Origin of the sequence: Megalodesulfovibrio gigas DSM 1382 = ATCC 19364 (assembly GCF_000468495.1) — a bacterium.
GTDB classification, from domain to species: Bacteria; Desulfobacterota; Desulfovibrionia; order Desulfovibrionales; family Desulfovibrionaceae; genus Megalodesulfovibrio; species Megalodesulfovibrio gigas.
In genome coordinates this window covers 3,237,378-3,351,029 of the sequence record NC_022444.1, presented here as the reverse complement: position 1 = coordinate 3,351,029, position 113,652 = coordinate 3,237,378, and the positions used below count along the sequence as shown (strand labels likewise).

The 113,652-nt window shown below is 64.3% G+C and carries 105 protein-coding genes and 3 tRNA genes (1 of these 108 cut by a window edge); 48 read left to right on the top strand and 60 right to left on the bottom strand.

The annotated features are described in order from the left end of the window. Positions 1 to 1,260, top strand: the 3' portion of a protein-coding gene (locus DGI_RS14780) for a hypothetical protein (protein ID WP_021761992.1). 1,194 nt of this gene lie to the left of the window's left edge; the window shows 1,260 of its 2,454 coding nt (coding positions 1,195-2,454); the start codon falls outside the window, past its left edge; the stop codon is at positions 1,258 to 1,260. A 290-nt stretch (positions 1,261 to 1,550) separates the two neighbouring features. Here DGI_RS14780 and DGI_RS14775 read toward each other — a convergent pair whose 3' ends face one another. The 4 genes from DGI_RS14775 to DGI_RS14760 all read right to left on the bottom strand — a co-directional run bounded on the left by DGI_RS14775 (position 1,551) and on the right by DGI_RS14760 (position 3,809). Beyond that, positions 1,551 to 2,477, bottom strand: coding sequence for a hypothetical protein (locus DGI_RS14775; RefSeq protein WP_021761991.1), 927 nt, complete (start codon positions 2,475 to 2,477; stop codon positions 1,551 to 1,553). A 62-nt stretch (positions 2,478 to 2,539) separates the two neighbouring features. Further along, complete coding sequence (locus DGI_RS14770; protein WP_021761990.1) at positions 2,540 to 2,839, bottom strand: hypothetical protein; 300 nt, start codon at positions 2,837 to 2,839, stop codon at positions 2,540 to 2,542. Between the two features lie 23 nt (positions 2,840 to 2,862). Next, the gene (locus DGI_RS14765; protein WP_021761989.1) at positions 2,863 to 3,177 is read right to left on the bottom strand and encodes a hypothetical protein; all 315 of its coding nucleotides are present in this window, start codon (positions 3,175 to 3,177) and stop codon (positions 2,863 to 2,865) included. A 140-nt stretch (positions 3,178 to 3,317) separates the two neighbouring features. Continuing rightward, positions 3,318 to 3,809 carry a YajQ family cyclic di-GMP-binding protein gene (locus tag DGI_RS14760; protein ID WP_021761988.1) on the bottom strand — a complete coding sequence of 164 codons (492 nt, stop codon included), beginning with the start codon at positions 3,807 to 3,809 and terminating at the stop codon, positions 3,318 to 3,320. Between the two features lie 229 nt (positions 3,810 to 4,038). On the opposite strand from DGI_RS14760, the gene DGI_RS14755 reads away from it, so the two are divergent. The 4 genes from DGI_RS14755 to nikR all read left to right on the top strand — a co-directional run bounded on the left by DGI_RS14755 (position 4,039) and on the right by nikR (position 6,788). Continuing rightward, positions 4,039 to 4,314, top strand: a complete 276-nt coding sequence (locus DGI_RS14755; protein WP_021761987.1) for a phasin family protein — start codon at positions 4,039 to 4,041, stop codon at positions 4,312 to 4,314. 378 nt (positions 4,315 to 4,692) lie between these two features. Then, entirely contained in the window at positions 4,693 to 5,367 is a 675-nt protein-coding gene (locus tag DGI_RS14750) for a phosphatidylserine decarboxylase family protein (protein ID WP_021761986.1), read from the top strand. Between the two features lie 14 nt (positions 5,368 to 5,381). After that, positions 5,382 to 6,176: a CDP-diacylglycerol--serine O-phosphatidyltransferase gene (gene pssA, locus DGI_RS14745; RefSeq protein WP_051286663.1), complete on the top strand. Its 795-nt coding sequence runs from the start codon at positions 5,382 to 5,384 to the stop codon at positions 6,174 to 6,176. Positions 6,177 to 6,368: 192 nt separating this feature from the next. Next, the gene (gene nikR, locus DGI_RS14740; protein WP_021761984.1) at positions 6,369 to 6,788 is read left to right on the top strand and encodes a nickel-responsive transcriptional regulator NikR; all 420 of its coding nucleotides are present in this window, start codon (positions 6,369 to 6,371) and stop codon (positions 6,786 to 6,788) included. A 95-nt stretch (positions 6,789 to 6,883) separates the two neighbouring features. Here the strand turns inward: nikR and pal are convergent, their stop codons facing one another. From pal to DGI_RS17520, 8 genes are all read right to left on the bottom strand, one after another. Continuing rightward, entirely contained in the window at positions 6,884 to 7,393 is a 510-nt protein-coding gene (gene pal, locus DGI_RS14735; RefSeq protein WP_021761983.1) for a peptidoglycan-associated lipoprotein Pal, read from the bottom strand. A 192-nt stretch (positions 7,394 to 7,585) separates the two neighbouring features. Beyond that, positions 7,586 to 8,908: a PD40 domain-containing protein gene (locus DGI_RS14730; protein WP_021761982.1), complete on the bottom strand. Its 1,323-nt coding sequence runs from the start codon at positions 8,906 to 8,908 to the stop codon at positions 7,586 to 7,588. After that, a complete protein-coding gene (locus DGI_RS14725; protein ID WP_021761981.1) occupies positions 8,905 to 9,333 on the bottom strand; it encodes a TonB C-terminal domain-containing protein in 429 nt (142 codons plus the stop codon). The genes DGI_RS14730 and DGI_RS14725 overlap by 4 nt, the downstream gene beginning before the upstream one ends. After that, positions 9,330 to 10,643 carry a cell envelope integrity protein TolA gene (tolA, locus tag DGI_RS17525; RefSeq protein WP_051286662.1) on the bottom strand — a complete coding sequence of 438 codons (1,314 nt, stop codon included), beginning with the start codon at positions 10,641 to 10,643 and terminating at the stop codon, positions 9,330 to 9,332. The genes DGI_RS14725 and tolA overlap by 4 nt, the downstream gene beginning before the upstream one ends. Before the next feature lie 13 nt (positions 10,644 to 10,656). After that, positions 10,657 to 11,139, bottom strand: a complete 483-nt coding sequence (locus DGI_RS14715) for an ExbD/TolR family protein (protein WP_021761979.1) — start codon at positions 11,137 to 11,139, stop codon at positions 10,657 to 10,659. A 13-nt stretch (positions 11,140 to 11,152) separates the two neighbouring features. After that, positions 11,153 to 11,839, bottom strand: a complete 687-nt coding sequence (gene tolQ, locus DGI_RS14710) for a protein TolQ (protein ID WP_051286661.1) — start codon at positions 11,837 to 11,839, stop codon at positions 11,153 to 11,155. After that, a complete protein-coding gene (locus DGI_RS14705; protein WP_021761975.1) occupies positions 11,836 to 12,639 on the bottom strand; it encodes an SIR2 family NAD-dependent protein deacylase in 804 nt (267 codons plus the stop codon). Before DGI_RS14705 ends, tolQ begins: the two co-directional genes overlap by 4 nt. A gap of 320 nt (positions 12,640 to 12,959) precedes the next feature. Then, positions 12,960 to 14,405, bottom strand: coding sequence for a vWA domain-containing protein (locus DGI_RS17520; protein WP_021761973.1), 1,446 nt, complete (start codon positions 14,403 to 14,405; stop codon positions 12,960 to 12,962). 177 nt (positions 14,406 to 14,582) lie between these two features. On the opposite strand from DGI_RS17520, the gene DGI_RS14695 reads away from it, so the two are divergent. From DGI_RS14695 to DGI_RS14680, 4 genes are all read left to right on the top strand, one after another. Then, positions 14,583 to 15,311, top strand: a complete 729-nt coding sequence (locus DGI_RS14695; RefSeq protein ID WP_021761971.1) for a response regulator transcription factor — start codon at positions 14,583 to 14,585, stop codon at positions 15,309 to 15,311. Further along, a complete protein-coding gene (locus DGI_RS14690; protein ID WP_021761969.1) occupies positions 15,311 to 17,341 on the top strand; it encodes a sensor histidine kinase in 2,031 nt (676 codons plus the stop codon). Before DGI_RS14695 ends, DGI_RS14690 begins: the two co-directional genes overlap by 1 nt. Positions 17,342 to 17,392: 51 nt before the next feature. Next, positions 17,393 to 18,850, top strand: a complete 1,458-nt coding sequence (locus tag DGI_RS17515) for a glycosyltransferase (RefSeq protein WP_081696954.1) — start codon at positions 17,393 to 17,395, stop codon at positions 18,848 to 18,850. A gap of 56 nt (positions 18,851 to 18,906) precedes the next feature. Then, a tRNA-Lys gene (locus DGI_RS14680) sits at positions 18,907 to 18,981 on the top strand. A gap of 158 nt (positions 18,982 to 19,139) precedes the next feature. On the opposite strand, the gene DGI_RS17510 is transcribed toward DGI_RS14680, so the two are convergent. The 6 genes from DGI_RS17510 to DGI_RS14655 form a co-directional block, all read right to left on the bottom strand. Further along, complete coding sequence (locus DGI_RS17510; RefSeq protein ID WP_021761967.1) at positions 19,140 to 22,256, bottom strand: PAS domain S-box protein; 3,117 nt, start codon at positions 22,254 to 22,256, stop codon at positions 19,140 to 19,142. Between the two features lie 333 nt (positions 22,257 to 22,589). Continuing rightward, the gene (locus tag DGI_RS14670) at positions 22,590 to 22,931 is read right to left on the bottom strand and encodes a helix-turn-helix domain-containing protein (protein WP_021761966.1); all 342 of its coding nucleotides are present in this window, start codon (positions 22,929 to 22,931) and stop codon (positions 22,590 to 22,592) included. Further along, on the bottom strand, positions 22,915 to 23,169 hold the full coding sequence (locus tag DGI_RS14665; protein ID WP_021761965.1) for a type II toxin-antitoxin system RelE family toxin: 255 nt from the start codon (positions 23,167 to 23,169) through the stop codon (positions 22,915 to 22,917). The genes DGI_RS14670 and DGI_RS14665 overlap by 17 nt, the downstream gene beginning before the upstream one ends. 530 nt (positions 23,170 to 23,699) lie before the next feature. Beyond that, positions 23,700 to 24,110, bottom strand: coding sequence for a type II toxin-antitoxin system HicB family antitoxin (locus DGI_RS14660; RefSeq protein ID WP_021761963.1), 411 nt, complete (start codon positions 24,108 to 24,110; stop codon positions 23,700 to 23,702). 93 nt (positions 24,111 to 24,203) lie between these two features. Continuing rightward, the gene (locus DGI_RS19330) at positions 24,204 to 24,326 is read right to left on the bottom strand and encodes a type II toxin-antitoxin system HicA family toxin (protein ID WP_144284210.1); all 123 of its coding nucleotides are present in this window, start codon (positions 24,324 to 24,326) and stop codon (positions 24,204 to 24,206) included. A 234-nt stretch (positions 24,327 to 24,560) separates the two neighbouring features. Next, positions 24,561 to 24,636, bottom strand: a tRNA-Ala gene (locus DGI_RS14655). Positions 24,637 to 24,783: 147 nt separating this feature from the next. On the opposite strand from DGI_RS14655, the gene thrC reads away from it, so the two are divergent. Continuing rightward, positions 24,784 to 26,244: a threonine synthase gene (gene thrC, locus DGI_RS14650; RefSeq protein WP_021761962.1), complete on the top strand. Its 1,461-nt coding sequence runs from the start codon at positions 24,784 to 24,786 to the stop codon at positions 26,242 to 26,244. 166 nt (positions 26,245 to 26,410) lie between these two features. On the opposite strand, the gene DGI_RS14645 is transcribed toward thrC, so the two are convergent. The 5 genes from DGI_RS14645 to minC all read right to left on the bottom strand — a co-directional run bounded on the left by DGI_RS14645 (position 26,411) and on the right by minC (position 30,125). Next, positions 26,411 to 26,962 (bottom strand): hypothetical protein, encoded by a 552-nt coding sequence (locus DGI_RS14645; protein WP_021761961.1) that lies wholly within the window; start codon positions 26,960 to 26,962, stop codon positions 26,411 to 26,413. An 88-nt stretch (positions 26,963 to 27,050) separates the two neighbouring features. Beyond that, positions 27,051 to 28,217 carry a glycosyltransferase gene (locus DGI_RS14640; RefSeq protein ID WP_021761960.1) on the bottom strand — a complete coding sequence of 389 codons (1,167 nt, stop codon included), beginning with the start codon at positions 28,215 to 28,217 and terminating at the stop codon, positions 27,051 to 27,053. A 30-nt stretch (positions 28,218 to 28,247) separates the two neighbouring features. Then, on the bottom strand, positions 28,248 to 28,532 hold the full coding sequence (gene minE / locus DGI_RS14635) for a cell division topological specificity factor MinE (protein WP_021761959.1): 285 nt from the start codon (positions 28,530 to 28,532) through the stop codon (positions 28,248 to 28,250). A gap of 3 nt (positions 28,533 to 28,535) precedes the next feature. After that, complete coding sequence (gene minD, locus DGI_RS14630; RefSeq protein WP_021761958.1) at positions 28,536 to 29,366, bottom strand: septum site-determining protein MinD; 831 nt, start codon at positions 29,364 to 29,366, stop codon at positions 28,536 to 28,538. A 39-nt stretch (positions 29,367 to 29,405) separates the two neighbouring features. After that, positions 29,406 to 30,125, bottom strand: a complete 720-nt coding sequence (minC, locus tag DGI_RS14625) for a septum site-determining protein MinC (protein WP_051286718.1) — start codon at positions 30,123 to 30,125, stop codon at positions 29,406 to 29,408. A gap of 170 nt (positions 30,126 to 30,295) precedes the next feature. On the opposite strand from minC, the gene DGI_RS14620 reads away from it, so the two are divergent. After that, entirely contained in the window at positions 30,296 to 31,204 is a 909-nt protein-coding gene (locus DGI_RS14620; RefSeq protein WP_021761956.1) for a M23 family metallopeptidase, read from the top strand. Between the two features lie 12 nt (positions 31,205 to 31,216). Here the strand turns inward: DGI_RS14620 and DGI_RS14615 are convergent, their stop codons facing one another. After that, on the bottom strand, positions 31,217 to 31,726 hold the full coding sequence (locus DGI_RS14615; RefSeq protein WP_144284209.1) for a hypothetical protein: 510 nt from the start codon (positions 31,724 to 31,726) through the stop codon (positions 31,217 to 31,219). A 136-nt stretch (positions 31,727 to 31,862) separates the two neighbouring features. Between DGI_RS14615 and DGI_RS14610 the strand changes: the two genes are divergently transcribed. Further along, positions 31,863 to 34,412 carry a sensor domain-containing protein gene (locus tag DGI_RS14610; RefSeq protein ID WP_051286719.1) on the top strand — a complete coding sequence of 850 codons (2,550 nt, stop codon included), beginning with the start codon at positions 31,863 to 31,865 and terminating at the stop codon, positions 34,410 to 34,412. A 93-nt stretch (positions 34,413 to 34,505) separates the two neighbouring features. Here the strand turns inward: DGI_RS14610 and DGI_RS14605 are convergent, their stop codons facing one another. After that, positions 34,506 to 36,188 carry a PEGA domain-containing protein gene (locus tag DGI_RS14605; RefSeq protein ID WP_021761953.1) on the bottom strand — a complete coding sequence of 561 codons (1,683 nt, stop codon included), beginning with the start codon at positions 36,186 to 36,188 and terminating at the stop codon, positions 34,506 to 34,508. 222 nt (positions 36,189 to 36,410) lie between these two features. Here DGI_RS14605 and dacB point away from each other — a divergent pair, with 222 nt between their 5' ends. After that, the gene (gene dacB, locus DGI_RS14600; protein ID WP_144284207.1) at positions 36,411 to 37,934 is read left to right on the top strand and encodes a D-alanyl-D-alanine carboxypeptidase/D-alanyl-D-alanine endopeptidase; all 1,524 of its coding nucleotides are present in this window, start codon (positions 36,411 to 36,413) and stop codon (positions 37,932 to 37,934) included. Between the two features lie 76 nt (positions 37,935 to 38,010). Here dacB and DGI_RS18525 read toward each other — a convergent pair whose 3' ends face one another. Both DGI_RS18525 and DGI_RS14595 read right to left on the bottom strand, forming a co-directional pair. Continuing rightward, the gene (locus DGI_RS18525) at positions 38,011 to 38,241 is read right to left on the bottom strand and encodes a hypothetical protein (protein WP_144284206.1); all 231 of its coding nucleotides are present in this window, start codon (positions 38,239 to 38,241) and stop codon (positions 38,011 to 38,013) included. A 7-nt stretch (positions 38,242 to 38,248) separates the two neighbouring features. Then, complete coding sequence (locus DGI_RS14595) at positions 38,249 to 38,833, bottom strand: RlpA-like double-psi beta-barrel domain-containing protein (protein ID WP_051286720.1); 585 nt, start codon at positions 38,831 to 38,833, stop codon at positions 38,249 to 38,251. Positions 38,834 to 39,194: 361 nt separating this feature from the next. Between DGI_RS14595 and DGI_RS14590 the strand changes: the two genes are divergently transcribed. Next, entirely contained in the window at positions 39,195 to 39,920 is a 726-nt protein-coding gene (locus tag DGI_RS14590) for an energy-coupling factor transporter transmembrane component T family protein (protein ID WP_158407341.1), read from the top strand. After that, entirely contained in the window at positions 39,913 to 40,677 is a 765-nt protein-coding gene (locus tag DGI_RS14585; RefSeq protein WP_021761948.1) for an energy-coupling factor ABC transporter ATP-binding protein, read from the top strand. Before DGI_RS14590 ends, DGI_RS14585 begins: the two co-directional genes overlap by 8 nt. Here DGI_RS14585 and DGI_RS14580 read toward each other — a convergent pair. From DGI_RS14580 to DGI_RS14500, 17 genes are all read right to left on the bottom strand, one after another. Beyond that, complete coding sequence (locus tag DGI_RS14580; RefSeq protein ID WP_021761947.1) at positions 40,664 to 41,641, bottom strand: FAD binding domain-containing protein; 978 nt, start codon at positions 41,639 to 41,641, stop codon at positions 40,664 to 40,666. The two genes, DGI_RS14585 and DGI_RS14580, sit on opposite strands and share 14 nt — an antisense overlap. A 3-nt stretch (positions 41,642 to 41,644) precedes the next feature. Next, positions 41,645 to 43,993: a xanthine dehydrogenase family protein molybdopterin-binding subunit gene (locus DGI_RS14575; RefSeq protein ID WP_021761946.1), complete on the bottom strand. Its 2,349-nt coding sequence runs from the start codon at positions 43,991 to 43,993 to the stop codon at positions 41,645 to 41,647. Between the two features lie 35 nt (positions 43,994 to 44,028). Further along, complete coding sequence (locus tag DGI_RS14570; protein ID WP_034608301.1) at positions 44,029 to 44,682, bottom strand: (2Fe-2S)-binding protein; 654 nt, start codon at positions 44,680 to 44,682, stop codon at positions 44,029 to 44,031. A gap of 146 nt (positions 44,683 to 44,828) precedes the next feature. After that, positions 44,829 to 45,956, bottom strand: a complete 1,128-nt coding sequence (locus tag DGI_RS14565) for a DUF3592 domain-containing protein (protein WP_158407340.1) — start codon at positions 45,954 to 45,956, stop codon at positions 44,829 to 44,831. A gap of 11 nt (positions 45,957 to 45,967) precedes the next feature. Further along, positions 45,968 to 46,447, bottom strand: a complete 480-nt coding sequence (locus DGI_RS14560) for an HAD family hydrolase (protein ID WP_021761943.1) — start codon at positions 46,445 to 46,447, stop codon at positions 45,968 to 45,970. A gap of 108 nt (positions 46,448 to 46,555) precedes the next feature. After that, positions 46,556 to 47,881: a phenylacetate--CoA ligase family protein gene (locus DGI_RS14555; protein ID WP_021761941.1), complete on the bottom strand. Its 1,326-nt coding sequence runs from the start codon at positions 47,879 to 47,881 to the stop codon at positions 46,556 to 46,558. Between the two features lie 17 nt (positions 47,882 to 47,898). After that, complete coding sequence (locus DGI_RS14550) at positions 47,899 to 48,648, bottom strand: ABC transporter ATP-binding protein (protein ID WP_027193467.1); 750 nt, start codon at positions 48,646 to 48,648, stop codon at positions 47,899 to 47,901. Positions 48,649 to 48,668: 20 nt separating this feature from the next. Continuing rightward, entirely contained in the window at positions 48,669 to 49,475 is an 807-nt protein-coding gene (locus DGI_RS14545) for an ABC transporter ATP-binding protein (RefSeq protein ID WP_021761937.1), read from the bottom strand. After that, the gene (locus DGI_RS14540) at positions 49,465 to 50,448 is read right to left on the bottom strand and encodes a branched-chain amino acid ABC transporter permease (RefSeq protein WP_021761935.1); all 984 of its coding nucleotides are present in this window, start codon (positions 50,446 to 50,448) and stop codon (positions 49,465 to 49,467) included. Before DGI_RS14540 ends, DGI_RS14545 begins: the two co-directional genes overlap by 11 nt. A gap of 4 nt (positions 50,449 to 50,452) precedes the next feature. Continuing rightward, positions 50,453 to 51,331 carry a branched-chain amino acid ABC transporter permease gene (locus DGI_RS14535; RefSeq protein ID WP_021761933.1) on the bottom strand — a complete coding sequence of 293 codons (879 nt, stop codon included), beginning with the start codon at positions 51,329 to 51,331 and terminating at the stop codon, positions 50,453 to 50,455. Positions 51,332 to 51,392: 61 nt separating this feature from the next. Further along, complete coding sequence (locus DGI_RS14530; protein ID WP_021761932.1) at positions 51,393 to 53,789, bottom strand: fused MFS/spermidine synthase; 2,397 nt, start codon at positions 53,787 to 53,789, stop codon at positions 51,393 to 51,395. Between the two features lie 85 nt (positions 53,790 to 53,874). Next, entirely contained in the window at positions 53,875 to 55,014 is a 1,140-nt protein-coding gene (locus tag DGI_RS14525) for an ABC transporter substrate-binding protein (protein ID WP_021761931.1), read from the bottom strand. Positions 55,015 to 55,084: 70 nt separating this feature from the next. Then, on the bottom strand, positions 55,085 to 55,573 hold the full coding sequence (gene rnhA / locus DGI_RS14520) for a ribonuclease HI (RefSeq protein WP_051286721.1): 489 nt from the start codon (positions 55,571 to 55,573) through the stop codon (positions 55,085 to 55,087). Beyond that, positions 55,570 to 56,097: a TPM domain-containing protein gene (locus DGI_RS14515; RefSeq protein WP_021761929.1), complete on the bottom strand. Its 528-nt coding sequence runs from the start codon at positions 56,095 to 56,097 to the stop codon at positions 55,570 to 55,572. Before DGI_RS14515 ends, rnhA begins: the two co-directional genes overlap by 4 nt. Before the next feature lie 38 nt (positions 56,098 to 56,135). Beyond that, a complete protein-coding gene (locus tag DGI_RS14510; protein ID WP_235619989.1) occupies positions 56,136 to 57,383 on the bottom strand; it encodes an ABC transporter permease in 1,248 nt (415 codons plus the stop codon). 6 nt (positions 57,384 to 57,389) lie between these two features. Continuing rightward, positions 57,390 to 58,199, bottom strand: a complete 810-nt coding sequence (locus DGI_RS14505; RefSeq protein ID WP_027193472.1) for an ABC transporter ATP-binding protein — start codon at positions 58,197 to 58,199, stop codon at positions 57,390 to 57,392. Further along, positions 58,196 to 59,419, bottom strand: coding sequence for an efflux RND transporter periplasmic adaptor subunit (locus DGI_RS14500; RefSeq protein ID WP_027193473.1), 1,224 nt, complete (start codon positions 59,417 to 59,419; stop codon positions 58,196 to 58,198). The genes DGI_RS14505 and DGI_RS14500 overlap by 4 nt, the downstream gene beginning before the upstream one ends. A 179-nt stretch (positions 59,420 to 59,598) precedes the next feature. Between DGI_RS14500 and DGI_RS14495 the strand changes: the two genes are divergently transcribed. Beyond that, positions 59,599 to 60,699, top strand: a complete 1,101-nt coding sequence (locus tag DGI_RS14495) for a Fic family protein (RefSeq protein WP_027193474.1) — start codon at positions 59,599 to 59,601, stop codon at positions 60,697 to 60,699. A 93-nt stretch (positions 60,700 to 60,792) separates the two neighbouring features. On the opposite strand, the gene DGI_RS14490 is transcribed toward DGI_RS14495, so the two are convergent. The 3 genes from DGI_RS14490 to DGI_RS14480 form a co-directional block, all read right to left on the bottom strand. Continuing rightward, a complete protein-coding gene (locus DGI_RS14490) occupies positions 60,793 to 62,532 on the bottom strand; it encodes an aldehyde ferredoxin oxidoreductase N-terminal domain-containing protein (RefSeq protein ID WP_021761924.1) in 1,740 nt (579 codons plus the stop codon). A gap of 2 nt (positions 62,533 to 62,534) precedes the next feature. After that, positions 62,535 to 62,996: a 4Fe-4S dicluster domain-containing protein gene (locus DGI_RS14485; protein WP_021761923.1), complete on the bottom strand. Its 462-nt coding sequence runs from the start codon at positions 62,994 to 62,996 to the stop codon at positions 62,535 to 62,537. A 62-nt stretch (positions 62,997 to 63,058) separates the two neighbouring features. Further along, entirely contained in the window at positions 63,059 to 64,840 is a 1,782-nt protein-coding gene (locus DGI_RS14480) for a hypothetical protein (protein ID WP_021761922.1), read from the bottom strand. Between the two features lie 256 nt (positions 64,841 to 65,096). On the opposite strand from DGI_RS14480, the gene ffh reads away from it, so the two are divergent. The 19 genes from ffh to DGI_RS14385 all read left to right on the top strand — a co-directional run bounded on the left by ffh (position 65,097) and on the right by DGI_RS14385 (position 84,437). Next, positions 65,097 to 66,686: a signal recognition particle protein gene (ffh, locus tag DGI_RS14475; RefSeq protein ID WP_021761921.1), complete on the top strand. Its 1,590-nt coding sequence runs from the start codon at positions 65,097 to 65,099 to the stop codon at positions 66,684 to 66,686. A 27-nt stretch (positions 66,687 to 66,713) separates the two neighbouring features. Beyond that, entirely contained in the window at positions 66,714 to 66,962 is a 249-nt protein-coding gene (gene rpsP, locus DGI_RS14470; protein WP_021761920.1) for a 30S ribosomal protein S16, read from the top strand. Between the two features lie 80 nt (positions 66,963 to 67,042). Next, the gene (locus DGI_RS14465) at positions 67,043 to 67,273 is read left to right on the top strand and encodes a KH domain-containing protein (RefSeq protein ID WP_027193476.1); all 231 of its coding nucleotides are present in this window, start codon (positions 67,043 to 67,045) and stop codon (positions 67,271 to 67,273) included. Between the two features lie 42 nt (positions 67,274 to 67,315). Then, a complete protein-coding gene (gene rimM / locus DGI_RS14460) occupies positions 67,316 to 67,930 on the top strand; it encodes a ribosome maturation factor RimM (RefSeq protein ID WP_021761918.1) in 615 nt (204 codons plus the stop codon). Further along, positions 67,887 to 68,744 carry an FRG domain-containing protein gene (locus DGI_RS14455; protein ID WP_051286722.1) on the top strand — a complete coding sequence of 286 codons (858 nt, stop codon included), beginning with the start codon at positions 67,887 to 67,889 and terminating at the stop codon, positions 68,742 to 68,744. The genes rimM and DGI_RS14455 overlap by 44 nt, the downstream gene beginning before the upstream one ends. 2 nt (positions 68,745 to 68,746) lie before the next feature. After that, positions 68,747 to 70,066 carry a tRNA (guanosine(37)-N1)-methyltransferase TrmD gene (trmD, locus tag DGI_RS14450; RefSeq protein WP_021761916.1) on the top strand — a complete coding sequence of 440 codons (1,320 nt, stop codon included), beginning with the start codon at positions 68,747 to 68,749 and terminating at the stop codon, positions 70,064 to 70,066. An 81-nt stretch (positions 70,067 to 70,147) separates the two neighbouring features. Beyond that, positions 70,148 to 70,498: a 50S ribosomal protein L19 gene (gene rplS / locus DGI_RS14445; protein ID WP_021761915.1), complete on the top strand. Its 351-nt coding sequence runs from the start codon at positions 70,148 to 70,150 to the stop codon at positions 70,496 to 70,498. A 29-nt stretch (positions 70,499 to 70,527) separates the two neighbouring features. Beyond that, on the top strand, positions 70,528 to 71,199 hold the full coding sequence (locus DGI_RS14440; protein ID WP_034608303.1) for a ribonuclease HII: 672 nt from the start codon (positions 70,528 to 70,530) through the stop codon (positions 71,197 to 71,199). After that, positions 71,199 to 71,630: a YraN family protein gene (locus DGI_RS14435; RefSeq protein ID WP_034608304.1), complete on the top strand. Its 432-nt coding sequence runs from the start codon at positions 71,199 to 71,201 to the stop codon at positions 71,628 to 71,630. The genes DGI_RS14440 and DGI_RS14435 overlap by 1 nt, the downstream gene beginning before the upstream one ends. Continuing rightward, positions 71,572 to 72,426 (top strand): 16S rRNA (cytidine(1402)-2'-O)-methyltransferase, encoded by an 855-nt coding sequence (gene rsmI, locus DGI_RS14430; protein ID WP_027193479.1) that lies wholly within the window; start codon positions 71,572 to 71,574, stop codon positions 72,424 to 72,426. The genes DGI_RS14435 and rsmI overlap by 59 nt, the downstream gene beginning before the upstream one ends. Before the next feature lie 31 nt (positions 72,427 to 72,457). After that, positions 72,458 to 73,204, top strand: coding sequence for a PTS system mannose/fructose/sorbose family transporter subunit IID (locus DGI_RS14425; RefSeq protein WP_327023962.1), 747 nt, complete (start codon positions 72,458 to 72,460; stop codon positions 73,202 to 73,204). Positions 73,205 to 73,276: 72 nt separating this feature from the next. Then, entirely contained in the window at positions 73,277 to 73,597 is a 321-nt protein-coding gene (locus tag DGI_RS14420; RefSeq protein ID WP_081697027.1) for an HPr family phosphocarrier protein, read from the top strand. Further along, positions 73,597 to 75,381, top strand: a complete 1,785-nt coding sequence (ptsP, locus tag DGI_RS14415) for a phosphoenolpyruvate--protein phosphotransferase (RefSeq protein ID WP_021761908.1) — start codon at positions 73,597 to 73,599, stop codon at positions 75,379 to 75,381. The genes DGI_RS14420 and ptsP overlap by 1 nt, the downstream gene beginning before the upstream one ends. A 109-nt stretch (positions 75,382 to 75,490) precedes the next feature. Further along, complete coding sequence (gene smpB, locus DGI_RS14410; protein WP_021761906.1) at positions 75,491 to 75,979, top strand: SsrA-binding protein SmpB; 489 nt, start codon at positions 75,491 to 75,493, stop codon at positions 75,977 to 75,979. Between the two features lies 1 nt (position 75,980). Continuing rightward, positions 75,981 to 77,369: an FAD-binding oxidoreductase gene (locus DGI_RS14405; RefSeq protein ID WP_021761904.1), complete on the top strand. Its 1,389-nt coding sequence runs from the start codon at positions 75,981 to 75,983 to the stop codon at positions 77,367 to 77,369. Position 77,370: 1 nt separating this feature from the next. Next, positions 77,371 to 78,510, top strand: coding sequence for a (Fe-S)-binding protein (locus tag DGI_RS14400; protein WP_021761903.1), 1,140 nt, complete (start codon positions 77,371 to 77,373; stop codon positions 78,508 to 78,510). Between the two features lie 128 nt (positions 78,511 to 78,638). Next, positions 78,639 to 78,773 carry a DUF3096 domain-containing protein gene (locus tag DGI_RS18070; protein WP_081697029.1) on the top strand — a complete coding sequence of 45 codons (135 nt, stop codon included), beginning with the start codon at positions 78,639 to 78,641 and terminating at the stop codon, positions 78,771 to 78,773. 370 nt (positions 78,774 to 79,143) lie between these two features. Beyond that, entirely contained in the window at positions 79,144 to 81,654 is a 2,511-nt protein-coding gene (gene secA, locus DGI_RS14390) for a preprotein translocase subunit SecA (protein WP_021761901.1), read from the top strand. Between the two features lie 575 nt (positions 81,655 to 82,229). After that, positions 82,230 to 84,437, top strand: coding sequence for a methyl-accepting chemotaxis protein (locus DGI_RS14385; RefSeq protein ID WP_235619990.1), 2,208 nt, complete (start codon positions 82,230 to 82,232; stop codon positions 84,435 to 84,437). A gap of 70 nt (positions 84,438 to 84,507) precedes the next feature. On the opposite strand, the gene DGI_RS14380 is transcribed toward DGI_RS14385, so the two are convergent. The 7 genes from DGI_RS14380 to DGI_RS14350 form a co-directional block, all read right to left on the bottom strand. Next, positions 84,508 to 84,584, bottom strand: a tRNA-Pro gene (locus DGI_RS14380). 56 nt (positions 84,585 to 84,640) lie between these two features. Next, positions 84,641 to 86,527 (bottom strand): DUF2207 domain-containing protein, encoded by a 1,887-nt coding sequence (locus DGI_RS14375; RefSeq protein WP_021761899.1) that lies wholly within the window; start codon positions 86,525 to 86,527, stop codon positions 84,641 to 84,643. A gap of 149 nt (positions 86,528 to 86,676) precedes the next feature. After that, positions 86,677 to 87,240, bottom strand: coding sequence for a LemA family protein (locus DGI_RS14370; RefSeq protein WP_021761898.1), 564 nt, complete (start codon positions 87,238 to 87,240; stop codon positions 86,677 to 86,679). Between the two features lie 95 nt (positions 87,241 to 87,335). Then, positions 87,336 to 88,514: an MltA domain-containing protein gene (locus tag DGI_RS14365; protein ID WP_021761897.1), complete on the bottom strand. Its 1,179-nt coding sequence runs from the start codon at positions 88,512 to 88,514 to the stop codon at positions 87,336 to 87,338. 22 nt (positions 88,515 to 88,536) lie between these two features. Continuing rightward, complete coding sequence (locus DGI_RS14360) at positions 88,537 to 89,796, bottom strand: NupC/NupG family nucleoside CNT transporter (protein ID WP_034608306.1); 1,260 nt, start codon at positions 89,794 to 89,796, stop codon at positions 88,537 to 88,539. 10 nt (positions 89,797 to 89,806) lie between these two features. Further along, positions 89,807 to 90,610 (bottom strand): hypothetical protein, encoded by an 804-nt coding sequence (locus DGI_RS14355; protein ID WP_021761895.1) that lies wholly within the window; start codon positions 90,608 to 90,610, stop codon positions 89,807 to 89,809. Positions 90,611 to 90,614: 4 nt separating this feature from the next. Next, positions 90,615 to 91,406 (bottom strand): ParA family protein, encoded by a 792-nt coding sequence (locus DGI_RS14350; RefSeq protein WP_021761894.1) that lies wholly within the window; start codon positions 91,404 to 91,406, stop codon positions 90,615 to 90,617. Between the two features lie 122 nt (positions 91,407 to 91,528). Between DGI_RS14350 and nagZ the strand changes: the two genes are divergently transcribed. Continuing rightward, positions 91,529 to 92,650, top strand: coding sequence for a beta-N-acetylhexosaminidase (gene nagZ / locus DGI_RS14345; protein WP_081697023.1), 1,122 nt, complete (start codon positions 91,529 to 91,531; stop codon positions 92,648 to 92,650). A gap of 55 nt (positions 92,651 to 92,705) precedes the next feature. Here nagZ and DGI_RS14340 read toward each other — a convergent pair whose 3' ends face one another. The 3 genes from DGI_RS14340 to DGI_RS14330 form a co-directional block, all read right to left on the bottom strand. Beyond that, positions 92,706 to 93,575 (bottom strand): AAA family ATPase, encoded by an 870-nt coding sequence (locus DGI_RS14340; RefSeq protein ID WP_021761892.1) that lies wholly within the window; start codon positions 93,573 to 93,575, stop codon positions 92,706 to 92,708. Positions 93,576 to 93,659: 84 nt separating this feature from the next. Then, positions 93,660 to 94,079, bottom strand: coding sequence for a PilZ domain-containing protein (locus DGI_RS14335; protein WP_021761891.1), 420 nt, complete (start codon positions 94,077 to 94,079; stop codon positions 93,660 to 93,662). A 325-nt stretch (positions 94,080 to 94,404) separates the two neighbouring features. Next, a complete protein-coding gene (locus tag DGI_RS14330) occupies positions 94,405 to 95,757 on the bottom strand; it encodes an MATE family efflux transporter (protein ID WP_021761890.1) in 1,353 nt (450 codons plus the stop codon). Positions 95,758 to 95,885: 128 nt separating this feature from the next. On the opposite strand from DGI_RS14330, the gene DGI_RS17505 reads away from it, so the two are divergent. The 3 genes from DGI_RS17505 to DGI_RS14315 are packed head-to-tail and all read left to right on the top strand — an operon-like array spanning position 95,886 to position 99,638. Continuing rightward, positions 95,886 to 97,895: a lytic murein transglycosylase gene (locus DGI_RS17505; protein ID WP_081697025.1), complete on the top strand. Its 2,010-nt coding sequence runs from the start codon at positions 95,886 to 95,888 to the stop codon at positions 97,893 to 97,895. Positions 97,896 to 97,903: 8 nt separating this feature from the next. Continuing rightward, the gene (locus DGI_RS17500) at positions 97,904 to 99,013 is read left to right on the top strand and encodes a lytic murein transglycosylase (RefSeq protein ID WP_081697026.1); all 1,110 of its coding nucleotides are present in this window, start codon (positions 97,904 to 97,906) and stop codon (positions 99,011 to 99,013) included. Positions 99,014 to 99,035: 22 nt separating this feature from the next. Beyond that, positions 99,036 to 99,638 (top strand): hypothetical protein, encoded by a 603-nt coding sequence (locus DGI_RS14315; RefSeq protein WP_027193489.1) that lies wholly within the window; start codon positions 99,036 to 99,038, stop codon positions 99,636 to 99,638. 99 nt (positions 99,639 to 99,737) lie between these two features. On the opposite strand, the gene DGI_RS14310 is transcribed toward DGI_RS14315, so the two are convergent. After that, complete coding sequence (locus DGI_RS14310; protein ID WP_021761887.1) at positions 99,738 to 100,160, bottom strand: universal stress protein; 423 nt, start codon at positions 100,158 to 100,160, stop codon at positions 99,738 to 99,740. Between the two features lie 331 nt (positions 100,161 to 100,491). Between DGI_RS14310 and DGI_RS14305 the strand changes: the two genes are divergently transcribed. Beyond that, on the top strand, positions 100,492 to 100,944 hold the full coding sequence (locus DGI_RS14305; RefSeq protein WP_021761886.1) for an RrF2 family transcriptional regulator: 453 nt from the start codon (positions 100,492 to 100,494) through the stop codon (positions 100,942 to 100,944). 92 nt (positions 100,945 to 101,036) lie between these two features. Here the strand turns inward: DGI_RS14305 and DGI_RS14300 are convergent, their stop codons facing one another. Then, positions 101,037 to 102,656, bottom strand: coding sequence for an FmdE family protein (locus DGI_RS14300; protein WP_021761885.1), 1,620 nt, complete (start codon positions 102,654 to 102,656; stop codon positions 101,037 to 101,039). A 115-nt stretch (positions 102,657 to 102,771) separates the two neighbouring features. Then, positions 102,772 to 103,194 carry a hypothetical protein gene (locus DGI_RS14295; RefSeq protein WP_027193490.1) on the bottom strand — a complete coding sequence of 141 codons (423 nt, stop codon included), beginning with the start codon at positions 103,192 to 103,194 and terminating at the stop codon, positions 102,772 to 102,774. A 284-nt stretch (positions 103,195 to 103,478) separates the two neighbouring features. Here DGI_RS14295 and DGI_RS14290 point away from each other — a divergent pair, with 284 nt between their 5' ends. The 8 genes from DGI_RS14290 to DGI_RS14255 all read left to right on the top strand — a co-directional run bounded on the left by DGI_RS14290 (position 103,479) and on the right by DGI_RS14255 (position 113,572). Then, positions 103,479 to 104,882 carry an MATE family efflux transporter gene (locus DGI_RS14290; protein WP_021761883.1) on the top strand — a complete coding sequence of 468 codons (1,404 nt, stop codon included), beginning with the start codon at positions 103,479 to 103,481 and terminating at the stop codon, positions 104,880 to 104,882. A 428-nt stretch (positions 104,883 to 105,310) separates the two neighbouring features. Further along, positions 105,311 to 107,260, top strand: coding sequence for a HAMP domain-containing methyl-accepting chemotaxis protein (locus DGI_RS14285; protein ID WP_021761882.1), 1,950 nt, complete (start codon positions 105,311 to 105,313; stop codon positions 107,258 to 107,260). 19 nt (positions 107,261 to 107,279) lie between these two features. Next, complete coding sequence (locus tag DGI_RS14280) at positions 107,280 to 107,786, top strand: chemotaxis protein CheW (RefSeq protein WP_021761881.1); 507 nt, start codon at positions 107,280 to 107,282, stop codon at positions 107,784 to 107,786. Positions 107,787 to 107,963: 177 nt separating this feature from the next. Continuing rightward, positions 107,964 to 108,356 carry a class II SORL domain-containing protein gene (locus DGI_RS14275; RefSeq protein ID WP_021761880.1) on the top strand — a complete coding sequence of 131 codons (393 nt, stop codon included), beginning with the start codon at positions 107,964 to 107,966 and terminating at the stop codon, positions 108,354 to 108,356. Positions 108,357 to 108,708: 352 nt separating this feature from the next. Further along, positions 108,709 to 110,586 (top strand): methyl-accepting chemotaxis protein, encoded by a 1,878-nt coding sequence (locus DGI_RS14270; protein WP_051349750.1) that lies wholly within the window; start codon positions 108,709 to 108,711, stop codon positions 110,584 to 110,586. A gap of 20 nt (positions 110,587 to 110,606) precedes the next feature. Continuing rightward, positions 110,607 to 111,131, top strand: coding sequence for a chemotaxis protein CheW (locus DGI_RS14265; protein ID WP_021761878.1), 525 nt, complete (start codon positions 110,607 to 110,609; stop codon positions 111,129 to 111,131). Between the two features lie 33 nt (positions 111,132 to 111,164). Next, complete coding sequence (locus DGI_RS14260; protein ID WP_021761877.1) at positions 111,165 to 111,473, top strand: STAS domain-containing protein; 309 nt, start codon at positions 111,165 to 111,167, stop codon at positions 111,471 to 111,473. Next, positions 111,470 to 113,572, top strand: coding sequence for a chemotaxis protein CheA (locus DGI_RS14255; RefSeq protein ID WP_021761876.1), 2,103 nt, complete (start codon positions 111,470 to 111,472; stop codon positions 113,570 to 113,572). The genes DGI_RS14260 and DGI_RS14255 overlap by 4 nt, the downstream gene beginning before the upstream one ends. Positions 113,573 to 113,652: the final 80 nt, after the last annotated feature.

The window sequence follows — 113,652 nt, the reverse complement described above, 5'->3', positions numbered from 1 at the left end:
CTGCTCGATTTTGAAGCCGAGCTGCCGGACTTGCCGGAGGCGCCGGAGCGCTTCGAGGAGCCCGACGACACCCGCATGTGGGATGAGCCAGTTGAGCCGCTCGGGCCAATCGGGGCAGAGTTGCCGGATGCGGCGTTGTCGTTCGAGGTGCCCGAATTTGAGATGTCAGAGCTGGAGAGGTCCCCGGTTCCCACCGCGGCCCAGGTGGACATCATGTCCGAGCTGTTGTCGAGCGATGCGGCAACCCAGGAAGCGGACGCAGAGGCGGACGCCGTGCTGCCGCCTTCTTCCCCTGCCGAATTGTTGTCCGAGCCGTCGCCCGAGCCGTTCCCAGGCGCATCACCTGCCAACGGGCTGCTGCGTGCCGAGGAGGAAGGCGACGCCACCGAAACGGAGATCCGTTTCGAGGCGGACGCATTGCCCCCGGTGCGGGGTGTCGGGAACGCCGGCATGGCGACCCTCGCCCTTGAGCCGGACGGCGACGACGGCGAACTGGTGATCGATTTCGAAACCGGGGATGCGCCGGCCATGGTCGCCGCCAGCGGCGAGGACATCGCCGCGGCCCTGGATGACGATGACCTGATCTTCGAGATGCCCGACGCCGGCGAGGCGGCCACCTCGGCCACCCCGGCCGCGGCTCCCGCGGCGTCCAGCACCGGACACGCTGCCCTGACTGACGAAGAACTGGTATTCATGCTGGATGACGAGGTCTCCCCGGTCTTTTCCGTGGACGATGCCGCCCCTGCCACCACGCCTGCGGGCGGGGCCGTGGCGGATGCCGACGCCATCATGTTCGACGGAGTCTTCGAGGTGGAAGCTGGCGAGGATATCCTGCAGTTTGTGGATGACCTGACCGCGGAGGATGAGGCGCTCGTCCTGTTTGAGGCCGATGCCCCGTCCCCAGCCGCCGCCCCAGCCGCGCCTGGCCGGGCGCGCAGGGCCGCCGCGCAGACGCACCTGGAGGGCGATGGACTCGTTGGACTTGATGGCTCCGACGCCTTGGTGTCCTTCGAACCTACCATCATGCCCGACCTGGAGCGCCGCGCATCGGGCCTGGCCTACGAAGAGCAGTTGGAGCGAGACATTGCAGCCCTGGAAGACATCATCTCCTTCGATGATGAGGACACCCCCCAGGCCACGCCGCGCCCTCGGGCGACAGGGCACGCAAATGGCCACGCAAATGGCCACGCGGGCCATGCCGGTCAGGCGGATGCGGCCTTGCGGGCAGCTCGGACCGGGAATGTGATTGCAGACGAGTAGCAGGCCAGGGCGGGGAACCCTCGTCAAAGAGGATTCCCCCGAGCGCGCGCTGTTCAAACAGGCGAGTGCTGCTCAAAAGGGCGACATGCGGTAGGGCATTTTACTGTTGAAAAAGGACGATACGAGAGGGGAAACCGTGTTGCAAAAGGGTCTCCCCTCTCGCGCTTTCCCCTTCCAACACGTTGAGAGCGACCTTGAATCACAATAACAGTCTTTGGAAAGGGGGTCGGGGGAAGGTCCTTTCTTCCGAAAGGTTTTCCCCCGAGAACTCCTTTCACAGATAACTTGCGCTATTCCAGGGTCAGTTCAAAGCGTTTGCCCTGGGGCTCGCGCGGCTCGGCCGGGGAGGCGTCATCGTCGGACGGCCGGCTCCCGAAGTCGCGGAGTCCTGTCCCGCTCACCCGCACCGTCCATTTGCCGTCATGGGTCACCTGCAGGCGGTAGCGCAGCGCTTGGTTTATCTTGCTGGATGCCTTGAGATTTCTGTATGTGGAGTTGGTGGCCAGGGTGGCGACCAGCTGCTTTTCGTTGTCCCTGAGTTCCACGCTGATGGGGTCACCGCCCTTGCGGGAGACTTCAAAGCGCACCAGCCCTGGTTCCAGGGGGAAGGCGACGCTTTCGCATGGGCCGGTGCCTTCCAGCACATACTCGCCGCGTTCGCTGAAAATGGCCGAGCAGAAGTTCCGGGTGGGGGACTCGCCGTCTGAAACCGGGGGCCCGGGCTGCGCGTCGGGTGGGGGAGGCGCTTGCACGGGCGGCGGAGCGGCGGCTTCGGTGAACTTGAAGGTGAAGGCGCCGGGTTCCGCAGTGAAGCGGCCGTACGCGGCGCGGATCTCCACCCGGCCGTTGGGCGGGATTTCCGAAAACCGTTGCTTGAAGCTCCACACCGGGGCGCGGCTCTCCAGGCCGATGGCGGTGACTTGCACTTCCACATCGCGGCGGGGGCGCGGCGCATTGTTGATGATCGCGCCGGTGAGGGTCCGGTCTTCAGCCACAATGAATTGGAGATATTCGAACTGGTTGCCGGCGTCACCCGAAAAGGGTCTGCCGATGGTGGTGCCTTGGGCATGCGCCCGGACCGGCATGGCAACCAGGGCGAGCAGCAAGGCAAGCGCCAGCAGTGCCGCCATGGACGGTGTCAGGGACGGTGTCAGGGACGTTGTCAGGGAGGTCGCCGGCGTTGCCGGGCAGCTGCGGGAGAACCGTTCAGCGCGCATGCATATCCCTCCGGGCGTGGCCCAGCGCCATGGCAGGCTGTAGTGGTGGCGCAGGGCGGGCGTTACGCTGCGCCGTGTCTGCGCTGTTCCTGGATGTCGTCGTCATCCGCCGCATCTTCGGCGGGTGCATCAGGCAGGCCCGTGCCGCCTGGGCAGTGGATGTCTTCGCGTCCACGGATGCCGTCCACGTCGCGCCGGGTTTCCTGCACGCTGCGCACCAGGTCCGAGACGATGTGCGCCAGCCCGGCCAGGGCCTCGGGAGTCAGCGGCGCACCCCTGCACGCGGTGATGCTTTGGTGCAGAAAATGCAATTTTTCTTCCACGGCGGCCAACTGGGCGGTGATGTCGTGCATGCCTGGCATGGGCATCTCCTTGGGCAAGACCGTCAGCGAATTTTGGCAGTGCGGTACGACACCAGCAGGTCTGCCGCGTCGAATTTCATCACCATCTGGTCGCGGTATTCGAACGCACCGCCAGTTTTCCAGCTGCAGACGCGCCCGCCTCCGGGTTCGCCGGAGCAGGCGGCGGGCTCGCCGTAATCGCGTACGGCGTCAGCATAATTGTACACCAGATAACGCTCTTCCCAGTTGATGCCAGGCTCGCTGGCGCAGCCGGCCACCAGGACGACGCAGCACGCCAGCGCCGCCAGAAACGCGCGCAGGAAAGGGCGAAATGCCGTGAGGGACTGGTATGGCGGCACCGGAGCCTCCTTGTACAGGTCATCTTTCAGGGGGTCGGGGGTGTCCTGTGGGGCTGGCGGCGTTGGCGCACGCCTGCCCCACTGCATCGGGACAGTAGCAGGTGCGGGGTGCCGTGTCCACTTGCCGGCCGCGCCCGGGATCAGCGCTTCATGTTTTCGAACTGCAGCGGCCGGTCGAAGGTTTCCTGGCCCAGCAGGGCGATGACGGCCTGCAGCTCGTCGATTTTTTTCCCGGTCACGCGCACCTGCTCATCCTGAATGGCCGGCTGCACCTTGATGCCCGAGGCCTTGATGAGCTTGACGATTTTCTGCCCGGTTTCCTTGTTCACGCCCTCGCGCAAGGTCGCCACCACGCGGATGGCGTTGCCGGAGGCGTCTTCCGGGTCGGCAAATTCCATGCAGCGGGGGTCCAGCTTGCGGCGGACCAGATGGCTGGCCAGCATTTCCTGCATGGCGCGCAGCTTCATGTCGTCCGAGGCCAGCAGCGTGACTTTTTTGTCTTTCTTGTTGAGATCAATTTCGGCGCGTCCCGTCTTGAAGTCGTACCGCGTTTGGATCTCTTTCTTGACGTTGTTGATGGCGTTGTCCAGTTCCTGCAAGTCGATCTTGCTGACGATATCAAAGGAAGGCATGGCGTCTCCCGAATCTGGCTGAATGATCCTGAAACGTTCTTTCCCTAGCCGCAATGCAGCGAAAGAGCAAGCCCTTGCTGGCGGCTTGCCATCCCGGGCGGGCCAATGTAGTCATGATACTGGGACCACTGGGCGTGGGCCGAGGCTGCAGCGCGGACTGCGCCGGGGCACGCTTGTGGATTGTTCTGCCGTCACCATCTTTACCGTGAGTTATCGCAAGGAGACGCACATGCTTCCCAAGGATTTGCTCTACATTGGCCTGGGCGCCGCGTACATGGCCAAGGACAAAATGGACGAACTGCTCGGGGACCTGGAGGAGCGGGGCAAGCTCTCGCGCGAGGAGGCGGAAAAATTCCTGGATGACGCCAAGGCCCGCGCCGCCAAGGAGCGCACGGACATGGAGGCCAGCCTGAAGACCGCCCTGCGGGAGGCCGTGGCCGAACTGGGCCTGGCCACCAAGGACGATGTGGAGGATCTGAAGAAACTCATCAAGGCCAAGGGATAGCGCCCAGTTTCAGAAGAATGCTCAGGGAAACACCGTTCGCCGCAACGGTGTTCCCCTGAATCCATCGCAGGCATTTTTGCTATCGTCCCGCCCTGGAACAATACGATGCGAGATGCCCGCGTGCAGCGGGTGGGGCATTGCTCCCTGCAGGCCTCCCTTGCAACGCGGTTGTGCCAGAATTTAAAAAACTTGCTGCTGGAATTATTGCTGATGCTTAGGGCGTGGCTCCGTTACAGCCAGCGGCAACCGCCTGCCGCCATGACGAATTCGCCTTGATTGTTGCAGCATTGTGTCATATGTGTATTCTGCAGCACGGAGGACCAGGGGCGGGCGCGCGGGGCGTTTGCCGGCAGGGGCTCCCTGCAAGGCGGATTTCTGGTGCAGCCTTCACGTCCCGGTCTGGCCCTGGAGGGCCTTCCTGTCATCGGTCTGGCGGCATTTGCCACTGTGGTGGCAGCCGTGCTTGGTTGGAGCGTGCCTGCCCTGGCAGGGCTCCTGTTCACCGCATTCAGCCTGTGGTTTTTCCGCGATCCCGTACGCATTGCGCACGTGACCGAACACGACGCGCCTGTGGTCGTCAGCCCGGCGGACGGCCGGGTGCTTGCCGTGGATCGGCAACCGGACCCTGTTTCGGGCGTGGCGCGCACGCGCATCTGCATCTTCATGAATGTCTTCAATGTGCACGTGAACCGGGCGCCGGTGCCGGGGCGTGTGGTGTACCGCAAGCATCATCCCGGCAAATTCTTCAATGCTTCCTTCGATAAAGCAAGCGTGTACAACGAGCGTTGCGTGCTGACACTGCAAGGGGCGGACGGGCGGCGCACCACCCTGGTGCAGATTGCCGGGCTGGTGGCGCGGCGCATCGTGTGCCGGGTCGAGCCCGGGGATGTGCTGGCGCTGGGGGAACGCTTCGGCTGCATCATGTTCGGCTCGCGTGTGGATGTGTATCTGGATGACGCGTTTGAACCAGTCGTGAAGGCAGGAGATGGAACGCTGGCGGGCATGACCGTCCTGGCTGTTCAGTCTCCCGGTCATGGCGACACAACAGGGTGAGGGGGAGGGACGCCATGCCCGATGTGAACAACCGCAATCCCAGACGAGGCAGGGAGCGGCAGCCTGCCGCCTCCGGCTGGGTGGCCCACCTGCCGAATCTGGTGACCATGACCAGCCTGTGCAGCGGATTTGCCGGCATCCTGATGGTCATGGACGGTCGGTTCGAGCATGCTGCCCTGGCCATCCTGCTTTGTTTTTTGCTGGATGGCATTGATGGCAATCTGGCCCGGCTCACCCGTTCCACCAGTCCCTTGGGGGCGCAGCTGGATTCCCTGGTGGATGTGGTGGCCTTCGGGGTGTTGCCGTCCATTCTGATCTTCAAGTGGCAGCTGCACGACTTCGGCCGGGTGGGGGCGCTGGGGGCTTTTGCGCTGGTGGCTGGCGGCGTGTACCGGCTGGCGCGGTTCAACGTGCAGTCTGCGGTCAGCAAGTCTGTGCATTTCACAGGGTTGCCCATCCCGGCGGCGGCGCTGGCCCTGGCCACGTTGTGCCTGTTCTGGCACAGCATCGAAATGGGACAGCAGATTACACAGTTGCTGCCGGGTTTTTGCCTGGCCCTGTGCCTGCTGCTGGCCCTGCTCATGGTTAGCCGGGTGCCATATCTTTCCTTGAAAAATCCTGCGCTTATTCGCGCCCAGCTGCGGGCGCATCCGGCCCGGTGGACCATGGCGGTAGCTGGCGTGGCCTATTTATTGGGCATGCGGCCGTGGCTGGTGTCCTTCGCCTTGATCATGGCGTATGGCATGTCTGGTCCCACGGCGGCGCTGCTGGCCTCGGTGCGCAGCATGGAGGAGCGGCCGTCCGTGTAAGGTGTCTGCCTCAATCGGGCTGGTATTCGGGCAATGTTTCCCTCGTCCGGCATGCGTTTCGTCATGCTGGGCGGGGGATTTTTTTGCTGAAACGTCCGGGTATTGGTGCTACAACTGCCGCGAGGCATCCCGTTGGACCCAGGCGCCGCTTCCCGTTGGATTCAGGCGCCGCAACCTGCGAAGGACGAAGGCATGGGACAGACCATCCGCTTCGGCGTTTCCCTGGACTCGGAATTGCTCGAAAAATTTGATGCCCTGTGCGAGGAACGCTGCTATCAGACCCGTTCCGAGGCCATTCGGGACCTCATTCGCAACACGCTGGTGCAAAAGGAGTGGGAGGATACGGGCAACGTGGTGGCCGGCACCCTGACCCTGGTGTACGACCATCACAAAAGCGATCTGGCGCAGCGGCTCACCGAGTTGCAGCACGACCATCACGACGTCATCATCTCCACCATCCATGCCCATCTGGACCACGACAACTGCCTGGAAGTGCTCATCCTCAAAGGCCCGGGCAAGGACGTGCAGGCCCTGGGGCAAAAGCTCATCTCCACCAAGGGCGTGAAGCACGGCAAGCTGAATCTGACCACCACAGGCAAGGACATCATGTGAGTGCCAGTCGCTGAACAGGACACAAAAAAACGCTGCCGGGACCGCCAGTCCCGGCAGCGTGTTATATTGCTGCGCATGGTGCCGCAGACGTTCGTCTACTGGATGGCGCCCCAGACGGCCTTGAATTCGTCGCGACGGTTCTGGGCCCAGGCGTTTTCGTTGTGGCCCACGGCGGCAGGACGTTCTTCGCCGTAGCTGATGGTTTCCAGCTGCATGGCGGGCACGCCCATGTTCAGCAGGTAGCGCTGGGAGGCCTGCGCACGACGGTTGCCCAGGGCGATGTTGTATTCCTGGGTACCGCGCTCATCGCAGTGGCCTTCGATGAGCACTTTGAGGGTGGGCTTGCTGCGGATGAGCTGAGCCTTGCGCTGCAGCACGGCCTGGGCGGCAGCGTTGAGCTCGTAGCTGTCGAAGGCAAAGTAGACTTTTTCGTCCAGAATCACGCGTTCGCTTTCAGAAAGCGAGCGAGCGGCGTCCAGGGCGGGATCGTATCCACCGCCGCCGGTCCCGGCGGGATCGGTCATGGGCTTCTTGCTGCAGCCTACGGCGGCCACCAGCACCAAAGCACAAAGCAAAGCCAGTTGCAAAATGCGGGTGACGGACATGTTCCTTCCTCCTACGCGATTGCGCGTCCAATGAATGGGGGGTTAAGTTTGTTAACTGCGCGACGGAGCAGCCAATTGGCGAGTTGACGCCGGGAACATTCCCGCGGCACTGGGGTGCCGTCCGCAGCGCGAAAAGATGGCGAGTGGTATAGCGCTTTGATTCATCAGTCAATAGCCTTCCCAGCCCTTGCGCTACGGGGCTTCGGTGATCCCCCAGGCCGGGAAGGTGGCCCCGCCCAGGGGCAGCGGTTTGGGCTCCAGGCCGTCCTTGGTGGTCAGGTACAACTGCTTGCTGCCCGCCCGGCTGGAGGTGAACGCCACGAAGTAGCTGTCGGTCAGGAACGCCGGCTGTTCGTCGGAGCCCGGGCCGAAGCTGATCTGCGTTTCGCCGCCGCCGGTGAGGTCGATGCGGAACAGGCGGTGCCCGCCGCCAGTCTGGCGGGTAAAGGCCACCATGGTGCCGTCCGGGCTGATGGTGGGATCCGTGTTCCAGCCGCTCGTGGTCAGCCGGCGGATGCCGCCGCCGTCCTTGAGCATGATCTGCGGGCTGCCGTACCGGTCGGAGACGAACACCATGCGCGTGCCGGAACGATCAAACCGCGGCGAGGTGTTGATGGCGTTGTCTTCCACCAGGGTCTGCGAGGGTTGCAGGTTGCTGCCCAGCAGGTAGATGCCCGGCGAGGGCTTGACGGCGATGGATGCTGCCAGCTGGCCGCTGGCCAAATAGAACGGCCCGATGACCAGGTTGCCGGGATAGCGCATGGTGCGGACCTGCCCGCCGGACCACACCCCCAGGGAGTTGTAGCGGTTGGACAGGTGGGTGAAGGCGATGCTGCGGGCGTCCGGAGACCATGCCGGGCTCATGCACTGGCCGTTCAGGCTGGTGATCTGCCGCTTGTCCCGGCCATTGGGGCGGGCAGCGAAGACGTTGCGGTTGGAACCAGCCGCCACATAGGCCAGGGACGCACGGTACAGGTCTGGCGAAAGATGCAAGGATTCAAGCCAGCTGCCGCAGAATCGATCCGCCACTTTGGGCAGCGCCGCGGCGGCGAGGCCGGTGTACTGCTTGCCCACCAGCAGCGTGCGGCTGAAGGCGTCGTACACGCGCAGTTCCACCGTGCCCGGGGCGGGCCAGCCAGTGGTGACCACATAATTGGCGCCGGCCAGCTGGAAGCGATTGAAGTCGATGGCATCGCCCTGATAGGCGTTGAGGGTCGTGCCGCCCAGGATGGCGGAATCTGGCAGCAGATCCACGATGGGCAGAATGGCCAGGTTCTGGCGCACCAGTTCCTGCAGCTGGGAGGCCAGGCCGGGATCCCCGCCGAGGGGCTGGGCCAAGGCCATCTTGAACGTGCCCTGGCCCGAGCCGGTGATGGTGACGTTGATCATGCCGTTGGCTGTCTGCCCGTTGGCCAGGGAGGGCCATACGGCGGCCACGAACAACAGCGCCGACACCAACAGGCGCAGACGGTGCGGAACGCAGGAAATGGTGCGGGACAGGGGGGAGACGCTCACCGCGGCTGCTCCTTGGAGTTGAAATCGATACTGAACGAGAACGAGGTGTTGGACGGAGGCGGACCGAACACGGCATTGGCTGTGCCCAGGGTGACGGCCAGCATCGCCGCCTCGTCGAACGCCGCATTTTGCGAGGAACGCGCCAGGGAATGGGACGCAAGGACGCCGCTGGCGTCGAACTGCAGCCTGATTCGCGTCACCAGGACGGGGCCAACGGGGGAAACGCCCCGGGGAACCCGCCAGTGCTGCTTGATCTGCTGCGAGATTTGCGCAGCCCAGGCCACATCCAGTTCTTCCGCCGTGGCTCCAGACCACTGCTGCGCCGGGGAGGCGGGCTGCTGGGCCCAGACTGGCCACGCCGGCCAGGTCAGCCAGAAGGGAGCGCTGGCCAGCAGCAGGGAGCCTGCAATGCCGCGTCGCCTCATGAGGTCTGCTCCCGGGCGTTGAACGTGATGCTGAAGGTCATATTCCGCCGGGTGGGCGGGGCCGTCAGGTGCGCTTCCAGCTGGGTTTTGGTCAGGGCCTGCAGGGCCGAGGAATCGAAATCCCCGCGGCCGGAGGGGGTCTTGACCTGGAAATTATAGATCTTTCCGGAGGCGTCGATGGAGACGACCACCTCGGTCTGCACGTTCATGCGCGAGTCCACCGTGGGCGGCAGGATCCAGTATTCCTTGACCACCCTGGAGACATACTGCGCATAGGCAAGCTCGGGGGACGTGCCGCCGCCGCCGCCGCGGCCATCGCCGCCTGCGCCGCCGGTGCCGTCCCGGGCAAAGCCCGTGCCGGATCGCGTCCCTTGCAGCTCGGCCAGGGCATCGCCCACGATGTCGCCTTCGGCGCTCTTGGCCTGGGCCGCCACGTCGCGCAATGCCTCGGACAGGGCCTTGGCATTGGGATCGCCCTGGGCCTGACCCTTGACGCCCGGCTTGGTGCCCTGTGGTCCCTGGCCCGCCTTGGCATCGGCCTTGGCATCGGGCTTGGCGCCAGCTTTGGCATCGGGCTTGGCCGTGCTCGCCGTCTGCTTGGCGGCATCTGTCGCCTTGGTGTCCGGCTTCTTGGCCGTGTCCGCCGCCTTGGCGTCCGGCTTTGCGGCCGTGGTCGCCGCCTTGGGATCCGGTTTCTTGGCTGCGTCTGCTGCCTTGGGGTCCGGTTTGGCCGGGGGCTTCTGGGCCGAGGCCGGCTTGGGCTCGGGCTTTTTGGGCTCGGGCTTTTTGTCTTCCGGTTTCGGTTCGGGCTTCTTGGGCTCAGTTTTTTCCGCAATGGGCGTGGCCTTGTCCGGAGTTGGCGGCTTGGGCTTAGGCTGCTCCACGGGCTTGGGCGGTTCCGGTTTTGCGGGCTCGGGCTTGGCCGGTTCCGGTTTTGCGGGCTCCGGCTTGGCCGGTTCGGGCTTGGCCGGCTCGGGCTTGGGCGGTTCCGGTTTTGGCGGCTCGGGTTTGGGTTCCGGGCCTTTGACGGGCGTGCCGGCGTCCGGGTCTCCCTTGGGTGGCGGAGGCGGGGAGCCTTCCTTGACTTTGGCCGGAGCGGCCGAGGGCTTGGAAGGATCGCCGGCCATGGTTCTGCCGTCTATCTTCGGGCCGGCCGGCTTGGTCGGGTCGCCCACCATGTCCAGCATGACCACGTTTTTGGGGTCGAACGGCGGCGGCGTGCTCATGGACGGACCAAAGAGCACGAGCAACACCACCAGCAGGTGGATGGCCAGGGAGATGGCCAGACTTGTCCAACGCGATGCAGGCATGAAACCGTCTCGACTACTGCTTCGGCTTGCCGCCGGAGGTGCCGGTGGCTTTGGGGGGAGCGGGTTGCGAGGATGCGGCGGGCAGTTCCGCCTGTTCCGCCACCACGCCCAGTTTTTCCACACCGGCCAGGCGAATCTCGGACATGGCCTGCACCACCACACCGTAGGGCACGTCCTTGTCCGCCTTCAGGAAAAGCTGTTTCTTGGCAGCCACCACGTTCTGCTTCACCTGGGCCTGCAGGGTATTCAGGTTGGTCTGATACTTGTCGAGCATCATGGAGCCGTCTTTGGTGATGGTCAGGACAAGGTGTTCCACCTCCGAAGGCAGCACGTCCACCTTGCGGGTCTGCGGCAGGTCCACGTCCAGGCCCTGGGTCATCATGGGCGCGGTGACCATGAAGATGATGAGCAGCACCAGCATGACGTCCACGAAGGGGGTCACGTTGATTTCTGCCATCATGCCGTTGCGGCCGCCGTTGCCTGAGCTCATGCCCATATGGAGTTCCTTCCTAGGCCTGGGCCATGCTGGGCAGTTCGCGCTGGACCCGGTTCAGGAACACCCCGGCAAAGTTCACCAGCTCGGCTTCCAGATGACTGATCAACCCATTGAAATAGTTGTACGCAATGGCGGCGGGAATGGCCACCAGCAGGCCGATGGCCGTGGCGATGAGGGCCTCGGAAATGCCGGGGGCCACCGTGGCCAGGGACGCTGCCCCCTGTTTGCCGATGGAGTGGAAGGAGTGCATGATGCCCCACACCGTGCCAAAGAGCCCGATGAACGGGGCCGAACTGGCGCAGGTGGCCAGGAAGGACAGGGAGGCGGTGAGCCGGCTCACCTCGTTGGAAACGCCGTGGCGCAGGGCCCGGCGCAGGTTTTCCACCACGGTTTCCACTTGTCCCTTGTCCGGGGAACTGTATTCCTCAAAACGATTGAGCTCGTTCACGCCTTCCACGGCCACGCGGTAGGCCGGGGAATAGGAGTCCAGGCCCATGCGTTCGATGGCCAGGTGCAGGCTGCGCGCTTCCTGAAAGGCGCCCATGTCTCGCACGGCGCGACGCTTGGCGCCCTTGAGCATGAAAATCTTGGTGCAGATGATGGTCCAGCTTGTCAGGGACATGACCACCAGCAGGGCGATGACCAGTTTGACCACCAGGGTGGCCTGTCCCAGAATTTCCAAATAACCCATTTCGTTCATTGCGGTCTCTCCGGTGCCACAGTGGCATGCTGCAAATCGTGCTGCGTCGCATTAAGGACGAGCGCGGCGAGGGCGGGCAGGACCTCCTCGGCCCTGGCGCGCAACACCAAGTCCGGCAGGGCGCCGAACAGGCTGTCGCCGGCATTGAGTTCAATCACGCGGCCGCCGTGATCTTTCACTTCCCAGGGCAGCTGGCTGGCCGGGGCCACTTCGCCCGACGTGCCCACGATGAGGAGCAGATCCGCCTGCCGGGTCAGGGCCATGGCGGCGGCCAGGGCCTGGGGCGGGATGTGCTCCCCGAAAAAGACGATGTCCGGCCGCACCACGCCGCCGCAGCGGCAGGTCCAGGGGATGGTGGACCGGGTCAGACTGGCGGCTTCCTGGGCCGGGTGGGGCGTCTTGCAGGTCATGCAATAGTATCGCCGGGCATTGCCATGGAATTCCACCACCCTGCGGGACCCGGCTGCGGTGTGCAGGCCGTCGATGTTCTGGGTGATTATGGCCTGCAGCCGGCCGGCTGCCTCCAGGCTGGCCAGGGCGGTGTGGCCGGCATTGGGCCGGGCGGCGTCAAAGTCCCGGTTGGCGTCCAGCAGAAATTCCCAGACCTGGCGCGGATCGCGGCGCAAGGCGGCCAGGGTGGCCACGCGCATGGGATCGTGCCGGCTCCAGAGCCCGCCAGGACTGCGAAAGTCGGGGATGCCGCTGGCCACGGAAATGCCAGCCCCGGTCAGGGCCACGCAACACCGCGAGTCACGAAGCATCTGCGCTGCCGCAGGAATATGCTGCCGCCAAGATTCCATAACCCATGGACCATCATGATGTCGAAAAATGACCTTCCCCGCCGAAAGCGGAAGGCAGGGCGAATGGTTCGCCGCGGAGGGTGGGGGTGCTCCTGCCCCATCAACTATAGAGTCTCTCTACACTTTGTTTATTGAAATGCCAAGAGGGGCACTCAGGGCTTTCTGCCATTTTCGTGCCTTTCCGGCACGTGAAAAAAACGCAATCCGCAGGCAGCGGCGGACCGCACCGGGGGGGTGAGGCATGCCCCCCCGGTGCACAAGGTGGACGCGCATGCTGCATGTTACGTCACGCATGGCGGTCTCTTGCAGCGCAAGGAAACTCATTTGTCGCGGCGGCCGCTGTAACTCTCGTATTGCATGGATTTGGCCATGCGATTCTGCAGTGCGGGCCGGGCTGCCGGCGGGGCCGCCAGGGTCTCATCCACCTGCTGGCGCAGTTGTTCCACATCCTTTTCGAGGTTGTCCTGCACGCGCTCGGACCCCACGGCCTGGTTGGCCGCCTGCTGGGTCTGCACGTAATGGTCGATGCTGGCGCGGGCTCCGGCAGCGTCGCCCCCCCGCACCTTGGCGGCCACGTCTTCCTTGAGTTTGTTGTAATCCTCGGTGAGCACCTTGCGTTCCCAGCTGCCCTTGTCGATGGAGGCGTCGGCGTCGGCGCGGCCTTCCACGCAGGCCACCACCAGGGGCTGCGTCAGGTGCAGGGCGCGTTGCGCCTCCCTGGGACCATAGCGTACGGAGACCGGGCCGATTTCGAACGCTGCCGGCTGATCCGTGCGAGCCTGCAGTGTCAGATGCAGCGTGCGCGAGGCGCCATCGGCCAGACTGCCGGGGCGGATGACGGCCACGTCGCCGTCCATATCCACCGGATATCCCGAGGCTTCCAGCAGTTGCACGCCGCGGGGAAGGTGGATGCGGAGTTCCAGATGCAGGGCCACGGCCCGGCGCACGGTGGCGAACTCCTCGAAGAACCCGGCGGCAAAGGTCCGGGGATCTTCCAAAAAGCGATAGCTGCCGCCGCCCTGGTCCGCAATGCGGGTCATGAGGAATTCGTTGAAATCCAGCCCCACGCCCACGGTGGAGAGCATCACGTCCTGGGCCAGACCTTTGGCGGCCATGCGGCCCAGCTGGACGGCATCGGTCACGCCGCGGTTGGCCAACCCGTCGGAGACCAGCAATACCAGGCGGGCGTTGGCGGACTCGCTCGCCTGCTGCAGGGCCTGCAGGCCGTATTCCAGGCCTGCGCCCAGGTTGGTGTTGCCGCCGGCTTCCAGGGATTCGATGTGCTCCAGCAGCGCGGCCTTGGTCTGGGGGGTACACCGGGCGAGGGGCTGATGCACCACCACATCGTCGGCATAGGAAACCAGGGCAAAGCGGTCGCGCTCGGTCATGGCGGCCACCAGGGTGCGCAGGGCCTCCTTGGCGCCGGCCATTTTGTCGCCGCGCATGGAGCCGGAGCGGTCCAGCACCACGGCGACATCCATAGGCTGATTCACGGCGGGGTGCCCCGATGGCGAGGCAGGGCCCTCCCCGGCGGCAGCCTTGAGGGTCAGGGAAAGGGTGGTGCGGCCGTCGGAGCCCCGGACCAGTTTGGACTGGGTGAGGGTGGCCGTCATGGCCAGGGGGCCTTCCCCGGCGGAAAGGGTGGCCGCGCTGGCCGCGGCGGGCATGGCGGGGAGGCTGGTCTGCCGGCTGAATCCCAGCACCGTGCAGGCGGCTGCCACGAGCACACAGAACAGAAAGAGCCATTGCATGGGTGCGCGCTGCATGAAGACGTCTCCTGACATGGGTTGCGTAGTGCGGTGCAGCGTACCGCAAGGCGGGGACATCTCAAGGAGGCCGGGGGTAAATATGCGGCGTGCGCCATTTACATTCTCCTTACAGAAGGGGGGCAGACAACCGCCGGGGAAGGCACTATAGCAGGCAACACAAGGAGCCGATGCATCATGCAACAGCACAAGGCGAGAATTCTCGTGGTGGAGGACGATCCCGCCATCCTGCGCGGGCTGCTGGACGTGTTGATCTTCAACGGCTACCAGGCCGTGGGCGCGGACGACGGCGTGCAGGGCGAGCAGCTGGCCCTGGTGGAATCCTTCGACTGCGTCCTCCTGGATGTCATGCTGCCCGGCAAGGACGGCTTTTCCGTGTGCAAGGCCCTGCGCAAAAAAAAGCCGGGGCTGGCCATCATCATGCTCACGGCCAAAGGTGCGGAAAACGATGTGGTGGAAGGATTTCAGTCCGGGGCGGATGATTACGTCACCAAGCCGTTTTCCCTGCGCGAACTCATGGTCCGCGTGGAGGCTGTGCTGCGTCGCAGCGGTCGCCGCATGGGCGACGAGCGTCTGGAGCTGGGCGGTCTGGTGTTCGACGGTGCGTCCCTGGAGCTCTCGTGCGAAGGCACCCCCGCGGAGCCCCTGACCCGGCGGGAGATGGAGATCCTGCTGTACCTGCGTCGGCGTTATCCGGCCGTGGTCAGCCGTCAGGAACTTCTGCGCGATGTGTGGGGGTACCCCGATGTGGACATCGAAACCCGCACCGTAGACATCCACATGACGAAATTACGCAAGAAGATTGCCCTGTTGGCTGGAGAACGGCAGTTCATCGCCACCGTGCGCGGCGAGGGCTATCGGCTTGATCCGGATCTCCTGCGCGACACCCCCGACGCGGAGGCCTGATGTCGCGCGTCACCATGGTGCTGGCGCTGGTGTTTCTGGCGCTGGCCGTGCCCCTGGGCTGGTTCATCCAGCGCAGCTACGAGAGCCTGACGCGCGAGGAAATGGCGGCCATGCGGTTTGTGGCCGTGGCCCTCTTTGATGCCATGGAAGAGGAACTGGCCCAGATGGTGGCCCGCGAGGAAGCCCGCCCGGTGGATGCCTGGCAGTCTGGCGATCCTGACGGCGACGGTCTCCCCTCCGGCCAGTCCTTTCCCATTGCGCCCTGGATCCTGGGCTATCTGCAGCACAACCCGGACGGCAGCCTGGATATGCCCGTGCAGCAGGCGGCATTTTCTGCGGAAAAGCGCACCTTGTTGCGCAGCGTGAACGAGGAGATCGGCCGCCGCGCCGCCCGGGACGACGGGCCGCTCCTTTCCGCCTCGGCGTCCAGTTCTGCGGCACCCGGCCAACCAGTGCGCCCGGGCGAGAAGTTTTTCATCGCCCAGTCTCCGCCGCCCGCCACGCCGCCGCCGTCGCCCAAAAACAAGGACGCATCGTCCCGGAACATGTCCGGCGGGGCGTCCCAGGATGGCTTGCAGGAAAAAGGCCTGCTGGATCAGGTGGCCGGCATGATCTCCGGCCGCTCCCGCGACTACCTGGGCCAGGACCGCGGCCGCACCCAGATTGTCACCCAGGATCAGGCCCGGAACCTGGCCCGGCTGGAGCAGCGCCAGGGCAGAAAGGCTGCGCCGCCCCCGCCGGCCACGGCGCAGGACGAAGATGCCGTGGCCAAGGTGGAGGAGCTGGCCGAGTCGTTGGACAAGAACACCGATGCCGCCATGGCCACCCCATACGGCGACGCCTTGCAGCACGTGTTGCCAGGATCGCCCTCGCTGGAAGCCCTGCTGGAGGCGCCGCCACGGACGTCCATTCAGGTGGAGGTGGCGCCGTTGCAGTCCATGGTCCTGTCCGAGGGACGAATTTTTCTGTACCGCCGCATGGTCATCGGCGGGCGCATCTATCGACAGGGGCTGCTCATCGACGGCACCAGATTCCTGCAGCACCTCATGGACCGCTATTTCCGCGCCAAGCAATTGCCACGGATCGCCAATCTGGCCCTGGCGGTGATGGATCACGGCCGCACCGTGGAGATCATGGCCGACGGTCTGGTGACGCATGGCAGCCCGGCGTTGCACGTCTCCCGGCAGTTCCCCCGGCCGTTCACCTTTTTGCAGGCGGAATTGCTCTGCCCGCACATTCCCGTGTCCGAGGCGCGAGCCACCCTGAACATGCTGGCCTGGGCCCTGGCCGTGGTGCTGGTGGGGGGCTTTGCGGCGGTGTACCGGTCGGCCCGGGCCTTGAACGAATTGTCCCAACGCCGGGCGGGGTTCGTCTCCTCCGTGACCCACGAGCTTAAAACGCCCCTGACCACCATTCGCATGTATGCGGAAATGCTGGAGCAAGGCATGGCCCCCTCCCGGGAGCGGGAGGAGGAATACCTGCGCACCGTGGGCGCAGAGGCGGAGCGGCTCTCCCGGCTCATCGGCAACGTGCTGGAATTCGCCAAGCTGGAAAAGCGCACCCGCCGCTTTGAAATGCAGGAAGGCGACCTGGACGACGTGTTTGATGAAGTCCGTCGCGTGCTTGGCCCCACCCTGACCCAGTCCGGCTTCACCCTGGTGGAGGATGTCCAGCTCTCGCACCCCATCCCCTATGACCGCGAGGCCATGGTCCAGATTCTGCTCAACCTTGTGGAAAACAGCATCAAATTCGGTCACAGCGCGCCGGAAAAACGCATCGCCATCCGGGTGACGGAGGAGGGCGGCCGGGTGATCCTCTGCGTGGAAGATACCGGCCCCGGCGTGCCATCGGGGGCGCTTCGGAAAATCTTCAATGATTTTTACAGGGTTGATGATTCGCTGACCCGCAAGACCAAGGGCACCGGCCTGGGGTTGGCCCTGGTGAAGCGTCTGGCCGAGGGCATGGGCGGCAAGGTCTGGGCGCAGAATATCGACGGCGGCGGCCTGCGGGTGTGCATCCGGCTGGAATAGTCGGACCGCCCCCTCCTTCCATCTGCCGGCAAAAGATGCGATGCATGGTTCATGGAACACGATCACAGTGCCGACGCATTGTCGCAAGGCCATGGAAGAGACGCCATGCACCAGCCAGCCCGACGTGAGTGCAAGGAAAACCGTCTTCTCATGGTCGCCTACGGCACGCACGGCGACGTCTATCCCTTCATTGCGTTGGCGAAGGCCCTGCGGCAAGAAGGCTGCCACATTGCCTTTGCCACCCTGCCGCAGTACCGTCCTTTGGTGGAAACGGTGGGGGCGTCGTTTGTCGAAATGGTGCCGGATTCGTTGCTTGCCTCCTATTGCGCGTCCACGGCGGCCTGGAGTGCGCAGGATGGCCTGAACACGTTTTTCGACGATGTCCTGTCTCCGCTGGTTCGCCCGGTCTGCGATCTGCTGGTTCGCACGGGGAACGAATACCGGCTGGTGCTGGCCTCGGTTCTGGCGCTTGGCGCGCGTATTGCGTATGATGTCAAGCCGTTCTCGTTGGTGACGGTCTGCCCGTACCCGGTATTTTTTCAGAGCATCCAGTTGCCCCCGGTCCAGCCGCGTGTGCGGCTGGGCGCGCTTGCCGTCGGCGCCGTGCAGCGCACGATGCTGCGGGGGCTGGATGTGCTGACCAATGCGCTGGTCGGGCCGCCCGAGCGGGCCTCGCGGTTGGTCATCAGCCCTGCCGCGTCGTTGTGGAAGCGACGGCTGGCGCAGCGGATTGTCCTCGCCGTGGGCGATGCGGCCCTTGGCCCGGCCATCAATGCCGTCCGGGCCGAGCATGGCCTTCCGCCCGTGCGCAGGGTGCTCGATCGCGCCTTGTTTTCTCCACGCAACATCCTGGCGTTGTTTCCGGAATGGTTTGCCCCTCCGCAGGCGGACTGGCCTTCGCACACGGTGGTGTCCTCGTTTCAGGACCTCGGCGATGCCCGACAGGCGCCTTCGCCGGCCTTGTGCGAGTTTTTGTCCCGGGGCGACAAGCCCGTTGTGTTCACGTTTGGCTCCTGCAAGCAGCACAATGCCAGCCTGTTTGCCACTGCAGCCGCCGTGTTGTTGCGACTGAACAAACGCGGCGTGTTTGTGACTCGCAATGCGGCGGATATTCCAGCCCGATTGCCGGACTTCATCTTTCATGCGACATTCGAGCCCTTCCCGTATCTGTTCCGGCATGCGGCGTTGGTGGTGCATCACGCAGGTGTGGGAACCTGCGCGGATGCCTTGCGGGCAGGTGTGCCGCAACTGCTGGTGCCCTTCACGTATGATCAACCGGACAACGCCACACGGCTGCAGCGCCTGGGCGTGGGAAAGATTGTCGCGCCGGGACTGTTCACCGAGGAGGTGGTGGCTGAGCGGATGCAGTCGCTGTTGCAGAGTGCGCATGTGCGGCAGTCCTGCGCCCGTTATGCCGGCCTGCTGGACCGGCAGGAGGCGGAGAATCCCGCGGTCCGCCAAATTTTGCAGTGGCTGGCGTCGGAGCAGGCCAGTGATTTTCAGAAATAGTCGTTTTGCAGCTTGACAGCCGGCTGGCGGAAGGCTATAAGACCGTTCTTTCGCTTGGGCCGTTAACTCAGTGGTAGAGTATCTGACTTTTAATCAGAGAGTCGATGGTTCGAACCCATCACGGCCCACCAGAATTTCAGGCAGTGAGACGCAAGTCTCGCTGCCTTTTTCGTTGTGGCGCGTCATGTGGCGCCTTTCTGCCAGGATGGCTGGATCGAAATACGCCCCCCGCCCCTGGCGCATGATGGTCGGGGATTCCTCATCCCCGAGGGATGCCCCGCTGCTGCGGTTATTCGCCTCCAGGGTCATGGCGTATGGCGCGTTGGGCTATTGCCTCCTGCAGCGTCTCCAGCTCCACGGGTTTGGCCAGATAGCCGTCCATGCCTGCGTCTAAAAACCGTTCCTTGTCGCCTGTCATGGCGTAGGCCGTGAGGGCAATGATCGGGACGCCGGCCTTGTCCTGGCCGGCCTCTCCGGCCCTGATGCGCCGGGTGGCCTCCACGCCGTCCATGACGGGCATCTGGATATCCATCAGGATGAGGTCAACCGGGCTTGTTTTCAGGAAGTCCAGGGCCTGCCGGCCGTCGGCAACCGCCTGTACGATGTACCCCAACCGTTCTGTCAGCCGCTGGATGGTATAGCGGTTGGTGGGATCATCCTCCACCAGGAGGATTGAACTCCTTGGGGTGGTCTTTTGCAGCGGCGCAGGATCCGTCCCGATGGGGCACGAGGCCGCGCCGAATGTGACGCAGAAATAAAACGAGGTGCCCACGCCGGGTTCGCTTTCGATGGCGATGTTACCGCCCATGAGATCGACAAGCCGCTTGCAGATCGACAGGCCGAGCCCAGCTCCCTGAAACTCGCGTGTATACCCCTGGCTGACCTGGGTGAAGGGCTTGAACAGCAGGGCCAGTTTGTCCTCGGGGATGCCGATGCCCGTGTCCGTCACTGAAAAAAGCACCCGGTACTCCTCGGCGTGTCTGACTGGTAGCGGGTAGGCGTCAACTGCAACAGACCCGGTATTGGTGAACTTGATGGCGTTGCCAATCAGGTTGCTGAGCACCTGCTGCAGTCGGGCGGCGTCGCCCAGCAGCCGGGGTGGAATGGCGGGGTGAATATGCATGCATAGTTGCAGGTGCTTTTGCGTGGCTGCGGGGGCAAAAAGCTGGAGAACGGCTTCCATGGCGTCCGTGAAGTCAAAAGGCTGCATGGCGATATCCATCTTGCCGGCCTCCACGCGGGAGAGGTCGAGGATATCCGACAGCAGCCGGGTGAGGCGCCGGGAAGACTGCACGGCGGTTGTTATGTATTCCACCTGCTCGGCATCAACGGCCGTCAGTTGCAGGAGCTGCAGCATGCCCATGATGCCATTGAGCGGGGTGCGGATTTCGTGACTCATGTTGGCCAGAAATTCGCTTTTGGCCAGGTTGGCGGCCTCGGCGGCCTCCTTGGTGGCGGTGAGCTGGGCCTCCAGGGTTTTCCGGCGGGTCAGATCGTCCATCACCCAGATGACCCCTTTCTCCAGGTCCGAAGGGTCCAGGGCTGTTCCGGAAATAATGCACCAGATTGCCGTCCCGTCTTTTTTCCGGAGCTGGTACTCCACCTGTGTCTGCCTGCCCCAGGCCAGCGGCTTGTAATACTGCTCGCCGAATTCCAGAAAATGCGCCTCATCCAGGTGCAGTGCGCGAACACCGGTCCCGGCCAGCTCCCCGGGGGATTCGTAGCCCAGGATATCGGCAAGGCGCTGGTTGGCCAGGGCAATATTTCGACCACCCCGGAGCAGCAGGATGCCCACCTGGGAGTTTTCGAAGATGCTTTGAAACTCCTGTTGCGCCTGCCGCAGCGCACCTTCGGCGGCCTTGCGTTTGCTGATATCCAAGGCAGTGAAAATGACGCCGTTGGACCAATTCTCCTGGTCCAGGGGGGTGGAGCTCAGCAGCACGTCGATGATCCTCCCATCCTTGCGCTGCCAGCGGGTCTCCACCGTGCCGGTGCCGTATTCGGATATCTGGCGGTACTTTTCCCGGCCCACAAATTCGTATTCGTCCTCGTCCGGATAGAGCATTCTGGCATTGCGGCCCAGCAGCTCCTGTTCCGAAAACCCTGTCATCGCAAAGAGCTTTTCATTCATCCTGGCAAAGGTTCTGTTTACCACCAGCCCCACGCCCACCGGTGCGGCCCGGAAGATGCTCTTCAACGTGTTTTCACTTTGGCGCAAGGCCAACTCGGTCTGCCTGCTTTCTGCCTCCCCGGCCCTGGCCCGATGTTCCGCCCGGCGATACCGCCGGGAAAGGAACAACAGCCCGACAACGCATCCACCCAGCACCGCCACGGCGCCGCACAGTAGCAGGAGTTCTGTCCCATACTTGTCTAATACGCTAATTTTTTTGTTGATAATGATGGCGTTGGCCGGGAGCGCTGCCGCCTCGATCGTGAACCGGTCCAGGGCATGCTGGTCGAAATAATGGACATTCGCCAGATCGCCCTCAACCACTGGAATATCCTTGGGAGAACGGCCGGACAGAATGTCCAGGACCATCTCGCCGGCAATTTTGCCCTGATCGAAATGCGAGATGAGCTTGCCGCCGACGATGCCCTGGCCCATCCCATGATACCAAAGATGAAAGACCGGCACCGCTGCATGGGCCAGGATCCATTCGAGGGATTCGTTGAATTCCCTGGTGGCGTTGTCCTTGTCCCGGTACGCCGAAAGCAGGAGCACGGCGTCATCCGTGGCGGAAAGCGATTCCAGCGTCTGGGCTGCCTGGTCCCAGGACACCTCCTGCAGGGAGAGCACGGCCAGCTCCCTGGCCGGATAGTCGGGCCGGAGCGCGAGGTAGGTTTGCAGATCGCCCTGGCCGCTCGGTGTGGCGTCCGTGAGGGCGACCACCCGTCGTGCCCTGGGCCGCATCCGCCACAGGGCATCCAGGGTTTCCCGCATGGAAACGGCCTCGATGACGCCGGTTGTCTGATTATCGCCACTGAGGGAACGCGCCAGGGGCTGATTGTTCACCCCGAAGAACACCAGCGGCACGCCGGGAAACAGATGCTCGCGGGCCGCACGGGCAAAGTGTAAGGCATCGTCATCGGCTACAATGACAATCTGGTACGGTGGCAGCACGTGCAGCTTTTTCTGCAGCATCGCCTGAAAATCTGAATACGTATGCTCGTAAAGGAATCGCTTGCAGTCCATGAATTCCACATCCAGCCGCACGCCGGCCGGATCCAGGACGCTTTTCAATCCCGCGGTTTGTTGAAAAAAGGTCGGAAACCCTGGGTGATACGAGCTGATGAATAGGGCGCGCTGCCCGGCGGCAAACGCTGCGGCGCAGAAGCAAATGGCAATGCCGAAACAGGCGGCGAGCAAGGCGGCCGCAAGCCAGACACGGGCCTGAGGTTTTTCCATTGTGCCCCCCCCGGGGAGATGGCTCCTCTCTTACCTGCTGATCAGCCCGATTGTCTATATGAACTGTTCTCCCCCCACGCGCAACAACGGCCTCCTGTTCTCTTCCTGGTGCATGGCACAGTTCCAGGGGGGAGGGCAGCCCGGCGCATCGAAATACTATGACGCGGCCACTCCCCCCGTCTGTCCTTTTAGAGCAAGTTATCTTTGAAAGGAGTTCTCGGGGGAAAACCTTNGGTTTCCCCTCTCGCAATGTCCTTTTTCAAAATTAAAATGCTCTAGGGATGGCCGTTGAATCCGTTTTTGCGTTTGCGCCGCCTCAAATCAGATGCGGGGTTATGCCCGCAGCTGTTCCCATTCCACGCCCATGGCTGCGGCGATTTTCTTCAGCGTGGCCACGCGGGGGCGGGCGTCGGGGGCTTCCATGGCGGCGTAGGAGGGCTGTTTGATGCCCATGCGCTCGGCCACTTCGCGTTGCGTCAGGCCCAGGTGCTCGCGCCAGGCGCAAATCAGGCTCTTGCCCTCCAGGGCGTTGAGTTTCACGACCTCATGCGGCAACAGCACGTCTTCATCCGGCCGGCCCTCGAAATGCTCTTCATAGTCGGCGTAGGGGATGACGGCGAACATGGGCGTTCCATCGGGGCCGAGCAGAATTTGATGCTCAGTACGTGCGTTCATCGCGTTTCTTGACCTCTTCGACCTGGATAATGTGGCATTCGCCTTCGTGGACTGTGAACAGCACGCGATATCGCCCCACACGCAGGCGGTAGCCGTCCCTGTTCACGAGGTTGCGCACATTCTGGCAACCCGGCCACTGCGCCAACCCCTCCACCGCATCAACAATGGGCTTGCGGTGCGCATGGGCAATGGCGAGCAACTGCTTCTGCGCTTTCCTGGTCCATGCGATGCGGTACATAGTTTTTAATAGGCTTTGATAGGAGGAGGGTCAAGGGCCTTTGTGGCTCCATGGGAGATACATTAATATGGGGCTGGCGGAATTTGCGGCTGCAAGCATTGCGTCAAATAAGGCCGGTATTGTTTGCGGATGGCTCCAAAATGAAATTCTTATTTTCTTATAATTCTTATATTAAATTTATCATATGCGTTGATTAAATGTCTTGGTGTTTTATTGCATTTGCACTCATATGTTTTTTTGTGATAATAAAATGCTTTCTTGAAAGGTGCATTTTGGCCAAACTCTTCAATTATTTTTTCAATTGAAACCTCGTATAATGCTTGGCACTTGTTGCACTCGATAATTATACCATAAATGTGTTGCGAAATAATGATATTGGGCAATGAAAAATCTAGTCGCTCGGCATTGGTATTGTACATCGATTGGCTAACGGTTCTTTTTTGCCGATTTCTTGAAGTAGTTTTGAAAGCCATTGCTTAATTTGTCCTTTATTAAAGATTATTAGCGCAATGACATTTGTCAATTGTCAATTACAACACCTCACACGCCCCAGACGCAACCTTCTTGGCCGCCATAGCCAAAAAAGCGGAGCGGTCCAAATGGCGTTCTTCGGCGGCGCGGTCGATGATGTCCAGATCGGCTTCCGTGAAGCTGACGTTCAGGCGCACGCGCTTCACCTTTTCCGGGACCACCACCAGGAGCAGGGCCACGAAGCCGGCGTCTTCCCTGACCTCGTCCAGCACCTCCAGATACGGCCGGCATTCGGGCAGGGGCCTGCCTTCGTCCTTCAGAAACTCCAGGTGCGCGGCCAGGGCTTCGCGGGCCATGGCTTCGGCCTCGGCCAGGGTGGAGCCGGCAGTATAGCAGCCGGCGACGTCGGGAAAGGACACGCCGAAATCGCTGTCCTCGTCCTTGTGAATGGCGGCAAAGTAGGTGTGCATGGGGCGGCCTCGCTGCCTGCTACCGGAGCTTGAGCCCGGTGTCTTTCTCAATGCGCTTCAGGGTGCCGATGGGGAAATCCTTGCGCGGATGCGTCACCGTGGCAGCGCGGGGGGCGTGGCCGTGCCGGGGTGCTTGAACTGGAAATGGTCGCCCACCGTCCGGACATGCACCCAGCCATGGGCCTTGAGGAGCTTGATTATTTCCCGGCTGGTCATGTGGAGAGCATACACACAATGCGAGGGGGCAACGCCATGGCGAGCACCAGGAAATAAGGCCGGCGCTAATGCCCTGCTATCACAGGAAAAATCCTGAAAAGTCAGACGAAGAAAGCCAGATTCGAGCATTGAGGCGCCCACTGTCCTGGCGGACACAGCGCAGGCACACGGCGAAAGCCCGCCCTGGGGCAAGAAAAAAGGGTCCCGGTAATTAACCGAAACCCTTAGGAAATTTGGTGGAGCTGGAGGGAATCGAACCCACGACCTCTTGAATGCCATTCAAGCGCTCTCCCAACTGAGCTACAGCCCCGTGCAGAAAGACGTGTTTACGGAGTTCGGCCTCGGGTGTCAATCAGAAAGTGCTCTTTTTTTGCCGCTTGCGACATTTTCCGGGCGCGGGTACAACCGAGCACTGGTTCTGCCCTGCGTTTCCACCCTTTGCCAGACGGGATCACCCATGTATTTCTCCAGCGATTTCTATATGTTTCCGGCATACCGCGGCCGGATGCAGTACCGTTGCCTGGGTTGCGGCAACGTCTACGGCGTGGACGAGTTGCTGTATACCTGCCCGGCTTGCAGCAATGTCTTCATTCTGGAAGACACCACCTTCGACTCCCTGCAGGAGACGCCCGGGCAGGATTGGCGCGATCTGTTCGATGCCCGCGCCGCCACCAAGCGTCCTGAATTGCGTGGTATTTTCAGATATTACGAACTCATGGCCCCCATCCTGGAGGAAGGAGACATCGTCTGCCTGGGCGAGGGCATCACCCCGGTGGTCCCGGCCAACGCCGAGCTCACCGCCCTGGTGGGGCAACCCCTGGCCTTCAAGCACGACGGGCAGAACCCCAGCGCCTCCTTCAAGGATCGCGGCATGGCCTGCGCCTTCAGCGTGCTCAAGCATCTGGTGCGCATCAATAATTGGGACGAGGTGCTGACCATCTGCGCCTCCACCGGCGACACCTCCGCCGCCGCTGCCCTGTACGCCGCGTATGTGGGCGAGCCGCTTAAGAGTGTGGTGCTGTTGCCGCAGGGCAAGGTCACGCCGCAGCAGATTGCCCAGCCCCTGGGCAGCGGGGCCATTGTGCTGGAGATTCCCGGCGTCTTCGACGACTGCATGAAGGTGGTGGAGCATCTGGCAGAGCGCTACCGCGTGGCCTTGCTGAACTCCAAAAACGCCTGGCGCATTCTGGGACAGGAAAGCTATGCCTTTGAAGTGGCACAGTGGCGGGATTGGAACATGGCCAATACCGCAGTCTTTGTGCCCATTGGCAATGCCGGGAACATCACGGCGGTGATGGCCGGGTTCCTCAAAATGCATCGGCTGGGCATGATCGAACACCTGCCGCGCATTGTGGGCGTGCAGTCACACCATGCGGATCCTGTGTATAAATACTATGCCCAGGCTCCCGAAGCGCGGGAATACAAGGCCGTGTCGGTGCAGCCCAGCGTGGCCCAGGCGGCCATGATCGGCAATCCCGTGTCCTTTCCGCGTGTCAAATATTTTCAGGAGCAGTACGAGAAGGCGGCCGGCAGCGGCAGCTTCCAGGTGGTGCAGGTCACGGAGCAGGGCATCATCGAAGGCATGCTGCGGGCCAATCGCCATGGGCACATCGTCTGCACTCAGGGCGGGGAATGCCTGGCCGGGCTCATCGAGGCCAAGGCCCGGGGCATTCTGGAGGACGGGGAACTGGCCATCCTGGATGCCACGGCCCATGCCCTCAAGTTCATCGATTTTCAGCGGATGTACTTTGAGGACTCCTTCCCCGGGGACTATCGGATTTTCCCGCGCAAGGCGTTGCAGAATCTGCCCGAGCTGGTGATCGACGCCGCGCGCAAGCAGGCCCTTTCCCCCGAGCAGTTCACCCAGGAAGCGGCCCAGGCCGTGGTGGAGCGCCTGGAATTGCGAGAGAGGGACTAGCGCATTTCACTCTTGAAAAAGGACACTACGAGAGGGGAAACCTTTTTGCAAAAGGTTCTCCCCTCTCTCGCGCTCCCCTTCCAAAGATTTGATAGTGGCCTTGAATCACAAGACAACGTCTTTGGAAAGGGTGTCCCTCAAGAAATCTTTTCAAAGAAAAAAAGCGCTATGTGAACGAGCGGATGAACAGGTCCTCGATGGCTTTGCGGCCCTGTTCTTCCAGAAAGCGGGTGCCTGTGCCGCAGAAGTGCTGCGCGGTGATGACGGGCGCCTGCACTTCCTGCCAGCCGTCGCCGTCCCACTTGAACCAGCAGTCGCGGCCCTGGCCGTACACGTAGAGCGGCTTGTTGCAGATTTTGGCGAATTCCGCCCCCCAGCCCGTGCCGCCTTTGACGGTGTTGTCTTCCTGAATGGTCCCCACCACGAAAATCTCGTGGCCGCTTTCCACCATGTGCATGATGGTCTGCAACACCTTGCGCATGAGCGGGGCATTGGTGAAACGGCGGTTGAGCAGTTTGGAGACGTAGGCCAGGCTCACATCCTTGCGGGCCAATTCCTCGGGGGTGAGCATGCGCGCGCCGTGGGCCCGGGCGAGTTGGTGCCCGTCGAAGGTGAAGTTGACTTCGGCAAGGCCGTACTGCGCGGCCAGTTCGCCAAAGCATGCTTCCGCACCTGCTGCGCCGCCACTAAACAGAGTGAATTCCTTGGGATCAGCCATGCTCGCTCCTTCTGAAGCGTTTTGTATAGTGATCTTGCTTCCTACCGCGTTTCCCCGCACCCTGCAAGGCCTGGAGGCCTGAAACACGTCAGGGGGAGCGTCCCGACAGGGCCGCATACAGGGCCGCATAGCGCTCCACGCAGGCCGCCAGGGAAAACCGCGCCAGGATGCGTGCCCGGGCCGGCGTGCGCAGGCTGGCGGCATGCTCCAATACCCAGCGCGCAGCCCGGGCCAGGGCGGCGGCGTCGCCAGGAGGCGCCAGACGACCGCATTCGCCCAGTAGTTGGGCGGTATCCCCCACATCGGTGGCTGCCACGGGCACGCCGCAGGCCATGGCTTCGGCCAGACCCAGGGGCAGCGCCTCCCCCCGGGAGCTGGAGATGGCCACATCCACCCCGTTCCAGAAGCGCGGCATGTCTCGCTCCAGCCCCAGCAAGACGCACCGTTCCAGGATGCCGGCTTCCCGCAGCATGCTGACAACACGCGTGTTTTCTGCATCCAGCCCCTGCCCGCAGCACACGCAGCGCAGGGCCGGCACCTGTTGGGCCAGCGTGGCCACGGCGCGGGCAAAGGTGGGAAGATCCTTGACGGGATGATCACGCGCCGCCAGCCCCAGCACCGGAACGTCTTCCGGCAGGTTCCAGGCGCGACGGGCGGCGAGCCGCAGGGCGGGATCGGGACGGAAGCGGTCGGTATCAATGCCGTTGGGGATGACTTCCCAGCGCCGCGGCCGGTAGCCGGCGTCCTGGTGGACGGTTCGGGCCGCTTCTGCACAGCTGACCACGGCATCGGGCATCCAGGCCGAGGCACGCGCCAGGATGCGGACGATCCAGCGCGTGGCGCGCGGCAGTACGGCGGGGTCCAGGGAGCCGTTGTGCAGGCCCCAGACCAACGCCGGGTGGGCTGCGATGCCGGGCAGTCGCAGGGCCAGCCCGGTCAGCAGATCGGCGTGGTACATCCAGCTCTGGATCACGTGGGGTTGGAAAAAACGCAGCGCCTCCGCCAGCCGCCACAGGGCCAGCGGGGCCTGCAGGGGGCGGCGCAGGCCGCAAAAAATCACGGGGATGCCGGCCGCATGCAGGGGGGCCGCCAGGGGGCCTTCGGGCATCAGGGAGATGACGCCCTGCTCCCAAGGCAGGTGCGCATGCCGGGCCAGCCGCACGGCCAGGGCCACGCACATGGCTTCTGCGCCGCCGGGATTCAGGCCGGTGATGACGTGCACCAGCCGCGGGGGGGGAGGGGAGGCCGGGGCCATGGAGTACGTCCGCAGTGTGGCAGGGGAAATCTATCCCCTGTCGCTCCCCCCCGTCGCGCCCCTGTCGTTTTTGTCGGGCAGGGTGACATTAAGCTCCAGGACGTGGCAATCGCCCTGGCGGTCCAGCTCAATCTTGACCTGATCCTCGGTGACAGGGATGTAGCGGCGGATGACGTCGAGCAGTTCTTTTTGCAGCACGGGCAGGTAATCGTGCCCGCTGTTCAAGGCGCGTTGATGGGCGACAATGATTTGCAGTCGCTCCTTGGCCACGCAGGCGCTGTTTTTCCTGGGCCGAAGAAAGTCAAAAATTCCCATGGGCTACACCCCCCTGACCTTCTTGTCCTTGCCGAAGATCTTGGCCAGGAAGCCGCGTTTTTCCGGGGTGATGAACCGCAGCGGCCGCTCTTCCCCCGAGAGACGGGCCACGGCGTCGGCATAGGCCTGGCCGGCTTCGGTGTCGCCGTCGAAGATGATGGGGTTGCCCTCGTTGGAGGCCTGAAGGATGGCGCGCGATTCCGGGATGACGCCAAGCAGGGGCACGGCCAGGATGTCGTGCACGTCCTGCACGCTGAGCATCTCGCCGCGGGCCACGCGGTCGGCGTCGTAGCGGGTGATGAGCAGCCGCTCGCGCACCGGGGTATGCCCTTCGATGGCGCGCTTGGTCTTGCTGGCCAACAGACCGATGATGCGGTCCGAGTCGCGTACGGAGGAGACTTCCGGGTTGCAGACCACAATGGCCTCATCCGCATGGTGCATGGCCATCATGGCGCCGTGCTCAATGCCGGCCGGCGAGTCGCAGAGAATATAGTCGAACTCTTCCTTGAGCTGATCGATGATCGTCTGCACGCCGTCCACGGTCAGGGCATCCTTGTCCCGCGTCTGGGACGTGGGCAGGATGAAGAGCGAATCCACGCGCTTGTCTTTGATGAGCGCCTGACGCAGGGTGGCTTCGCCATGGATGACGTTGATGAAGTCGTACACCACGCGACGTTCGCAGCCCATAATGAGATCCAGGTTGCGCAGGCCCACGTCGAAATCGATGACCGCAACCTTGTGCCCCCGCAGGGCCAGTCCGGTGCCCATGGCGGCCACGGTGGTGGTTTTGCCCACCCCGCCCTTGCCCGAAGTGACGACGATGACGGTTGCCACGAGTGTTTCCTGTTGTGCCGTAAAAAAATGGAAGAGAGCTTACAGCTTGCCGCACATGCCGGGGTCCGCCATGCCGTGGGGGGCCGCCAGGATGGTCAATTCCTCGCCCTCCAGCAGGCACAGGGCCGGGCCGGATGAGGTGCGGCCCACCAGCTCGTCGCTGGTCAGGTATACGCCAGCCACGCCCACCAGCTCTGGCAGAAACTGGCCGCAATGCACGCGGGCTTCCACGTCGCCCAGGGCCCCGGCCAGGGCTCTGCCTCGCAAGGCACCATACACATGGATGTTGCCATCGGCAAGAACCTCGGCACCGGGATTCACCCCGGCAAGCACAATCAAGTCGCGGCCCTTGGCGTAGATGGTTTGCCCGCAGCGCACGGGGCGGTCCACCACCATGGGCAGCACGCGCTCCGGCTTGGAGGATTGCAAGGCGCGCGCCTGTTCCTCAAATATGATGCACCCCAGGGAGGGCAGCTGCGCTTCCTGGGCAGGGGAGGGCGCCTTCACCGCCACGGGAGCCAGCCCGGCCTGGCGCAAGGCCTGCACCAGCTGCGGCAGATCCAGCTCGTCCTTGCGGTCGCCCAGCCAGGAGCAGTCCAGGCAGATCAGGGAGCGGGCCAGCAGATCCGGGCCGTCGGCTTCGTTGCGCATGCCGGCCAGGTGCTGCGCGATGACGGGGGCGTCGGCGCTGCGCAGCAGCAGCATGGCCATGGGGTGGACGCGGCCCTTGATGAGCACAGGCTGTGGAGAATCAGTCATGATCACGGCTCCGGAAAGGACAACCGGTTAGAGGATTCGGCAGGCGCATGGTAGACGCCCCGTCGAAGGGAGGCAAGCCCGCAACGACAAATGACGGAAAAAAAACTTGACGCCGGGGGGGCTTTCCTCAGAGAACAAAAGCCGGCACACTCCAGCCAGCACGCGCATTCATGCTTCTAAAAAAATACCATCTCGTTGTCTTTCGGGAAGACCACAGCGACTGCCGCCACCTGCGCCTGCGGGGCTGGCTGCTGCCGGCCGTGGTGCTGCTCTTTGCGGTGCTGACGGCCTCCCTCGTGGCGCTCTGGTACCAGCAGCGCACAGAGGAGACCAGCGTCATCAAAATGGTCATCGAGCAGGACCGGGACGCCGTGCTGCGGGATGCGCTGCTGATGCAGGCCTCCACCGTGCGCACCCTGGCCAACCGGGCCGACCGCATCCTGCTGCTGAATACCAAATTGGCGCTCATGTTCGGCAACCCGACGGAGGAAGACTTTGAGCGCGCCACCAACATGGGCCTCAAATACTCGCAGGACCGGATGGAGAACGTGGCCCTGTACACCCCGCGGCAGATGGGGCGCCTGCTGAGCAGACTGCTTGATGAGATGGGGGACGAAATTTTTCTGGAGGAGACACGGCAGCAGGATATTTTTGTGGCCGTGCGCCAGCAAAGCCCGGCGGTCATCCAGGAGCTGCCCTCCATCTGGCCCGTGCGCGGGCGGTTCACCTCGCCCTTCGGCGTGCGGCGGCATCCCATCTCGGGGCGGGCCATCATGCACAAGGGCATCGATATTTCCGCCCCCCAGGGCACGCCCATCGTGGCGCCAGCCTCGGGCAAGGTGGTGTTTGCCAAGCGTTTTTCCGGCTATGGCCTGACCATTGAAATTGAGCACCGCCCAGGCCTGCGCACCCGGTACGCCCACTGCAGCAGCATCCTGGTGAAGGTGGGGGATCAGGTGAAACGCGGGCAGATCATCGGCAAGGTGGGCGCCACCGGCAGGACCACCGGCTCTCATTTGCACTACGAGGTGCACGTGAGAGGACAAGTGGTGAACCCGCTGATCTATATTCTTAATTGATGCGCAGCTGCCTCATGGCCAGGCAGCGTCGTATATCTTGGCTTCGGAAAGAATGATGGAGCGGAAAGAACTGCTGTTCGAGTACGACATCTTGTTCAGAAAATTTTCCACCTCCGCCATGCTTTTCAGCAGCGCCACAAAGCGTTGCCTGCCAAGCTTGTATTGCTCGCCGGTGAATTCCACCTCGTAATAGACAAAATAGTGCTGCTTTTCAGTCTTGAACAGGGCGAGCACGTCCAGATAATTGGTGACGCTGCTCTCACGTTCCTCCGGCGTCAGCTCCTCCCGGTAAAAGGCCAGCAAGGCGCCGGCAAACAGAATGGCTCCGGAACCGCGGGGGAGTTTATAGGATTTCTTTTTTCCGAGATGGATCGATGCAATGTCTTTTTCGGTGAGTCTGCGAGAAAACCAAGCCATACAGGAGCTACCGCCGCCTTGCTGCAGCGTCAATGCTGCCGAAGCGCAATTCGGCAGTTGACTCGCAGCGTGGTTAGTGGGATGCCAGCAGGCAGCCAAGGGCATGGAGCATTGCCCGAAAACCTGCCAAGGCCAGCGTGAACGTTCAGGCAAATAACATGGCTTGGCAATGTTGTGAACATCTCAACACGCCCGTTCCTCCAGCAGCCACGGCGCGGGGGTGGGGCAACTGCCAGTGCCAATGACGCAAGCCAGTTTTGACGAATTCTCTGCCGCTGCCGGGAAGGCCATTTCCGAGGCAGGCGTCCAATCGCTTTTTGAAAACGCCCCGGTGGGTATCCTGCGATGCACCAGGGACGGCGTGCCGCTGCTGGTGAATCGGGAAGCGGTCCGGCTGTTCGGCTACCGCACGGCCGAGGCGCTGTTGGCCACAGTCAAAGACGTGCCTGCTGCATTCATGACGCCCGGCGGCTGCGAAGGGGCACGACGACTGTTCGCCTCCCCGCAGGGACTGCACGGCGAGGAATTGCTGCTGCTGCAACCGGATGAAACGTCGATATGGGTACAGGCAAGCACGCGGGTAACTGTGCCAGCCTCCCACGCCAACCAGCCGGGCTCCCCACTCTCCCAGGGCGACGACTCCGCCGGCCTGCTCGATCTCTTCATCACCGACATTGCCGCGCGCAAACGCGCCGAAGACGCCCTGCGTCAGGCCAATCTGGTGGTGGAGCTTTCCCCGGTGCTGCTGCTGGTGTGGGAAATGGAACAGGACTGGCCCCTGGTGCACATTTCCCAAAATATCACCCTGCTGGGGCATTCCGCCAAGGCGCTTCTGGCTGCAGGGGCTTCCATGGCCTCCCTGATGCCGCCCGAGGATGTGGCGGCCCTGCGGCAGGAAGTGCAGCGGTGCGCCGCCGAGGATTCGGACAAGTTTGCCCTGGATTGCCGCTTGCGGTGCAGTGATGGCACCATCAAATGGATGGAAACGCGCATCACCCTGCTGCCACCACGGCCCGGGCTGCCGGCGCGTTGCCAGGCCATCATGCTGGATGTGACCAGCCGCAAGCTGGCCGAATCGCGTATGCTCCAGCAAAAGGCGTACTTTCAGCAACTTTTTGAGAATTCGCCGCAGGCCATTGTCATTTGCGACCGCGACGGCAATGTCTCCGGCGTCAATCGCGCCTTCGAAAAAATGTTCGGCTATGAGTTCACCGAGCTGTGGAACAAGCGCCTCGGGCCGTTCATTGTGCCCGCAGGGCTTGCACCGCAGGCCGAGGAGATGACGCGCAGGCTCTCCCAGGGGGAGCACGTGGCTGCGGAGACCATCCGCCGTCGCAAGGACGGGCAGATTGTGCACGTGTACATGCTGTCGTTCCCCATCATCATCAATGACGAGATGGAGGGCGCCTACCGCATCTTCCTGGATATCACCGAACGCAAGCGCGCCGAGGAACAGCTCGTCTTCCACAGTTTTCACGACAAACTCACCGGTCTGCCCAACCGGGCGCTGCTGCTGGACCGCCTGCGCCGCGCCATGGAACGCGCCAAGCGCCACGGCCGGGCGCGGTATGCCCTGCTGTACGTGGATCTGGACCGCTTCAAACTCGTCAACGACAGCCTGGGGCACGCCGCGGGGGATCAGCTCATCCAGATCACCAGCCAGCGCATTGCCCGGCTGCTCCAGCCCATCGACACCGTCTCCCGCCTGGGGGGCGACGAGTTTTGCGTGCTGCTTGATTCCGTATACTCCCGGGAAGACGCAGAACGAGTGGCCCGGGAGTTGCTGCAGGAGGTGGAGGAGCCGGTGGAGTTGCTGCATCGCAGGCTGCAGTTCACGGCATCCATCGGCATTGCCATGGGCGACTTGCAGGTGGACAATGAGGAAATGCTGCTGCGCGATGCGGATATTGCCATGTCCATGGCCAAGGAGCGCGGCAAGAATACCTATGTGGTGTTCGATCCTTCCATGCGCAGCAGGGTGCAGGACGCCATGCGGCTGGAAACGGAGCTGCGGCGGGCCATTGCCCAGGAAGAGATTGTGGCGCACTACCAGCCCATCGTTTCCGTGGCAGATAATGTGCTGCTGGGATTCGAGGCGCTCGCCCGATGGCGGCATCCGGAGCGGGGACTGATTTTTCCCGGAGAATTCATCGAGCTTGCGGAGGAAACCGGGCTCATCGTGAACCTGGGCCGCCAGATTCTTTCGGCGGCGTTGCAGGATCTCGCGTCCTGGTGCACCGTGCACCCGGCGGCGTCGCGGCTGACCATGTCCGTCAACCTCTCGGCGCGGCAGTTCATGCAGTCTGATCTTGTGGAACAGGTGCGGCAGGCCGTCAGGGCCAGCGGCATGCCGGCGCAGTGCCTGTGCCTGGAGCTGACGGAAAGCGTGGTCATGGAAAACGCCGCCTCGGCCAGGGTGCTGCTGGAGCGACTCAAGGCCTTGCAGGTGCGGCTGGCCGTGGACGATTTCGGCACCGGATACTCATCCCTGGCGTATCTGCATCAATTTCCGCTGGATTCCCTCAAGGTGGACCGATCTTTTGTGCAGCGGCTGGGCCGGCAGGACAGCGACAACGCCATCGTTCACGCCATCATCCAGTTGGCGCAGGCGTTGCGGCTCAGGGTTGTTGCCGAAGGCGTCGAGGAAGTGGCGCAACTGGAGGTGCTGCAATCCCTGGGGTGCGATGCCGCACAGGGCTACCTGCTGGGCAAGCCCATGCCCGCAGAAGCGGTGCTGCGGCTGCTGGCAGGCCTGGACAGCGAGACGCTACAACTGCGACATTGCGTGTAATGGCTTTGCCGCACAAGGTCTTGGAAACGGGGTTCGCGTGAAACCCGTTCTGTAGAAAGATGTCCTGAAAGCGCTTGTTCGGATGCTTCTGGGTCAGCGTGTGGCGGCACGGCGCGGCACTGTTGCCGCGGCGGAGGCCTGCGACCGGGCCGCCAGGTCCAGGAACAGCTGCGTGCTCTTGCCGGGCAGCACCTGCACGCGTTCAAGAACCGGGTCGTAGCCCTCTTTGAACACGCTGACGTTGTATGTTCCCTCAGGCAGCAGCATCCCTTCGGCGTATGTTGCCGGCGAAGACCACGACATATGCGTGATGCGGATATCCGCGTCGCTGGGCGCTGTTTGCACAAACAATCTGCCACCGCCGACTGTTCCTGTCTCCGCCGGTGACGTTTCAGACGCTAGCCCGGCGGCAGGCGTGACGGCCTGGACCGGCGTCAACGTCGCGTGGTCCCCGCCTGCTCGTGTCATGGGAACGCTGAAGACCCCAGACTGGCTGTTGCCGGCACGCATGGCCACGGCGTCCACATGCAGGGCCTCTCCGGGAACGACCGTCACATGGTGCACCATCGGCTTGTTGCCGGGGAAGACAAGCTCCAGCACATGCACGCCGGGGCGCACGGGCATGCCCTGGGTAAAGGCTGGCTGTACGCTCATGATCCGCACCGTGCCGCCAGCCGGCATGCCGTTCACGAACAACCGGCCATCCGGCGCGGCAGGCGGCAACGCGAGCACAAGCGTATTGTCTTCGGCAGGACGCACCACGGCATGCACTGTGACGGAATCATGCCCGGGCAAGGAGGCGCATACGGTGTAGGTTCCCTCTTCCAGGAGCATGCCCTGGCGGAACCGCGGCTGGATGTTCAGGATGCGCACCTGCGCCCCCGCCGGTTCCGTCTGAACAAACAGCCGGCCCTGCGGACCAGCCGGCTCCAGATTCATGGCGATGGTCTTGCGTTCTCCGGCGGCAATGGTGACATTGAGCGCGGCGGTGCGGTAGCCGTCCTGGAAGGCATCCAACTGATATGTGCCGGGCTCCAACAGCATGCCCTGGGAAAACACGGGCTTGATGTTCACCACCCGGACCGTGGCATTCGCCGGACTGACGTTGACGAACAACTGCCCCTGGGCAGGGGCGGGCGCCAGCGTCAGGTGACAGGCAGCATCTTCGCCAGCGCGAATGGTGACTTCCCGCCGTACCGGGGCATGCCCCTTGCGCTGGGCTTCCACCACATAGGCCCCCGGGGCCAGGGCCATGCCCTGCGAAAAGACGACCGGATGGCGCAGCAGACGCACCGTGGCGTCCTGCGGGGTGGTGGACACGAAGATTCGCCCAGTGCGCGCCGCACCGGGACGTATCTTGGCAGACAGCAGCGCCGCAAGATTGGGAGTGACCAGCCGGAACTGCGATCCTGGGGCCGTCGTGTGCGCGGCCGGGACGGCGGCTCGTTCGGTGTAATCGACATACGGGCATAACAGGTCTTTAAGGACCTCGGCTTCCGTGGATGCCTCAAGGGGCCGGGCGGCGGGATCTCCCGCGCTGCCAGGCGTGCGCAGGGCTGCGGCCGGCGCAACAGCGTCGGTCCCGGTGCCAGACGTGTGCGCCGTGGCGTGGCGCTGTCCAGGCGGAGGCGGGCCGAACAGCATTTCCCAAATGCCCACGCCCGGAGGATGCGCAAGTTGCGTGGCCGAGGCGCCAGGGAGAAGCGCCACGCAAACAATCAACCATACCAGGAGGATGGAGACAGAATTGCTGGCGTGGCGGTGTATTTTGCGCATGCGGGTCCGCAGTCCTTGACTGTTTGGGGTACTTTAGCCCAATTCAACGGGTGCAGCAAGGGAAAAAAGAGTTTTGGGTGGATAGGTGATATGCCTAAACCGTTCGGCAGGTTGCATGCGGCCGCGGCCGTCTGGGGCTGCCCCGGCCCGGCAATCGCCCCCGAAACTGCGGTGTCCTGGCACTAACAGCACGTAATATCAGATGGTTGCAGGGAGGTGTTTGTGGGCGTTCAATCTTGCCGTCATGGCATGCAGGTGGTGGCCATCACGCTGGTGGTGTGGACATGGGTGATGGCATGCAGCATCGGCGTTGCAGGCGGGCAGCCTGCGGCCCAGGCGCTGCCGTCTGCCGTGGCGGCGCGGCCATGGAGTGCTGGCGAAATCGAGACCTTGTCGCAGCAGTTGCGGGCAGTTATTGCGAAATCCCCTTTGGATTCCGCACACGTCGGCGCCATCCTGCTGCCTGTAGATCCTGCGGGCCCGTTGGTTGCCCAGTTCAATGCCGAAAAGTTGTTCGTTCCGGCATCAACCCTGAAGCTGTTCACCACGGCTGCAGCCTTGGACACGCTTGGAAGTGAATATCGGTTCACCACGTCATTCTCCCATACAGGCATGGTGAAGGACGGGGTGCTGCACGGTGATTTGATCGTACGAAGCAATGGCGATCCATCTTTCTCTGCAACGTGGTGTCAGGACGGCGATTTTTGCATGGGAGAGATCGCCGGGCATCTGTTGTCAAAGGGCATTCATGAGGTGCGAGGCAGTCTCATTGCAGATACCTCGCAGTTTGCCGGTCCCCTGCTTGGCCCAGCCTGGGAATGGGACGACCTTTCGTACTATTATGCCACGCCGGTTGATGCGTTGAGTTGCGGTGAGAATACCGTGGAGGTCTCCGCGGTCCCCGGACAACCCGGGGCCGCCCTGGCCATACGCGCCGTTCCGGAAGGATATTTTTCCATAAAAAATCAGGCGATTGCCCGGGCCAAGGGCGAGGACTTCTGCATGGCGCGGGAACTGGGCACGGAAACCGTCACCATCAGCGGCGCCCTGGCCCCCCGCGGCAAGGGCGTGACCGCGGCGGTCTCGGTCAACGATCCGGCAAGGTATTTTCTGTTCAATATGAAGAACAGCATGTCAAAAAAAGGAATACGCGTATCTGGCGGTTCGCAGGTGATTCGCGAAGGTCTGGCCGCCGCCGCGGTTCCCTTGTTCGAGCGGCAATCCCCCCCGTTACAGGCGGTCTGCGCTGTGGTGAACAGGGAAAGCCATAATCTTTTCGCAGAGTTGACACAGCATGCAGTGGCGCATGCCCGCACTGGCAAGGGGGACTTCGCCACAGGTGCGGCCCTGGTGCGGCAATGGGCCACGGCCCTTGGGGTGGATGGCGATGGGATGGTCATCGTGGACGGGTCCGGCCTTTCCCGGAAGAACATGATTTCCCCCAAGGCCATGGCGGAAATGCTGCGCGCCATGGTGCGTCGCCCGGTATTTCCAATCTATTATGCGAGCCTGCCCGTGGCGGGCAGCCATGGGAGCATGGCCCGGCGACTCACGGGCACCAAAGGTGAGGGCGTGGTGCATGGCAAGGTGGGCTATATGACCGGGCACAGCAGTATTGCCGGATACGCGCAAGATCAGCAAGGCCGCTGGGTTGTATTTGCAGTGATGGTGAACAACAACGCAGGGGAACCCAAAGAGGCGCGGATGCTGCAGGACGAAATTGTGACGCTGATTGTCGGACGATAATTCCAATCCATTCCAATGAGGCAGGGAGAATACAAATTCGCAGCACGCATCCGAAGATACGGGAGAAGACTGCGAGCTATTGCGGTTTTTCCACAAGTCCTGCTTCGATGGATTTTCTGGCAATGCACTGCTTCAGATATTGTTGCAGCTTGTCCATGTGCATTTGCTTGCTGGCGGCTTCCCGCTGGCATTGCATCATCACGTCATCTGCCTTGCCTTGCTTGCGTTGTTGCGTCTGTGCGCCAGCTTCATTGCAAAAGAAGGACAGCAGTAATGCAGCGCACAAGAGTAATTGTGTGCAATTCATGATGGTCTCATGCGCCGAGCAGGTAGGCGCGGGCTTGCTTTTTGCCAAACTTGATGGCCAGATCGGTGTCGAACATGAAAATATCCAGGCTGTTGCGCATGCGTTCATGCATGAGGTCGTCGATGGTGTACACGCCGAGGTCCTTGATGTAGATTTTTCGCCCGAAGTTCCAGCCATTGGCGAACAAATCGCGCGAGACCGCCACAATGCCATCGCGAACGCGCTTGTTGTTTGCCGTGATGAACGGCGAATCGTCTGTTTGTCCAACTGTGGGGCTGTAGGCGGAGATGGTGCAGACACGCCCTCTGGTCATGCTCTGGATAATAAAATCCTTCTGCTGCACCATGCGCAGCAGTTCAGTCACCTTGGATTTGTTGTCCGCAAGGGAGTTGATGAGCATGAGTTGTTGCGTATAGCTTGAGAGCTGCAGGCCTTCGAGCGCGCCTTCTGCGCTGGCCTGGGAAAGCTGCAGTTGATTGAAGCGGTTTTTGTAGTCCTCCAGCTGCACTTCCAGGGTTTTGCTGTATTGATGCTGGAAGTAACACAACGCAGACAGGATGATGATTGCTTTGCAAAATAACAGGGTGCGCATGCTTCAATCCTGGTTCAGGGTCCTGGTCTTGCTGGAGGTGCGCCCCCAAGCAGGGCGCTCCTTGAGGAAGAGGCCACCGCAGCAAATGCAGGGCTCTGACCATCAGAATGGACAGGGTCGCCATGTTCTCATGTCATACAGCCAGGGGGATTGTCAACCAATGCATGCATCTACAAATCTTTTAGAGCAGGCCTATGTGGCTGTTGCGCTTGCAGTAGTTGGGCGTCGCAATGCAGAAGGGGCGCCTTGACGCAACAGTGCCCCCAGGGTACTGCAGGGGCGGGATTGAACGGAACCAGAAGGATGCAGTATGTTTGCGAATCCGCTTTCAGGGCAACACGCTGGCTGGACGTTGCACGCCGTGCACATATGTGCGCGCCTGATTGGCGTGGCGGTGTTGTCTGCCGTGATTGCCGTGTCGGCGCAGCCGGAAGCCCTGGCGAGTGCCGCGCTGGCGGGTGGTGTGGTGTTGCTGCTGGGCTGGCCGGGCCGCAGCGCCGTCCTGCGGGGGCTGGGGGCCGTCAATGCGTTTGTGGTGTTGCTGTGGCTTGTTGTTCCGTTTTCTGGAAGCGGTGCAGTGCTGCATCGCCTTGGTCCTGTCGCGGTGCATGCAGACGGCGTCGCCCTGGCGCTCAAGGCAACATTGCGCGCCAATGCCATCGCGTGTCTGTTGCTTGGACTCATTGTCGCAACCCCGCTGCATGTCTTGGTCAAGGGAATGGAGTCGTTGCGAATCCCCGAAAAGCTGTGCGCCATGTTGTATTTTTGTGTCAGATATGTGCAGGATATTCGGGAAATGCACAACAGGTTGCAGACTGCGGCGGCATTGCGGTGCTTTGTGCCGGCCTGCAACAGGCATACGTGGCATACCGTGGGCAACATGTTCGCCATGACGGTGGTTCGCAGTCTCGATCAGGCCCACAGGGTGCATCAGGCCATGCAGTTGCGTGGCTATGACGGCAGTTTTCGACGATTGCCCCTGCCGGGCATGGCGCGATGGGATTGGCTGGCGCTGGCGGTGTTGCTCGCCGTGGCCGCGGGGCTGGTGGCCCTGGAATGCAACCTTCTGGAGCTGATCCGTGACTGATCGAACGGCTGTCCCCATTCTGGCGTTGGAGCAGGCCACGTATCGCTATGCAGGACGAGAACGCGGCGTGTTGCATGCGTGCTCCATTGCGCTTGGCGGGGAGAAGGTGGGGTTGATTGGCCCGAACGGCAGCGGCAAGACAACCCTGCTGCAGTGCCTCATCGGCATTCTGCAGCCTCATGCCGGGGTGTTGCGATTCAAGGGCGAAATTGTTGCAGACAAAAACAGCCTGCGGACCATGCGGCGGCATGTGGGGTTCGTGTTTCAGCAGGCGGACGATCAGCTGTTTTCCCCCACCGTCCTGGAGGATGTGGCGTTTGGGCCGCTGAATCTGGGCATGACGCCTGAAGAGGCTGAGGCGATTGCGCGCAGCACGCTGGCATCACTGGGATTATCCGGCTACGAAGCGCGTGTGTGCCACCGGCTGTCCGGCGGCGAAAAGCGGCTGGTCGCCTTGGCCACGGTGCTGGCCATGTCGCCCGAACTGTTGTTGCTGGACGAGCCGACCAATGATCTGGACCCGGTCATGCGCAAGCGGATCATCAGCATTGTAAACAAGTTGCCGCAAGGCATGCTCATTGTCTCCCACGATTGGGACTTCCTCTCCCGCACGGTCTCGTCCTGTCTGGCCATGGAGGATGGACGCCTGACCCCCGTGCCCATGGACGTGCTGCACAGCCATCGCCACGGCGATACGGCCGACGGCGACCCGCAGCGGCCACACCTGCACGCCACGCGGCCGGTCAACTGCGGATGAGCCGTTCCAGCTCTTCCTGGATCATGTTCCTGAACAGCTCGATTTTGTAGGCATTGTGGGCCAGGGGCTCCGCACCCTGCATGGCGGCTTCGGCGGCGGCGCGGCACAGTGCACGGGTGAGGCGTTGCCCGGTGAGCACGGTCTCGGCGTGCGTCACCCGCCAGGGGATGGGCGCTGCGCCGGAGAGTACGATACGACAGCTGCGCATCACCTCGTCCTCGGTCACGGCGGCCAGGGCCATGCCGGCCAGGGCGAAATCCCAGGATCGCCGGGCGCGCACCTTGCGGTAGCGGGTGTGCAACCCTGGTTCGGGCGGCGGCAGGTGGATGTGGGTGACGAGTTCGCCGGGCTGCAGGGTGGTTTCCCGTGTCGGGTCCTGGCCGGGGGGCATGAAGAGCTGCTCCAGGGGCAGGGACCTGTCTCCGGCAGGACCGGCCACCCAGACGGTGGCATCCAGGGCCTGGAGCATGGGGGCGGTGTCCGAGGGGTGCACCATGTAGCAGGCGTCGCCCCCCAAGATGCAATGGAGCTGGTTTTCGCCATGCACGGCCAGGCAGCTTGCCCCCCCCTTGCGCAGGCAGTCAAAATCGCCCCGGTAGTACCAGCAGCGGGGCTTCTGGCAGAGATTGCCGCCCAGGGTGCCCTGGTTGCGCAGTTGCGGGCTGGCCACCTCGGCCGCGGCCTGGGCAAGCCCGGGATAGAGGGTCTGCACTTCCGTGGATTCGACCACCTCGGCGATGGTGGTCCGTGCGCCCAGGGCGAGGCCGCCTTCGGCCGTGCGGGCAATGCCTCGCAAGTCCTTGAGGTTTGAAAGGGAAACCACTGTCTTGACAGGGAAAATCCGCTCCCGCAGGCAGCCCAGCAGGTCCGAGCCGCCAGCCAGGGCATGGGCGGCTTCCTCCTGCAACAACTGGGCGGCCTGGGCCACGGTGTCGGGGCGGGTGTAGGCAAAATCCTCAAACATGCATCATGCTTCCTTTGCTGCGGCCAGGGCCTGCAGCACGGCTGCGGGGGTGATGGGCGTGGCGGCGAGCCGCACCTGCCAGGGTCGCAAGGCGTCGGCAATGGCGTTGGCGATGGCCGGGGCCGTGGGCACCACCACGGGTTCGCCCAGGCCTTTGGCGCCGGTGGAGTTGGCGGCATCGTCGGGAAGATCCAGGGGCAGGGAGACGATGTCCGCGGGCACATCCAGCATGGTGGGCAGCTTGTAGTCGTGCAGGTTGCGGTTGCAGAGCTTGCCGGAATCCGCATCCAGGATGCGGCCCTCGGTCAGGGCAAAGCCGGCGCCCATGGTCATGCCGCCGTACACCTGGCAATCGTAGGTCAGGCGGTTCATCACCCGGCCGGACTCGTGGCAGGCCAGGAAGCGGACCACGCGGATCTCGCCCGTGCCGGTGTTCACCTCCACCTCGCAAAACTGCGCGCCAAAGGGACAGACGGTCTTGTTTTTGGGATTGGGCCGCTTGTGTCCCACGCCCAGGGCCACGCGCTGCTGCCTGAGCCGGGCCAGGGCCGTGACCGCAACACGCTGCGGCTGCTTGCCTTGCTTTTCCTGCTTCTCCGAATGGTTGACGACGATGGACGCCCCCTCGTACCGCAGGGTCTCCGCCTTCATGCCGAGTTCCTCCGCGGCCCAGGCCAGGAGCTGACGCTTGAGCTCCTGCGCCGCCTCGCGCACGGCCGGGGCTTCCGTGGGCACGGTCTTGGAGCCGCCGGAGGCCGTGGCGTACTGGGTGGTGGCCGTGTCTGCGTGTTCGATGTGGATGCGGTCCAGGGTCACACCCAGTTCCTCGGCTACCACCATGGCCATGATGGTCTTGGTGCCGCCGCCGATGTCGCTGGCGCCCATGTTGAGGATGACCGATCCATCCGCCAGCAGCTTGAGCACCACCGTGGACGGGGGAAAGCCGCCGCCCACCAGCCAGTTGCAGGCCGCCATGCCCACGCCGCGACGGATGGCGACGGTGGCTGGCTGGGCTGCGGTGCGCTGGCGCGACTCCTGCCAGCCGAAGGCGGCTGCGCCTTCTTCCAGGCAGGCCTTCAGGCCGGTGGTGGTATAGGCCGGCGCGCCTTCGCGCGCCTGGGAAGTGGTGGGGATGTTCTGCAGGCGCAGGGCCACGGGATCCAGGCCCAGGGCGTCGGCCATGCGGTCCATCATCTGCTCCACGGCCCAGGCTCCCTGGGGATAGCCGGGGGCGCGGAAGGGGCGGGCGGGCTGGCTGTGCAGCAGCACATCCGTCAGTTCGGTGCGCACGTTGGGGCAGCGGTAGAGGTCTTTGGCCGGCCAGTCCACCAGGGCCGTGCCCGCGCCGCCGTAGGCCCCGCCCGAGGCCAGCCCGGAAAAGGAGATGCCCGTCAGGGTGCCGTCGGCCTTGGCGGCCAGCTGCATTTCCATGTGCGCGGCAGGACGCAGGCCCATGGAGAGCATGGTCTGTTCCCGGGACAGGAAGAGTTTGACCGGACGGCCGGTGCGCCGGGCGAGTATGGCGGCGATGACGGCGTATTTGCTCGTCTCCAGCTTGGATCCGAACCCGCCGCCCATGTATTCCCCCCGCACCCGGACGCGGCTCAGGGGCAGGCCCAGCACGGCGGCGAGCTTCTCTTGCACCGGAAATACGCCCTGGGTGGATTCCCAGACGGTGAGCCCGTCGCCGTCCCACATGGCCACGCAGCCGTGGCGTTCCAGGGGAATGTGCAACTGGGAGGCGGTGCGGAAAGAGCCCGTGAGCACCACGGCAGCCTCGGCCAGACCTTTGTCCAGATCGCCCCGGGCGTAGGCTTGCACCGGACGGGCCAGATTGCCGCCGGGGTGGACGTTGGGGGCCTTTTCCGTCAGGGCCAGCCGCTCGGCCACGGCGGCCGGGCGTTCGTCGTACCGCACCTCGATGGCCCGCGCGGCGTCCCAGGCCTGCCAGGGGGTGTCCGCCACCACGGCGGCCACTTCCTCACCCTCGAATCGCAGGTGCGGATCAAAGAGCGGGTATGCGCGTCCTTCGGCATAGGGCCATTGGATGTCCGCCCCGGGGGTGCCGGCGGTGATGATGTCCCGCACGCCGGGCATGGCCCTGGCCTTGGCCGTCTCCAGGCCGCGCACGATGGCATGGGCATGCGGACAATGCAGGATGGCCGCATGGAGCATGCCGGGCAGGCGGATGTCGGAGGGGTAGACGGCAGCACCGCTCACGCGTTCGTAGGCGTCCACGCGGGGGATGCGCTGGCCGATGAGGGTGGTCTGCCCCCAGGGGCGCGGCGCCTCGCCGGGTTTGGATGGCTGGGGCAGCGGGGAAACGGGATCGAAATAGCCTTTGTCGGCCATGCAGCACTCCCTTGGGGACCGGAATCTGCCGGAACTCAGGACTTCTTCTTGACGGAGGCCGCGGCCACAGCCGTGAGGATGTGTCGGTACGCGCCGCAGCGGCAGAGGTTGCCGCTCATGCCCACGCGGATTTCCTCCAGGGTGGGATCGGGCTGCTGCCGCAGCAGGGCCTCGGCGGCCATGATCTGCCCTGGCGTGCAGTAACCGCATTGCAGGGCGTCTTCTTCCAGAAAGGCCTGCTGCACCGGCCCCAGGCGCTCGCCGTCCATCAGCCCTTCCACCGTTTCAATGTTCCTGCCCTGGGCCTCGAAGGCCAGCATCAGGCAGGCGTAGCGGGCAACGCCATCCACCAGCACGGTGCAGCTGCCGCACTCGCCGCGCTCGCACCCGGGTTTGGGACTGGTGATGCCCAGGCATTCGCGCAGCACGTGCAGCAGGGTCCAGCGGGGTTCGGCCAGCACGGTGCGGGCAACGCCGTTGACGGTGAGGGACAGGGGAGACAGTCCCCGGAGGACCGGCGGCGGGGCATCGTCCTGGGCGGCGGCGCGGGTGGCCGTGGCCAGGGTGGCTGCGCCCGTAGCCATGGTGGTCGCCATGGTGGTGGCCACGGCGGAGACGCTCATGGATTTGAGGAAGCCCCGACGGGTCATGCCGGCCTGAGGGGGGGGAGATTTGGGGGACGAAGACATGCAAGGCTCCTGAGACGACGGGAACACGCACAATGCCCCGCGTCATCATGGTGACGTCGAAATGTCGGGGCGCGCCATGACGTAATCATGGCGCATCATGGCGTTGTCTACGTCAAGGCATGGAAAAAATCCAGTACGACGAAGACTCACGGCCGCGGCAAGAGCCCCAGCGTCTCCAGGCGCAATTCCAACTGCCGGCGGCGCCGGCCCGTGTACCACAGCACCCCCGCCGGAATGCAGGACATCAGCAGCAGACCCCCTGTGGCGGCAGCCATCACCAGCCGTATCTGGGCCAGCTCCGCGTCCAGTGTCTCCACATGCCCGGGCTCCAGCACGGAGCGCGCAGGCAGGGCCGGATCGTAATGGACGGCGGCCGGCTGCCCAGCCGGATAGGTGGCGGCCAGGGTGTCGGCGTCCTGCCGGGTGCGGGTGGGGGCGTAGCCGTAATGGATGCGTTCGCCAGGATAGGTAACGCCGTCCACCACGTATTCGTACTGCACCAGGGCTTCCCAGCCCTGTACGGAGGTCTTGCCCGAGGGGATGCGCGTTTCGGCCACCTCGCTTTCCAGGATCACGCCCTGGACACTGGGCCAGGTCAGGCTTTCTGCGGCGCGCTGACGGGTCTGGCGCAGGAGATCGTATTGCTGGAACAGCAGCCAGCCGGCCACGGCGCAGCCGAGGAGCACCAAGGCGATCAGCCAGGTGACAAGGCGTCTGGTCTGCCGCCAGCCGGTTTCGAGATCCTGACGGGTCAGCACCTCGCCCCAGCCGGAGACGGTGGACGCCGCCACGGCAAACACCGGGGACACGCCGACAGGATCCATGAAGACGTCCACCGGTTCCTGCTCCGGCAGATTCCACACCCGACGGCTGAACCGCATGCGGGCGGCGAAGCGGGGCGAGTCCGCCGGCGAATCGACATCGCGCACCAGGAAGATTTGCCCGCCGGTGTCTGCGTAGCGGGTGTTCTCCAGCCGGCAGGCTTTGGGCGAAACCGTCGTGAAGCGGGATGCAGCCTCCTGCTGCCCGGCCAGCATCTGGGCGAACAAGCGTCGCAGCCAGAGTGTGAGGGGCAGCAGCAGAAACATGACGGCCAGCAGGATGGGTGCCGCCTGGCGCAGGGGGGAGTCGTCCCGGAACCCGAGCGCCACCAGCACGGCCAGCGGCGCCAGGAGCAGGTACGGCATGAAGCGGACCCAGCGCAACGCGAACAGGTTGAGGCGGAAATCCCGGGGCGGTTGGGCCAATGGTGGGCGGCGGGATGGGGCAGGCATGTGCGGCATGACTACCGGCGCAGGGTGGCCTGGAGCCGGGTGGGCACCAGCAGCAGATCCAGGGCGTGGCGGATGTCCGTCACCAGCACGTCGGCGTGCTGCATGGCCTCCATGCTCGCCCCTTCCGGCCCGAACACCAGCACGCCCAGGGCCGCCACTTCCAGGGCCAGGCGATCATTGAAGCCGTTGCCGACAAAGGCGACATCGCGCTGCAGGCCGATGATGGCTGCGCGCTTGGCCTCATCTTCCCGCGGCTTGCCCGGCCCGGTGCTGACCACCTGCACGTCCACGGGCAGGCCGGCCAGGATGTTGTGCACGGTGCCGTGGGTGTCTGCCGTGAGCACCACCACATGCAGCCGCTCGGCCAGGGCGGTGAGCCGCTCGGCCACGCCGGGCAGCAGCGCGCCGTCCAGGCCCAGGGTGCCGTTGAAATCCAGGGCCATGGAACGCAGCTTGAAAGCGCCGAAACCGGGAATGGCGATGTCGATCATGGCGTGCAACTCCTTAGCGCATTTTAATTTTGAAAAAGGACGTTACGAGAGGGGAAACCTTTTNAGAAAGGTTCTTCCCCCGAGAACTCCTTTCAAAGATAACTTGCTCTAGATCATCCGCTTGTCCAGCACGCGGCGGGCCTTGCCGCCGGCGGCTCCGTCGGTGTCCGGGTACAGATCGCGCTCCACCTGACGGGCGTCTGCCAGGCGGATCTGAAAGTGCACGCCCAGGGCCGAGGCCATGCGGGCGGAGACCTGATCTAACCGGGCCAGGGGGTCTTTCATCTGATCGCTCAGGAGCTGGTCCGTGGCCCCGATGTACAGGGTGGCGTGGTCCAGATGGGCTTCGCGGCTGAGTTCGATGCGCCAGGGCGGCGCCGAGCCCAGCATGGCCACCAGCTCCTGTTCCACCTGGGAGGGGAAGATGTTCACGCCCTTGACGATGAACATGTCGTCGCTGCGGCCGCGGATGCGTTCGATGCGCCGCAGGGTCCGGCCGCAGGGGCAGGGGCCGGGCAGGATGCGCGTGAGATCCCCGGTGCGGAAGCGCAGCATGGGGAAGGCTTCCTTGGTCAGGGTGGTGATGACCAGCTCGCCCAGCTCGCCTTCGGGCAGGAGCTCGCCGGTGAGCGGATCGACGATCTCAATGAGGAAGTGATCCTCGTTGACATGCATGCCGCGCTGCTGCAGGCACTCGCCGGCCACGCCGGGGCCCATGACCTCGGAGATGCCGTAATTGTCCGTGGCAGTGAGCTTGAGGCGGTCCTGGATTTCCGCGCGCATGGCCTCGCTCCAGGTCTCTGCCCCAAAGAGCCCCCAGCGCAGGGAGAGGGCGTTCACGTTCACGCCGGCGGCCTCCATGGCATCGGCCAGGTGCAGGGCGTAGCTCGGGGTGCAGGCCAGGGCTGTGGTGCGGTAGTCCTGGATGATCTGGATCTGCCGGCCGGTGTGCCCGCTGGAGGCAGGGATGACCGAGGCCCCCAGCCGCTGCGCGCCGTCGTGCATGCCAAAGCCGCCGGTGAACAGGGAATAGCCGAAGGCGATCTGCAGCACGTCGTCCCGGGTGAGGCCGGCCATGGTCATGATGCGGGCCACCAGATCGGCCCAGCGGGCGAGGTCGTTTCTGGTGTAGCCCACCACCACGGCCTTGCCGGTGGTGCCGGAGGAGGCATGCAGCCGCACCACCTCGCGCAGGGGCACGGCGAAGAGGCCGTAAGGGTAGTTGTCGCGCAGGTCGGTCTTGGTGGTGAAGGGCAGGGCGGCCAGTTGGGAGAGGTCCAGGAAGGCGTCGGGATCAAAGTGGATGTCGTCGAAGATTTTTTTGTAGAACGGGACGTTGCGCGCCACACGGGTAAGGGTGGCCTGCAGGCGCTCCAGTTGGAGTTGGGCCAGCTCCTCGCGGTCCATGCATTCCTGTTCGCGTTGCCAGTACACGGCGTCCTCCTTGGAGCTCAGGCGGAAGGGGCGGCGGTTTCGACGTCGTTGCCGGCGTCGTGTCCCAGATAGGCGCGCTGCACGTCGCGGTTGGCCAGCAGTTCGCCGCTGGGCCCCTGCAGGATGATGCGGCCGGTCTCGATGACGTAGCCGCGATCCGCAATTTCCAGGGCCTTCTTGGCGTTCTGCTCCACAAGCAGCACGGTCAGGCCCTGTTCCCGGCGCAGGGCCACCACATGGCGAAAAATTTCCCGCGTCACCTTGGGGGCCAGGCCCATGCTTGGCTCGTCCAGCAGGAGCAGCCGCGGCCGGGCCATGAGGGCCCGGGCCATGGCCAGCATCTGCTGCTCACCGCCGGAAAGCGCACCGGCGCTCTGGCGGCGGCGTTCGTGCAGGATGGGGAACATGGTGTACATGGCCTGCAGATCCTGTTCGATCTCGCCATCCTGGCCGCGACGCACGTACGCGCCCAGACGCAGGTTGTCCGCCACGGTCAGGGGGCCGAAGATGCGCCGCCCCTCGGGGGACTGGGAGATGCCGCGCCGCACGATGGTGTCTGGCGCAGCCCCGGCGATGGACTTGCCGTCGAACAGAATCTCCCCGGACGCCGGAGACAGCAGCCCGGAGATGGTGCACAGCAGGGTGGTCTTGCCCGCGCCGTTGGCCCCGATGAGGGTGACGATCTCGCCCTTGCCCACATGCAGGGACACGCGCCGCACGGCGTGGATGGCGCCGTAGCGCACGTCCACGTTGCGCAGGGTCAGCAGGCTTTTGTCGGTGGCCGGACTCATGATGCGGACTCCTCGATCCTGGCGTCTTCTTCCTCGTCGTCCTCGCCCAGGTAGGCGGCCAGCACGCGGGGATCCTGCTGGATCTGCCGCGGCGTGCCCCGGGCCAGGAGCTTGCCGAACTGCAGGACGCTGATGACGTCGCAGACGTCCATCACCAGTTCCATATCGTGCTCCACCAGGGCAATGGTCACGCCGCGTTCGGTGCGGATGCGCTTGATGAGCGCGCCCAGGGCCTTGGTTTCCTGCATGTTCAGGCCGGCGGCGGGCTCGTCCAGCAGCAGCAGCCGGGGCGCGGCGGCCAGGGCCCGGGCCAGCTCCAGGGCGCGCTGTTCCCCGAAGGACAATTCCCCGGCCGAGGTATGCACGTCGGTGGCGAGCTCCACAAACTCCAGGGCCTCCATGGCCAGGCGTCGGGCCTCGCGCTCCGTGGCGAAGAACCGCGGCGTGCGCAGCAGGGCATCGAAAAAATGTTGCGGCAACCGGCGGTGGCAGCCCACCAGCACGTTTTCCAGCACGGTCATGTTGGGAAAAATTTCCAGATTCTGGAAGGTGCGCACCACGCCCAGGCCGGCGCGACGGTGGGCAGGCAGCCGGGCCAGGGAGTGCGAATCCAGCAGGATGTCGCCGCCGGCGGTGTCCACCATGCCGGTGATGGCGTTGAAGAGCGTGGTCTTGCCTGCGCCGTTGGGGCCGATGCAGCCGGTGATGCTGCCGGCCTCCACGGCAAAATCCACCCCGTCCAGGGCCACCACGCCGCCAAAGCGCACGGCCACCTTGGCACAGGTGAGCAGGCTAGCGGCCATGGCTGCCTCCGGATTGCGGCTGTTTGCGGGCCAGCAATCGACCAAGCCGGCGGCCAGCGCCAGTGAAGGCGCTCATCAGGCCGCCGGGCATGAACATCATGCACAGCACCAGGATGCCGCCGTAGAGCAGCACTTCGATGTTTTCGAAGGAGCGCAGCATTTCGGGCAGGATGGTCAGGAAGAAGGCCCCGGCCACCGCGCCGCCCAGGGTGGCCAGCCCGCCCAGGACCACCATGGTGATGACCTCCACCGAATACAGAAAGCTGAAGCTGGAGGGCGCCACAAAGGTGAGATAGTGCGCATACAGGAAGCCGGCAAAGGCGGCCATGAGCGCCGAGAGCACAAAGACGAAGAGCTTGTGCCGGGCCACGTCCACCCCGGCGCAGGCCGCGGCCTTCTCGCTGGTGTGCAGGGCCCGCAGCGCCCGGCCCAGGCGCGAATCCACAATATGGTGCGTCAGCAGCAGCATCCCGGTCAGGCACACGGCCAGCAGGCGATAATAGGCGAGGTCGTCATCGAACTGAAATCCCAGCAACTTCAGGCGGGGAATACCCACAAAGCCGGACGGGCCGCCGGTGGTTTCCAGCGCCTCGTTGAAGACGATGTTCACCACCAGCCCAAAGCCCAGGGTGGCCATGGCCAGGTAGTGTCCCGAAAGTTTCAGGCACGGGATGCCGATGGCCAGGGCCACCACCAGCGCCGCCAGCAGCGCCACGCCCAGGCCGGCCTCCATGGGCAGGCCCCAGGTGGCCGTGGCGATGGCCGTGCCGTAGGCCCCCAGGCCGTAAAAGGCGGCGTGGCCCATGGAGATCTGCCCGGCGTAGCCCAGCAGCAGATTCATGCTCACGGCGACAATGGCGTTGATGCAGGCCAGAATCAGCACGCTGACGTAATACTCGTTGGTCAGCATGGACGGCAGGGCCAGCAACAGGGCCAGAAAGCCGGCCAGCAACAGAGGGGTGGAACGCAGCATCCGCTTAGACTCGCTTGATGGCGGCCTTGCCGAAGAGCCCGCTCGGTTTGACGAAGAGCAGCACCAGCAGCGCCAGGAAGGCGAAGGCGTCCTTGTAGCCGGAGGAGATGTAGCCCGCGCCCACGCTTTCCAGAATGCCCAGGGCGATGCCCCCTGCCGCCGCGCCGAAGGGGTTGCCCAGCCCGCCCACGATGCAGGCCGCGAAGCCCTTGAGGCCGAGCATGATGCCGCGGTCGTAGGAGGTCAGGGTGATGGGCGCGAGGATCACCCCGCCCACGGCGCCCACGAAGGCGGAGAGGGCAAAGCTCGTCACGGCCATCTTGCGCACGCTGACCCCCACCAGGGAGGCCGCCTTGGGATCCACGCTGCAGGCCAGCATGGCCTTGCCGTGGATGGTGCGGTCGAAGAACAGCTTCATCAGGAGCAGCAGCACGGCCGTCACCCCCAGCACCCAGAGGTTCTGCGGCATCACGCTGGCTCCCAGAAAGGAAAGGGGCGTGTTGCCGGTGAACTGCGGCAGGGCAAAGGTATCCTTGCCGAACACCAGCATGGCGATGCCCCGGATGAGGATGGAGACGCCGATGGTGATGATGATGTACTGCAGCGCCTCGGCCCGCCTGACCGGCCGGATGGTGAGCTGATGCATGAGCACGCCCGCCAGGGTGGTGCCGGCCATCGCTCCCAGGATGGCCGGGATGAGCGGCCAGTCCAGACCGGTCATCAGGGCCACGGCCAGCATGCCGCCCAGCATCACGAATTCGCCCTGGGCAAAGTTGATGATGCTGGTGGTATTGTAAATGATGGTGAACCCCAATCCCGTGAGGCCATACGTGGCCCCCACGGTGAGGCCGGTAAGCAGATACTGCAGCAGGCTGGAGAGCATGGCGTGGTGGATATCTCCGGGATGCGTGGCTGGGAAGCGCGGAACACAATCCTGTGCAAGGCTATGGAAGCCTTGTCAAGTCCTTGGCGGCGATGGCCGCGGCCAGACTGGCGGCGTCCAGGTGTGGGCCGGGGTCGGCAAATCCGTCTTCACCAATGAATTGCAAGGGAAAGTCGATGCGGGAGTTCCGGTCTGTGATGGTCGGGAACGGCTCCAGCAGCGGCGCAAGCACATCCTCCCGGGCCAGGAACAGGGCGGCGAACGCATCCGTGTCCAGGGGGCCGGACGCGGCGGTCCCGCCGCGGTGCTGCCGCATCAGCAGCGCCAGCCGGGCGGCGATGCCGGGCCGGTCCTCATCCAGATGCTTGAACGGCCGCTTGGCGGCGATGGCCAGAATGGCATCCGTCTCCAGCCCCTTCCAGACGGACAGGCCCGGGAACACCCGGGACAGGGTGGCCAGGATCATTGCTGTGGCCCGGGGATTGGCCGGGGGAATCTGCAGGGCCAGCAACCCGTTGGAGTTCAGACGATCCCTGCACAGCTCGAAGAATTGCCGGGTGCACAGGGACACGGTGTCGCCATTCCAGACGGGCGAGGTCAGGGCGATGGCGATGACGTCGTGGCGCTGGGCATGCATCAGCAGGTGGCTGCGGCCGTCGCGCGGGCTGGTGGAGACGCTCTCCAGGGCCAGCAGCTCCGTGGCGTTGGCCTGGAAGAACTGCAACGCGTCGAAGATGCCCGGTGCGGGGTCCACCGCCGTCACGCCCAGGGGCGGCACGGGCCACTGGGTGGCGGCAGACAGGGCGGTGCCGGTGTTGACGTTGACAAGCAGGATGCGTCGCGGGTGCTCGGTGATGGCCATGGGCAGCCAGGCGAGCAGGGCATCGTCCGCCGTGGCGCGAAATACCTGACGGCCGTTGCGGACAAGGGCGCGGTCCTGGGAATCCGCAGGATTGCCGGCCACCACGGCCAGGGCGTCCGCGCCTTCCAGGGTGGCGTAGATGTCCATGTCCGGTCCCAGCAACGCCGTGGCGCGCTGGGTCATGGCCTGGGCAAGGGGATCCCCGGCGCGACCCAGCCCCCACACCAGCAGCACCACGCACGCGGGCACGGTCCAGAGCATCCGGCGGCGTTCCTCCCGCGGGGCGATGGCCAGCAGCATCCCGCCCACGGCCACGGCCAGCAGGCAGCACAACTGCGCCCCACGCACCACGCCGAGCTGCGGCGCCAGCAGGGCCGCACCGATGGCCGCCCCGATGATGGCGCCCACGGTGTTCACGGTGTAGAGCCGGCCCGTCTCCTCGCCGGGGGCGTCCGGATACAGCAGGCAGGCCCGCGCGCCCGTGGGCAGCAGCCAGCCGAAGCAGAAGGCGGCCGGGAAGGTCAGCCAGAAGGCCACGTTCATGCCGCCGCCGAGGGCGAAGGCGTCGGAGGTCCTGAGGGCCGCGCCGAAGCTGCCCAGCCCCATGGCCGCCAGCGCGCCCATGGCCGCCAGGGCCAGCCCCAGGGAGGTGAGCGGCCGTCGCAGGGCCAGGCCGGAGCGGGTGGAGGCCCAGCTGCCCAGGCCCGCACCCAGCAGGCTCATGGCCATCATGGCGCTGAAGCTGTACGTGCCCGTTTGCAGGGGCAGCAGCAGCAGCCGGGCCCACAGGGCCTGCAGGGCCAGAAAAATCGCGCCGCCCGTGGCCAGGCCGGCCAGGGCCATGCGACGCTGGAAGGGCAGATACAGGGGCGCGGGGATGCGCTCCCGGCGGCGTCTGCGTTGGGCCTCCTCCACTTCTTCCGTGGAGCGGATGACCGGTGCGGGCAGCTGGGCCAGGCCGGCTGCGGCCAGATTGCCCAGGGCGGCCACGAATATCGTGCCGGACTCTCCCAGCCATCCCAGATAGATGTAGCCTGCCCACAGCGCGCCCAGCACCGCCCCCAGGGCATGCCAGGCATAGAGCCGGCCAAAGCCTTGCTGCCAGCCCATGCGGCGGCTGCAGGCGGAGACGAGCAAGGGCAGGGCCATGCCCATGAGGAAGCTGGCCGGGCCCACGCTGGCCGCAACGCAGGAGATGCGCGCCACCAGGGCGGTGCCGGGCGTCATGCCGCGCAGGGCCACGTTGGTGACGAACCAGTGCCCCCAGATATCCACGGCGATGAGGCTGGAAAAGCCGCACAGCAACGCCACCATCACCTGCAGGCCGCTGAACACGGTCAGGGGACGGCGGGTCCTGTCCGCAAACAGGCCGCCGGTGAGGGCGCCCAGGGAAATGCCGGCCAGGAACACGCCCAGCACCAGGGCCGTGGCGGTGAAGGTGGAGCCGAGAAATCGCGTCAGCATCCGCACCCACAGCGTCTCGAACATCAGGCTGGAGACGCCGGCGCAGAAAAAGGCCGCAGGCAGCGCGGCGTCGCTGTGGCGGCGCAGCAGGGAGGCGAAGGAGGAGGGCGAGGCAGGGGAAGGAACGGTCATGGAACGAGCTCCGGATGCGGGGACAAAAAGGGGAGGTCCGCGCGGACCGTGGACCTCCCCGAACACCCGGCAGGACAGTACGGCATTACTGCACGATTTTCCAGTCCCCCTGTTCGATGCGCACCATCTCGAAGGCGTCCGCCGTCAGGCCGTTGTGGTCCTCGGCGGTCATGGTGAAGATGCCACCGGTGCCCACAAAGCCGCTGATCTTTTCCAGATTGTCCCGGATGGCCTGCGGCTCGGCGGAGTTGCCCATTTTGATGGCTTCCACGATGAGCATCAGCCCGTCGTAGGCGTAGCCGCCAAAGGAGGAGACGGGCATCTTGTACTGGGCTTCGTAGTCGGCGATGTAGGTCGTCAGCACCTGCTTTTGCGGATGCGTGTCGGCAATCTGCGCCGCCACGGCCAGCCGGCCGGCGGGCAGGTAGATCCCCTCGGCGGCGTCTCCGGACAGTTCGATGAACTTCTTGGAGGCCACGCCGTGGCTCATGTACAGCGGGATGGCGATGCCCAACTGCTGACGGTTGCGGGCCACCACGGCCGGGCCGGGGTTGGTGCCCCAGCAGATGATGGCGTCGGGGGCCTTGTCCTTGATGGCGGTGAGCTGGGCGGTCATGTCCGTATCCTTGGGACCGAACACCTCGTCCGCCACCAGCTCAAAGCCTTTCTGGGGCAGCAGCTGCAGCAGCACCTCGCGGCCGGCTTGGCCGAAGCCGTCGCTCACGGTGATGATGGCGATCTTCTTCATGCCCTTGGCCTGGGCGTCCTGCAGAATGCGCTCCACGGCGTGGCGGTCCGAGGGCGCCACCTTGAAGACCCAGGGATTGACCGGGGAGGTGATCTTTTCCGCGGCAGACATGGAGATGAGCGGCACCTTGGCCGGCTCGAACTTGGGCATCACGGCCAGGGTGTTGCCCGAGGTGGTGGGGCCTACCACGGCCACCACCTTGTCTTTTTTCAGGAGCTTGTCCACGGCCAGCACGCACTTGTTCACGTCGGTTTCGTCGTCGTAGATCACCAGCTCGATGGGCCGGCCCAGCACGCCGCCTTTGGCGTTGATGGCGTCCACCAGCATGACGGCGGTGTTCTTTTCCGGCTCGCCCAAAAAGGCGGCCGGCCCGCTGGCCGATACCACCAGGCCGACCTTGATGGGCTCGGCGGCGTGGGCAGGGAGGGAAAAGAGGCTGAGGAGCAACAGCAGGATCGACAACGCGCGAACACGCATGACGGGTTCCCCCTTGTGAATGGAAACGTGGAACAGGGTGATGGGCCTATGGTTTGTTGTGAAGCAGGGACTACGGGTAGCCGGGATCCGGCGGCTGGTTGCGCTTGCTGGCGGCAGTCTTGGCCAGCACGTCGCAGCGTTCGTTTTCCGGGTGGCCGGCGTGGCCTTCCACCCAGTGCATGGTCACTTTGTGACGGGTGATCAGCTCATCGAGCCGACGCCAGAGGTCCTGGTTCTTCACCGGTTTCTTGTCTGCCGTCAGCCAGCCGCGACGCTTCCACCCGGCCAGCCATTTCTTTTCGATGCCGTCGCGCAGGTAGCGGGAGTCCGTGTACAGTTCCACGGTGCAGTTGCGCTTGAGGGAGTCCAGGGCCATGATGGCCGCCAGCATCTCCATGCGATTGTTGGTGGTGGGATTGTGACCGCCACTGAGCTCCTTGGCGTGGCCGTTCCAGCGCAGAATGGCCGCCCAGCCGCCGGGGCCGGGGTTCCCCAGGCAGGAGCCGTCCGTGTAGATGATCACTGGTCCTTCGCCAGCACAGGCACAGGAAGCTGTCATTGAACCGCCGTACTTTGGTTGAGCAGGATGTTCCAGATGGTGGAAAGGGCCAGGATGAGCCCTTTGGGCCAGGAGCCGTCGTCAAAATAGGGGGGGAAGTGCGTCTCGCGCAGGGCGGTGAGGGTTTCTTCGCCCAGGGCGCGGGCCGCCAGGGGCGGCACCTGCAGCACCACTTCGCGGGAGTCTGGCTTCAGGGCCAGATAGATGACGGAGGGATTGGGTTCCGGCGGTTCCAGGGGCGTGATGGAGACGACCACCCGCACCTCCATGCCGAATTCTTCCTTGAACAGTTGGGAGAACTGCAGCAGGGCGTCCTTCTGGTCTGCCGTGAGGGTGCCCGTGGCGTCGAAAATGGTTTCCTTGGCCTTGAGCCGGTCCAGATGGCGCTGGGTGTTCCATTGGAACAGCAAGGCGCAGATGGCGAATACCGTCACCAGCAGCAGCAGGCGGGTCAATCGTTCGCTGGTGCTCTCGCCGCGCACCAGCGGGCCGCGCATCTGGCGGAGGCCTCGAAAAAACACCATGGCAGCTTCCCTGTTTGTGGACTGATGGGGAAGCCCTATCATCCTCCGCGCAAGGCTTCAATGGGATGCAGCTGCGCGGCGTTGCGGGCCGGCTTGAGGCCGAAGACCACGCCCACCGTCAGGCTGGCTGCCAGGGCGAGGATGCCGATCTTCCAGGACAGGACGATGGTGAGGATCTCATACCGCGTGAGCACCTCCCCGAGGCCCACGCCAAGGCCCACGCCCAGCACCGCCCCCAGCAGGGTCAGGGCCACGGCCTCGGCCAGAAACTGCAGGGTGATGTGCCAGGATTTCGCGCCCATGGCCCGCTTGAGCCCCACTTCCTGCTGCCGTTCCCTGACGCTCAGATAGAACAGGTTGGCCAGCACAAAGCCGCCCACCAACAGCGACACCGTGGCCGTGACTCCCAGAAACGCCACCAGACTGCCCTGGAGCATGCTCAGGAATTTAAGGATTTCTGCCGCCGAGATGATGGTGAAGTCGTCGGGATCCCCGTCCTTGAGCTTGTGCAGATGGCGCAGCAGGGAGCGCACATTTTCCATGTGCGTGTCCATGAGCTCGGGATTGTGGAACTTGATGCGCAGGGCGCGGAAGTAGGTACGGTCCAGGTTGAAGCGCTGGGTCAGGGTGGACAGGGGGATCACGGCCCGGCTGTCGATGGGGGTGCCGCCGCCGCTGGTGCCGCCCCGTTCCGCCAGCCGGCCGACGATCTGCACGGGCAGGTTGTTGGCGAAGATGGTCTTGCCCAGGGGATTTTCGCCCGGGAAGAGCAGCTTGGCGATGGTTTCTCCGATGAGCGCCACCTTGGCGGCCTGGCGGACGTCCTCTTCGCGCAGATCCCGGCCCTCGGCCAGGGGCCAGTCCCAGGCCAGGGCGTAGTTGGCCGTGGAACCCACCAGGGTGGGCAGGTCCATGTTCCGGTTGCCGGCCCGCAGGGTGACGCGGTTGTTCACCGAGCGCATGGGGATGACCAGATACGCGCCGGGCAGGGAGTCGCGCAGGGTCTCGGCGTCTCGCCAGGTAAGGGTCAGGGTCCGCTGGCCCGTGGCGGCGGCGCGCATGTCTCCCCCGAAAATGAGTGCCGCATCCACGCCAAATCGGGCCACCACGTCCCGGGCCTGCTTGTCCGCACCGTCCACGGCGGCCACGATGAGGGTGAGGGAGGCAATGCCCAGGGCCACGGCGCAGGCCACAAACAGCGTGCGCATGCGGAACGCGCCCACGGCACCCCCTGCCATGCCCAGGATGCGGAAAAAAATGCGGAACAAGGTGATTGGATTGCCCACGGCGCATTACCCGGCGGCAGCCGTGCCGGCCTGCTCATCGCGCACAATGCGTCCGTCTTCCATGTGCAGGCGACGTCTGGCGTAGGCGGCCACATTGGGGTCATGCGTCACCAGAATCACCGTGGCGCCCTGCTCGTTGATGGTGCGGAGCAGGTCCAGGATTTCCCGGGTGGTGCGCGAGTCCAGCTGTCCCGTGGGTTCGTCGGCCAGCACCAGGGACGGGCGGTTCATCAGCGCCCTGGCCAGGGCCACCCGCTGCTGCTGGCCGCCGGAAAGCTGGCTGGGCTTGTGGTGCATGCGGTCGGCCAGGCCCACCATGGTCAGCAGCTCCCGGGCGCGCTGCACCAGCTGGCGATGGGAAACCTTGGTGTACAGCCCGGGCATGAGCACGTTGTCCAGGGCCGTGGCATAGGGGATGAGGTAAAAACTCTGGAACACGAAGCCAATGTGCCGGCTGCGCAGGGTGGACAAGGCATCATCCGACAGATGCGAGACATCCTTGCCCAGCAGCGCATACGTGCCGCGGCTGGCGCGGTCCAGCAGGCCCAGGATGTGCAGCAGGGTGGACTTGCCCGACCCGGACGTGCCCTGCAGCGCCGCGAACTCGCCGGGCATGATCCGCAGCGTGACGTCCCGCAGCACGGTGACGGCGTTGGCGTCTTCCCCATTGCTGCCGCCATTGCTCCCGTTGTGCTCATTGCCGGCGCGATCTTCCAGGATCTGCCCCGCGGTTCTGGCGAAGGAGCGCGCCACGTCGCGCAGTTCGATGACCGGCCCGTCGGCGGCGTGGGGCGACTCGGGCCGTTGGGGCCTCATTTGCCGCCCCCGGGGCCACCGCCGGAACCGCTGGGCGGAGGACCGCCAGGAGGCGGACCGGGAGGACCGGGAGGACGGGAAGACGCGCCTTGCGATGCGGCGGCCGTGGCCTTCCTGGCCTGGGGCACCACCACCTGCGTGGCCACCACCTCGCCCTCGGCAAAGCCGGTCAGCACCTCGCTGTACGCCGGACCGCGCAGGCCCAGGGTGAAGTCCTGCCCCTCGGCGCGCAGTTGCGTGGGCGGCGGGCCGGCCGTGGCGTTGGCGGTCTCGGGTGTCCGCATCACCACGTACACCACGTTGCGCTTGTCCACCCATTTGAGGGCCGTATTGGGGAGGGCCAGCGCGTCCGGCTTTGCCTGCACCACCACGCGGCACTGGGTGGTCATCTCCGGTCGCAGCCGGGTGGCCTGCTCGGTGCTGATGCGGCAGAGCACCTGATAATACACAATGCTGTCCCGGATTTCCGGGATGGGGTAGATCTGCTCCACCTCGGTGGTGAAGACCTCGTCCGGGTAGGCGTCCACGGTGAATTCCACCTGCTGGCCCGGGATCACGCGGCCGATGTCCGTCTCGTCCATGTAGATCCACATCTCCAGGCGGGACGGATTGATGACCGTCACCAGATTCACGGCCTGCAGGCCGGCCACCACGGTTTCGCCCTCCTGGGCGGTGACGTTGCCCACCACGCCGGCCAGGGGCGAGTAAATTTTATGATATGACAGCCGGATGTGGATGGCTTCCAACTGGGCGCGGGCCGTGGCCAGGGCGGCTTCGTTCACGGCCATGGAGCGCTCGGCGTCCTCCACGGTGTTGGCGTCGATGGCCTTGCCGCGCAGCAGATCGCGCTGGCGGGCATGGAAGCGGCGGGAGAAGTCCAGCTCGGCTTCGTAGCGGCGGATGTCCGCCTCCACCTGGCGCTTCTGGGCCTGCAGCTCGCGGTCGTCCAGCTGGGCGATGAGCGCGCCCTTTTCCACGGGATCGCCGATGCGATAGGGCAGGTTGGTGATGCGCCCGTTGGCCTGCACGCCGATCTTGACCACTGCGCCGACCTGGCTTTTGACGATGCCTGTGGCTTCGAGGACTTCGCGCACGGTGCGGCGCTCCAGGGTTTCCGTAGCCAGCACCTGCGGAGCCGGCGGCCCCTGCCGCTGCTGCCACCACCACCAGCCGCCATAGCCAAGCCCCGCCAGCAGAAGAAGGACGATCAAGGTTCGCATGGTGCGGAGACTATAGCGAATCCCCGCCAAGGGGAAGGGGGAGACGGGTGAAGGGTTGGTAAGGAAGGGTAAAGGGGGGGCATTGTCTCACCTGGACATGAGACATCGGAGTTTGTATCAAGTGTTTTGCCGAATCAGTTGATACAAACCCTTTTGTCGCTTTTTTGTGTGAGACAACCATGCAGCCTTTTTTGCCGAATTTTCTCCCGTTGAAAGGGTTGGACCTGAGTTCCGCATTGCGCCTCATCGTCCAAGCAAATAGCGCGCTGGCCTTGTTCAAGGGAGTGCTGATCGGAGTTCCCAACCCGGATGTCATGCTTTCCCCCTTGGCCATGCAGGAAGCCGTGCTGTCATCACGCATTGAAGGCACGCAGGCGACAGTAGGCGACGTGTTCCGGTACGAGGCGGGCGAAGCGCCGGCGCAGGAGTCCCGCCGCAACGATGTTTTTGAGATCATCAACTACCGCAAGGCGTTGCAGGTGGCTCGGGCCGAACTGGAGACGAGGCCGTTCACGCTGAATCTCCTGAAGCGATTGCATGAGATTCTTTTGGACAGCGTTCGCGGGCGCAACAAGGCGCGGGGGCAGTTCCGTACGGTGCAAAATTGGATTGGCGGAACCGGCACTACCATGGAACAGGCGCAGTTCGTGCCGCCGGAGCCGGCGCGCGTGCCGGAACTGCTGGGCAATTGGGAATCGTATTATCACCATGACGAAGTGGACGCCCTGGTGCAACTGGCCATCGTGCATGCCCAGTTCGAGATTATCCACCCATTTTTGGACGGCAACGGTCGCCTGGGCCGCATTCTTGTTCCCCTGTTCCTGCATGAGAAGGGGCTGCTTTCCAGTCCGGTTTTCTACATTTCAACCTATCTGGAAGAGCACCGGGCCGCATACATCGAATCTTTGCGGCAATTGGACAATTCGCCGGAGAGTTGGATTCGCTGGATAGAATTCTTTCTGGGGGCGATCAAGGTGCAGGCACAAAGAAATACGGAGACGGCCATGGCGGTGATGCAGTTGTACGCAACGCTCAAGGAGCGTGTGATTGAGTGTACGCGGTCGCAGTATGCCGTGCCGTTGCTCGATCAGTTTTTCCACCGTCCGGTGTTCACCAGTACCCAGATAGATCTTGGCCCTGGTGGTCCAACGTATGCCAGGCTGAGCAAAATGCTACTCATTCTGCGCGAGGCGGGAATCCTGCAAGTCATCCGCGAGGGCAGCGGCCGGCGTCCGCAAATCCTGTCCCTGCACGAGCTGGTGACGATGTGTGAAGCGTAGCAATATTGGCGTGTCGGAAAGATGGTTCGGGGGGACACCGTTCTCCAGAACGGTTCCCCCCGGCAGTCGCGTCGCTATTCGAGCTTGCCCGCCCTACGCCCCCATCTCCCGGATCTTCTGCGCGTACAGGGTTTTGAGTTCCTCCACATAGGCCGGGTCCATCTTGCCTTTCCAGGTTTCCACTTCCAGGAACCGCTTGGGCAGTTGGACCTGTTCCGGCGCATAGCCGCTCTGGAGCTTGAGCCGCCAGCGGGTGCGGCGGATGGCTTCCACGCTGGAGTCCAGGGCTTCGGCCAGTTCCGGCTGGTCCGTGGCGATGAGCGCCTCGTGCACCTTTTCCGGGGTGTAGGCGCTGCGGGCAAAGAGGCAGGACACCAGCGAACAGAGCATCACGCGGGCCTTTTCGTCCTCGATCATGAACTCGATGGCCTTGGCGGCGTCCTTGTCCTTGGTTTTCTGGTCGTAGCTGTAGCCGGCGGAATCCAGGTGCGAGTAGCGGAAGCCCATGGCCTGGGAGATGAAGAAGTTCTCCCCGGTGGCGTAGCCGGCCATTTCCTGGCCCAGCACGCAGGCGAAGTCTGCCCCGCCGTACACCGCCGCGGCCTTGAGCACGCCCTGGGCCAGCAGGCGGTAAAACTCGTTGCTGGCCAGCCCCAGGTGCACGCACGCCAGACGGTAGCTTTCCACGTCGTCCCACTTGAGGGGCACGAGGGTTTCCTTTTCGGAAATCAACCCCTTCTCAAAGGCTTCCGTGGCCCAGGCCAGGGCCACGCCGGAGGAGATGGCGTCCAGGCCCTGCTTTTCGGCTTCGTCCAGCAGCACCAGGATTTTCCAGGCCTTGGTCATGCCGAGCATGGAGCCGTTGGCAAAGACGGTTTCGTGGTCGTAGCCGACCTGGCGGTACAGGTAGTTGTGATCCTCGGCAAAGAGCTGGCGCAGCAGGCCGATGTGGATGCAGCCCACGGGACAGCCGGCGCAGGCCGTCTTGCGCAGGAGGAGCTGTTCGGCAAAGCGTTCGCCGGAAACGTCGTCGATGCAGGCGTCGGTGGTGGCCTGCAGGTTGCGCCAGGGCAGGGCGCGGATGCCGTTGAGCACGGCCATGTTGATGGGTGTTCCCAGGTCGTGGTACTTGCGCATCATGTCCGTGGCGGTGAGGGCGGTGTGAATTTCCTTGAACAGCTTGGGATAGTTCTTGTTTTCCGGCAGGGGCAGGGAGCGGTCCCCGGCGACGATGAGGCCCTTGACCTGCTTGGCGCCCAGCACGGCGCCGGCGCCCAGGCGGCCGAAGTGGCGGTAGGTATCCACATTGATGCAGGCAAAGGCGCTCTGATTTTCCCCGGCCGGGCCAATGCGCAGGGTGGAGCGGTGCCCGGCGTTGGACTTGCCGTAGCGCCGCATGTGCTTGCCGGTGGTGAAGACATCCATGCCTTTCATGAAGTTGACGTCATGGAACTCCATGCGGTTGCTGCCCACCACCAGACAGGTGAGCCGCGCGGCCGCGCCGGTGAGCACCAGGGCATCCAGGCCTGAGAAGCGCAGGGAAAGGCCCAGCCGGCCGCCGGCATGGGTCTCGGCATATTCTTCGGTGTACGGACTTTTGAAGCCGCAGACCGTCTTGCTCATGAGGGGGAACCAGCCGGTCAGCGGGCCGATGGCGAAGATAAGGGGCTGGCTGGGATGCAGGGCCGGCAGGGTGAGGTCGCCGAATTGCTGATACAGCATGGCCGCCAGGCCGGAGCCGCCCAGGTGTTCGGCGCGGCCGGGCAGTTCCAGCACCTGGCCCTTGCCCTGGTCCAGACGGACGTGGAGGACGCGGAAGGGATGTACAGCCATGACTATTTCTCCGCCAGCGTGCAGGCGTCTTCGTAGGGGGAATCCGGGGCGCAGAAGGGGGAATCCTTTTCCGCCAGTTCCAGACATTCATGCGGGCAGTAGGCCACGCAGCGGCCGCAGTGGATGCACAGGTAGGCCAGGCCGTCCTCGGGGGAGATGAGGATGGCATCCACAGGACAGGCCTTGGCGCAGGCGCCGCAGCGGATGCAGGCATCCTGCTTGAGCCGCACGCCGCCGCCCTGGCGCTGGATGATGGCCTCCGTGGGGCAGGCGGCAGCGCAGGGCGCGGGATCGCAGGCCACGCAGGTGCGCGCCTCAAACCCGGTGGTGATGCCGCCGGAAGAGTGAATACGGATGCCGGCATTGGTCCACGAAAGCTGCTTGAACACCTGCCGGGCGCAGGCCAGGGAGCAGGAATGGCAGCCGATGCAACGTTCCATTCGGCTGGGCCGCAACATTTTCATGAACAACAACTCCTGATGCCAAAGGTGTGATGCGGGGATGCGTGCGACAGCATGCCATGCCATTATGGCAGAGCGGCGTCCGCAGTGCATCCATTTTTCGTCGATTCGCTGGTGGCGATGTGCAGGGTGCGCTGCGGGAAGGGGATGTTCCAGCCGCGTTCCGTGCAGGATTGCGTGACCAGCCGGGCCAGCAGGCGCTGCAGGGCCCAGTAGTCGCTGGCCAGTTCGCCGGAAAAGCCGGCATAGACAGCCAGATCCAGCGAGGATTCCCCCGCCGTCTTGAACTGGGAGAAAAAGCCGGTGATCTGTGGCCCGTAGCCTGCCTGCTCCAGCCCGGTGCGCACGTCCTGCTCCAGCAGGGCCGGGATCTCTTCCAGGGCCTGGGCCTGATGCTTGTAGTCGATGCCGATGGTCACCAGATGCCCGAAGCCGGTGGTCAGGTTGCGCGGCTTCATGGCCAGGAAACTGCTGGCGCCGTAATGCTGCCGGTTGCCGCCGTAGACGGAAAGTGTCACCGCCTCGGGCGTCTGCAACAATACTTGGCCAAAGGTGCCGTCGTCGAGTATCACGTAGTCTCCCTTGCGGGTGGGAAACCACTCTTCTTCCGCATGCACATGCCGTGAGGTGCGGTTGTACAGATCATCCAGCCGCAGCCGCACGGTGCCGCCCTGCAGCAATGGGTTCACCAGGGTGGTGTAATAGTTGATACGACCCACCTTGAAGGGTAGACCATTGTAGACGATGCGTTCGCCCTCGCGCACGGCCCCCAGGTTGCACAGAAGCTTCACCTGCTCCGTGAAGGTGGCGATGTTGTACTTGGCAGACCAGATGATCCCGATGAGCAGCAGCAGCGTGAGGCCCAGGAGCACCCAGTCCCCGGCATTGTACAGGATGATCAGACCCATCAGGGTGGCGGCCAGGGTGCACAGGAAGGTGTACACCACTGTGGCGGCGCGGAAGAAGGTGGACTTTTTGGCCCAGCGTTTGCCGCGGCTGGTGCTCAAAGAGAGTCGCAGGGCCAGGCGCATGACGGCGAACACCAGCCCGCCGGCGGCCAGGGCCATGAGCAGGTTCTTGCCTCGGCTGAGGAAAAAGTTCTGGAACACCCGTTGGAGCAGGGAGACGAGGGAGGTGTCCTCGGCCAGTTTCTCCTTGAGCTTGAGCTGCGCCACGCTCAGGGCGCTGGCGGTGTTGTCGCGTTTTTCCTGCCAGCTGTCGATGAAGTTGGTCAGGCGCTTGGCAAGGTCTTTGTCCTTGGTCTCGCTTTTCAGCTCGGTCATGCGCTGCAGGCCGGCATCGATCTTGGGCAGCACCAGGTTCAGGCGGTCGATTTCCGCGCGCAATCGCTCCAGATCCCGAGGCCGGGCCGTGAGTTTCTTGAGCTCCGTGAGGATGGGCGACAGCAACTCCTTGAGATCCGAGGACCAGTCGAGGCTGTTTGTCTGCTGGGCGGAGAGGGCGTCCAGGTCCACGCCGGCGGCCACCTGCTCAAAGTTTTTCTGCCGTTCGCGCACGGCAGCCACCAGGGCGTCGATTTCCGCTTCCAGTTCCTCGCGCTGCGAGGGCGTGGAGGCGGATTTGACCATCTTTTCCCGGTCCTTGATGGCGCTGCGCAGACTGTCCATGGAGTCTGCCAGGCCGAGCAGGGTGTTGTTGATTTCCACCTGCGGATCCACAGGCGGCTCCACGGGCGGTTCGGCAACTTCCTCCGCAGGGGCGGCGTCGGATGCATTGGTGGCGTTGGCCGGGTCGGCCGCGGTGGCGTTCTGGGCCTGCAACGCCGGCGCACAGGCCAGCAGAACGAGCAGAAGGGACAGCAAGAAAATATTGCGAGGTGCGCGCATGGGGGCTTCCAAAAAAATCAATGGCAAAAGGGTGGATGGGAACGGTTTTGAATCCTGCACCATAGCTGGCAACGCGGTTCAGGTAAAGAGAATGCCGTTGCAGAGAGGATTGCAGTCTTGTAATGGATGATGCACGCAAGTGGCTTGACTTGGTGCGTTGAATCGAGTACCCCTCACCCTCTTTCGTCTCGTTCCCTGGAAAATCCCCGGGACAGAACGGCGTGCAGCATCGCGCGCCGCACCGTGCAAGGGCCGCATGTTCGAGAGCCTCTCAGATCGCTTGGGCGACGTTTTCAAACGCTTCCGCGGGCAGGGTCGTCTGGATGAATCCAACATCCAGGAGGGCCTGCGCGAGGTGCGTCTGGCGCTGTTGGAAGCGGACGTCAATTTCAAGGTGGTCAAGGAGTTCATCGACCGCATCCGGGAACGCTGCCTTGGCGTGGAGGTGATGAAGAGCCTCACGCCCGGCCAGCAGGTGGTCAAGATCGTCCACGACGAAATGGTGGAGCTCCTGGGCGGACAGTCCACGGATCTCGTCTTCGCCAAGGGCGCGCCCACCGTGTTCATGATGGTCGGCCTGCAGGGATCGGGCAAGACCACCACCACCGGCAAGCTGGCCAACCTGCTGCGCAAGCAGGGGAAAAAGCCGTTCATGGTTCCGGCGGACGTGTACCGTCCCGCGGCCATCGAGCAGCTGCATACCCTGGCCCGGCAGCTCAATGTGCCGTCGTTCAATTCCTCCGCGGATCAGAATCCCGTGGATATTGCCCGCGCGGCCCTGGCCCAGGCCGTGGAGCAGGGGTTCGACGTGGTCCTGCTGGACACCGCCGGCCGCCTGCACATCGATGAGCCCCTGATGCAGGAGCTGGCCAACATCAAGGCCGCCGTCTCCCCGCAGGAAATTCTGTTCGTGGCCGATGCCATGACCGGCCAGGAAGCCGTGAACATCTCCCAGAGCTTCAACGAGCGGCTGGACATCTCCGGCGTGGTCCTGACCAAGATGGACGGCGACGCCCGCGGCGGCGCAGCCCTCTCCATCAAGCGGGTGCTGGGCAAGCCGGTCAAGCTGGTGGGCATGGGCGAGAAGCTCTCCGATCTGGAAGTCTTCCACCCCGACCGTGCCGCCGGCCGCATCCTGGGCATGGGCGACGTGCTCTCCCTCATCGAGAAAGCCCAGGAAGCCATGGACGAGCAGGACGCCATGGCCATGGGCGAGAAGATGATGCGCGCGGAGTTCGATTTTGAGGATTTCCGCAAGCAGATGCGTCAGCTCAAGAAAATCGGCTCCCTGGACGGGTTGATGAAGCTCATCCCCGGCATGGGAGACTTGCGCAAAAAGCTGGGCGAGATGGCCCCGCCGGACAAGGAACTGGTCAAGGTGGAAGCCATGATCAATTCCATGACCGTGCAGGAACGCCGCCAGCCCAAGCTGCTGCAGGACCCCTCCCGCCAGCGGCGCGTGGCCCGCGGCTCCGGCCGTACCGAGCAGGAAGTGGCTGCCCTGCTGACAAATTTCTTCGGCATGCAGCAGATGATGCAGCAGATGATGGGTGGCGGCAAAAAAGGCAAAAAGGGCGGCATGCCCCAGATGCCTCGCATGCCCAAAGGCATGGGCGGCCTGGCCCGTGGCCTGGCCGGCAGTGCGCCAAAACTGCCCCCCGGCATGGGCGGCATGGGCGGCATGCCCGGAATGGAAGGACTGCCCGGCATGGACGGCCTGGGCGGGCTTGGTGGAATGGGCGGCATGGGCGGAATGGGAGGCATGGGCGCAGGCCAGCAGCCAGCCCCGCCCAAAAGCGCATTCACCAAAAAGAAGAAGTCCACGCGCAAAAAGCGCAAGAAATAATTCGAGCTATTCAGCAAGGAGACCGCAATGGCCGTGAAGATTCGCCTCACCCGCATGGGTTCCAAAAAGCGCCCCTTCTACCGCATCGTCGCCATGGACGTGGAATGCCGCCGCGATGGCCGCGCCCTGGAAATCCTGGGCTTCTACAACCCCATGGTCAACCCCGCCGTGATCAATCTGGAGATGGACAAGCTCGCCAAGTGGCTTGACCAGGGCGCCGAACCCACGGATACCGTCAAGTCCCTCATCAAGCAGGTCAAGAAGGCCGCCGCCTAGGTGCGCCGTGCTGCCGTGGCTGGCTGCGTTTGCCAGCACGACGCGAGACAGGGTCCGGGAGGCCGTATATGTCCGACTCCATGAAATCGTTCATCGACTATGTCGCCCGGTCCCTGGTGGACAATCCTGACGCCGTGCAGGTGACGGTGAAGCCCGGGGACCAGGCTGACGTCATCGAACTCACCGTGGCCAAGGACGACCTGGGCAAGGTCATCGGCCGGCAGGGCCGCACTGCCAAGGCCATCCGCACCGTGCTTTCGGCCATCTCTGTCCGGGAAAAGCGCCGGGCAGTGCTGGAAATTCTGGAGTAGCGCCTCCCGTCGCCCACGGGCGGGACGCAGCGGAGGCGGGCCATGGCGTCGCAACTGGTCCTGGGCCGGGTGCTCAAACCCCACGGCGTGCGCGGCGAGCTCAAATGCGCCTGCCACGCCGAGGATGTGGAAGCCTTTGTGGCCCTGGAACGGGTCTGGCTGGCGCGCGGCCAGGCAGCGCCCAGGGCCTTTGCCGTGCGCAAGGTCCGAATGGCCTCCCCGGCGGAACAGGTGGTGCTGCTGCTCCTTGAGGGCATTGCCGACCGCACCCAGGCCGAGGCCTGGCGCGATGCCGACATCCTGGTGGACGCCGCAGACCTGCCCCCGCCCGATGACGACGAGGTCTACATCGAAGATCTGCTGGGCGCCGCGGTCCTGCTGGCGGACGGCACCCCCCTTGGCATCTTCGAGCATCTCCTCGAAACGGCCGAGGAATACGACGTCTGGGCCATCCGCTCTCCTGGCGGGCAGGAAATTTTGTTTCCCGCCCACGAGGACTTTCTTGTGGAAGTGGATGCCGCCACGCAACGGATCGTGATAGATCCTCCCCCAGGGCTGGTGGATATCTATCTGGCCGAATCTTCGTCCGAGCCGTTGCCCAAGGAGGCCCGCCATGACCAGTCAGCACGCCCCGACGGCAGTGGGGAGACGCCCTGACGACATTGTCGTCTCCAGCTGGATGGAGCTCTGTGAGCGCGTCTACGATCACAGCTGGCAGCCGGACATCCGGCACTTCCGCGCCAATTACGTCTTCCGCGGCCTCTCGGACATCAGTTACCCCCTGAATACCAGCCTGCAGCGTCTGGGCGGGCCGTATCCGCAGCTGGAATACCATCTGCTGCGCAATTTCAAGAAGTACGGCACAGCGGACAACCGCGACGCCACCCAGTCCGACTGGTGGTGGTGGGCTGTGGCCCAGCATCACGGGCTGCCCACCCGCCTGCTGGACTGGACCTACTCCCCCTTTGTGGCCATGCACTTTGTCACGGCCAACATGCAGCAGTATGACCGCGACGGCGTCATCTGGGCCATGGAGTTCGTCAAGACACAGCAGCATCTGCCAGCCCGGCTGCGCACTGTGCTGGAAGAGGCCGGCGCCAAGGTGTTCACCGCCGGCATGCTGGAACGCGCGGTGCGCAACATCGGGGACCTCGCCTCCCTGCCCCGGGAAGCCGGGGAAGAGGAGCGGCCGTACTGCCTGTTCTTTGAGCCGCCGTCCCTGGATGCGCGCATCGTCAACCAGTTCGCCCTGTTCTCGGTCCTGTCCGACGTCACCATGCGCCTGGACGACTGGCTGCTGAACCACCCGCAGCTCTGGCGGCGCATCGTCATCCCCAAAGAACTCAAGTGGGAAGTGCGCGACAAGCTGGATCAGGCCAACATCACCGAGCGCATCCTGCTTCCCGGTCTGGATGGCCTGGCCATGTGGCTGGCCCGACACTACAGCCCCAGCCGCACCCCGGCAGAATAGCCATGCATTTTACCTGCATCACGCTCTTTCCGGAATTCTTCGCCTCGCCCATGGCCTGCGCCCTTATGGGCAAGGGCGTGGACAAGGGCATCGTCTCCTTCGCCACGGTGAATCCGCGGGACTTCGTGACTGGCAATTACAAGGGCGTGGACGACCGGCCCTACGGCGGCGGCCCCGGCATGGTCATGCAGCTGGAACCGCTGTGCCGGGCCATCGAGTCCATCCCGCAGCCCGGCCCGGTGCTGCTGCTCACGCCTCGGGGGCGGCCCTTCGATCAGGCCATGGCCCGGGAACTGGCGGCCCAGCCGGCGCTGACCATCCTGTGCGGCCGCTACGAGGGCGTGGATGCCCGGCTTGGCGCACTGCACCCGGTCATCGAGGTCAGCCTGGGGGATTTCGTCCTCAATGGCGGCGAAGCCGCGGCCCTGTGCCTCATGGAGGCCGTGGCCCGGCTGGCTCCCGGCTTCATGGGCAAGGACGAGAGTGGGGACGACGAGAGTTTTTCCAATAGTCTTTTGGAATATCCGCATTATACGCGCCCGGAAGACCACGCCGGCCACCGCGTGCCCGAGGTGCTTCTGGGTGGAGACCATGGCGCGGTGAAGGCCTGGCGTCGCCGCGAGGCCCTGCGCACCACCCTGGAACGCCGGCCGGATCTGCTGGCCGCCGCGCCGCTCTCGGCCGAGGACTATGCCTACCTGCGCAGCCTGGAGCAGACGCCCTCGCGCCGCAAGCTCGGTCGCAATCTGCATATCCTGCACGTCCATTCACCCGTGCGGCTGAAAGAGGGACGAACCGGCGTTGCCTCCTTGACCACCTTTGACATCCATGATATCGGTCGCGTTTCCTGTTGCTACGGAGTGTCGGACGTCACGGTGGTCACTCCCCTGGAGGACCAGCAGGCGCTGGCCCACCGGGTGCTTGGGCACTGGACCATCGGCGCGGGCGGACGGGTGAATGCCCATCGAGCCCAGGCGCTTTCCCGGGTGCGGGTGGCGTCTTCCCTGGAAGAAGCCCTGCGGATGGTGGAAGAGGCTGCGGGCCGGCCGCCCCGGGTGCTGACCACCAGCGCCCTGGCCGAGGCCCCGCGGCGCTACAGGAAGCAATGGCCGGGGCTGGTTTCGTTTGCCGAAGCCAGACGCTGGCTGGAAGAGTCGCCAGTTTGCCTGTTGCTGGGCGCAGGGCACGGGCTTGCCCCGGAAGCCATGTGCGCGGCACAGGCGTTGCTGCCGCCTATTCGTCCGTTGGATGCCTACAACCACCTTCCGGTGCGTGCGGCGGCCACGGCCATCCTGGACCGCCTGCTCCAGGACGCTTGGTAAGTGTATGGATGCAGGCGATGTGCTGACAACGATGCAACGCTTCGGGACCACGACGCCCGTTTTTTCAGAAGGAGATCGACCATGGACATCATCCGCAAGATTGAACGCGAACATATGCGCGTGGACCTGCCCAAATTCCGCCCCGGCGACACCGTGAAGGTGCATCTGCGCATCATCGAAGGGGAAAAGGAACGCATCCAGGTCTTCCAGGGCGCGGTCCTGCGCATCAAGCGCGGCACCACCACCTCCACCTTCACCGTGCGCAAGACCTCTGACGGTGTGGGCGTGGAGCGTATCTTCCCCTTCCACACCCCGGCCATCGAACGCGTGGAAGTGGTGAGCGAAGGCAAGGTCCGCCGCAGCCGCCTGTACTACCTGCGCGGGCTCAAGGGCAAGGCTGCCAAGATCAAGACCAAGAACCAGTGGGATTAGGCCCGAAGGGCTCCCCGCTTTCCGCCGCCATGGCCCGGCCCCGCGCTTCGATGTCCCCTTCAGGCGAGACCTCGTCGCGCAGGGCTGTGCCATGGTCGTCTTTTCCTGCGCCCTGCGCCGGTGTGGACGAGGCCGGCCGCGGCTGTCTGGCCGGGCCGGTGGTGGCTGCCGCTGCAGTGTTTGCGCCGGCGTTCGACTTTTCGCAGCTGCCCGGCCTGGACGACTCCAAGCAGGTCCGCGAGGCGGATCGTCTGCGGCTGGCCGGGGAGATCCGGCGTCACAGTCTGGCCTGGGCCGTAGGTTTTGCCTGGCCGCGGGAGATTGAGGCCGTGAACATCCTGCAGGCCACCTTGCGGGCCATGCGTCGCGCCGTGGATCGTCTGGCTGTGCGGCCGGTGTTTCTGGTCATCGATGGCAATCAGTTGCTGCCGGAATGTCCCATTGCGCAGCAGGCCCTCGTGGACGGCGACGCCCTGACGCCGGGCATCGCTGCGGCGTCCATCCTGGCCAAGACCACCCGGGACCGTGTCATGCAGGCCCTGGACCTCCGCTTTCCCGGCTACGGGTTCGCCAGTCACAAGGGCTATGGCTGCGCCGCGCACAAGGCGGCCATCCGCGCCCTGGGCCCCTGTCTGCAGCACCGCATGACCTTTCGCGGCGTGCGGCCGGAAGAGGAGCAGGCCCGGCTGCCTGGACTGTGATGCCAGCCACCGCCCGGCATCTGCGTCTGGGCCAGGCCGGCGAGGCCGCGGCGGCGCAGTTTCTGGAAGCCGCAGGCCTGCGCATCCTGGACCGCAACTGGCGCGATGGCCGGCTGGAACTGGATTTGGTGTGCGAGACGCGCGATGGCGTGCTGGTGTTCGTGGAAGTGCGCACCCGCAGCGCCGGCAGCCGGGGCAATCCGGCGGAAACCGTCACCCCGGCCAAACAGCGCTTGCTGGCCCGGGCCGCCGCATTGTGGCTTTCGGCGCATGACTGCTGGCACCGGCCGTGCAGGTTTGATGTGCTGGCCGTGTGCGCCGGCAATCCTGCGCTCAATCCGGGAGAGGCGTGGACCATCACGCATCACCCGCATGCCTTCGAGGTCGCCGATGCTATGGATCGTGGCCACTCCCATTGGCAACCTTGGTGATCTTTCCGCCCGCGCCCTGGAGGTGCTGGGCAAGGCGGAAGTGGTGCTGGCCGAGGATACCCGCCGCACGGGCATGCTCTTTGCGCGGCTGGGGTTGCCATCGCCGAAATTTTTGAGTTTTTACGAGCACAACGAGGATGCGCGCATCGCCCAGGTGCTGGCCCTGCTGGCCGAAGGCAGGGAGGTGGCCCTGGTGAGCGATGCCGGTACGCCGCTCATGGCCGATCCTGGCTACCGGCTGGTGCGGGCCTGTCGGGAACAGGGGCTGCCCGTTTCGCCAGTGCCGGGGGCCTCCGCAGTGCTGGCGGCGTTGTCTGCGTCCGGGATTCCACCGTATCCGTTTGTTTTTCTGGGATTTCCACCGCGCAAGGCCTCGGAACGGCGGGATCTGTTCCGGCCATATGCCGCGCTGCAGGCCACCCTGGTGTTTTTTGAACGGGGAAGCCGGGTTGCGCAAACGATGGTCGATGCACGGGAAGTGCTCGGAGATCGGGATTGTTGTGTGGCCAGGGAATTGACCAAGCTGCACGAGGAGTTTATCCTGACCTCCTTTGATGCGTGGCTGGCTGCTCCGCCAGAGGTGCTGGGGGAAGCCACCGTGGTGGTGGGACCGCCGCGGGCGTCCACCGGGGCGCAGGCAGAAAGGACCCCTGACGACGAGGTGGACCGACTGCTTGCCGCGGCCCGGGAAGACGGGTGCAAGCCGCGCGAGGCCGCCAAGCGGGTGCAGGCGGCCGTGGCAGGATGGACGGCCAAGGAACTCTATGATCGTGTCCACCGTCACACGGCCGGATGACCCTGGGAGCACTCCCGGGGCAGGGTCCGGCGTGCAAGTGTCCGTCCTGGGCCGGGCTCTGGCGCGCTCGTTTTTGCGTTCCTATCTGGTGGCTGCGGCCTTCAATACCCGCGGCATGCAGAATGTGGGACTGGTGTATGCCATGGAGCCCGGGCTGCAGGCCATCTATCCGGATGCCCAGGCCCGCCGGGAGGCCCGGCAGCGCTATGTGGCGCATTACAACTCCCACCCGTTCTGGACGCCGTTGCTGGTGGGCGTGTTCCTGTCGCTGGAAGACAAGATCGCCAAGGGCCTGTTTCCGCCCCAGGTGCTGACCACGGTCAAGGACACCACGGTGTACACCTTGTCCGCCATTGGGGATTCGCTGTTCGCCGGCAGCCTGCTGGTGTTCTGGTCCTTGTCCACCGCCTGCATGGTGGCGGCGGGGCTGCCATGGCTGGCCCTGGCATGGGGTTTGCTTTGGTTTTTCGGGTTGCACCTCTTCAAGCTCGCCACGTTTCTGGTGGGCTTCAAGGAAGGCCTGAAGTTTCTCACCCGGCTCAAGCGCTGGCGGCTCATCGACTGGGCCCTGCGCCTGAAATACGGCAACGCCGTGCTCCTGGCCCTGTTCCTGCATTTGTCCTGGCCACAGGACATGCTGGCCGGCACCTGGTTCATGGGCGTGACGGTGGTGGGGGCAGCGGCCATGGTGGTGTATTACAGCGGCATAAGCAGGGAGGTGATTGCCCTGCTGGTACTCACGGCTGCCGCCGCAGTGCCGCTCTTGCTTGATGGATGAGGCTGGCAAAGGGGCTGGGGCCCATGCCCTGACCGTATGGATTGCAACTCGACCTGTTCGCAGATGACTGCCATGATCGAATCGCCTTCTTCGCCTGCCGCAGCTGCCGGCATCGACAACGGGGCCTGTGCCTGCAACGTGCATGTGCTGAACGAGCTGGGCCTGCACGCAAGGCCTGCCGCCGTCCTGGCTCAGGAAGCGCAGAAGTTTCGCGCGGAAATTCAACTGCGCACGGAAGACCAGGAGGTGGACGCCAAGTCCATCCTGGATATCCTGTCCCTGGCCGCCTCCCGCGGCAGCGAGCTGGAACTGCACGCCACGGGGGCCGACGCCCGCGAGGCGGTGGACCGGCTCTCCCACTGCTTTCGGACCAGATTCGGCGAGGAAAAATAGTGGCCAGAATCGTGCTCAAGGGCATTCCCGTCTCGGCCGGCATTTCCGTGGGCCGGGCGCTCTTTGTCAACCGCAGCCGGTTCTCCCAGATTCCCCGCGAGGCCATCCCGGACGATCTGAAGGACTTTGAAAAGACCCGCCTGGAGCTGGCTTTCGAACGGGTGCGCGAGGAGCTGGCCACCGCCCGGGGCAAGGTGCCCAAGGAGCTGCAGGAGCACGTGGCCATCATCGATACCCATCTGATGATCAGCCAGGATCCCAAGCTGTTGCGCAGCGCCCAGAAAATCGTGGTCGAGATGGGCATCACCGCGGAATGGGCGTTGGAAAAGGCGGAGGATCAGATTGCCCAGGCCTTCGCCGCCATTGAGGACCCGTATATCCGCGAACGCATTCAGGATGTGCGGCTGGTCTCCCGTCGCATCATGGACAAGCTCCTGGGCCAGCCCCATGCCCTGGTGGATGCCGCCATGCGCGCGGAGATGAGCGCCCGCTTTGTGATGATGGCCCACGACCTGACCCCGGCAGACACCATCGGCCTGGACATCTCCAAAATCATGTCCCTGGCCACGGTGCAGGGCGGCAAGACCTCCCACACGGGCATCCTGGCCCGCTCCCTGCAGATCCCGGCCCTGGTGGGCGTGGAGGGGCTGGAAGAGGAAGTCTGTGACGGGGATCTCGTCATTCTGGACGGCCTCAAGGGCAGCATTTACGTGGACCCCAACGAGGACGAGTTGGCCTACTATTCCGATCTGAAATACCAGTTCGAGAATTACCAGTCCTCCATCACCCGCGAATGCAGCCTGCCGGCGGAAACCATCGACGGCTACCGGGTCAACGTCTACGCAAATATTGAAATTTTTGAGGAAGTGGCGGCGGTGCTGGATGTCGGCGGCGAAGGCGTGGGCCTGTATCGCACGGAATACGCCTTCATGGACCGGGCAACCATCCCAGATGAAGCCGCCATGACCACGGAATACTCCGAGCTGGCCGCCCTGCTGGCCCCCCGCCGGGTGACCTACCGCACCCTGGACCTGGGCGCGGACAAGCTCTCCCGGCAGTTCGGCAAGCTGGACGAGCCCAATCCGGCCCTGGGCCTGCGCGCCGTGCGGTTCACCCTCAAGCATCCGGAACTCTTCCGCCAGCAGGTGCGGGCCATTTGCCGCGCCAGCCAGCACGGCAACGTGGCCATCATGTTTCCGCTCATTTCCGGGGTCAATGAGATAGACCAATGCAAGGAAGTGGTGCGGGATGTGCAACGGGAGCTGGCTGCGGCGGGCATTCCCCACGATCCGGAGATGCCCATCGGCATCATGGTGGAGCTGCCCTGCGCGGCCTTCATCGCCGATGTGCTGGCCCAGGAAGTGGATTTTTTCTCCATCGGCACCAACGATCTCATCCAGTATTCCCTGGGCATCGACCGCATCAACAAGCATGTGTCGTATCTGTATCAACCCTTGCATCCGGCCATTGTGCGATCCATCAAGTACGTGGTGGATTCCGGACACCAGGCCGGCATCGAGGTGAGCGTCTGCGGCGAGCTGGCCTCAGACCCCTATTGCGTGCCTATTCTGCTGGGCATGCAGGTGGACAACATCTCCATCACCCCGCATGCCATTCCGGGCATCAAGCGCGTCATCCGGCAAACCACCATGCAGGACTGCAAGAACCTGCTGCGGGAGGTGCTTAAGGCCCGCACGGTGGCCGAAACCAACCAGCTGGTGCGCGATTCGGTGTTCAAACGCTTTCCCGAGGAGCTCATGTTCTACTCCTCGCTGTTGGATTAGGGCATTTTACTCTTGAAAAAGGATATTGCGAGAGGGGAAANCCTTTCTTCAGAAAGGTTTTCCCCCGAGAACTCCTTTCAAAGCTAACTTGCCCTAAGGCTGGAATTGCATGGCCAAACATACGTCCGGCGGCGGACGGCTCGCGGAAAACAGACGCGCCCGTCACGATTACGAATTTCTGGAACGCTACGAAGCCGGCCTGGTGCTGCTGGGGTCGGAGGTCAAGAGCCTGCGCGACGGCAAGGTGACCTTCAAGGATGGCTACATCCGTATCAAGGACGGCGAAGCCTGGCTGGTGGGCGTGCACATTGCCCCGTATGCCAATGCCGGTCCCCTCGGCTATGGCGGCGGGCACGACCCCGAACGGCCGCGCAAGCTGTTGCTGCACCATCGGGAAATCGTGGAGCTGACCCGGCACATCGAGCAGAAGGGCCTGACCGTGGTGCCCGTGAGTCTGTATCTGCATCATGGCAAGATCAAACTGGAAATCGCTGTGGGCCGGGGCCGCAAGCTGCACGATCAGCGCCAGGCCCTCAAGGACAAGGCCATGGCCCGGGACACCCGCCGCGAGCTGACCCGCACGAGCAAGGAACGCTGACGTGCCGGCGGTTGGCGCAGGGTTGACGCCGGCGCAGCGCCGCAGCCTGGAGCGCCTGTTTCCCGGCGAGCAGAGCCTGTTCGATGCGGAATCCATGCTCGTGTATGGGCTGGACGCCTGCCGGCAGCAGCGCCTGCCCTGGGCCGTGGTCCGGCCTGCCTGCGAAGCGCAACTGGTGGAGCTGCTGCGCTGGGCCCAGGCCGAGCGCGTGCCCATCGTGCCCCGTGCCCGGGCCACCAACACCGTGGGCGGCTGCGTGCCGGCTGCGGGCGGCGTGGTGGTGTCCCTGCTGTCCATGAACACCATCCTGGAAATCGACGACCATGACTTCGTGGCCGTGGTGGAGCCGGGCGTCATCACCGGCGAACTGCAACGGGCCGTGGAGGCGCGGGGGCTGTTTTATCCGCCGGATCCGGCCAGCGGGCGCATGTCCAGCATCGGGGGCAACGTGGCCACCTGCGCCGGGGGCATGCGGGCGCTGAAATACGGCGTCACCCGGGATCATGTCCTGGGCCTGCGGGTGGTGCTGCCGGGCGGGGAGATCATCGAGACCGGCGGCCGGACCCACAAGAACGTGGTGGGGCTCGACCTTACCCGGCTGCTGGTGGGCAGCGAAGGCACCCTGGGCGTCATTTCGCGCATCATCCTGAAACTGCAACCCAAGCCACAAGCCACGGCCTCGTTGCTGGCAGCCTATGGCACGATGGATGCTTGCCTGGCCGCCTCCCGCGCCGTGTTTGCCGCGGGCATGCTGCCGGCGGCCATGGAGTTCATGGGCCGGGGCATGTGCCGCTGCCTGGAACAGCTCATGCCGCCGCCGCTCGTCCCGTGGCCGGCGTCCACCAATGCCGTGCTGCTGTTGCGGCTGGATGGCGATCCGGAATGCCTGGCCGCGTCCCTGGCCCGGGCGCAGGACGCCGTGACGCCCTTCGGCCCGGTGTACCTGGAGCTGGCCCAGGGCAGGGAGGAGGAGGCCTTGTGGGACATCCGCCGCAGCATCAATCCCGCCTCCTTCAAGGCCGGCAGCAAGAAACTTTCCGATGATGTGACCCTGCCCCGCGGCAGGGTGCTGCAGGCCCTGACGCGTTTTGAGGCCATCGGCGAGGAGGCCGGCGTGCGCGTGCTCTTTGCCGGGCACCTGGGCGACGGCAACATGCACGTCTCGGTCATGCACGAACCCGGACAGGAAGACGCCGCGGCCCGGGCCAAGGCCGCCATCCAGGAAACTACCATGGCCCTGGGCGGCAGCCTTTCCGGCGAGCACGGCATCGGCTTGGTCAAGCTGGCTGTTGTGGACAAGCAGCTTGGTGCGGTGGAACGCCGGCTGATGCGGCAGATCAAACAAATTTTTGATCCCCACGGCATCCTCAATCCCGGCAAGGCGTACTGACATGCCCGACGCGCCCGCGGATCTTCCCAAGGAATGCATCGCCTGCGGCCGTTGCCTGGACGTCTGCCCCCTGTTCCTGGCCACCCAGCGCGAGGAACTGACGCCCAAGGCCACCCACGTCCTGCACCGTGCCCTGCGGCAGGGCAGCGACGCCATTCGTCCCCGACAGGCCGAGGAGTTGGCCGCCATGTGCCTGGGCTGCGGCCGTTGCGCCACGGTGTGTCCGCAGGGACTGCACACGCCGGAGGTGGTGGCGGCCATCCGGGCCGGGCATGGCGGCTGGCAGCGCTGGCTGTGGGGACAATGGATCGCCAAGGCCGGCCTGCTCTGGCCGGCGGCGGCGAGTCTGTCCCGCCTCCTGCCGGCAGCGCTTCCCGCGGCCAGGGGATTGCAGGCGCCGGACCCTGCGCCGTGGCTGCGCGCGCAGGACTGGGAACCGGTGGGGCAGGGCAGGGAGGTCGCCATCTTTCCCGGCTGCACGGCCACGCATCTGCGTCCGCAATGGATCGCCACTGCCCGCCGGCTGCTGGAGCAGAGCGGCTACCGGGTGGTGATTCCCGACAATTTCGCCTGCTGCGGCGCCACCCTGGGCCATGCCGGCCTGGAGGCGCAGCAGCGGGACATGCAACGCCGCAATGTGGAGGCCTGGCGCACTGCCGGCCGGCCCACGATGGCAACCTTTTGCGCGTCCTGCCGCGCCGGGCTCATGGCCTATGGTGATGCGGGCTGGGATGCCGGCGAGGCCGCCCGGTTCCGGGAGTCGGTCCAGCCCCTGACGTCCCTGCTGGGGCGGGCGACCTTTTGCATCGATGAGCCCACCGCGCCGGCGGCAGTGGTCTGGCACCAGCCCTGCCATGCCCGGGAGGGCAACCCGGACGGTCCCTTCCTGGCCGCAGCCCTGGGCGATCGGCTGACACGGCAGGTGACGGACCGCTGCTGCGGTCTGGGCGGCGTGATGCAGCTGGGCGGCAGCGGCCTGCCCCAGCGGGTGGCCGCCGCTTGCTGGGAGAGCCTGATTCCCGACGGCGGCGAGGCGGACACGCAGGTGCTCACCGGCTGTTCCGGCTGCACCATGCACCTGGCAGCCACGGCGCCGGCACAGGGCATGGTGGCGCACTGGCTGGACGTGATCCAGACCTGATTCCATTTCCACTGCACGGCTGCAGCCGTGAGGTGAAAATGGAATGGGACTTGGCGCATGCCCGCACCATGTGCTATGCAGAGGCTGGCCGGGGAATGGACTCCGGCGTCTCAACCACGGGAGGCATTATGCCCATGCACTTGCAGCTGCAGCCGATACTGGCGCTCATTGCAGGGATCCTCATTCTCATTTATCCGAAGATTCTGAATTTTGTGGTGGCGATATACCTCATCGCCGTGGGGGTGCTGGGGCTGCTGCGGTAGAGCATTTTACTTTTGCAAAAAGACGTTGCGAGAGGGAACCTTTTTTGCAAAAGGCTCTCCCCTCTCGCGCTCTCCCCTGCCAACACTTTGCAAATGGGCTTGCATCACACTACAAGTCTTTGGAAAGGGGGTTCGGGGGAAGTTGGAAAGAAATCTTAGGTTTCCCCCCGAGAAATCCTTTCAAAGATACCTTGCCCTGACCCCTGGCGCGGGGGCGGCGCAACTGCCTGCACCCGGCATGAAGCATTTGCCTTTCTGATAGAGCCACGATACAGGACGTGATTGCGAAGAGCAGCACGCCGTCACGCCCTGTCGTTTTGTCGCGCCTGTCCACCCAGTCCGCGCGCGTCCCCCCCTTGAAGGAGATTCCATGTTCGGCAGTCTTGTCGCCAAGATTATCGGTTCCAAAAACGATCGCTATCTCAAACGCCTGCGTCCCCTCGTCGCCCGCATCAACGACCTTGAGCCTGCCATGCAGGCCCTGTCCGACGATGAGCTGCGCGCCCGTATCGTCAGCTGGAAGGAAGAAGTGGCCAACGGCAGGCCCCTGGACGACCTGCTGCCCGACGTGTTCGCCCTGGTGCGCGAGGCCGGCACACGCGCCCTGGACATGCGGCATTTCGATGTCCAGCTCGTCGGCGGCATGGTGCTGCACCGGGGCACCATCGCCGAAATGAAGACCGGCGAAGGCAAAACCTTGGTGGCCACCCTGCCCGTGGTGCTCAACGCCCTGGAAAACAAGGGCGTGCACGTGGTGACGGTGAACGACTACCTGGCAAAGCGCGACGCCGAATGGATGGGCCGCCTGTACAACTTCCTGGGCCTGCGCGTGGGCATCATCGTCCACGGTCTCACGGACCAGGAGCGCCAGGAGAACTATGGCGCAGACGTCACCTACGGCACCAACAACGAATTCGGCTTCGACTACCTGCGCGACAACATGAAGTTCTACAAGGAACAGCTCGTCCAGCGCAGCCTGCATTATGCCATCGTGGACGAAGTGGACTCCATCCTCATCGATGAAGCCAGGACCCCGCTCATTATTTCCGGCCCGGCAGAGCAGTCCACGGCGCTGTATGCCCGTGTGAGCGCCCTTATTCCATCCCTCAAGCGCGAAGGGCACTTCACCGTGGACGAAAAGGCCCGCACCGTGGGCCTTACGGAAGAAGGCGTGGCCCGCGTGGAAGGCCTGTTGCAGTTGGAAAACCTGTACGATCCCGCTAACATCACCTTCCAGCATCATGTGCTGCAGGGCCTCAAGGCGCATCACCTGTTCCAGCGCGACGTGGATTACATCGTCAAGGACGGGCAGGTGATCATCGTGGACGAGTTCACCGGCCGCCTCATGCCCGGTCGGCGCTATTCCGACGGCCTGCACCAGTCCCTGGAGGCCAAGGAAGGCGTGAAAGTGGAGGCCGAGAACCAGACGCTGGCTTCCATCACCTTCCAGAACTACTTCCGCATGTACAAGAAGCTGGCCGGCATGACCGGCACGGCCGATACGGAAGCGGTTGAATTCAAACAGATTTACGATCTGGACGTGGTGGCCGTGCCCACGCATCGGCCCATGGTGCGCGCGGACTACCCGGACGCCATCTACAAGAGCCAGGGCGAGAAGTTTAACGCCATTGCCCAGGATATTGCGGAATTGCACAAGAAGGGCCAGCCCGTGCTGGTGGGCACCATCTCCATCGAAAAGAGCGAGATGCTCTCGCAAATGCTCGCCCGCGCCCGGGTGCCCCACGAGGTGCTCAACGCCAAGCAGCACGAGCGCGAGGCGGAAATCGTGGCCCATGCCGGGGAACAGGGCAAGGTGACCATCGCCACCAACATGGCCGGCCGTGGTACGGATATCAAGCTCGGGGCCGGCGTGGCCGAGCTGGGCGGGCTGCACATCCTGGGCACGGAACGCCACGAAAGCCGGCGCATCGACAACCAGCTGCGCGGCCGCTCCGGCCGGCAGGGCGATCCCGGCTCCTCCCGCTTTTACCTGGCCCTGGATGACGACCTCATGCGCCTGTTCGGGTCCGATCGCATCAAGGGCCTCATGGAACGCCTGGGCATGGAAGAGGGCGAGGCCATCGAAAACCGCATGGTTTCCCGGGCCATCGAAAACGCCCAGAAGCGCGTGGAAGCCCACAACTTCGACATCCGCAAGCAGCTCCTGGACTTCGACAACGTCATGAACCAGCAGCGCGAGGTCATCTATTCCCTGCGTCGCGAAATCATGGAATCCCAGACGGTTGAAACGTTGGTGCATGACTATGTGGGCGATATCCTGGACGATATCTTCAGCGTCCTGGACCAGGGCAAGGGCGACCGGGAAACCGAAGACGCCGTGCGCGCCCGCCTGGAGGAGTCCTTTGCCGTCTCCCGCGTGGCAGACATCTCCGAAGACCTGCCCACCCGCGAGGAAGCCCTGGAGTACGTGCAGGAAATCCTGGAGAACCTCAGGAAGGAAGCCCCGGACCAATACCAGGAAATCCTGCGCTTCTTCCTGCTGGAGTCCCTGGACCGCAACTGGAAGGAACACCTCTCCAACATGGATCACCTGCGCGACGGCATCGGCCTGCGCGGCTACGGGCAGAAGGATCCCAAGCAGGAATACAAGCGCGAAGGGTTCGAGATCTTCCAGGAGATGATCTATATCATCAAGGACAATGCCCTGCGCGCCCTGACCCGCCTGCGGTTCCAGCGCGTGACCGAAACCGAGCTCAAGCACAAGGACGATGCCGCCAGCCTGAACTACTCCGGCGGCTCCGAAACCAAACAGCAGAAGAAAAAGCCTGCCCGCCGCGCTGCCCCCAAGGTGGGCCGCAACGACCCCTGCCCCTGCGGCAGCGGCCAGAAATACAAAAAGTGTTGCGGCAAGGGCGTCTGATCCCCTCCGCACCGAGAGCATTTTATTCTTGAGGAAGATCTTTGCGAGAGGGGAAACCTTTTTGCAAAAGGNCTTTCTTTAGAAAGGTTTTCCCCCGAGAGCTCTTTTCAAGGAAACTTTGCCGAACTGCACACCAATGCAGCAGAAAGCCCGCCATTATGGCGGGCTTTTTTTGTGTGCACGCCAAAAGCACCACACGGCGGACGCGCGAGACGGCGGCGGGTATAGGGGGTAAATACCTATATTATGTGGAGATTGCGCGGCGATGTGTCCTTTGGCTGGCATTTTTGTGATTTTTTACACGAAGGCAGGATTTGAGTGCGGGCGATGTAATAATAATTCACGATGTTGCGTGGTAGGGGCGTCTGGGGTGCACCGTTGAAGCAACGATGGTCGTGTGGTAAGGTAAAAAATTGTGATTTCGCTTGAATGCAGGAACTCGTTCGCTTGCCAAGGAGAAGCCCGTGCGTTTGAAGAGTATTGGTTCTGCCATTGCAATATCCGTTATAGCTGTTTCCGCACTCGCGATTGTGGGCATATTGGCCTATGTGACAAAAACAACATACCATCTGGCCTTGACCCAAGAGCAGCAGGCCCTGGACCAGAGCGCCATCGCCGCGGAACACGCCCTGGGCCTGTATGCCAGGAACGCGGCCAGCATGGCCCGCTGCATTGCCGGGGATCCTGCGCTGCTGGAGGCCTTGCAGGGCGATGCCGGCCCGGCCCAGCAACGCCTGACCACCTCCATGGCGGCGGACAAGGATTTGTGGTCCCTGATCTTGTTTGACGAGAAAGGCATCATCCGCGCCGGGGTCAATGCCGAGGGTGTCAGTCTCGTCGGCCAGAGCCGGGCAGACCGTGACTATTTCCAGCACATCATGTCCGGCCAGGGCGATTACATGGGCAAGACTATCATCACCGCCAAAAGCGGTGGGGCGAACATGTATATTTACATTGCCGCGGCCGCCCTGAAAGACGCCAGCGGCCGCGTGGTGGGCGGTCTGGGCATCTTTCCCCGCTGGGAGCGGTTTACGAGCGAGTTTATCGACAGCCTGAAGTTTGGCGAGCGCGGCTACGGCTTCGTGCTGGATGCCACAGGCCGTGTGGTGGCGCATGCCACGGACCCTGCGCTCATGCTCAAGGACGTCTCCGGTCAGGGGTTTGTCCAGGAGATGCTGGCCCGCAAGAACGGCATCTTGCAGTACCAGTGGCAGGGCGAGGAGAAATACCTGAGCTTTGCCACGGATGCGAATTCCGGCTTCGTGGTCTGCACCAGCGCCTATGTGGACGAGTTGACCGCCTCGGCCAATACCCAGCGCAACGTGCTGCTGGGCATCGGTTTCGCGGCATTGCTGCTGCTGGGGGTGGGCGTCACCGTGCTGACCCGCCGGCTGGTGGCTGCCCCCATCCAGCGCATCGAGGCCTTCACCCGGGCCACGGCGCAGGGCGATTACGCTGCCGTGCTGGAGGGCGACTTCCGGTTCGAGCTGGCCGGGCTGGCGCAGAACATCCGGGCCATGGTGGTCGAGTTGAAGACCCGTCTGAGCTTTGCCCAGGGCGTGTTGCAGGGATTTGTGACGCCCTGCGCCGTGTTCGACAAGAACAACGCCACCACCTTTGTCAATGACCACATGCTGCGCGCCCTGGAAAAGCCGGGCCCCCCGGAAGCGTACCTGGGGCAGCCGTCCGGGCGGCTCATCTGGGACGATGCCACCCGGGAAACGCTTTCCCAGAAGGCCCTGCGCGAGGGCCGCATGCTGCAGATGGAGTTGGAGTATTCCTCGTCCAAGGGCACAAAGGTGTTTGATGTCACCTCCACGCCCATTCGCGACCTGGAAGGCCGTGTGCTGGGCGCCCTGGCCGTCTGGTTCGAACTCACGGCCATTCGCGCCCAGCAGCGGGAAATTGCGGCCCAGCACGAGCGCATGGCCCGCACGGCGGCGGCCGCCAATGCCGTGTCCGATCAGGTGGCTTCGGCCGCCGAGGAGCTGGCCGCGCAGATCGAGCAGTCCAGTCGTGGCGCGGAAGAGCAGCGCGCCCGCGTGGGTGAGACCGCCACAGCCATGGAGCAGATGAACGCGGCCTCCATGGAAGTGGCCAGAAACGCCTCCTCCGCCGTGGATCTGGCCCGTCAGACAAAGGCCAGAGCCCAGGAAGGCGCAACCATGGTCCGGCGGGTGGTGGAAACCATCAACGCGGTGCAGCAGCATGCCGAGGGGTTGAAAACGGACATGACCGACCTGGGCCGCCAGGCCGAGGACATCGGGCAGATTCTGGGCGTCATTGCGGACATTGCCGATCAGACCAACCTGCTGGCCCTCAACGCCGCCATCGAGGCCGCCCGGGCCGGCGATGCTGGTCGCGGTTTTGCCGTGGTGGCGGACGAAGTACGCAAGCTGGCGGAAAAAACCATGACGGCCACCAACGAAGTGGGCCGGCAGATCAAGGCCGTGCAGGAAAGCGCCCGCAAGAACATCCAGGGCACGGACGCCACCGTGGATGCCATTATGCAAAGCACCAAGCTGGCGGACGCCTCGGGCACGACCCTGGGAGAAATCGTCGGGTTTGTGGACCGTACCGAGGGAGAGGTGCAAGGCATCGCCGCCGCCAGCGAGGAGCAGTCCGCCGCCAGCGAGGAAGTGAATCGCCACACGGAGCAGATCAACCACATCGCCGGCGAGACGGCCTCGGCCATGCGGCAGTCTGGCGAGGCCACCGCGGAACTGGCCCGGCTGGCCGCGAACCTCCGGGGCATCATCAACGAGATGAACGAAACACGCTGAACGCTCGCATCACCGCGGGCATCCACGAAAAAAGCGGTTGCAGAGAATCTCTGCAACCGCTTGATTTTTATGGTCGGAGCGACACGATTCGAACGTGCGACCCCCTGCTCCCAAGGCAGGTGCGCTACCAGGCTGCGCTACGCTCCGATACGGAACGTTGCCTTATAGATGAGTTGTGTCCGAGATGCAAGGGCTTCCTTGACTCACCATCCGCCGCCCCCGCCGCCTCCGCCCCCGCCGCCGGAGGAGCCGCCCCCGCCACTGCCCGAGCTGGATCCCGGCGCTGTGGACGACGAAGAAATGGCCGAGCTGAACGCGCTGGCAAAGGAAGTGGCGAAGCCATCCCCTGAGGAAACACTGTGGAAGCGCGTGCCAAGGTACCATGCGGGATGGTAGTCGCTGTCATACTGGCCGGCCGAGGCCATGGCCTGGCTGAAGCGCTCGCCCCATTGCTTTTCCACATCCAAAGCCATGGCGTAGGGGAAGTGCTTTTCATAGACGTCAGGCGTGATGGCGATGGGCTGCATCAGTTCCAGCCGCGGGCCTTCCGTCACGGACAGGAACAGCTTGTAGCCCGCAATGGCGTCCATGATCTGGCGGCCTTCGGGCGTGGGGGCCTTGAGCAGTTCATAAAAGAGCACATGCAGCCCGGCCATGGCCAGCAGGCACAGGGCCGCCAGGGGGCTGGTGGCATAGGCCAGGGCGCCCAGCCCCACCACTTCCCCCACCACAAAGGGTATGCTGAACAGGGACATGAAGAAGGCCGTCACGTACGAGCGGGTGAGCCAGGCCGTGATTGCCGTGCGCAGCAAAAAGTATACGCCCACGCTCCAGAAGCTCAACCACACCATCATGAAGCCGGCCATGGCCCGTTCCCGGGCAGAGAGGGCCACCACCAGCAGCACCGCGGCTGAAAGCAGGATGCCAGGGATGAGGTATTTGGAATTTTTGAGAAAGTGTAGCTTCTCGTGCTGCAGGGCCAGGCGCGTTTCCAGGGCCTTTTTGGCGGTGGAAAAGATCGCGTGGTTCTCCTGCTTGGCGGAGAGACGTGCGCGGGAGCCCAGGAGCTTGTCGAACAGGACCTGCTCGTCGGCGGTGAGGGGAGGGCGGCCGCCGGCCGTCTTGACCAGGACGAAGGTCTTGCCTTCCTCTTCGATGCGCAGCCGGTCCTTTTGGGCCAGTCCCACGATGGCCGTGGCAAAGGTCTTGTTGTCCGAGCCCATGCGCATCAAGGTGCGCACCGAGGCCGGGGACAGGCCCTGTGGCGGACCGTATTGCGGATAGATGGTGCCCTGCTCCGGGTCGCGGCCTACGCGGGACCAGGTGATGTAATAATAGGCGAACAACGCCAGCACGCCCAGCAGGCCGGCCGCAGCCGCCAGATTGCCGTACACGAAGCGCTCCAGCTTTTCCTGCTGCGTGGGCTCGGCCACAAAGCCCTTGGGCCAGGCCACGGCCACGGTCAGGCCCTGTTGGGCGTCCAAGGCGCGGGTGGTGACGAAGCGGAGGCGGCCGTCATCCAGCGTGTCCGCCGCATAGGCCGCGCCGGTGTCGCCCTGGTAGCCGGTGTATGCGTGCTGCTGCACCACGGGCGCGCCTTGCGGCAGGGTGACGAGGGCTTCGGCGTAATCGATGGGAAATTCCCAGCCGTTGCCGGTCACGTTCCAGTACAGCTCGTCATACCCGGCAAAAAAGCCGAGCTGCCACCGGGTGGCATAGGTAATTTCGTACGTGTGCTCGCCAGGGGGAAGGAAGACGTTCTCCTTGCCGATGTATACGCGTATGCCGTTGCCGTGGCGCTCCGTGTGGTAGCTTTCCCCCTTGCCATCGCGAAAGATGCCGTACAACTCGAACGGCACTTCCAGGGCGTTGCCCAGGCGGTCCGTGTACAGGGTGGGGAAGTCGCGGTAGATGCCGCGTTTGATCTTGTTGCCGGCGGCCTGCACAATGATGGTTTCCCGAACCAGTACGGTGGCGTCCGGCTGGATGCGGATTTCGCTGACAAAGGAGCGGATGCGTTCCTGTTGCGCCTGGACATCCTGTGCGCAACAAAGCAGCAATGGCACGATGAGCAGCAGCAGGCGGATCATGCAAGGCTCCTTGAGGTGGTTCAAGCGTGTTTCAAAAAAATGCAGGACCCTAGAGCAAGGTATCTTTGAAAGGAGTTCTCGGGGGAAAATCTTTCTGCAAAAAGGTTTCCCCTCTCNCTCGCAATGTCCTTTTTCAAAATTAAAATGCTCTAGAATCGCACCCTGGGGGTGGCGCGGTCGGCGGGGTCTTCCAGCTCAAAGAATGTGCCGCGGGCAAAGCCGAACATGCCGGCCACGAGGTTGCTGGGGAAGCTCTGGACCTTGATGTTCAGATTGCGCACGGCGCCGTTGTAGTAGCGGCGGGCGTTTTGGAGATCGTCTTCCACCTGGGCCAGGGCGGTCTGCAGCTCGCGGAAGTTGGCGTCTGCCTTGAGCTGCGGATAGTTTTCCGCCACGGCGAAGAGCCGGCCCAGGGCCTGGCCGAGCATGCCTTCGGAGGCGGCCTGGGCCTCGCGGCTGTGGTGCTGCTGGGCCTGCTGGGCATGGGCGCGCCATTGGGTCACGGCGTCGAGCACCTCGCGTTCGTGGGCGGCATAGCCCTTCACCGTCTCCACCAGATTAGGGATGAGGTCACTGCGCTTCTTGAGCTGCACATCCATGCCGCTGAAGGCCTCTTCCACCATATTCCGGCTGCGCACCAGACCGTTGTAGATGGCCACGCCATACAGCGCTGCCAGGACGAGAATCGCCAGAAATCCAAGGACATAAACCATCGGATCGCCTCCGTGGAACATGGTGGGCGCAAGGGGTCCCCGGCAGTGTACACCGGGAATGCGTCGGCGTCCAAAACAATTGGAAAAGACCTGCGCTATCGCGCCAGCAACAGATAGGCCGTGGCTTCCTGCTGCATGCGGCCGGCCTGATCCGCGGCCTGTTCGCCGAAGCCCATGAACAGGTCAAAGTGGTTGGGGCGCATGGTGCCGGTATCCTGGGCCAGGACAATGCCGCTGAAGGGCTCGGGCCGGGGGCTCTGGTAGCCGGGGAGCAGGGCGTCCAGGGCCAGGATGGATCCCAGGGGCACGGTGTCGCGGTTCACGGCGGCGCTCACCCGGGGCATGAGAGGCCGGCCCATGGCGCCCACGGGATCGCTCACCGGCCCGTCGTCCAGGCGGTAGAAGATGTACTTGGCATTCAAGGACATCCATTCCTGCACCTTGTGCGGATGCTCCTTGAAGAGCCGGCGGATGGTCTGCATGCTCATCTCTTCCTTGGTGGCGTACCCCTGCTCGATGAGGGCGCGGCCCACGGCATAGTATGGATGGCCGTTGGACCCGGCATACAGCACGTTGCGCATGGAACCGTCGGGGTAGCGCAGGCGGCCGGAACCCTGGATGTGCAGGAAGAAGACATCGATCAGATCCTTGGCCCAGGCCAGTTCCAGCCGGCGGCCCTTGAGCGCGCCCTGAAAATCGATGGCGTTGCGCGTGGGCCAGATGCTGGATTTGAGGTTGGGCGGCGCCTTGTAGATGGGCCAGGGATAGTCGGGCCGGGGCGTGGGGGAGGCCTCCACCAGGGGCTCGTAATAGCCGGTCATGAGGGTGCCGGGGGCCAGCTCCAGCCATTGGAAGCGTTGCAGCAGCAGGGACTTGTTCTGATCCAGGGCCGGCAGCAGGGCCAGCAGCTCCTGGTTGGTCCGTACCAGCTGGCCCCAGGTGATGGATGTTGTGCCGGCCATGGCCGCCACATCGCCCGGCTTTTTGGAGGCCAGATACTTCAGGGATTCCTGGATGGCCGGAGCCATGGCGGCATACGAGGGCTTGTGCTGCGTGCGGGGATCGAGGGTCGCCGCCAGCTCGGGCGCGGCCTTGCGGATGTGGCGGGCCGGCTGCCCTGGCTGGGATTGGCCGGCGATATAGGAGGACGCCGGCGCTTCGTACGGCTTTTGCGAGGAGGCGCAGCCAGTGAACGGCAGGAGCAGGCACAGCAGCGCGCCCAGGCGCAGGGTTGCGCGGCAGCGTCCAGGCAATCGTGCAAAATCATTCCACATGCATTGTTCTCCTTCTGCCGGATTACGGCAGGAACACGCCCGCCACGCTGCCGGTCATGCAGGTGGCCAGCATGCCGGCCAGGATGGACCGCAGGCCCAGGGCGGCGATTTCCGCCCGGCGTTCGGGGAGGAGGCTCCCCAGCCCGCCCACCATGATGCCCAGGCTGCCGAAGTTGGCGAAGCCGCACATGGCATAGGTGAGCACCACCCGGCTCTTGGCCGAGAGGGCGTCTGCCGGCAGGGCGGCCATGTTCATGTAGGCGATGAATTCGTTGAGCGCCACTTTCACGCCCAGCAACTGGCCGGCGGTGTGGCATTCGCTCCAGGGCACGCCCATGCACCAGGCCAGCGGAGCCAGCAGCACGCCGAACATGCGCTGCAGCGTCAGGGGCTGGCCGGCCACATCGGGCAGCAGGTCGAGGCCTTCGTTGACCAGCGCCACCAGGGCCACCAGTACCACCAGGCTGGCCGCGACATGCAGAAACAGGGACAGCCCCTGGGCCGTGCCCTGGCACACGGCATCCATGAGGCCGGCGGCTTCGGCAGGGGCATGCATCACGCCGTCGGTGACGGGGGCGTCGGGATCGGCAGGGACCATCACCGCTGCAATGAGGATGGCCGCCGGCGCGCTGAGGATGGACGCCACCAGGATGTGTCCCAGGGCGTCCGGCAGCACCGGGGAGAGGATGCCGGCATAGAGCACCAGCATGGTGCCGGCGATGGTGGCCATGCCTGCGGTCATCAGGGCGAAGAGTTCGTTGCGGCGCATGGCGCCAAGGTACGGACGGACGAACAGCGGCGCTTCGATCATGCCCATGAAGATGTTTGCCGCCGTGCCCAGGCCCAGGGCCCCGCCGATGCCCAGTGTCTTGCGCAGCAGCAGGGAGAACAGTTGCACCACGCGTTGCAGCACGCCCAGATGAAACAGGGCCGCGCTCAGTGCGCTCATCACCAGGATGATGGGCAGGCCGCGGAAGGCGAACACGTATGCCGCGCCGGGAGCGGGTTCGGCAAAGGGCAGCGTGCCGCCGCCCAGATAGCCGAAGACGAAGGTGGTGCCGGCCCTGGTGGCGGTCTCCAGGGCCTCCACCACGGCGTTGAGCTGCAGAAAGGCCTGGCGCGCGGCGGGGATGGTGAGGAACAGGCCTGCCAGCGCCAGTTGCACGGCCAGCCCGGCGCCGATGATGCGCCAGGGGATGCGCCGCCGGTTTTCGCTGACAAGCCAAGCCAGCAGGATGAACACCGGCAGCCCCAGTGCGCTTTGGAACATGGCAATACTCATGCGGCAATACTCATGCGGCGAGACGCTGGCCGGCGCTGGCCGGGATGATGATGCGGAATTCCGCGGCCGTCGCGGTGAACAGGAACACCCGGCAGCCGCGCCGGGCCAGGGCCAGCCCCAGGGGCTGCACCGCGGGCCAGAGCCGGTCGCGGTCCAGCAGGCGGCGGGCATGCGTTTCGTGTGCGGCAGGGGCGGGCTCCAGCAGGCGCAGCATGAATTCTCCTGAGTGGGAAAGATGTTCCAACCGTAAAATCAGCGTCGCCGGGCCGGCAGTCCGCGCTGTTTTTTTGTCCGGCAGCACGGCGTACAGCAGGGCCTGGATGACGCCGTAGCAGCCATGCAGCAGCATCAGGGCCGCAGGCAGGGGCAGGGCGGACGGCAGGGGGGCGGCATCCAGGCGCAGGGGCAGGGCGTCCGGGGGCAGGCCTTCGCTTAGCAAGGCTTCGCGGGTGAGCACGGCCAGGGCATCCGCGAACTGATCCGGCGTGAAGGCGCTGCGGCCGAAGACCGTGGGCAGGGCCAGGGCTGCCCGGCGGAACTGCTCGTCCAGCACACAGCGCCAGCGTTCGTCCCGGGAAGACTCCTTGCGGGAAACGTTGCCGCAGTACAGCGGCAGTGGGAACAGGGCGGCCAGATTCGCGGCCAGATTGGCGCAGTTGTTTGCCGGTTGGGCCGGTTGGATAGGTTGGGTAGGTTGGGCCGGTTGGGTAGATTGGGGTGCCTGGGGCGCAGGTTGCAGGATGTCGGCCGTTGGCGTTGGCTCATGGAGACGTCGGGCCAGGGGATCGTTGCCGAGTTTTTTGCGGACAGCCATGGAATCATGCCTCCTTGCGCAGCAATTCCTTTGCCAGTTGCAAATAATCCTGCGCGCCGGCCGAGCCGGGGCGGTAGCGAAAAATGTCCTGCCCGAAGCCGGGTGCTTCAGCCAGCGCCACATTTTCCCGGATGCGCGTCTCAAAGAGCTGCTCCGGGAAGTGTTCCCGCAACGTGGCGGCCACCTCGCGGTTGAGGACCTTGGTGCGGGAAAACCGGGTCAGCACCACGCCGTACAGGGTCAGGTCGGGGTTGAGCTGGGCGCGCACGGCGTCCATGGTGCGCATGAGTTCGGCCAGACTTTGCAGGGCCAGGTATTCGGCCTGCACCGGCACCAGCACCCCATGCGCCGCGCACAAGGCATTCAGGGTCAACACGCCCAGGTTGGGCGGGCAGTCCAGCAGGATGTAGTCGAAATCCGAGGGGCCGAGATCCGCCAGGGCTTTTTTGAGCAGCAACTCCCGGTCGATGCGCGAGGCAAACAGCACGTCCGCCCCGGAGAGCGCCAGGGAGCCGGCTGCCAGCGTCAGGGAGCCCTGGCCATCGCATGGCAGCGAGATGGCCGCCTGCCGCAGGCTTGCCTGCCCTTCCAGCACGTCAATGCTCGTGACTGCGTCGGCCGGCAGCTCCTGCAGGCCCAGGGAGGCGGTGAGATGGGCCTGGGCGTCCAGATCCATCAGCAGCACCCGCCGGCCCAGGCGGGCCAGCCCTACGCCCAGGTTGGCCACGGTGGTGGTCTTGCCCACGCCGCCTTTCTGGTTCATGACGGCAATGGTTCGCACGGCAGTGGAATGCATGGTGGGCTCGCAGCAAGGATGTTACATGTGGAAGATGCGATTCATGATGCGATGCCCTGCCATTGTGCCGTGAATGCACGAAACAGGCAAGGCGCAGGCCTGCAACATTCTCTGGAGGAAGCATGCAGTTGCGGAAGATGGTGATGATGCTGGCGGCGCTGGCGCTGATGTCCCCGATTTCGGGCGCTGTGGCAGCCCCTGCGCCGACCCTGGCGGAGATGGCCGGTCAGATGCTCATGGTCGGCTTTCGCGGCCAGACCCTGGCCGCGGCTCCCGACACTGTCCGGGCCTTGCGCGCTGGCCAGCTGGGTGGGGTGATCCTGTTTGATTTTGATGTCGCCGCCAAGACCCCGGGCCGCAACATCGTCAGCCCGGCCCAACTGGCGGCCCTGACGCGGGAGATTGCCGCCGCCGCACCCACGCCGCCGTTCATCGCCGTGGATCAGGAGGGCGGCCGCGTGATGCGGCTCAAGGCCAAATCGGGCTTTCCGGACTGGCCATCCGCCGCAGACATGGGCGCGCAAGGCGCGTCCCCTGCCAACCGGGCCACGGTCCAGGCCACGGGCCGGCGCATGGGCACGCTGCTGCGCGAACAGGGGCTCACCCTCAACTTTGCGCCGGTGCTGGATGTGAACGTCAACCCGGAAAATCCGGTCATCGGCAAGATCGGCCGCAGTTTTTCCAGCGATGCCGAGGTGGTGGAGGCCCTGGGCACGGCCTTCATGCAGGGGCTTAGCCAGGGCGGGGTGCTGCCGTGCGTCAAGCATTTCCCGGGCCACGGCTCCAGCCGGGAGGATTCCCACCTGGGCCTGCCGGATGTCACCACCACCTGGACGGCCCGGGAGCTTTCCCCCTTCCAGGCGGCCATTGCCGCGGGCTGCCCCATGGTCATGACGGCGCATCTGTTCAATGCCCACTGGGATCCGACCCTGCCGGCCACCCTGTCCCCCCGCGTGCTGCAGGGCATGCTGCGCCGGGAACTGGGCTTTCGGGGCGTCATTGTTTCGGATGATATGCAGATGGCTGCCATCACGGGGCATTACGGCATGCAAGAAGCCGTCCGGCTGGCCGTGCTGGCCGGGGTGGACATGCTGATCTTTGGCAACAACTTGCAGCACGATCCGGCCATTGCCGCCAAGGCCCACGCCATGCTGATGGAACTGGTGGCACGCGGCGAGATTCCGGCGGCGCGCATCCAGGAATCTTACACCCGCATCATGGCCCTCAAACGAAGCATTCGCTGACGGGCATGCGAGAGGGGAAACCTTCGGAAAGGTTTCCCCCGCAAAAACATGTTGGCTATTCCTCGTCGTCGGATTCCAGCACCCGCTTGACCAGGGCCTTGTAGTCCGTGGCACCGGGGGAGCCGCCGGCATATTCAAAGATGGTCATGCCGTAGGCCGGGGCCTCGGACAGGCGCACGTTGTAGCGGATGGGCTCGCAGATGTGCTGGGGATAGATCTTGCGCAGCTTCTCCAGGATCTCGCCGGGGTTCTTGATCCGCTCGTCCATGAAGGTGGGGACCATGTATTTGATGCCCACTTCCTTGCGGTATTTTTTGATGGACGACAGGCTCTTGATGAACTCCGAGAGGCCCTGCAGGCTCATCACCTCCAGGGAGACCGGGATGAGGATCTCCTTGGCGTAGAAGAGCACGTTCACGGTCAGGGGGTCCCAGCCGGGGGAGGAGTCGATGATGATGAAGTCGAACTGCGTCTCCAGGGGGGCCAGGGATTCGGTGAGGGTCATCTCGCCGCCGAAGTCCTTGCGGTCGATCATGCGCTTGACGCCAGCCAGGGACTTGCCCCCCGCCAGCAGCCAGAGATTGTCCCGGGCCTTGAAGATGGCATCCTTGGGCTTGAGTTCCTTGGTCACCAGTTCGGTCAGGCCGGCCTTGGGTTTTACGCCCAGCATGTAGGCGTCCTGCCCCTGGGTGTCCGTATCCACCAGCAGGACGCGTTGCCCCTCCAGGGCCAGGCCGGCAGCCAGGTTCACGCTTGTGGTGGTCTTGCCCACCCCGCCCTTGGACAGCAGCACGGCAATGGAGCGCGCCCGGGCCAGGGGGAACTTGTGCCCGCAGCTCTTGCAATGCACAACAGCCTTCTTGGAAGGGATTTTTGCATCATCGACAGTGCGGGAGAACCCGCACTTCGGACAGGTGATTTCCATGACCGCACGCCTCCCTCAGGGGGTTAGGGCATCCCGCGGAACTGCTGTCCCGTGCGCCGGCAGGGGCTGCTGAAGGCGAACAGCCTAGCCTGCGGACGCATCGTCATCCAGCGGATCAAGATATTCCTTGCGCGCCAGTTGCACCAACTCGTACACCCGGTCGCGTGTGTCCTCATCCAGGTCCAAAAATTCGACACCGTAGCGGATCATGCCGTGTTCGTCTCGGACCACATGCACCACCCGGCCGTGCACGGGCAGGGGTTCGCCTTTGAAAAACAGGCACATGTCCTCCAGGGGCTGGCCCACGGAAAAGGCGGCCCGCCTGGAGTGGAAGATGCCCACGCCCCCTTCCACCACGTCGAAGGCGCCGAAGTGTTCCTCCCCCACGCGCACGGTAAGCATCTGGCTTTCGCGCACCGGCACCCGGAACGCCTTGCGGCAGGGCTGGGGCGCAGCACCATCCGCCGCCGGCGGCGAGCCGGGGTGTTTCGTGGAATCGTCCATGCAAAGACTCCTTGCCCGCGAAAGCAGGGCAACGGGGCGATATGCGCGCGAGACGCAACGCCCGGCACATCGTAGACAGCCCGATGCGATGCACCATGTCTTGGTGTGTCTATTTATGCATGTAGCGCACATTGGCGCAAAATGCCAGTCTAAAATTGCTGTTGAAGTGATGCGGTACTGATTTATTGGCGTGCAAGAAAAACTCTAGAAAATGTATTGGAAAAAATCATCAATAGAATGTACTGCAATGTCACAATTGTTATGATGTTTCATGGTTGGTGATGGTGGCATTGCTGAATATGTTCACTGCATTGTCTGGAAGAAATCATGCAACAACAGGATTGACAACGCGGAAGAGGATTCTTTTTCCGAAGATTGCGCTGCACAGCGCCGCCGCCCAGGTGATGGCGAAAATGCTCCACCAGATCCAGAGGATATTCTGCTCCAGGATGAAGACTCCAAGATGAAACAGAAGAATCGGTGCGATGAGCTGGCGCAGCACCCCCACCCATACTCCGAACATGGGTTTGCGTATGCCTTGCAGCGCAGCCACATGCACGTACACCACCACGTAGGCGTACAGAATGAACGCTGCCAGGCGGAGATAGGCCGCGCCGATCTCCACCACCGCGGCATCGGCCGTGAAGGCGGCCATGAGGGGATCGGCCAGCAGGTACACCAGGCATCCGCCCGCAGCCATCACCACGGCCCCCAGTATCAGGGCATGCCGCAGCGTGGCCAGGATGCGATCCGCCTTGCCGGCGCCGTGGTTCTGGGCGGTCAGGGCCAGGGTGGAGACGTTGAGCCCCACTGCCGGCAGCAGGGCCAGCTGTTCGATGCGGGTGGCCACGCCGTAGGCAGCCACGGCGGCGTCGCCGTAGCGGCTCAGGTAGAAGGTGATGACAAAGATGCCCAGGCCGATGGTCAGGTAGGTGAAGGCCGACGGCAGGCCCTGGCGCAGCATGTCTGCCAGCAGTTCCGGCTGGATGCGGAAATCCCGCAGCCGGCGTTCCTGCAGGATGCCGCTTTGCTGCACGCCGCGTCCCAGCAGCCACACGCCCCAGAGATTGCACGCCACCGTGGCCAGGGCCACGCCGCGCACGCCCATGGCCGGCAGGCCAAGGCCGCCGTGGATGAACCAGGGATCCAGAATGCAGTTGAGGAAAAAGCTCAGGATGAGGAAGTTGCGGTGCCGGCGGGTGTCTCCCATGGCCTGGAGCACGGCATTGGCCATGAATACGAGCAGGAAGGCCGGCGCGCCCAGGAAGATGGTGTCCATGTATTCCAGGCACAGGACCAGATTCGCCTCGTCCGCCCCCAGTAGCCGGAACAGGGCAGGGGAGAGGGCCAGGCCAGTCAGCCCCAGCAGCACGCCGGCCATGGCGCCCAGCAGGAGGGCCTGCACGGCGTAGCCGGCGGCGCGGGTGCGGTCTCCTGCGCCAAGGGATGCGCCGATGCAGGCTGTGGCCCCGGTGGAAAGTCCGTTGCCCGCGGCCAGCACGATGAAATAGACGGGAAAGGATCGGGAGAGGGCAGCCAGGGCTCCGGTGGAGATCTGCCCGGCAAACCAGGTGTCCACCACGTTGAACAGGGTGAGAAACAGAAAGCCCACGCTCGCCGGCAGGGCGATGCGCCGGGTGGCCTGGGGGATGGGCATGGTGGTCAGATCCAACTGCATGGGGGCCTCGGGCGGTGGCGGGAAGATATCCTGCTACATGTAGCGCGAGGGAGGTGCTCCTGGCAATAATCCCCGTTTCCGCCGCAGCGGCGCATGACAAGGCCGCAGACCGATGCTATAGGGCAGGCATGGCGTCGTCCCTTGCCACGCTGTCGGCAGCCAGGGGCGATGTCGTCAGGTATGATCCCGAAGTTGTGCACCGTCAGCCATATCACGCAGACGCCGCTGCCGCTGGCGGCGTTGATCGGAACGCCATGATTCAGATTCGCACCACGTTGCTGCCTGCGGCAGCGCTGGCCCTTGCGCTGCTGTTGGCCATCGCGCCGGCATGCCCTGCCGCGTCCAAGACCGCGCCCAAGGTGGTTCCCCGGGCGGTGACCCAGGCTCCGCCCCACACCACTCCCCGGACGGCGAGCATGTGGGAGCCCGTCATCCGTCGTCTGGTTCAGGGCGGCCTGGATGCCGTCTGGGTGGCCAAGGTCTTTGCCCGGTCGGAAATGTCCTACGATGCCGAGCCTATGGGGAGAAAATTGCGGGAGTTGCACCGCTCCCTCAAGGGCGGTGTCACGGTGCGCAAGATCCAGGAAGGCCTGTTCGCCCTGGGCCTGAGCGCCGAGACGCCAGACGGCAAGTACGGCCCTGCTGTCCGGGCCGCCATCGAGTCCTTCCAGCAATCCCACGGCCTGCCCGTGAACGGCCTGCCCAACCAGGACGTGGTGGATGCCCTGGAGGCGGCGCTTGTCCGGGCCGGCAAGGCCTCGCCCCATCCCACGGTCTGGACGCATGGCCGCGTCCATGCCGGCGTGCTCACGCCGACCCGCCTCATGGAGGCCCGGGAATTCCACCTCGCCCATTTCGGTACCTTGCAGGCCATGGAACAGGCCTATGGCGTGCCGGGAGAGATGGCCACGGCCATCCTCACGGTGGAGACGCGCCACGGCCGCATCCTGGGCCGGGACAGAGCCGTGGTGATCCTGGCCAGCATGGCCCTGGACGGCGACCCTGACCGCGCCGCGCTGTTCTTTGCCAAAACAAAGCTCACCCCTACGGAATTGCATTGGCTCAGGGAAACGGCCAGAATCCGGGGGGACTGGGCCTTCGAGGAGCTGGCTGCGCTGTTGCGCTGGTGCCGGGCTGCGGGCAAGGATCCGTTTTCGTTTCCCAGCTCGCCGTATGGCGCGGTGGGGTGGCCGCAGTTCATGCCTTCCAATATCGAAAAATTCGGCGCAGACGGCGATGGCGACGGCAAAGTGGATCTGTTTGTCCCGGAAGACGCCATCCACTCCATCGGCAGGTATTTCAAGGGCTGGGGGTGGCAGGGAAAAATGGATCTCGGCCGCCGGCAGCAGGTGGTCTGGCGGTACAATCGCAGCGAAACCTATGTGAACACCGTGCTGGGCGTGGCCGAGCACGTGGCCCGGGAACTTCGGCCGGAGGCGATCCCTCCCCGCAGCGGCCGGCCGGCGGTGGTGAACAATGCGCCCGCCCTGCAGGCGGCCCTTGGCGCGGAGCAGGGAGCCAATCGCCGCATTGAGCTGCTGCCCGGCAATTACGTCACCGCAGGCAGGCCCCTGGTCCTGCGTGGGCTGCAGCACGTGACCCTCGTCGGCCGGGGCGAGGTGGTGCTGCCGGGCCTGCATCTGGAGCGTTGTCAGGATGTGTTCCTGGAGAATATCACCCTGCGGCCGGCCAGGGGGGCGACGGCGGCTGTGACCATCTCGGGTTCCAGCCAGATCACCCTGCAGCATGTGCGGATGCGGGGGGCGTCCACCGCCGGGATGCTGGCGGATGGATCTGCCACTATCCGGCTGGTGCAGTGTCTGGTGGAAGGCGTGCAGGGGCCGGCTGTGTCCGCGGCCCGATCCTCGGGCGTGCTGCTGGCCCGCAGCGTCATCCGTGGCGTGCAGGGGCCGGCCGTGCTGCAGGGGCGCAGCGTGGACCGGCTGCAGGTGGAAGCCTGCCTGCTGCGGGAGAACGCCGCGTCCTGGCTGGTGGATGTGGATGCGGTGTCCCGGGAGGTGAGTCTTGTCGGCTGTCAGCTGGTGGACAACGCCATCCCTGCGCTGCAGCCCGGGGCAGGGGGCGTGCGCGCCGCAGACAACACCGTTTCCGGCACACCCGTCGCCGGCATGAAGTAGGAGGGGGCATGCGGGCAGTATGGCTTGCCGCGATGGTGGCCGTGATGGTGGCGGCGCAGGCGCAGAGGGTCCAGGCCGGGCAGGAGCAGTTGACGGTCTGGCGGCCGCTCATCCAGCGGCTGACCGCGGACGGGCTGGACAAGGCCTGGCTGGAGCGGCAGTTCAGCCGCCCCGAGGCCGCCTTCACCACCGAGCCCATGGTGGACAAGATGGAGGATCTGTTCCACAAAAAATTCGGTTCCGCCCTGGTGCGCGACGTGCAGCACCGGCTGAAAACCTTGGGGTACCTGGAGGGCAAGGTCGATGGCGTCGCCGGGCCAGGCACACGGCTGGCCATCCGGCGCTACGAGCACGTGAGCGGCCTGCCCCTCACGGGCAAGGCCACCGAGACGTTGCTGACGCGCCTGCGCACGGAAAAACGCCATGCGCCGCCCCAGGTGACCGTGCCGCCGGAGCCGGAAGGTCCGACGGTGTATCGTTCCATCGTCACCCCCGAGCGCCTGGCCGAGGCGGTGGTGTTCTACAAGACCAACCTGCCACTGCTGCGGCGCATCGAGGCTGAATACGGCGTGCCTCCCCCTGTGACGACCGGCCTGCTCACCGTGGAGACGCGCGTGGGGCTGTTCCTGGGCGAGACGCCGGCCTTCCGCACCCTGGCCAGCATGGCCTTGTGCGAGGATGTGTCCCTGATCCTCCCCGCGTTCAAGCGCGACAACCCCCAGGGGCCGGCCCTGGTCTGGCTGCGGGCCAAGACGCAGGAAAAGGCGCTGTGGGCCTATCGCGAACTCAAGGCGCTCATCGCCTATGCCCGCAATGCCCGCATGGATCCCCTGTCCCTCCCTGGTTCCATATACGGAGCCATCGGCATTGCCCAGTTCATGCCCTCCAGCGCCCTGAAGTTTGGTGTGGACGGCAACCGGGATGGCGTGGTGGATCTCTTTACCCTGGAAGACGCCCTGCACTCCATGGGGAACTTCCTCAAAGGGCATGGCTGGCGCGGCACGGCCCAGGACCGCGCCCTGCTGCGTCGCGTGCTGTATCGGTACAACCCCAGCGTGGTCTATGTGAACACCATCCTGCACGTGGCAGACCATGTGCAGGCCCAGGTCCCTCAATAAGCGCTTCCGAAGGGAGAACGCCATGCCCAGACACGATCCCACCGATCATTTCATTCAGGAAAAAGCCGAAGTCCGGGACGCCGACCGCACGGCCTCCTTTGCGGCCCCTGCGGGCGAACGGCTGACGCCCACCCCGTTCGATCCGGAAGCCCAGTCCCTGCTGCTGCTGGGGCTGCCGGGCAGCGGGTGCGGCGCCCTGGCTACGGCCCTGGCTGACGAGCTGGACATGATGCTGGCCCTGCTGGGTCTGGAAACAGGGCATGAACAGCCGGAACAGGCCCTGGCCCAGGCCATGCGCGCCATGCAGGGCGTCGGACGCATCTTTGTGCTGGATGATCGGCTGGCCGCCATGCTGGATGGGCAGGCCCTGTCCTTCCTGCCCGTGGTGCCTGTGTACCTGATTGCCGACGTAGGCCGCTGCCTGGCCGGCCTGGGAGAGACGGGAGAGGACTCCGAATCCCTGCGGCAATCCCTGGCCGCCCGGCAGGATGCTCTGGAGCCCAAGGCCATGGCCTTGGCGCGGCACATCATCCGGGCGGAACTGACCCCGGCGGAGCAGTGCGCCCAGCTGATGGAGAAGCTCTTGCTCAAACCGATGGCGGATGACCTGGACGAAGAGTTCTGATTCCATGTCCACTGCAGCACATGTTATGCGCTGCAGCGGGCACGAAATGTACGTCCGGGGGAGTCGCCTCCCCCGGACGGCATGCGTTACGTACGGGAGTTACCGGACCACAAGCACGCTCACGGGGGCGTGCTGCGCCACGGATCCAGAGACCGAGCCCAGCAGCAGCCGGCTGGCCCCCTGTTTGCCTGTGGATCCCACAAGGATCATGTCTGCGCCGATTTCCTTGGCCACGGCGATGATGCCGTCTGCCGGCCGGCCCGTGCGGGACACGGTTTTTACCGTGTGGCCAGCTTCTTCCATCTGCTTGGCCACGGCGCGCAGCAGCGCCTGGGTTTCCCCCGCCACGGTGTCGTTGAGCCGCTGCGCCAGTTCGGGCGGCAGCTCGTCCAGGGGGTAGGTGAGATCCGGCGTCACCGTCACCACGGTAATCTCGGCCTGGAGGTTCTTTGCCAGGGTTGCCGCCATGTCCAGGGCCTTGCCCGCCTGCGGCGAGCCATCATGCGCCACGAGCAGTTTCATGCGCCTTCTCCTTGGGTTGCCTGGATTCGTGCACACGCGCCCCCTCCCGGTCGGCTTCGTGGGAGTGGTATGCAGAGTGTAATCAAAGTCTCCACTTTGGCAAGCGCAAATGTGAATTCTTTCACGCGTCAGCCTGGATACCGGATTGCCTTGCGCGCATCAGGGCCAACAGCTTGTGAAAAGCCAGGAAACGCAACTGGCGTGGCGGGTTTCTGCTTGCATTTCAGCCACTGCTCTGGTAGGAATTTCCCTTCCTGGCCGGAAACCCTCCCCTGGTGAAGGGGTATAACCTATCTAGCTGATATTGCAGTCAGACATGCAAGGAGTACGCATGAAACTTTCCACACGCAGCCGCTATGGCACCCGGATGGTGCTGGATATCGCCATGCACAGCCAGGCGGGCCCGGTGCGCATTTCCGACATTTCCAAGCGGCAGGGTGTTTCCGTCAAATATCTGGAAAAACTGATCCGTCCCCTCAAGCAGGCCGGCTTTATCAAGAGCAAGCGCGGGCCGCGGGGCGGGCATGTGCTGTCTGACCTGCCCGAGCGCATTGCCGTGGGCGCGGTGGTGCGGGCCATGGAAGGGGAAATGGCCCTGACGGAATGCGCCAAGGATGCCAGCGTGTGCCCCATTTCCGGGGACTGTCTGACCCGCAAGGTCTGGATTGAGGCCACCCGGGCCATGCTGGACCGGCTGGACGCCATCACTTTCCTGGATCTGATGCGCGAGGCCGAGCGCGCCGGCGGCGGGGTGGACCGCTGCCTGCTGCCGCGGGAGTCATAGACTGCGTTTCCTTTGAAACAAGGATGTTGCGAGAGGAGAGAACCTTTGCCAAAAGGCTCTCCCCTCTCGCGCGCTTTTCAAAAAAGCAGGTGCTACTTTCCAAAGGGGCACTTGGGGAAGGTGCAGGTCCGGCACTGCAGGCAGAAGCCGCCTTCGGCCATGCGGGCCAGATCTGCCCGGGTGGGCACCAGCCCGGCCAGCAGCCGGGGCAGCAGCAGATCCACGGCCGTGGTCTTGGCATGCAGGGCGCAGGCTGGCACGCCCATGACCTGCACCGACCCGATGCGGCCAATGACCACCATGTTGCCGGGCACCACGGGCGCGCCGTAGAGGGCGTCGGTCAGGCCGGCGTCCACGAGGCCCTGGCGGGTGACGTCGTCCGGATCCACGGAAAGGCCGGCGGTGGTCAGCAGCAGGTCGATGCCGGCATCCAGCAATTCGCGCACGCCGTCGGCGATGGCCTGGCGGTCGTCGGGGACGATGCGGGAGGCGATCACCTCGCCGCCCAGGGCCTCCATCTTGTGCGCCAGCAGGGGGGCGAACTTGTCCTGCACCAGTCCCTGGAACACTTCCGATCCTGTCACCAGCACCCCGGCCTTGGCCTTGCGCAGGGGATGAATGGAGAAGACCGGGCCTTCATCCACCGTGGCCAGGGCGCGGGCCACATTGTCCGTGGTCAGGTACAGGGGGATGGCCCGGCAGGCGGCAAAGGGCTTGCCGGCTTCCAGCAGGGTGCCGTGCTGGCGAGAGGCGCAGGCCACGTTGGGGATGGCGTTGAACCGTTCCAGGGCCGGGATATCCACGGCCAGCACCCCGGCCGTGGCGGCCATCAGGTTGATTTTGCCTTCCCGCGGCTCGCCGGCCACGGTGACGTGCTCGCCGGCCAGGGCCGCGGCAAAGGCCTTGGCGGCGGCATCCTCGTGGACGAAGCCGTCCACCTCAGGCAGGTGTTCCTGCAGATAGATGTTGCGCCGGCCCATGCGCTGCAGCCGGCAGACGTCCTCCAGTCCGATGACCTGACCAGCCTGCACGGCCGGCCCCTTGGACTCGCCGGGGATGACCTCGGTCATGTCGTGCAGGGCCGTCTTGCCCACGGCCTGCTCCACAGGCACGGCGGTGAGGAGGGGGGCCGGGGGGATGATGGAGGCGCGTTCCCAGATGGCCTCGCCCTGGCAGCCGCGGCACACGCCGCCGTCGCGCATGGGGTAGGCCTCCTTGCAGACGGGGCACACGCCCACCGGGCCCATGTGCTTGTGGCCGCGCATGCGGTCGGGAATCTGCACCGGCTGGGCCGAGCAGACGGTGTGGCCGGCAGCCTCGATTTCCGCAAACAGGGCGTCGGAGTCTTGCTCGCGCTTGGGTTTGGTCTTGAAGAGCCAGCTGTGCATGTGGGGCCACGCGGCCAGCTTCTCCGCATCCAGATACACCCGCCAGCCCTGGCCGGTGTATTTGTCGTACAGGGAGACGGCGTAGCGGCCCAGGTTCAGCACCTGCATCCAGCCGTTGCCGAAGCTGCACAGGGTGAGCAGTTGCACGGCATCGGGCAGGCATTTGGGCGTTTCCACCAGGGCGTCGAAGATGGTGCCTTCGGGGAGCAGGGTCTTGTTCCAGGCCACCATGTAGCCGCCCAGGAGCAGGCCAGGGGCGGGATAGCCGTGGAACGCGGCGGCTTTTTCCTTGAATTCCTGAAAGGTGTACTGTCCGATGTCCATCGCGCCCCCTTGGCGTCTGGCTGCAAGAGCCGAAAATGTTTTCCAGAGAAAACGTGATGATGCCACGGGCGACGCGGAAAGTCCATGCGCGACCGGATGTTGAGACAGATTGGCCCTACGTGCCGGAGGAGGGGCCGGCGCCGTCCGGATTCGTGCGACAGTACCGGGTGCAGACCGAATAGGCATAGTCCAGGGCGTACTGGCAGCCGTTGAAGACATAGCGCGGGGTGAGCTGGGTGCGCCGGTTGCTGCAGGCCTTGATGCACTGGTCCCGGCTGGGAGAGCCGGCAGCCAGCATTTCCGCGAAGCTGCTGCAAAGGCTGTCCTGCTCCGAGGGGCCGCACTGGTTGGAGAAGCCGCCGCCGCCGGTGGTGCCGTCGAACATGATGCAGCGCGAGCGGAAGGTGGAAAGGCTCATCTGGGGCGAGGCGCCCATGGCCAGCTCGCCAGGGGTCGGGGATGCCTGCTGTGCCGATGCGGAGGCGGCAATGACAAGCAGCCACAAAGACGCAGCCAAAAAGGTACTGGGCAATCGCATGATCAACCTCCCGAAAAGGGGTGTCGGCAATCGGAATGGGGCGCAGGCGCCAATCATAAATGCTCTTGCGGCGCGGAGCAAATCTTTTGGCGGGGATTGCGCCATTTTCGCGGACAGGACCTTCGCGTGATATCGTTGCAACATGCTGCTGCTGAAGTGTTTCGGGTCAGTTGGATTGTGCAATATCGCCTGCTCGTTTGAAACATCAGAATGCCTTGCCCCAAGACGGTGTTTCGGGATACATTGCCGCACGACCATCCCTTCCAGCCTCCACGAGATCCCCGATGCTTCCTCCCGCCATTGCCAGCCGTTGGGCCGCTCCCAACGGCTACCGCGACGTCTTGCGCATCTCCCTGCCCATGATTGCCAGCATGGGCGCGCACACGGTCATGCTCACCACGGACCGCTTTTTTCTGAGCCAGCATTCCCTGGAGGCCATTGCCGCCTCCTGGCCGGCCGGCATGGCCAATTTTGCCTTCATGGCCCTGTTCATGGGCACGGCGCAGTATGTCAACGTGTTCATTGCGCAGTATGTGGGCTCCGAGGCTCCGGCGCGGGTGGGCGCGGCGGTGTGGCAGGGCGTGTGGTTCTGCCTGGCGGCCGGCCTGCTCATGGCATGCACGGCCCTGCTGGCCCGGCCCATCTTCTCCCTGGCGGGTCACGAGCCCATGGTGCTGCAGATGGAGGTGGAATACTTCCAGATTCTGTCCGTGGGGGCCATCTTTGGCCTGCTGCAGAACACCTTGTCGTGCTTTTATTCCGGCCAGGGGCTGACGCGACCGGTGATGTACGTGAACATCGCCGGCGCATTGGTGAACGTGCCGCTGGATTATTGCTTCATCTTCGGGGTGGGGCCGTTTCCGGCCTGGGGCGTGGCCGGCGCGGCGGTGGCCACGGTCATCGGGGCCATGGTGTCGGCGGGGCTGTTCGCGCTGCTGGTGTTTTCCAGGGAGAATGAACGCCGCTTTGGCACGCGCTCGCAATGGCGGCTGGATCGGGAGCTGATGCGGCGTTTCCTGCGCTATGGCCTGCCCGGCGGCACGCAGTTCGGGGTGGAGATTCTGGCGTTCACCGTGTTCCTGTTTTTGGCTGGCCGGCTGGGCACCGAGGCCCTGGCCGCCACGAATATGGCCATCTCCATCAACACGGTAGGCTTTCTGCCCATGGTGGGGCTGCACATCGCCTTGTCCACCATGGTGGGCCAGGCCATCGGCGGCGGCAGTCCGGCCATGGCCCGGCGGGCCATCCGCAGCGGGTTGCATCTGGCGCTGCTCTGGACGAGCTTCGCCGTGGCCGTGTACGTGCTGCTGCCGGAGCCGCTCATTGCCATCTTCCTGGATCCAGACTCCCCCGGCGCGCCGGCGGTGCTGGCCCTTGGGGTGGAACTGATGCGCTTTGTGAGCGCCTACGCCTTCTTCGACGCCCTGATTCTGGTGTTCTTCGCGGCGCTCAAGGGTGCGGGGGATACGGTGTTCATCATGCGGTCCATCATTGTGGTGGCGTTGGGGGCGATGATCATCCCCGGCGTGGCCGTGGTGGAGTGGCTGGACGGCAACATCTATTTCCTGTGGTCCCTGCTCACAGCGTATGTGGCCATCCTGGGCGTGGGCGGCGTGCTGCGCTACCGCGGCGGCAAGTGGCAGGGCATGCGCGTGGTGGAGACAGCCGCACAGGTTGTTGACACCTAGGCAGGTTCCCGTCACAAAGTCCGGGAAAGGGACGCGCGCGCGAGGGAACGCCTGTACCGGGGCTCCCCTCGCACAACACCATGTTTCAAAGGCAATTTGTGCCAGCCACGCTGCGGTAGCGGAAACAACACGGAGAGCGCTCCGCGTGCGGCGTGCGTGCTGACAACCTGATCCAGTAACAAATATAACGCATTGTAATATCTCATTTATGGCGAATTGTCGTCCTGCGTGGCGCATGGGAGGTCTGCACGTTTTATTCATAGGGAGTAACCACCTAACACCTGGGGAGAAGTGCTGGCCAGCCGCCCCGCACCAACCGGTTGGGAAGAGGAATAACATTTTCTTTTCCATGGAGATACGGTATCCATTTTTCCGGTCTGGCCTGGACTGTGGCATGGGAGGATAAACACTAACGCTGAGGGGTTTCCATGCAGTGGTTCAACAATTTGAAGATAGGCACTCGGCTCATCGCAAGTTCCATACTCGTCCTCGGGCTCATGGGGGGCGTGGGATGGCTGGGGATGTCCAGCATGCAGACCACCAATGCGTTGCTGGAGGAAATCTACGAAAACAACCTCAAGCCGATTGTGCACCTTGCAGACGCCAATGCCGAGTTCATCAAGTTTGGCCGCAACCAATACCGCATCTTCATCAGCACCAATGACCAGGACGCTGAGGAATTCGTCAAGCGCGGCGATGAGAATATCGCCCGGACCAACAAGGCGTTGGCGGACTACACCAAGGCGACCCTGACAGGCAAAGAGCGCGAACTGTACGATACATTCAAGCCTGCCTATGACGCCTACCTTGCCGAAAACGCCAAGCTCCGCCAGATGATGCGCAACAAGGAAGACAAGGACGTCATCACGGACTTCGTGCTCAACCGCGTGGCGCCCCTCGGCGTGTTGCCCGACCAGCTGCTGAGCGACATGGCCGAGGAGAACCGCAATGAGGCCGAAAAGGCCGCCGCACAGGCGCACGGCGTCTATCTCGAAGCGCGCGAGCGCATGTTCTGGGTCATCGGCGTGGCCGTGCTGCTGGGGCTGGCCTCGGGGGTGTTCCTGTCCCGGCTCATCTCCCGTGGCGTGCGCCAGTGCGTGGAGGTGGCCCAGGCCCTGGCCGTGGGTGATTTGACCAAGCAGCTCACCATCCGCCAGAGGGATGAAATCGGCCAGATGGCCGAGGCCATGCGCGCCGTGGCCGCCGCCGAACATGATGTGGCCGGCAAGCTCGATAAGCTTTCCCGAGGCGATCTGGGCATTGAGGTGATGCCGCGCTCCGAACAGGACACCCTCATGCGCGCCATTGGCAGCATCGTCCTGGCCGAGCGTGATGTGGCGGAGAAGATGAAACAGGTGGCCGAAGGCGATTTGCGCATCAAGGTGGCCCCGCGTTCCGAACAGGACGAGCTGCTGCGCGCCATTGCCGAGATGATCGAACGGCTGACGCAGATCGTCAGCGAGGTGCAGGCCGGCGCGCAGAACGTGGCCTCGGGCAGCGAGGAGATGAGCGCCAGTTCCGAGACGCTCTCCCAGGGCGCGTCTGAACAGGCGGCTTCGGTGGAGCAGTGCTCGTCGTCCATGGAAGAAATGTCCTCCTCCATCAACCAAAATGCCGAGAATGCCCGCCAGACCGGGTCCATCGCCTCCAAGGCCGCCCAGGACGCCAAGGAATCCGGCGAGGCCGTGCACAACACCGTGGCGGCCATGAAGGAGATTGCCGGCAAGATTTCCATCATCGAGGAAATCGCCCGGCAGACGGATTTGCTGGCCTTGAACGCCGCAGTGGAAGCCGCACGCGCCGGCGAGCATGGCCGCGGCTTTGCCGTAGTCGCCTCGGAAGTGCGCAAGCTGGCTGAGCGCAGCCAGACGGCCGCCGCGGAAATCAACAAGCTTTCTTCCACCTCCACGGCCGTGGCCGAGCGCGCCGGCACGCTGCTGGAAAAGCTGGTGCCGGACATCCAGAAGACGGCGGATCTGGTGCAGGAAATCGCCGCCACCAGCCAGGAACAGAACTCCGGAGCCGGCCAGGTGAATCTGGCCCTGCAGCAGCTGGATCAGGTGGTGCAGCAGAACGCCTCGGCCTCCGAGGAGCTGGCCAGCACGGCGGAGGAGCTTTCCGCCCAGGCCGAGCAGCTCCAGGCAGCCATGGACTTCTTCATCACGGATGGCAAGGTGGCAGCCCGCACCGTGCGGGCGTCCGTCGCCCGGCCTGCCCCGGCCAGGGTTGCCGCCCGGCCCGCGCCCAAGCGCCTGCCTGCGGCCCGGCGTGCCGGCACGACTGGCGCGACTGGCGCGACTGGGGTGCACCTGGACTTGTCCAGGGGCGAAGTGGAGGACGATGATCTCGGCTTCGAACGCTTCGGCGCCGATACATAACCCGCCGGAGGACAACAGTATGACGGCCAGCCTTTCGGAAGGGGTTATGCGGCTGCTGACCCTCACCCTGGACAACGTCTATTTTGCCCTGGACATTCATTCCGTGCGCGAGATTCTGGACATGACGGACATCACCAGCATCCCCCATACGCCGGAATACATGCGCGGCGTGGTGAATGTGCGCGGCAGCGCCGTGCCCGTGGTGGATTTGCGGCTGAAGTTTGGCCTGCCTGCCGCAGACCGCACCCTGAACACCCGCATCGTCATCCTGGAGATTCCCCGGGGAGACGGCGTGGCGGCCATCGGCGCCATCGCGGATTCGGTCCGGGAGGTGCTGGAGGTGGAAACCGCCAGAATCGACCCGCCCCCGCGCATGGGCACGGGCATTCGGGCGGACTTCATCCGGGGCATCTGCCGCCAGGACGAACGCTTCCTGCTCATCCTGGACGCCGCCAAGGTCTTCACCACGGATGAAGTCCTGTCCCTGGACGAGCTTGGCGCGCAGCCTGGCCCGGTGGTGGCTTGAGGGGGGTCGAAGAATTCTTCCAGTGTATGCAGGCATCAGAAAGTCGATTCCGCGGGGGCGGAAAAAGTGATCAAAAAAATCTCGCCGCCCCTTGCGAAAACCACGGGCCTCCTGCATGATGGGGGAGTCTTTTTTCCGAGCAACACCTTGTCACAAATGACCCTGGAGGCCGCATCCATGAAAATGTGCGACATGTTTCAAACTGCCGACTGGAAAACCGAAAAGCACGTGCCCGCCATCGAGTGCGACGATGCCGTGGCGGCAGACGCCTTCTTCCCCGTCACCGTGAGCCTGGGCAAGGAAATTGCCCACCCCAACACCACGGAGCACCACATCCGCTGGATCCGTTGCTACTTCAAGCCCGAGGGCGACAAGTTCAGCTATGAGGTGGGTTCCTTCGAGTTCACCGCCCACGGCGAATGCGCCAAGGGCCCCAACGAAGGGCCGGTGTACACCAACCACACCGTGACGTTCCAGCTGAAGATCAAGACCCCCGGCGTCCTGGTGGCTTCGTCTTTCTGCAATATTCACGGGTTGTGGGAATCTTCCAAGGCCGTGGCCCTCAAGTAATCGCTGCATGCTGCCGATCATACAAAGGGAGACCTCGCAAGGGGCCTCCCTTTTTTTGTGGGCGGGCAAACTGGAAATCCATTGTCCGCAGTGGCGTGGTTGATATTATGCGCGCCACACATGCCGTCGGGCGATTTAGGGAGATTTCCCCGGGGGGGAAGGTATCATTTCCGGGGATGTGCTGCCATCGAGATGGAGGGGTTGCGTCAAATTTGTGAATCATGGGGAGACGGGGCGGAATGGGTTTTGAACAGTGATACGCACGCTGCGGGAGGGGTATGGATTGTGCGTAGCCTGCCGAAATACCCGCACATCGAAAAAACTTCCCTTTTGACGTTGATGGTGTATGGTGATGATGCAGATTCTTGTTGAGGGGGCGCAACCGCACAACAAAGAGGGGCAGGCCATGCAGTGGTTCCACAATCTCAAGATCAGCACCCGGCTGATCGCCAGCTTTATGATCGTCCTGTTGCTTATGGCCGGGGTGGGGTGGCTCGGCGCGACGAATATGGGCAAGATCAACGAGTTGCTGTTCGGGATTTATACCAACAACCTGGGACCCATCACCAAATTGAGCGATGCCAACGCCCAGATGATCCGCTTCGGCCGCAGTCATTATCGGTTGGTGCTTGCCGATGAACGCCGGGAGAAGGAACAGTACATCCAGCAGATTGATGCCAGCCTGCAGGCCATGAACAAAGCCATTCAGGACTATTCCGGCGCGCTCTTGTCCGACAAGGAGAAGGAGCTGCTGGCGAAATTCAGGACATCTTTCGAGACATACCGCGAATCCGCCTTCAAGATCCGCGACATCATCCTGGCCGGGGACAAGGATGGCGCCATCAAGTACATGCTGGAAGTGGCCGCCCCCCTGGGCGTGGAGCCAGACCGGCTGCTGAACGAGCTCATTGCCGAAAACCGCCAGCAGGCGGAACTGGCCGCCCAGAACGCCGAGACCATCTATCAGCAGTCCAACGTGTTCATGTACACCGCCGTGGGCGTGGCCGTGGCGCTGGGGCTGTTCCTGGGCGTCTTCCTCTCGCGGGTCATTGCCAACGGCATCAGGCGCTGTGTGGAGTTCGCCCAGGCCCTGGCCGTGGGCGATTTGAGCAGGCAGCTGGAGATCAACCAGAAGGACGAAATTGGCCAGATGGCGGGGGCCATGCGCGCCGTGGCCGCCGCCGAGCACGAGGTGGCCGAGAAGATGGGCCTGCTTTCCGAAGGCGATTTGCGCGTCAAGGTGGCCCCGCGTTCCGAACAGGATACCCTCATGCGCGCCATTGCCGAGATGGTCGAACGGCTGACGCAGATCGTCAGCGAGGTGCAGGCCGGCGCGCAGAACGTGGCCTCGGGCAGCGAGGAGATGAGCGCCAGTTCCGAGACACTGTCCCAAGGCGCGGCCGAGCAGGCGGCCTCGGTGGAGGAATGCTCGTCGTCCATGGAAGAAATGTCCGCCTCCATTAACCAGAATGCCGAAAACGCCCGCCAGACCGGGTCCATCGCCTCCAAGGCTGCCCAGGACGCCAAGGAATCCGGCGAAGCGGTGGTCAACACCGTGCGCGCCATGAAGGAAATCGCCGGCAAGATTTCCATCATCGAGGAAATCGCCCGGCAGACGGATCTGCTGGCCCTGAACGCTGCAGTGGAAGCCGCCCGCGCTGGCGAGCACGGTCGCGGGTTTGCCGTGGTGGCCTCGGAAGTGCGCAAGCTGGCCGAGCGCAGCCAGACGGCTGCCGCGGAAATCAACAAGCTTTCTTCCACCTCCACGGCCGTGGCCGAACGCGCCGGCACGCTGCTGGAAAAGCTGGTGCCGGACATCCAGAAGACGGCGGATCTGGTGCAGGAAATCGCCGCCACCAGCCAGGAACAGAACTCCGGAGCCGGCCAGGTGAATCTGGCCCTGCAGCAGCTGGATCAGGTGGTGCAGCAGAACGCCTCGGCCTCCGAGCAACTGGCCAGCACGGCGGAAGAGCTTTCTGCCCAGGCCGAGCAGCTCCAGGCAGCCATGGACTTCTTCGCCACAGACAGCAAGGTGGTTGCCCGCTCCGTCCGTGCCGCCGTCGCCCGGCCCGCCGCGGCCAGGGTTGCCGCCCGACCGGCTTCGACTCCGGCGCCCAAGCGCCTGCCTGCAGCCCGGCGTTCCCATGCGGGCGGCGTGTCGTTGGATCTGTCCAAGGGCGAGGTGGATGACGACGACCTCGGCTTCGAACGCTTCGGCGCCGATACATAACCCACCGGAGGACACCGGTCATGAGCACCAGCCTTTCGGAAGGGGTCATGCGGCTGCTGACCCTCACCCTGGACAACGTCTATTTTGCCCTGGACATTCATTCCGTGCGCGAGATTCTGGACATGACGGACATCACCAGCATCCCCCATACGCCGGAATACATGCGCGGCGTGGTGAATGTGCGCGGCAGCGCCGTGCCCGTGGTGGATTTGCGGCTGAAGTTTGGCCTGCCTGCAGCAGAGCGGACGCTGAACACCCGCATCGTCATCCTGGAGATTCCCCGGGGGGAGGGCGTGGCGGCCATCGGCGCCATCGCGGATTCGGTCCGGGAGGTGCTGGAGGTGGAAACCGCCAGAATCGACCCGCCCCCGCGCATGGGCACGGGCATTCGGGCGGACTTCATCCGGGGCATTTGCCGCCAGGATGAACGCTTCCTGCTCATCCTGGACGCCGCCAAAGTCTTCACCACGGATGAAGTCCTGTCCCTGGACGAGCTTGGCGCGCAGCCCGGCCCGGCGGGGGCCGGCGCCTCTGCGCATCCATAGCACTGCCTGACGCCAACTCATAAGGAGCACTCCATGCGCCTTGCCCTTGAAGGAAACTGCACCGTGGCGGAAATGGCGTCCCTGAAGGAGACCCTGCACCGCGCCCTGGCCCGGCGAGAGGCCACGGAACTGAGTTTTGCCGGTGTCTCCCGGGGAGACCTGGCCTTTTTCGAACTCCTGCTTGCCGTCAAACGGGCCTTTGCCGCCCAGCGCGTGCCCCTGACCCTGCAGCCGGACCTGCCCGAACACCTGCATTTCGGCGCGCAATGGACCGGCCTGACCGGGCTGTGCCCGGCTGCGATGCCCCGGTCCGCCGGCGCGGCGCAGAGGGCTTCGCAATGAGCGCCACGGATCCACTGCAAACCTACCTGGAAGAAGCCCGCGAACTTTTGGCCGAGCTGGAAGAAAGCCTGCTGGAACTGGAGGCCGATCCCCAGGCCGGGCAGATTATCGCCCGCGCCTTTCGGGCCTTGCATACCATCAAAGGCTCGGGCGGCATGTTCGGCTTCACCGAGATCGTGCGCTTCACCCACGATCTGGAAACTGCCTTCGACCGTGTTCGCAGCGGCGAACTGCCCCTCACGCCGCCGCTGCTTAGTCTGACCCTGCAGGCCAAGGACCACCTGCAGGCCCTGCTGCGCGCGGACCCTGGCGGCGGCGAGCTGGCTGCGGATTCTGACAGGCTGCTGGCAGAGCTGGCCGGCATCCTCCAGGCCGAAGCCCCGTCTGCATCATCGGTCGCGCCGCCGGCCGCGTCCTCGGCTGCATCCTCGGCCGCATCTGCGGTGACGGGCTCCGCCCCGGTCGCATCTGCCAGCCCGGAGACGGCCGCCTACGTTGCCGCGTCCTGGGAGATCCTGTGGATCCGGTATCGTCCGGAGCCGAACACCTTCCTCACCGGCTGCGATCCCCTGGCCCTCATGCAGGAGCTGGCGGAGCTGGGCCAGCACGCCTTTGTCTACCACGATGGCGGGGCGTCCCTGTCCGAGGACTACGACCCCGAACAGCCCTACGGCTATTGGGATGTGGTGCTGAACACGGACAGGGGCCAGGACGCAGTGCGCGACGTCTTCGTCTTTGTGGATGACGGCCACTGCGTGCGCATGGAGAAGGTGGGGGATCACCGCACCCGTGAAGGCGACCTGGAGCTGCTGGCAGGCATTGCCCGGGACAACGCCGCCAACCCCGGGCACATCCCCCAGGCCATGCGCAGCTTTTTGCAGGAAAAGCTGGCCATGCGCCAACCGGCCAAGGCCGCGGCCGTTGCAGCTCCTCCACAAAGCACCAGCATTCGGGTGGATTCCGACCGGCTTGACCGCCTGGTGAACATGGTGGGGGAGATGGTCATCATCCAATCCCGCCTCAGCCAGGCCGTCAACCAGACCCTGGACCGCGCCTTCCTGGCCCAGATTGCCGAGGACCTGGAACGCCTGACCGACGAAATGCGCGACAATGCCCTGGGCCTGCGCATGCTGCCCATCGGCACCGTCTATGGCAACCTGCGCCGCCTGGTGCGCGATGTGGGCATCTCCCTGGGCAAGGACGTGGATTTTCAGGCCGAAGGCGGGGATACGGAACTGGACAAGACCGTTATCGACCGGCTCAAGGATCCCCTGATCCACATCCTGCGCAACAGCATGGACCATGGCATCGAATCCCGCGAGGAACGCGAACTCGCCGGCAAGCCCCCGCAAGGCACGGTGCGGCTGTGGGCCGGCCATGCGGGCGGGGAGGTGGTCATCCGCGTGTCCGACGACGGCCGCGGCCTGGATCCGGAGAAAATCAAGCGCAAGGCCCAGGCCAAGGGACTGCTGGCTCCAGACGCCGAACCGGATCGCCGCGAGATATTGCACCTCATCTTCGAGCCGGGCTTCTCCACGGCAGACAAGGTCTCGGACCTGTCCGGCCGCGGCGTGGGCATGGACGTGGTCAAACGCTCCATCGACGCCCTGCGCGGCACGGTGGAGGTGGAAAGCGAGCTTGGCCATGGGGTGACGCTGACCCTCCGCCTGCCCCTGACCCTGGCCATCATCGATGGCTTCTGCGTGGGCATCGGCACAGGCACGTATATCGTGCCCCTCACGGCCCTGCGCGGGTTTCAGGAGCGCAGCGTGGATGCCTCCACCAAAACCGTGGACGTGGTGGAACGCATGGGCAAGATGCTGCCCTGCGTGAGCCTGCGGCGGCTCTTCAACATCAAGGAGCCCATGCCGGAATACGAACGGGTGGTGGTGGCCGAGGTGGATGGTTCGGAAATCGGCCTGGCCGTGGATCGCGTGGTGGGGCGGCAGCAGGCCGTCATCAAAAGCCTGGACGAGATGTACAAGCACGTCACCTTCGTCTCCGGCACCACCATCAACGGCGACGGCAGCATCTCCCTGATCCTGGACATCCCCCGGCTCCTGGATCTCGCTGTCTCCCGGGCCGAGGCGGTGCAGTAACACGGGGTGCGTTTGCACAGAATCGTCGGGGGAAAACCGTTCTAGGGCAAGTTATCTTTGAAAGGAGTTCTCGGGGGAAA

Coding starts and splice junctions, on each gene's coding strand:
- DGI_RS14775 (WP_021761991.1), bottom strand. CDS start 2,477: ATGCGCGCTGAACGGTTCTCCCGCAGCTGCCCGGCAACGCCGGCGACC.
- DGI_RS14770 (WP_021761990.1), bottom strand. CDS start 2,839: ATGCCAGGCATGCACGACATCACCGCCCAGTTGGCCGCCGTGGAAGAA.
- DGI_RS14760 (WP_021761988.1), bottom strand. CDS start 3,809: ATGCCTTCCTTTGATATCGTCAGCAAGATCGACTTGCAGGAACTGGAC.
- DGI_RS14755 (WP_021761987.1), top strand. CDS start 4,039: ATGCTTCCCAAGGATTTGCTCTACATTGGCCTGGGCGCCGCGTACATG.
- pssA (WP_051286663.1), top strand. CDS start 5,382: ATGCCCGATGTGAACAACCGCAATCCCAGACGAGGCAGGGAGCGGCAG.
- nikR (WP_021761984.1), top strand. CDS start 6,369: ATGGGACAGACCATCCGCTTCGGCGTTTCCCTGGACTCGGAATTGCTC.
- pal (WP_021761983.1), bottom strand. CDS start 7,393: ATGTCCGTCACCCGCATTTTGCAACTGGCTTTGCTTTGTGCTTTGGTG.
- DGI_RS14725 (WP_021761981.1), bottom strand. CDS start 9,333: ATGAGGCGACGCGGCATTGCAGGCTCCCTGCTGCTGGCCAGCGCTCCC.
- tolA (WP_051286662.1), bottom strand. CDS start 10,643: ATGCCTGCATCGCGTTGGACAAGTCTGGCCATCTCCCTGGCCATCCAC.
- DGI_RS14715 (WP_021761979.1), bottom strand. CDS start 11,139: ATGGGCATGAGCTCAGGCAACGGCGGCCGCAACGGCATGATGGCAGAA.
- tolQ (WP_051286661.1), bottom strand. CDS start 11,839: ATGAACGAAATGGGTTATTTGGAAATTCTGGGACAGGCCACCCTGGTG.
- DGI_RS14705 (WP_021761975.1), bottom strand. CDS start 12,639: ATGGAATCTTGGCGGCAGCATATTCCTGCGGCAGCGCAGATGCTTCGT.
- DGI_RS17520 (WP_021761973.1), bottom strand. CDS start 14,405: ATGCAGCGCGCACCCATGCAATGGCTCTTTCTGTTCTGTGTGCTCGTG.
- DGI_RS14695 (WP_021761971.1), top strand. CDS start 14,583: ATGCAACAGCACAAGGCGAGAATTCTCGTGGTGGAGGACGATCCCGCC.
- DGI_RS14690 (WP_021761969.1), top strand. CDS start 15,311: ATGTCGCGCGTCACCATGGTGCTGGCGCTGGTGTTTCTGGCGCTGGCC.
- DGI_RS17515 (WP_081696954.1), top strand. CDS start 17,393: ATGGAACACGATCACAGTGCCGACGCATTGTCGCAAGGCCATGGAAGA.
- DGI_RS17510 (WP_021761967.1), bottom strand. CDS start 22,256: ATGGAAAAACCTCAGGCCCGTGTCTGGCTTGCGGCCGCCTTGCTCGCC.
- DGI_RS14670 (WP_021761966.1), bottom strand. CDS start 22,931: ATGAACGCACGTACTGAGCATCAAATTCTGCTCGGCCCCGATGGAACG.
- DGI_RS14665 (WP_021761965.1), bottom strand. CDS start 23,169: ATGTACCGCATCGCATGGACCAGGAAAGCGCAGAAGCAGTTGCTCGCC.
- DGI_RS14660 (WP_021761963.1), bottom strand. CDS start 24,110: ATGCACACCTACTTTGCCGCCATTCACAAGGACGAGGACAGCGATTTC.
- DGI_RS19330 (WP_144284210.1), bottom strand. CDS start 24,326: ATGACCAGCCGGGAAATAATCAAGCTCCTCAAGGCCCATGGCTGGGTG.
- thrC (WP_021761962.1), top strand. CDS start 24,784: ATGTATTTCTCCAGCGATTTCTATATGTTTCCGGCATACCGCGGCCGG.
- DGI_RS14645 (WP_021761961.1), bottom strand. CDS start 26,962: ATGGCTGATCCCAAGGAATTCACTCTGTTTAGTGGCGGCGCAGCAGGT.
- DGI_RS14640 (WP_021761960.1), bottom strand. CDS start 28,217: ATGGCCCCGGCCTCCCCTCCCCCCCCGCGGCTGGTGCACGTCATCACC.
- minE (WP_021761959.1), bottom strand. CDS start 28,532: ATGGGAATTTTTGACTTTCTTCGGCCCAGGAAAAACAGCGCCTGCGTG.
- minC (WP_051286718.1), bottom strand. CDS start 30,125: ATGACTGATTCTCCACAGCCTGTGCTCATCAAGGGCCGCGTCCACCCC.
- DGI_RS14620 (WP_021761956.1), top strand. CDS start 30,296: ATGCTTCTAAAAAAATACCATCTCGTTGTCTTTCGGGAAGACCACAGC.
- DGI_RS14615 (WP_144284209.1), bottom strand. CDS start 31,726: ATGCCCTTGGCTGCCTGCTGGCATCCCACTAACCACGCTGCGAGTCAA.
- DGI_RS14610 (WP_051286719.1), top strand. CDS start 31,863: ATGACGCAAGCCAGTTTTGACGAATTCTCTGCCGCTGCCGGGAAGGCC.
- DGI_RS14605 (WP_021761953.1), bottom strand. CDS start 36,188: ATGCGCAAAATACACCGCCACGCCAGCAATTCTGTCTCCATCCTCCTG.
- DGI_RS18525 (WP_144284206.1), bottom strand. CDS start 38,241: ATGAATTGCACACAATTACTCTTGTGCGCTGCATTACTGCTGTCCTTC.
- DGI_RS14595 (WP_051286720.1), bottom strand. CDS start 38,833: ATGCGCACCCTGTTATTTTGCAAAGCAATCATCATCCTGTCTGCGTTG.
- DGI_RS14580 (WP_021761947.1), bottom strand. CDS start 41,641: ATGTTTGAGGATTTTGCCTACACCCGCCCCGACACCGTGGCCCAGGCC.
- DGI_RS14575 (WP_021761946.1), bottom strand. CDS start 43,993: ATGGCCGACAAAGGCTATTTCGATCCCGTTTCCCCGCTGCCCCAGCCA.
- DGI_RS14570 (WP_034608301.1), bottom strand. CDS start 44,682: ATGTCTTCGTCCCCCAAATCTCCCCCCCCTCAGGCCGGCATGACCCGT.
- DGI_RS14565 (WP_158407340.1), bottom strand. CDS start 45,956: ATGCCTGCCCCATCCCGCCGCCCACCATTGGCCCAACCGCCCCGGGAT.
- DGI_RS14560 (WP_021761943.1), bottom strand. CDS start 46,447: ATGATCGACATCGCCATTCCCGGTTTCGGCGCTTTCAAGCTGCGTTCC.
- DGI_RS14545 (WP_021761937.1), bottom strand. CDS start 49,475: ATGGCCGCTAGCCTGCTCACCTGTGCCAAGGTGGCCGTGCGCTTTGGC.
- DGI_RS14540 (WP_021761935.1), bottom strand. CDS start 50,448: ATGCTGCGTTCCACCCCTCTGTTGCTGGCCGGCTTTCTGGCCCTGTTG.
- DGI_RS14535 (WP_021761933.1), bottom strand. CDS start 51,331: ATGCTCTCCAGCCTGCTGCAGTATCTGCTTACCGGCCTCACCGTGGGG.
- DGI_RS14530 (WP_021761932.1), bottom strand. CDS start 53,789: ATGACCGTTCCTTCCCCTGCCTCGCCCTCCTCCTTCGCCTCCCTGCTG.
- DGI_RS14525 (WP_021761931.1), bottom strand. CDS start 55,014: ATGCGTGTTCGCGCGTTGTCGATCCTGCTGTTGCTCCTCAGCCTCTTT.
- rnhA (WP_051286721.1), bottom strand. CDS start 55,573: ATGACAGCTTCCTGTGCCTGTGCTGGCGAAGGACCAGTGATCATCTAC.
- DGI_RS14515 (WP_021761929.1), bottom strand. CDS start 56,097: ATGGTGTTTTTTCGAGGCCTCCGCCAGATGCGCGGCCCGCTGGTGCGC.
- DGI_RS14505 (WP_027193472.1), bottom strand. CDS start 58,199: ATGAGGCCCCAACGGCCCGAGTCGCCCCACGCCGCCGACGGGCCGGTC.
- DGI_RS14500 (WP_027193473.1), bottom strand. CDS start 59,419: ATGCGAACCTTGATCGTCCTTCTTCTGCTGGCGGGGCTTGGCTATGGC.
- DGI_RS14495 (WP_027193474.1), top strand. CDS start 59,599: ATGCAGCCTTTTTTGCCGAATTTTCTCCCGTTGAAAGGGTTGGACCTG.
- DGI_RS14490 (WP_021761924.1), bottom strand. CDS start 62,532: ATGGCTGTACATCCCTTCCGCGTCCTCCACGTCCGTCTGGACCAGGGC.
- DGI_RS14485 (WP_021761923.1), bottom strand. CDS start 62,996: ATGAAAATGTTGCGGCCCAGCCGAATGGAACGTTGCATCGGCTGCCAT.
- DGI_RS14480 (WP_021761922.1), bottom strand. CDS start 64,840: ATGCGCGCACCTCGCAATATTTTCTTGCTGTCCCTTCTGCTCGTTCTG.
- ffh (WP_021761921.1), top strand. CDS start 65,097: ATGTTCGAGAGCCTCTCAGATCGCTTGGGCGACGTTTTCAAACGCTTC.
- rpsP (WP_021761920.1), top strand. CDS start 66,714: ATGGCCGTGAAGATTCGCCTCACCCGCATGGGTTCCAAAAAGCGCCCC.
- DGI_RS14465 (WP_027193476.1), top strand. CDS start 67,043: ATGAAATCGTTCATCGACTATGTCGCCCGGTCCCTGGTGGACAATCCT.
- rimM (WP_021761918.1), top strand. CDS start 67,316: ATGGCGTCGCAACTGGTCCTGGGCCGGGTGCTCAAACCCCACGGCGTG.
- DGI_RS14455 (WP_051286722.1), top strand. CDS start 67,887: ATGACCAGTCAGCACGCCCCGACGGCAGTGGGGAGACGCCCTGACGAC.
- trmD (WP_021761916.1), top strand. CDS start 68,747: ATGCATTTTACCTGCATCACGCTCTTTCCGGAATTCTTCGCCTCGCCC.
- rplS (WP_021761915.1), top strand. CDS start 70,148: ATGGACATCATCCGCAAGATTGAACGCGAACATATGCGCGTGGACCTG.
- DGI_RS14440 (WP_034608303.1), top strand. CDS start 70,528: ATGGCCCGGCCCCGCGCTTCGATGTCCCCTTCAGGCGAGACCTCGTCG.
- DGI_RS14435 (WP_034608304.1), top strand. CDS start 71,199: ATGCCAGCCACCGCCCGGCATCTGCGTCTGGGCCAGGCCGGCGAGGCC.
- rsmI (WP_027193479.1), top strand. CDS start 71,572: ATGCCTTCGAGGTCGCCGATGCTATGGATCGTGGCCACTCCCATTGGC.
- DGI_RS14420 (WP_081697027.1), top strand. CDS start 73,277: ATGATCGAATCGCCTTCTTCGCCTGCCGCAGCTGCCGGCATCGACAAC.
- smpB (WP_021761906.1), top strand. CDS start 75,491: ATGGCCAAACATACGTCCGGCGGCGGACGGCTCGCGGAAAACAGACGC.
- DGI_RS14400 (WP_021761903.1), top strand. CDS start 77,371: ATGCCCGACGCGCCCGCGGATCTTCCCAAGGAATGCATCGCCTGCGGC.
- DGI_RS18070 (WP_081697029.1), top strand. CDS start 78,639: ATGCCCATGCACTTGCAGCTGCAGCCGATACTGGCGCTCATTGCAGGG.
- secA (WP_021761901.1), top strand. CDS start 79,144: ATGTTCGGCAGTCTTGTCGCCAAGATTATCGGTTCCAAAAACGATCGC.
- DGI_RS14375 (WP_021761899.1), bottom strand. CDS start 86,527: ATGATCCGCCTGCTGCTGCTCATCGTGCCATTGCTGCTTTGTTGCGCA.
- DGI_RS14370 (WP_021761898.1), bottom strand. CDS start 87,240: ATGGTTTATGTCCTTGGATTTCTGGCGATTCTCGTCCTGGCAGCGCTG.
- DGI_RS14365 (WP_021761897.1), bottom strand. CDS start 88,514: ATGTGGAATGATTTTGCACGATTGCCTGGACGCTGCCGCGCAACCCTG.
- DGI_RS14360 (WP_034608306.1), bottom strand. CDS start 89,796: ATGAGTATTGCCATGTTCCAAAGCGCACTGGGGCTGCCGGTGTTCATC.
- DGI_RS14355 (WP_021761895.1), bottom strand. CDS start 90,610: ATGGCTGTCCGCAAAAAACTCGGCAACGATCCCCTGGCCCGACGTCTC.
- DGI_RS14350 (WP_021761894.1), bottom strand. CDS start 91,406: ATGCATTCCACTGCCGTGCGAACCATTGCCGTCATGAACCAGAAAGGC.
- nagZ (WP_081697023.1), top strand. CDS start 91,529: ATGCAGTTGCGGAAGATGGTGATGATGCTGGCGGCGCTGGCGCTGATG.
- DGI_RS14340 (WP_021761892.1), bottom strand. CDS start 93,575: ATGGAAATCACCTGTCCGAAGTGCGGGTTCTCCCGCACTGTCGATGAT.
- DGI_RS14335 (WP_021761891.1), bottom strand. CDS start 94,079: ATGGACGATTCCACGAAACACCCCGGCTCGCCGCCGGCGGCGGATGGT.
- DGI_RS14330 (WP_021761890.1), bottom strand. CDS start 95,757: ATGCAGTTGGATCTGACCACCATGCCCATCCCCCAGGCCACCCGGCGC.
- DGI_RS17505 (WP_081697025.1), top strand. CDS start 95,886: ATGGCGTCGTCCCTTGCCACGCTGTCGGCAGCCAGGGGCGATGTCGTC.
- DGI_RS17500 (WP_081697026.1), top strand. CDS start 97,904: ATGCGGGCAGTATGGCTTGCCGCGATGGTGGCCGTGATGGTGGCGGCG.
- DGI_RS14315 (WP_027193489.1), top strand. CDS start 99,036: ATGCCCAGACACGATCCCACCGATCATTTCATTCAGGAAAAAGCCGAA.
- DGI_RS14310 (WP_021761887.1), bottom strand. CDS start 100,160: ATGAAACTGCTCGTGGCGCATGATGGCTCGCCGCAGGCGGGCAAGGCC.
- DGI_RS14305 (WP_021761886.1), top strand. CDS start 100,492: ATGAAACTTTCCACACGCAGCCGCTATGGCACCCGGATGGTGCTGGAT.
- DGI_RS14300 (WP_021761885.1), bottom strand. CDS start 102,656: ATGGACATCGGACAGTACACCTTTCAGGAATTCAAGGAAAAAGCCGCC.
- DGI_RS14295 (WP_027193490.1), bottom strand. CDS start 103,194: ATGCGATTGCCCAGTACCTTTTTGGCTGCGTCTTTGTGGCTGCTTGTC.
- DGI_RS14290 (WP_021761883.1), top strand. CDS start 103,479: ATGCTTCCTCCCGCCATTGCCAGCCGTTGGGCCGCTCCCAACGGCTAC.
- DGI_RS14285 (WP_021761882.1), top strand. CDS start 105,311: ATGCAGTGGTTCAACAATTTGAAGATAGGCACTCGGCTCATCGCAAGT.
- DGI_RS14280 (WP_021761881.1), top strand. CDS start 107,280: ATGACGGCCAGCCTTTCGGAAGGGGTTATGCGGCTGCTGACCCTCACC.
- DGI_RS14275 (WP_021761880.1), top strand. CDS start 107,964: ATGAAAATGTGCGACATGTTTCAAACTGCCGACTGGAAAACCGAAAAG.
- DGI_RS14270 (WP_051349750.1), top strand. CDS start 108,709: ATGATGCAGATTCTTGTTGAGGGGGCGCAACCGCACAACAAAGAGGGG.
- DGI_RS14265 (WP_021761878.1), top strand. CDS start 110,607: ATGAGCACCAGCCTTTCGGAAGGGGTCATGCGGCTGCTGACCCTCACC.
- DGI_RS14260 (WP_021761877.1), top strand. CDS start 111,165: ATGCGCCTTGCCCTTGAAGGAAACTGCACCGTGGCGGAAATGGCGTCC.
- DGI_RS14255 (WP_021761876.1), top strand. CDS start 111,470: ATGAGCGCCACGGATCCACTGCAAACCTACCTGGAAGAAGCCCGCGAA.